The sequence below is a fragment of the Halomonas sp. AOP7-B1-5 genome, assembly GCF_052353045.1.
Lineage (GTDB): Bacteria > Pseudomonadota > Gammaproteobacteria > Pseudomonadales > Halomonadaceae > Vreelandella > Vreelandella colorata.
Genome location: NZ_JBQTDC010000003.1, coordinates 1 through 114,729, shown reverse-complemented (window position 1 = coordinate 114,729; position 114,729 = coordinate 1). Strand labels below are relative to the sequence as shown.

At 54.2% G+C, this 114,729-nt stretch carries 115 protein-coding genes and 4 tRNA genes (1 of these 119 only partly in view); 33 read left to right on the top strand and 86 right to left on the bottom strand.

The annotated features are described in order from the left end of the window. From rpmD to ACT3XD_RS02635, 38 genes are all read right to left on the bottom strand, one after another. Nucleotides 1–77, bottom strand: the 5' end (the start) of a protein-coding gene (rpmD, locus tag ACT3XD_RS02820) for a 50S ribosomal protein L30 (protein ID WP_018917722.1). The gene continues 106 nt to the left of window position 1, outside the view; 77 of the gene's 183 nt are visible here — the first part of the coding sequence; the start codon lies at nt 75–77; the stop codon falls past the left edge of the window. 6 nt (nt 78–83) lie between these two features. Then, the gene (gene rpsE / locus ACT3XD_RS02815) at nt 84–584 is read right to left on the bottom strand and encodes a 30S ribosomal protein S5 (protein ID WP_192536494.1); all 501 of its coding nucleotides are present in this window, start codon (nt 582–584) and stop codon (nt 84–86) included. A gap of 11 nt (nt 585–595) precedes the next feature. After that, nucleotides 596–946, bottom strand: coding sequence for a 50S ribosomal protein L18 (rplR, locus tag ACT3XD_RS02810; RefSeq protein WP_018917724.1), 351 nt, complete (start codon nt 944–946; stop codon nt 596–598). A gap of 9 nt (nt 947–955) precedes the next feature. Further along, nucleotides 956–1,486, bottom strand: coding sequence for a 50S ribosomal protein L6 (gene rplF, locus ACT3XD_RS02805; protein WP_018917725.1), 531 nt, complete (start codon nt 1,484–1,486; stop codon nt 956–958). Nucleotides 1,487–1,495: 9 nt separating this feature from the next. After that, nucleotides 1,496–1,888 carry a 30S ribosomal protein S8 gene (gene rpsH / locus ACT3XD_RS02800; RefSeq protein ID WP_192536493.1) on the bottom strand — a complete coding sequence of 131 codons (393 nt, stop codon included), beginning with the start codon at nt 1,886–1,888 and terminating at the stop codon, nt 1,496–1,498. A 32-nt stretch (nt 1,889–1,920) separates the two neighbouring features. After that, on the bottom strand, nt 1,921–2,226 hold the full coding sequence (rpsN, locus tag ACT3XD_RS02795; RefSeq protein WP_192536492.1) for a 30S ribosomal protein S14: 306 nt from the start codon (nt 2,224–2,226) through the stop codon (nt 1,921–1,923). Nucleotides 2,227–2,236: 10 nt separating this feature from the next. Beyond that, on the bottom strand, nt 2,237–2,776 hold the full coding sequence (gene rplE / locus ACT3XD_RS02790) for a 50S ribosomal protein L5 (RefSeq protein WP_018917728.1): 540 nt from the start codon (nt 2,774–2,776) through the stop codon (nt 2,237–2,239). Nucleotides 2,777–2,794: 18 nt separating this feature from the next. Further along, nucleotides 2,795–3,109: a 50S ribosomal protein L24 gene (gene rplX, locus ACT3XD_RS02785; RefSeq protein ID WP_018917729.1), complete on the bottom strand. Its 315-nt coding sequence runs from the start codon at nt 3,107–3,109 to the stop codon at nt 2,795–2,797. A gap of 14 nt (nt 3,110–3,123) precedes the next feature. Next, nucleotides 3,124–3,495 carry a 50S ribosomal protein L14 gene (gene rplN, locus ACT3XD_RS02780; protein ID WP_009723896.1) on the bottom strand — a complete coding sequence of 124 codons (372 nt, stop codon included), beginning with the start codon at nt 3,493–3,495 and terminating at the stop codon, nt 3,124–3,126. A gap of 51 nt (nt 3,496–3,546) precedes the next feature. Then, nucleotides 3,547–3,807: a 30S ribosomal protein S17 gene (gene rpsQ / locus ACT3XD_RS02775; protein ID WP_009723897.1), complete on the bottom strand. Its 261-nt coding sequence runs from the start codon at nt 3,805–3,807 to the stop codon at nt 3,547–3,549. 1 nt (nt 3,808) lies between these two features. Continuing rightward, nucleotides 3,809–4,000, bottom strand: coding sequence for a 50S ribosomal protein L29 (gene rpmC, locus ACT3XD_RS02770; RefSeq protein WP_018917730.1), 192 nt, complete (start codon nt 3,998–4,000; stop codon nt 3,809–3,811). Then, nucleotides 4,000–4,413, bottom strand: a complete 414-nt coding sequence (gene rplP / locus ACT3XD_RS02765) for a 50S ribosomal protein L16 (protein ID WP_007112000.1) — start codon at nt 4,411–4,413, stop codon at nt 4,000–4,002. The genes rpmC and rplP overlap by 1 nt, the downstream gene beginning before the upstream one ends. Nucleotides 4,414–4,428: 15 nt before the next feature. Continuing rightward, complete coding sequence (gene rpsC, locus ACT3XD_RS02760) at nt 4,429–5,133, bottom strand: 30S ribosomal protein S3 (protein WP_018917731.1); 705 nt, start codon at nt 5,131–5,133, stop codon at nt 4,429–4,431. An 11-nt stretch (nt 5,134–5,144) separates the two neighbouring features. Then, nucleotides 5,145–5,477, bottom strand: a complete 333-nt coding sequence (gene rplV, locus ACT3XD_RS02755; protein WP_009723900.1) for a 50S ribosomal protein L22 — start codon at nt 5,475–5,477, stop codon at nt 5,145–5,147. Between the two features lie 18 nt (nt 5,478–5,495). Next, nucleotides 5,496–5,771 carry a 30S ribosomal protein S19 gene (gene rpsS / locus ACT3XD_RS02750; protein WP_009098993.1) on the bottom strand — a complete coding sequence of 92 codons (276 nt, stop codon included), beginning with the start codon at nt 5,769–5,771 and terminating at the stop codon, nt 5,496–5,498. A gap of 33 nt (nt 5,772–5,804) precedes the next feature. Next, nucleotides 5,805–6,635 carry a 50S ribosomal protein L2 gene (gene rplB / locus ACT3XD_RS02745; RefSeq protein WP_018917733.1) on the bottom strand — a complete coding sequence of 277 codons (831 nt, stop codon included), beginning with the start codon at nt 6,633–6,635 and terminating at the stop codon, nt 5,805–5,807. Nucleotides 6,636–6,652: 17 nt separating this feature from the next. Next, nucleotides 6,653–6,949, bottom strand: a complete 297-nt coding sequence (gene rplW, locus ACT3XD_RS02740) for a 50S ribosomal protein L23 (protein ID WP_009723902.1) — start codon at nt 6,947–6,949, stop codon at nt 6,653–6,655. After that, nucleotides 6,946–7,551 carry a 50S ribosomal protein L4 gene (gene rplD, locus ACT3XD_RS02735; RefSeq protein ID WP_018917734.1) on the bottom strand — a complete coding sequence of 202 codons (606 nt, stop codon included), beginning with the start codon at nt 7,549–7,551 and terminating at the stop codon, nt 6,946–6,948. Before rplD ends, rplW begins: the two co-directional genes overlap by 4 nt. A gap of 15 nt (nt 7,552–7,566) precedes the next feature. Continuing rightward, complete coding sequence (gene rplC, locus ACT3XD_RS02730; protein WP_192536491.1) at nt 7,567–8,205, bottom strand: 50S ribosomal protein L3; 639 nt, start codon at nt 8,203–8,205, stop codon at nt 7,567–7,569. Between the two features lie 151 nt (nt 8,206–8,356). Continuing rightward, nucleotides 8,357–8,668 carry a 30S ribosomal protein S10 gene (gene rpsJ, locus ACT3XD_RS02725; protein WP_007112007.1) on the bottom strand — a complete coding sequence of 104 codons (312 nt, stop codon included), beginning with the start codon at nt 8,666–8,668 and terminating at the stop codon, nt 8,357–8,359. Between the two features lie 159 nt (nt 8,669–8,827). Beyond that, nucleotides 8,828–10,021 (bottom strand): elongation factor Tu, encoded by a 1,194-nt coding sequence (gene tuf, locus ACT3XD_RS02720; protein WP_192536490.1) that lies wholly within the window; start codon nt 10,019–10,021, stop codon nt 8,828–8,830. A 29-nt stretch (nt 10,022–10,050) separates the two neighbouring features. Beyond that, entirely contained in the window at nt 10,051–12,174 is a 2,124-nt protein-coding gene (gene fusA / locus ACT3XD_RS02715; protein WP_192536489.1) for an elongation factor G, read from the bottom strand. A 247-nt stretch (nt 12,175–12,421) separates the two neighbouring features. Then, nucleotides 12,422–12,892, bottom strand: coding sequence for a 30S ribosomal protein S7 (gene rpsG, locus ACT3XD_RS02710; RefSeq protein ID WP_018917738.1), 471 nt, complete (start codon nt 12,890–12,892; stop codon nt 12,422–12,424). Between the two features lie 163 nt (nt 12,893–13,055). Next, nucleotides 13,056–13,430, bottom strand: a complete 375-nt coding sequence (gene rpsL, locus ACT3XD_RS02705; protein WP_106374972.1) for a 30S ribosomal protein S12 — start codon at nt 13,428–13,430, stop codon at nt 13,056–13,058. Between the two features lie 188 nt (nt 13,431–13,618). Beyond that, the gene (rpoC, locus tag ACT3XD_RS02700; RefSeq protein ID WP_192536488.1) at nt 13,619–17,833 is read right to left on the bottom strand and encodes a DNA-directed RNA polymerase subunit beta'; all 4,215 of its coding nucleotides are present in this window, start codon (nt 17,831–17,833) and stop codon (nt 13,619–13,621) included. 10 nt (nt 17,834–17,843) lie between these two features. Beyond that, entirely contained in the window at nt 17,844–21,920 is a 4,077-nt protein-coding gene (gene rpoB / locus ACT3XD_RS02695; protein ID WP_192536487.1) for a DNA-directed RNA polymerase subunit beta, read from the bottom strand. A gap of 257 nt (nt 21,921–22,177) precedes the next feature. Continuing rightward, a complete protein-coding gene (gene rplL / locus ACT3XD_RS02690; protein WP_087108966.1) occupies nt 22,178–22,549 on the bottom strand; it encodes a 50S ribosomal protein L7/L12 in 372 nt (123 codons plus the stop codon). Nucleotides 22,550–22,660: 111 nt separating this feature from the next. Further along, nucleotides 22,661–23,164 (bottom strand): 50S ribosomal protein L10, encoded by a 504-nt coding sequence (rplJ, locus tag ACT3XD_RS02685; RefSeq protein ID WP_106374976.1) that lies wholly within the window; start codon nt 23,162–23,164, stop codon nt 22,661–22,663. A gap of 303 nt (nt 23,165–23,467) precedes the next feature. Beyond that, nucleotides 23,468–24,160 carry a 50S ribosomal protein L1 gene (gene rplA, locus ACT3XD_RS02680; RefSeq protein WP_192536486.1) on the bottom strand — a complete coding sequence of 231 codons (693 nt, stop codon included), beginning with the start codon at nt 24,158–24,160 and terminating at the stop codon, nt 23,468–23,470. A 2-nt stretch (nt 24,161–24,162) separates the two neighbouring features. Next, the gene (rplK, locus tag ACT3XD_RS02675) at nt 24,163–24,594 is read right to left on the bottom strand and encodes a 50S ribosomal protein L11 (RefSeq protein WP_018917744.1); all 432 of its coding nucleotides are present in this window, start codon (nt 24,592–24,594) and stop codon (nt 24,163–24,165) included. Between the two features lie 117 nt (nt 24,595–24,711). Then, entirely contained in the window at nt 24,712–25,245 is a 534-nt protein-coding gene (gene nusG / locus ACT3XD_RS02670; RefSeq protein ID WP_018917745.1) for a transcription termination/antitermination protein NusG, read from the bottom strand. Between the two features lie 8 nt (nt 25,246–25,253). Continuing rightward, on the bottom strand, nt 25,254–25,637 hold the full coding sequence (secE, locus tag ACT3XD_RS02665) for a preprotein translocase subunit SecE (RefSeq protein ID WP_018917746.1): 384 nt from the start codon (nt 25,635–25,637) through the stop codon (nt 25,254–25,256). A gap of 71 nt (nt 25,638–25,708) precedes the next feature. Then, nucleotides 25,709–25,784: transfer RNA gene (locus ACT3XD_RS02660), tRNA-Trp, on the bottom strand. A 157-nt stretch (nt 25,785–25,941) separates the two neighbouring features. Further along, nucleotides 25,942–26,016, bottom strand: a tRNA-Thr gene (locus tag ACT3XD_RS02655). Between the two features lie 14 nt (nt 26,017–26,030). Further along, nucleotides 26,031–26,104, bottom strand: a tRNA-Gly gene (locus ACT3XD_RS02650). Between the two features lie 104 nt (nt 26,105–26,208). Then, a tRNA-Tyr gene (locus ACT3XD_RS02645) sits at nt 26,209–26,292 on the bottom strand. Between the two features lie 118 nt (nt 26,293–26,410). Further along, nucleotides 26,411–27,250 (bottom strand): type III pantothenate kinase, encoded by an 840-nt coding sequence (locus tag ACT3XD_RS02640; RefSeq protein WP_192536485.1) that lies wholly within the window; start codon nt 27,248–27,250, stop codon nt 26,411–26,413. Beyond that, on the bottom strand, nt 27,247–28,230 hold the full coding sequence (locus ACT3XD_RS02635) for a biotin--[acetyl-CoA-carboxylase] ligase (protein ID WP_192536484.1): 984 nt from the start codon (nt 28,228–28,230) through the stop codon (nt 27,247–27,249). Before ACT3XD_RS02635 ends, ACT3XD_RS02640 begins: the two co-directional genes overlap by 4 nt. A 163-nt stretch (nt 28,231–28,393) precedes the next feature. Between ACT3XD_RS02635 and typA the strand changes: the two genes are divergently transcribed. The 6 genes from typA to ACT3XD_RS02605 all read left to right on the top strand — a co-directional run bounded on the left by typA (nt 28,394) and on the right by ACT3XD_RS02605 (nt 35,995). Next, nucleotides 28,394–30,220 carry a translational GTPase TypA gene (typA, locus tag ACT3XD_RS02630; RefSeq protein WP_192536483.1) on the top strand — a complete coding sequence of 609 codons (1,827 nt, stop codon included), beginning with the start codon at nt 28,394–28,396 and terminating at the stop codon, nt 30,218–30,220. A gap of 376 nt (nt 30,221–30,596) precedes the next feature. Next, nucleotides 30,597–32,042, top strand: a complete 1,446-nt coding sequence (locus ACT3XD_RS02625) for a sodium-dependent transporter (protein WP_192536482.1) — start codon at nt 30,597–30,599, stop codon at nt 32,040–32,042. A 48-nt stretch (nt 32,043–32,090) separates the two neighbouring features. Next, nucleotides 32,091–32,861, top strand: coding sequence for an ABC transporter ATP-binding protein (locus ACT3XD_RS02620; RefSeq protein WP_192536481.1), 771 nt, complete (start codon nt 32,091–32,093; stop codon nt 32,859–32,861). A gap of 65 nt (nt 32,862–32,926) precedes the next feature. Further along, nucleotides 32,927–33,652, top strand: coding sequence for an ABC transporter ATP-binding protein (locus ACT3XD_RS02615; RefSeq protein ID WP_192536480.1), 726 nt, complete (start codon nt 32,927–32,929; stop codon nt 33,650–33,652). A gap of 13 nt (nt 33,653–33,665) precedes the next feature. Then, entirely contained in the window at nt 33,666–34,670 is a 1,005-nt protein-coding gene (locus ACT3XD_RS02610) for a branched-chain amino acid ABC transporter permease (protein ID WP_018917753.1), read from the top strand. After that, nucleotides 34,670–35,995, top strand: coding sequence for a branched-chain amino acid ABC transporter permease (locus ACT3XD_RS02605; protein ID WP_192536479.1), 1,326 nt, complete (start codon nt 34,670–34,672; stop codon nt 35,993–35,995). The genes ACT3XD_RS02610 and ACT3XD_RS02605 overlap by 1 nt, the downstream gene beginning before the upstream one ends. 79 nt (nt 35,996–36,074) lie before the next feature. Here ACT3XD_RS02605 and ACT3XD_RS02600 read toward each other — a convergent pair whose 3' ends face one another. From ACT3XD_RS02600 to ACT3XD_RS02590, 3 genes are all read right to left on the bottom strand, one after another. Beyond that, entirely contained in the window at nt 36,075–37,286 is a 1,212-nt protein-coding gene (locus tag ACT3XD_RS02600; RefSeq protein ID WP_192536478.1) for an ABC transporter substrate-binding protein, read from the bottom strand. Between the two features lie 120 nt (nt 37,287–37,406). Next, on the bottom strand, nt 37,407–38,945 hold the full coding sequence (locus tag ACT3XD_RS02595; RefSeq protein WP_192536477.1) for a phospholipase D family protein: 1,539 nt from the start codon (nt 38,943–38,945) through the stop codon (nt 37,407–37,409). Then, nucleotides 38,938–39,174, bottom strand: a complete 237-nt coding sequence (locus ACT3XD_RS02590) for a hypothetical protein (RefSeq protein WP_192536476.1) — start codon at nt 39,172–39,174, stop codon at nt 38,938–38,940. The genes ACT3XD_RS02595 and ACT3XD_RS02590 overlap by 8 nt, the downstream gene beginning before the upstream one ends. Before the next feature lie 67 nt (nt 39,175–39,241). Between ACT3XD_RS02590 and ACT3XD_RS02585 the strand changes: the two genes are divergently transcribed. Together ACT3XD_RS02585 and rapA are read left to right on the top strand one after the other, a co-directional pair. Continuing rightward, nucleotides 39,242–40,045, top strand: coding sequence for a TlpA family protein disulfide reductase (locus ACT3XD_RS02585; protein WP_192536475.1), 804 nt, complete (start codon nt 39,242–39,244; stop codon nt 40,043–40,045). Nucleotides 40,046–40,160: 115 nt separating this feature from the next. After that, nucleotides 40,161–43,106, top strand: coding sequence for an RNA polymerase-associated protein RapA (rapA, locus tag ACT3XD_RS02580; RefSeq protein ID WP_192536474.1), 2,946 nt, complete (start codon nt 40,161–40,163; stop codon nt 43,104–43,106). Nucleotides 43,107–43,115: 9 nt separating this feature from the next. Here rapA and ACT3XD_RS02575 read toward each other — a convergent pair whose 3' ends face one another. After that, nucleotides 43,116–44,021, bottom strand: coding sequence for a TIGR01777 family oxidoreductase (locus tag ACT3XD_RS02575; RefSeq protein ID WP_192536473.1), 906 nt, complete (start codon nt 44,019–44,021; stop codon nt 43,116–43,118). A gap of 508 nt (nt 44,022–44,529) precedes the next feature. Here ACT3XD_RS02575 and ACT3XD_RS02570 point away from each other — a divergent pair. Both ACT3XD_RS02570 and phrB read left to right on the top strand, forming a co-directional pair. Next, nucleotides 44,530–45,450 (top strand): MerR family transcriptional regulator, encoded by a 921-nt coding sequence (locus tag ACT3XD_RS02570; protein WP_192536472.1) that lies wholly within the window; start codon nt 44,530–44,532, stop codon nt 45,448–45,450. Nucleotides 45,451–45,547: 97 nt separating this feature from the next. Next, complete coding sequence (phrB, locus tag ACT3XD_RS02565; RefSeq protein WP_192536471.1) at nt 45,548–46,960, top strand: deoxyribodipyrimidine photo-lyase; 1,413 nt, start codon at nt 45,548–45,550, stop codon at nt 46,958–46,960. Between the two features lie 15 nt (nt 46,961–46,975). Here the strand turns inward: phrB and ACT3XD_RS02560 are convergent, their stop codons facing one another. Further along, on the bottom strand, nt 46,976–48,808 hold the full coding sequence (locus ACT3XD_RS02560) for a putative bifunctional diguanylate cyclase/phosphodiesterase (protein WP_192536470.1): 1,833 nt from the start codon (nt 48,806–48,808) through the stop codon (nt 46,976–46,978). A gap of 369 nt (nt 48,809–49,177) precedes the next feature. On the opposite strand from ACT3XD_RS02560, the gene fabA reads away from it, so the two are divergent. Both fabA and fabB read left to right on the top strand, forming a co-directional pair. Further along, complete coding sequence (gene fabA, locus ACT3XD_RS02555; protein ID WP_018917764.1) at nt 49,178–49,693, top strand: 3-hydroxyacyl-[acyl-carrier-protein] dehydratase FabA; 516 nt, start codon at nt 49,178–49,180, stop codon at nt 49,691–49,693. Nucleotides 49,694–49,705: 12 nt separating this feature from the next. Further along, the gene (fabB, locus tag ACT3XD_RS02550; RefSeq protein WP_192536469.1) at nt 49,706–50,923 is read left to right on the top strand and encodes a beta-ketoacyl-ACP synthase I; all 1,218 of its coding nucleotides are present in this window, start codon (nt 49,706–49,708) and stop codon (nt 50,921–50,923) included. Between the two features lie 101 nt (nt 50,924–51,024). Here the strand turns inward: fabB and ACT3XD_RS02545 are convergent, their stop codons facing one another. The 4 genes from ACT3XD_RS02545 to ACT3XD_RS02530 form a co-directional block, all read right to left on the bottom strand. Beyond that, nucleotides 51,025–51,759: a lysophospholipid acyltransferase family protein gene (locus ACT3XD_RS02545; RefSeq protein ID WP_192536468.1), complete on the bottom strand. Its 735-nt coding sequence runs from the start codon at nt 51,757–51,759 to the stop codon at nt 51,025–51,027. After that, on the bottom strand, nt 51,756–52,646 hold the full coding sequence (locus tag ACT3XD_RS02540; protein WP_192536467.1) for a sugar nucleotide-binding protein: 891 nt from the start codon (nt 52,644–52,646) through the stop codon (nt 51,756–51,758). Before ACT3XD_RS02540 ends, ACT3XD_RS02545 begins: the two co-directional genes overlap by 4 nt. A gap of 76 nt (nt 52,647–52,722) precedes the next feature. Next, nucleotides 52,723–53,427 carry a single-stranded DNA-binding protein gene (locus ACT3XD_RS02535; protein WP_192536466.1) on the bottom strand — a complete coding sequence of 235 codons (705 nt, stop codon included), beginning with the start codon at nt 53,425–53,427 and terminating at the stop codon, nt 52,723–52,725. A gap of 99 nt (nt 53,428–53,526) precedes the next feature. Further along, entirely contained in the window at nt 53,527–54,903 is a 1,377-nt protein-coding gene (locus ACT3XD_RS02530; protein WP_192536465.1) for an MFS transporter, read from the bottom strand. 169 nt (nt 54,904–55,072) lie between these two features. On the opposite strand from ACT3XD_RS02530, the gene uvrA reads away from it, so the two are divergent. The 3 genes from uvrA to ACT3XD_RS02515 all read left to right on the top strand — a co-directional run bounded on the left by uvrA (nt 55,073) and on the right by ACT3XD_RS02515 (nt 59,471). Further along, nucleotides 55,073–57,916 (top strand): excinuclease ABC subunit UvrA, encoded by a 2,844-nt coding sequence (gene uvrA / locus ACT3XD_RS02525; protein WP_192536464.1) that lies wholly within the window; start codon nt 55,073–55,075, stop codon nt 57,914–57,916. Between the two features lie 180 nt (nt 57,917–58,096). After that, entirely contained in the window at nt 58,097–58,840 is a 744-nt protein-coding gene (locus ACT3XD_RS02520) for a Crp/Fnr family transcriptional regulator (RefSeq protein ID WP_192536463.1), read from the top strand. Between the two features lie 91 nt (nt 58,841–58,931). Next, entirely contained in the window at nt 58,932–59,471 is a 540-nt protein-coding gene (locus ACT3XD_RS02515; protein ID WP_192536462.1) for a hypothetical protein, read from the top strand. Nucleotides 59,472–59,505: 34 nt separating this feature from the next. Here the strand turns inward: ACT3XD_RS02515 and ACT3XD_RS02510 are convergent, their stop codons facing one another. The 27 genes from ACT3XD_RS02510 to ACT3XD_RS02380 all read right to left on the bottom strand — a co-directional run bounded on the left by ACT3XD_RS02510 (nt 59,506) and on the right by ACT3XD_RS02380 (nt 88,848). Then, nucleotides 59,506–61,509, bottom strand: a complete 2,004-nt coding sequence (locus ACT3XD_RS02510; protein ID WP_192536461.1) for a sensor domain-containing diguanylate cyclase — start codon at nt 61,507–61,509, stop codon at nt 59,506–59,508. Nucleotides 61,510–61,533: 24 nt separating this feature from the next. After that, nucleotides 61,534–62,202 (bottom strand): OmpA/MotB family protein, encoded by a 669-nt coding sequence (locus tag ACT3XD_RS02505; RefSeq protein WP_192536460.1) that lies wholly within the window; start codon nt 62,200–62,202, stop codon nt 61,534–61,536. Nucleotides 62,203–62,206: 4 nt separating this feature from the next. Continuing rightward, nucleotides 62,207–63,025: a motility protein A gene (locus ACT3XD_RS02500; protein ID WP_192536459.1), complete on the bottom strand. Its 819-nt coding sequence runs from the start codon at nt 63,023–63,025 to the stop codon at nt 62,207–62,209. 39 nt (nt 63,026–63,064) lie between these two features. Continuing rightward, nucleotides 63,065–63,766 carry an RNA polymerase sigma factor FliA gene (locus ACT3XD_RS02495; protein ID WP_192536458.1) on the bottom strand — a complete coding sequence of 234 codons (702 nt, stop codon included), beginning with the start codon at nt 63,764–63,766 and terminating at the stop codon, nt 63,065–63,067. A 26-nt stretch (nt 63,767–63,792) separates the two neighbouring features. After that, nucleotides 63,793–64,197 (bottom strand): flagellar protein FlhE, encoded by a 405-nt coding sequence (locus tag ACT3XD_RS02490; protein ID WP_192536457.1) that lies wholly within the window; start codon nt 64,195–64,197, stop codon nt 63,793–63,795. A 65-nt stretch (nt 64,198–64,262) separates the two neighbouring features. After that, entirely contained in the window at nt 64,263–64,910 is a 648-nt protein-coding gene (locus ACT3XD_RS02485; RefSeq protein ID WP_192536456.1) for a hypothetical protein, read from the bottom strand. Beyond that, nucleotides 64,907–67,072: a flagellar biosynthesis protein FlhF gene (flhF, locus tag ACT3XD_RS02480; protein WP_192536455.1), complete on the bottom strand. Its 2,166-nt coding sequence runs from the start codon at nt 67,070–67,072 to the stop codon at nt 64,907–64,909. Before flhF ends, ACT3XD_RS02485 begins: the two co-directional genes overlap by 4 nt. A gap of 54 nt (nt 67,073–67,126) precedes the next feature. Beyond that, complete coding sequence (gene flhA / locus ACT3XD_RS02475) at nt 67,127–69,208, bottom strand: flagellar biosynthesis protein FlhA (protein WP_192536454.1); 2,082 nt, start codon at nt 69,206–69,208, stop codon at nt 67,127–67,129. Beyond that, nucleotides 69,205–70,371 (bottom strand): flagellar biosynthesis protein FlhB, encoded by a 1,167-nt coding sequence (flhB, locus tag ACT3XD_RS02470; protein ID WP_192536453.1) that lies wholly within the window; start codon nt 70,369–70,371, stop codon nt 69,205–69,207. The genes flhA and flhB overlap by 4 nt, the downstream gene beginning before the upstream one ends. Before the next feature lie 117 nt (nt 70,372–70,488). After that, nucleotides 70,489–71,184, bottom strand: a complete 696-nt coding sequence (cheZ, locus tag ACT3XD_RS02465; RefSeq protein WP_192536452.1) for a protein phosphatase CheZ — start codon at nt 71,182–71,184, stop codon at nt 70,489–70,491. Between the two features lie 42 nt (nt 71,185–71,226). Continuing rightward, entirely contained in the window at nt 71,227–71,616 is a 390-nt protein-coding gene (cheY, locus tag ACT3XD_RS02460) for a chemotaxis response regulator CheY (RefSeq protein ID WP_018917783.1), read from the bottom strand. A gap of 53 nt (nt 71,617–71,669) precedes the next feature. Next, complete coding sequence (locus ACT3XD_RS02455) at nt 71,670–73,367, bottom strand: methyl-accepting chemotaxis protein (RefSeq protein ID WP_192536451.1); 1,698 nt, start codon at nt 73,365–73,367, stop codon at nt 71,670–71,672. A 41-nt stretch (nt 73,368–73,408) separates the two neighbouring features. Next, entirely contained in the window at nt 73,409–74,470 is a 1,062-nt protein-coding gene (locus ACT3XD_RS02450; RefSeq protein WP_192536450.1) for a protein-glutamate methylesterase/protein-glutamine glutaminase, read from the bottom strand. A gap of 93 nt (nt 74,471–74,563) precedes the next feature. Then, nucleotides 74,564–75,430: a CheR family methyltransferase gene (locus ACT3XD_RS02445; protein ID WP_192536449.1), complete on the bottom strand. Its 867-nt coding sequence runs from the start codon at nt 75,428–75,430 to the stop codon at nt 74,564–74,566. Further along, nucleotides 75,427–77,595 carry a methyl-accepting chemotaxis protein gene (locus ACT3XD_RS02440; protein WP_192536448.1) on the bottom strand — a complete coding sequence of 723 codons (2,169 nt, stop codon included), beginning with the start codon at nt 77,593–77,595 and terminating at the stop codon, nt 75,427–75,429. The genes ACT3XD_RS02445 and ACT3XD_RS02440 overlap by 4 nt, the downstream gene beginning before the upstream one ends. A gap of 56 nt (nt 77,596–77,651) precedes the next feature. Next, the gene (locus ACT3XD_RS02435) at nt 77,652–78,923 is read right to left on the bottom strand and encodes a methyl-accepting chemotaxis protein (protein WP_192536556.1); all 1,272 of its coding nucleotides are present in this window, start codon (nt 78,921–78,923) and stop codon (nt 77,652–77,654) included. Between the two features lie 151 nt (nt 78,924–79,074). Further along, complete coding sequence (gene cheW / locus ACT3XD_RS02430; protein WP_192536447.1) at nt 79,075–79,575, bottom strand: chemotaxis protein CheW; 501 nt, start codon at nt 79,573–79,575, stop codon at nt 79,075–79,077. Next, the gene (gene cheA / locus ACT3XD_RS02425; RefSeq protein ID WP_192536446.1) at nt 79,572–81,638 is read right to left on the bottom strand and encodes a chemotaxis protein CheA; all 2,067 of its coding nucleotides are present in this window, start codon (nt 81,636–81,638) and stop codon (nt 79,572–79,574) included. Before cheA ends, cheW begins: the two co-directional genes overlap by 4 nt. 43 nt (nt 81,639–81,681) lie before the next feature. Then, complete coding sequence (gene motB, locus ACT3XD_RS02420; RefSeq protein WP_192536445.1) at nt 81,682–82,605, bottom strand: flagellar motor protein MotB; 924 nt, start codon at nt 82,603–82,605, stop codon at nt 81,682–81,684. Further along, nucleotides 82,602–83,471, bottom strand: coding sequence for a flagellar motor stator protein MotA (motA, locus tag ACT3XD_RS02415; RefSeq protein ID WP_192536444.1), 870 nt, complete (start codon nt 83,469–83,471; stop codon nt 82,602–82,604). Before motA ends, motB begins: the two co-directional genes overlap by 4 nt. A 193-nt stretch (nt 83,472–83,664) precedes the next feature. Continuing rightward, nucleotides 83,665–84,225, bottom strand: coding sequence for a flagellar transcriptional regulator FlhC (gene flhC, locus ACT3XD_RS02410; protein ID WP_192536443.1), 561 nt, complete (start codon nt 84,223–84,225; stop codon nt 83,665–83,667). Beyond that, nucleotides 84,222–84,554, bottom strand: a complete 333-nt coding sequence (gene flhD, locus ACT3XD_RS02405) for a flagellar transcriptional regulator FlhD (RefSeq protein ID WP_018917794.1) — start codon at nt 84,552–84,554, stop codon at nt 84,222–84,224. The genes flhC and flhD overlap by 4 nt, the downstream gene beginning before the upstream one ends. A gap of 117 nt (nt 84,555–84,671) precedes the next feature. Next, nucleotides 84,672–84,956 (bottom strand): EscU/YscU/HrcU family type III secretion system export apparatus switch protein, encoded by a 285-nt coding sequence (locus tag ACT3XD_RS02400; protein ID WP_018917795.1) that lies wholly within the window; start codon nt 84,954–84,956, stop codon nt 84,672–84,674. Continuing rightward, the gene (locus ACT3XD_RS02395) at nt 84,940–86,151 is read right to left on the bottom strand and encodes a flagellar hook-length control protein FliK (protein ID WP_192536442.1); all 1,212 of its coding nucleotides are present in this window, start codon (nt 86,149–86,151) and stop codon (nt 84,940–84,942) included. The genes ACT3XD_RS02400 and ACT3XD_RS02395 overlap by 17 nt, the downstream gene beginning before the upstream one ends. Beyond that, entirely contained in the window at nt 86,148–86,549 is a 402-nt protein-coding gene (gene fliT / locus ACT3XD_RS02390) for a flagellar protein FliT (protein ID WP_192536441.1), read from the bottom strand. Before fliT ends, ACT3XD_RS02395 begins: the two co-directional genes overlap by 4 nt. 7 nt (nt 86,550–86,556) lie before the next feature. Further along, nucleotides 86,557–86,973, bottom strand: a complete 417-nt coding sequence (fliS, locus tag ACT3XD_RS02385; protein WP_192536440.1) for a flagellar export chaperone FliS — start codon at nt 86,971–86,973, stop codon at nt 86,557–86,559. 186 nt (nt 86,974–87,159) lie between these two features. Further along, on the bottom strand, nt 87,160–88,848 hold the full coding sequence (locus ACT3XD_RS02380; RefSeq protein ID WP_192536439.1) for an HD domain-containing phosphohydrolase: 1,689 nt from the start codon (nt 88,846–88,848) through the stop codon (nt 87,160–87,162). A gap of 301 nt (nt 88,849–89,149) precedes the next feature. Here ACT3XD_RS02380 and ACT3XD_RS02375 point away from each other — a divergent pair, with 301 nt between their 5' ends. Further along, nucleotides 89,150–89,515: a flagellar protein FlaG gene (locus ACT3XD_RS02375; RefSeq protein ID WP_192536438.1), complete on the top strand. Its 366-nt coding sequence runs from the start codon at nt 89,150–89,152 to the stop codon at nt 89,513–89,515. Nucleotides 89,516–89,610: 95 nt separating this feature from the next. Here the strand turns inward: ACT3XD_RS02375 and fliE are convergent, their stop codons facing one another. Next, complete coding sequence (gene fliE, locus ACT3XD_RS02370) at nt 89,611–89,940, bottom strand: flagellar hook-basal body complex protein FliE (protein ID WP_192536437.1); 330 nt, start codon at nt 89,938–89,940, stop codon at nt 89,611–89,613. 255 nt (nt 89,941–90,195) lie between these two features. Between fliE and fliF the strand changes: the two genes are divergently transcribed. The 13 genes from fliF (at nt 90,196) to fliR (ending at nt 101,422) form a co-directional block, all read left to right on the top strand. After that, a complete protein-coding gene (gene fliF / locus ACT3XD_RS02365) occupies nt 90,196–91,950 on the top strand; it encodes a flagellar basal-body MS-ring/collar protein FliF (RefSeq protein WP_192536436.1) in 1,755 nt (584 codons plus the stop codon). Beyond that, nucleotides 91,943–92,950 (top strand): flagellar motor switch protein FliG, encoded by a 1,008-nt coding sequence (gene fliG, locus ACT3XD_RS02360; RefSeq protein WP_192536435.1) that lies wholly within the window; start codon nt 91,943–91,945, stop codon nt 92,948–92,950. The genes fliF and fliG overlap by 8 nt, the downstream gene beginning before the upstream one ends. Next, nucleotides 92,943–93,695, top strand: a complete 753-nt coding sequence (locus ACT3XD_RS02355; RefSeq protein WP_192536434.1) for a flagellar assembly protein FliH — start codon at nt 92,943–92,945, stop codon at nt 93,693–93,695. The genes fliG and ACT3XD_RS02355 overlap by 8 nt, the downstream gene beginning before the upstream one ends. Before the next feature lie 14 nt (nt 93,696–93,709). Then, complete coding sequence (gene fliI / locus ACT3XD_RS02350; RefSeq protein WP_192536433.1) at nt 93,710–95,104, top strand: flagellar protein export ATPase FliI; 1,395 nt, start codon at nt 93,710–93,712, stop codon at nt 95,102–95,104. Then, nucleotides 95,101–95,553, top strand: a complete 453-nt coding sequence (gene fliJ, locus ACT3XD_RS02345) for a flagellar export protein FliJ (protein ID WP_192536432.1) — start codon at nt 95,101–95,103, stop codon at nt 95,551–95,553. The genes fliI and fliJ overlap by 4 nt, the downstream gene beginning before the upstream one ends. Before the next feature lie 19 nt (nt 95,554–95,572). After that, complete coding sequence (locus tag ACT3XD_RS02340) at nt 95,573–96,886, top strand: flagellar hook-length control protein FliK (RefSeq protein WP_192536431.1); 1,314 nt, start codon at nt 95,573–95,575, stop codon at nt 96,884–96,886. 162 nt (nt 96,887–97,048) lie between these two features. Further along, entirely contained in the window at nt 97,049–97,525 is a 477-nt protein-coding gene (gene fliL, locus ACT3XD_RS02335) for a flagellar basal body-associated protein FliL (protein ID WP_192536555.1), read from the top strand. 20 nt (nt 97,526–97,545) lie between these two features. Then, complete coding sequence (gene fliM, locus ACT3XD_RS02330; RefSeq protein ID WP_192536430.1) at nt 97,546–98,601, top strand: flagellar motor switch protein FliM; 1,056 nt, start codon at nt 97,546–97,548, stop codon at nt 98,599–98,601. Beyond that, entirely contained in the window at nt 98,598–99,113 is a 516-nt protein-coding gene (gene fliN, locus ACT3XD_RS02325) for a flagellar motor switch protein FliN (RefSeq protein WP_192536429.1), read from the top strand. Before fliM ends, fliN begins: the two co-directional genes overlap by 4 nt. Further along, nucleotides 99,110–99,550, top strand: a complete 441-nt coding sequence (gene fliO, locus ACT3XD_RS02320; RefSeq protein ID WP_192536428.1) for a flagellar biosynthetic protein FliO — start codon at nt 99,110–99,112, stop codon at nt 99,548–99,550. Before fliN ends, fliO begins: the two co-directional genes overlap by 4 nt. 8 nt (nt 99,551–99,558) lie before the next feature. Next, the gene (gene fliP, locus ACT3XD_RS02315) at nt 99,559–100,326 is read left to right on the top strand and encodes a flagellar type III secretion system pore protein FliP (RefSeq protein ID WP_192536427.1); all 768 of its coding nucleotides are present in this window, start codon (nt 99,559–99,561) and stop codon (nt 100,324–100,326) included. Between the two features lie 30 nt (nt 100,327–100,356). Next, entirely contained in the window at nt 100,357–100,626 is a 270-nt protein-coding gene (gene fliQ / locus ACT3XD_RS02310) for a flagellar biosynthesis protein FliQ (protein WP_018917813.1), read from the top strand. Between the two features lie 4 nt (nt 100,627–100,630). Next, on the top strand, nt 100,631–101,422 hold the full coding sequence (fliR, locus tag ACT3XD_RS02305; RefSeq protein WP_192536426.1) for a flagellar biosynthetic protein FliR: 792 nt from the start codon (nt 100,631–100,633) through the stop codon (nt 101,420–101,422). Between the two features lie 74 nt (nt 101,423–101,496). On the opposite strand, the gene flgL is transcribed toward fliR, so the two are convergent. From flgL to flgB, 11 genes are all read right to left on the bottom strand, one after another. Continuing rightward, on the bottom strand, nt 101,497–102,759 hold the full coding sequence (gene flgL / locus ACT3XD_RS02300) for a flagellar hook-associated protein FlgL (protein WP_192536425.1): 1,263 nt from the start codon (nt 102,757–102,759) through the stop codon (nt 101,497–101,499). Between the two features lie 16 nt (nt 102,760–102,775). Further along, entirely contained in the window at nt 102,776–104,707 is a 1,932-nt protein-coding gene (flgK, locus tag ACT3XD_RS02295) for a flagellar hook-associated protein FlgK (protein WP_192536424.1), read from the bottom strand. Between the two features lie 61 nt (nt 104,708–104,768). Continuing rightward, the gene (gene flgJ / locus ACT3XD_RS02290) at nt 104,769–105,791 is read right to left on the bottom strand and encodes a flagellar assembly peptidoglycan hydrolase FlgJ (RefSeq protein WP_192536423.1); all 1,023 of its coding nucleotides are present in this window, start codon (nt 105,789–105,791) and stop codon (nt 104,769–104,771) included. Continuing rightward, a complete protein-coding gene (locus ACT3XD_RS02285) occupies nt 105,791–106,921 on the bottom strand; it encodes a flagellar basal body P-ring protein FlgI (RefSeq protein WP_192536422.1) in 1,131 nt (376 codons plus the stop codon). Before ACT3XD_RS02285 ends, flgJ begins: the two co-directional genes overlap by 1 nt. A gap of 46 nt (nt 106,922–106,967) precedes the next feature. After that, nucleotides 106,968–107,657 carry a flagellar basal body L-ring protein FlgH gene (locus tag ACT3XD_RS02280; RefSeq protein WP_192536421.1) on the bottom strand — a complete coding sequence of 230 codons (690 nt, stop codon included), beginning with the start codon at nt 107,655–107,657 and terminating at the stop codon, nt 106,968–106,970. 24 nt (nt 107,658–107,681) lie between these two features. Beyond that, entirely contained in the window at nt 107,682–108,464 is a 783-nt protein-coding gene (gene flgG, locus ACT3XD_RS02275; RefSeq protein ID WP_018917820.1) for a flagellar basal-body rod protein FlgG, read from the bottom strand. 35 nt (nt 108,465–108,499) lie between these two features. Continuing rightward, nucleotides 108,500–109,258: a flagellar basal body rod protein FlgF gene (locus tag ACT3XD_RS02270; RefSeq protein WP_192536420.1), complete on the bottom strand. Its 759-nt coding sequence runs from the start codon at nt 109,256–109,258 to the stop codon at nt 108,500–108,502. Between the two features lie 31 nt (nt 109,259–109,289). Further along, nucleotides 109,290–110,507, bottom strand: a complete 1,218-nt coding sequence (flgE, locus tag ACT3XD_RS02265; protein WP_192536419.1) for a flagellar hook protein FlgE — start codon at nt 110,505–110,507, stop codon at nt 109,290–109,292. A 36-nt stretch (nt 110,508–110,543) separates the two neighbouring features. Next, on the bottom strand, nt 110,544–111,239 hold the full coding sequence (locus ACT3XD_RS02260) for a flagellar hook assembly protein FlgD (protein WP_192536418.1): 696 nt from the start codon (nt 111,237–111,239) through the stop codon (nt 110,544–110,546). Between the two features lie 2 nt (nt 111,240–111,241). Further along, complete coding sequence (gene flgC / locus ACT3XD_RS02255) at nt 111,242–111,652, bottom strand: flagellar basal body rod protein FlgC (RefSeq protein WP_192536417.1); 411 nt, start codon at nt 111,650–111,652, stop codon at nt 111,242–111,244. A gap of 27 nt (nt 111,653–111,679) precedes the next feature. After that, the gene (gene flgB, locus ACT3XD_RS02250; protein WP_192536416.1) at nt 111,680–112,111 is read right to left on the bottom strand and encodes a flagellar basal body rod protein FlgB; all 432 of its coding nucleotides are present in this window, start codon (nt 112,109–112,111) and stop codon (nt 111,680–111,682) included. Between the two features lie 207 nt (nt 112,112–112,318). On the opposite strand from flgB, the gene flgA reads away from it, so the two are divergent. The 4 genes from flgA to ACT3XD_RS02230 all read left to right on the top strand — a co-directional run bounded on the left by flgA (nt 112,319) and on the right by ACT3XD_RS02230 (nt 114,684). Beyond that, nucleotides 112,319–113,029: a flagellar basal body P-ring formation chaperone FlgA gene (gene flgA / locus ACT3XD_RS02245; protein WP_225735979.1), complete on the top strand. Its 711-nt coding sequence runs from the start codon at nt 112,319–112,321 to the stop codon at nt 113,027–113,029. Between the two features lie 87 nt (nt 113,030–113,116). After that, entirely contained in the window at nt 113,117–113,383 is a 267-nt protein-coding gene (gene flgM / locus ACT3XD_RS02240; RefSeq protein WP_192536415.1) for a flagellar biosynthesis anti-sigma factor FlgM, read from the top strand. Nucleotides 113,384–113,394: 11 nt separating this feature from the next. Next, on the top strand, nt 113,395–113,844 hold the full coding sequence (locus ACT3XD_RS02235; RefSeq protein WP_192536414.1) for a flagella synthesis protein FlgN: 450 nt from the start codon (nt 113,395–113,397) through the stop codon (nt 113,842–113,844). A gap of 99 nt (nt 113,845–113,943) precedes the next feature. Next, nucleotides 113,944–114,684: an SDR family NAD(P)-dependent oxidoreductase gene (locus ACT3XD_RS02230; protein ID WP_192536413.1), complete on the top strand. Its 741-nt coding sequence runs from the start codon at nt 113,944–113,946 to the stop codon at nt 114,682–114,684. Nucleotides 114,685–114,729 lie beyond the last annotated feature (45 nt).

Below are 114,729 nucleotides of genomic sequence, written 5' to 3'. Positions count from 1 at the left end.
CCCTTCATAGTAGACTTGTGCTTGGGCAAAACGCCGATGGTGCTGCGGATCTGGGTAACCTTGATCGTTGCTGCCATGGTGCCTTACCCCGTGATCGCTTCGACAGACAGACCGCGCTTGGCGGCGATGTCTTCCGGTGCTTGCATGGAAGAGAGACCTTTAACAGTCGCTCGAACCACGTTAACCGGGTTGGTGGAACCGTAGCACTTGGCCAGTACATCGTGGACACCAGCAAGCTCTAGTACAGAGCGCATAGCACCACCGGCGATGATACCGGTACCTTCGGAAGCCGGCTGCATGTAAACCTTGGAAGCGCCGTGACGGGCTTTCACAGGATACTGCAGCGTGCTGCCTGCAAGGTTAACCTTGACCATGTTGCGACGAGCCTGATCCATTGCTTTCTGGATCGCAACCGGCACTTCACGCGCCTTGCCACGACCGAAACCAACACGACCTTTACCATCACCTACGACGGTCAGTGCGGTGAAGCCGAAAATACGACCACCCTTGACCACCTTGGCGACGCGGTTGACCTGCACTAACTTCTCTTGCAGATCACCGTTTTGCTGTTCGTTCTTCGCCATCGTAAAACCCTTTAGAATTCCAGGCCGCCTTCACGAGCGGCGTCGGCCAGAGCCTTGACGCGACCGTGATACTTAAAGCCAGCACGGTCGAAGGCCACCTGGGTGATGCCTGCTTCTTTAGCGCGTTCGGCAATCAGAGCACCGACCTTAGAGGCCGCTTCTGAGTTGCCGGTCGCACCCTCGCGCAGTGCTTTGTCCAGCGTTGAAGCGCTGGCCAACACTTTGCCACCATCCGGCGAGATAATCTGCGCATAGATGTGACGCGGGGTACGGTTGACGCACAGGCGATACACGCCCAGCTCGCGGATCTTGGCGCGAGCGCGGCGGGCACGACGGAGACGAGATTCTTTCTTCGCGTTCATAACCCTGCCTTACTTCTTCTTGGCTTCTTTGCGACGCACCTGCTCGTCGGCGTACCGAACACCCTTGCCTTTATACGGCTCAGGCGGACGGAAAGCGCGGATTTCCGCGGCGCACTGACCGAGCTTCTGCTTGTCCGCGCTTTTCAGCACGATAACGGTGTTTTTCGGCGTTTCCGCGACAACACCTTCAGGCAGAATGTAATCGACCGGGTGCGAGAAGCCCAGTGAAAGATTGAGCGTCTGGCCCTTAGCTTGGGCACGATAACCGACGCCAACAATTTCGAGAGTCTTTGTGAAACCCTCGGATACGCCCTGTACCAGGTTCTGAACCAAGGCGCGGGTAGTACCGGCCATTGCCCAGCTCTTGGCTGATTCGCTCGGGACGAAGGTCAGCTGGCCGTCTTCTTGACCAATCACCACGTCCTGGTGAATGGGCATAGACAGCGTGCCCTGGCCGCCTTTAGCAGTCAGCTGGCCAGCATCGATTTTAACATCGACGCCAGCAGGCACTTTAACCGGATATTTCGCTATGCGGGACATTCCAGCCTCCTAGAATACGGTGCAGATGACTTCGCCACCGACGCCAGCTTGGCGTGCGGCACGGTCGGTCATGACACCATTGGAAGTGGTGACAATCGCGATACCCAGACCATCGGCAACCTTAGGCAGGTTGTCCTTGCCTTTGTATTGACGCAAAGACGGCTTGGAAACCCGCTGAATGTGCTCAATAACCGCCTTGCCCTCAAAGTACTTGAGAGTCACGGTAAGCGTAGGTTTAACGCCTTCAGCCACCGTAAAGTCGGTAATGTAGCCTTCTTCCTTTAGCACGCGGGCCACTTCCACTTTCAACTTGGAAGACGGCATGGTAGCCGTCTCCTTGGTGGCCATCTGCGCATTGCGGATACGAGTAAACATATCCGCCAGAGTGTCTTGCATGCTCATTTAATGTGCGCTCCTGATGAATCTACGTGGCGTTACCAACTGGACTTTTTCAGACCAGGAACGTCGCCACGCATGGCGGCTTCACGCAGCTTGTTACGGCCAAGGCCGAACTTGTTGTAAAAACCGTGCGGACGACCCGTAATGCGGCAGCGGTTACGCTGACGTACCGGGCTTGAGTCGCGCGGCAGTTGCTGCAGCTTCAGCGTCGCCTCGAAGCGCTCTTCCTCAGACGTATTCACGTTTGAGATGATTGCCTTGAGCTCAGCACGCTTGGCCGCATACTTCTCGACCAGCTGCGTACGCTTGAGCTCACGCTCTATCATACTTTTCTTAGCCATGATCCAACCCTTATTTCTTGAACGGGAAGTTCAGTGCTGCAAGCAGCGCACGGCCTTCCTCGTCGGTGTTGGCAGTAGTAGTGATAGTGACGTCCAACCCACGGATACGATCGATTTTATCATACTCGATCTCCGGGAAGATGATCTGCTCACGCACACCCATGGAGTAATTGCCGCGACCATCAAAAGACTTCGGGTTTAGACCACGGAAGTCACGCACACGAGGAATCGCGATGTTTACCAGACGGTCCAGGAAGTCCCACATACGCTCAGCGCGCAGTGTAACTTTGACACCGATAGGCCAACCTTCACGCACCTTGAAGCCCGCGATGGACTTACGTGCTTTGGTCACCAGCGGCTTTTGACCGGAGAGTTTCTCCAGGTCGCCGACGGCATTGTCGATCAGCTTTTTATCACTAACCGCTTCGCCGATACCCATGTTCAGAGTCACTTTAGTGACCCGGGGTACCTGCATAACGTTGGCGTAGCTGAACTGCTCTTTGAGTTGAGCTACCACCTCGTTTTGATAACGTTCTTTCAAGTTCGCCATTTTGCTACCCGACTCGCGTTAGGCGTCGATCTGCGTCTGCGTCGACTTGTAGATACGTACCTTGGTACCGTCTTCCTTAACTTGGAAGCCGACGCGATCCGCCTTACCGGTCTCCGAATTGAAGATGGCTACGTTGGACGCGTGAATCGGAGCCTCACGCTCGACGATACCGCCCTGATTTCCCGCCATGGGATTCGGCTTGGTGTGACGTTTAATCATGTTCACACCGGACACCACGAAGCGGCTTTCTAGTACCCGCTTAACAGTGCCACGTTTGCCTTTATCCTTCCCGGCGATGACGATGACTTCATCGTCACGTTTGATCTTTTGCATATCCGCCTCGCTCCTTACAGCACTTCAGGCGCTAGGGAAATGATCTTCATGAACTTCTCATTACGAAGCTCACGAGTAACCGGCCCGAAGATGCGCGTGCCGATCGGCTGTTCGTTGGTGTTATTCAACAAAACTGCCGCATTTCCATCGAAACGGATCAGCGAACCGTCACTACGACGGACGCCACTACGGGTGCGAACTACTACCGCTTTTAGCACTTGGCCTTTTTTGACCTTGCCACGCGGAATAGCTTCCTTCACCGTTACCTTAATGACGTCACCAACACGAGCGTAGCGACGGTGTGAACCGCCTAGCACCTTGATGCATTGCACCCGGCGCGCTCCGCTGTTGTCGGCGACATCCAGCATTGTCTGAGTCTGAATCATCGGTTTTCTCCAAACCTAATCTGACTGCACTGGTTGGACAAGCTAAGGGAATTAACCCTTGGCTTGCTCGACCACCTCGACCAGCGTCCAAGCTTTCTTCTTGGAAAGCGGACGGCACTCCTGAATGGAAACCGTATCGCCTGCCTTAGCTTGGTTCGCCTCATCATGGGCGTGCAGCTTGGTGGAGCGCTTAACGTATTTTCCGTAGATCGGGTGACGCTCACGACGCTCGATCATAACGACGATGGATTTATCCATCTTGTCGCTCACCACCTTGCCGGTGAGCGTACGGGTTTTTTTCTCTTCGGCCATCTCAATCACCTGCCTTCTCGTTGAGCATAGTCTTAACGCGGGCGATATCCCGACGGACCTGCTTGAGCAGATGAGTCTGGCTCAGTTGGCCAGTGGCCTTCTGCATGCGCAGGTTAAACTGCTCGCGGAGTAGCTCGAGGAGCTGCTCTTTGAGCTCTCCTGCGGACTTTTCACGAATTTCCTGTGCTTTCATCACATCACCGTCCGTTTCGCAAAGGTGGTGGACAAGGGCATCTTCTGTGCGGCCAGCTCAAAAGCTTCACGGGCCAGCTCTTCGGATACACCTTCAATTTCGTACAGGACCCGACCCGGTTGGATCTGGGCTACCCAGTACTCAACAGAACCTTTACCTTTACCCATACGAACTTCGAGCGGCTTCTTGGAAATCGGCTTGTCAGGGAAAACGCGGATCCAGATTTTACCGCCACGCTTAACGTGACGTGTGATCGCACGACGGCCGGCTTCGATCTGACGCGCAGTGATGCGGCCGCGACCAGTAGCTTTCAGACCGTATTCCCCGAAGCTGATCTTGCTTCCGCGATGCGCCAGGCCACGGTTGCGGCCTTTCATCATCTTGCGGAATTTCATACGCTTGGGCTGTAACATCGACTCGCTCTCCCCTTACCTGGAACCTTTCTTCTTGGGCGCGTTGCCGGCAGGCTGTTGTTGCTTAGCCTTGGCACGTACTTCCTCGATACCGCCGAGGATTTCGCCCTTGAAGATCCACACTTTAACGCCGATGACGCCATAGGTGGTGTGAGCTTCGTAAGTGGCGTAGTCAATGTCCGCACGCAGAGTGTGCAACGGAACACGACCTTCGCGGTACCATTCGGTACGTGCGATTTCAGCACCACCAAGACGACCTGACAGCTGAATCTTGATACCGCCAGCGCCAAGACGCATTGCGTTCTGTACCGCGCGCTTCATGGCACGACGGAACATTACGCGACGCTCAAGCTGACCCGCTACGTTAGCAGCGACTAGCTTGGCATCCAGCTCCGGCTTGCGAACTTCTTCAATGTTCACATGAACCGGGACACCCATCATCTCGGTGAGATCGCGACGCAGACGGTCGACATCTTCACCCTTTTTACCAATCACGATACCCGGACGGGCAGTGTGAATGGTGATGCGAGCATTGTTAGCCGGACGCTCGATGTGAATGCGGCTTACGGAGGCGTTTTTAAGACGCTCTTCCAGGAAGCTGCGCACTTCGAGATCGTTATTGAGCTTATCGGCATAGGCGCCGCGCTCGGCATACCAGACAGAAGCATGGTCTTTGACGATGCCCAGTCGAATGCCTGTTGGATTGACTTTCTGACCCATCTGGTCGACTCCTACTTCTCGGCTACCTTGACGGTGATGTGGCAGGTGCGCTTCAAGATACGATCCGCACGGCCTTTGGCGCGCGGCTTGATACGCTTGAGCGTCATGCCCTCATCGACGCAGATGGTCGAGACACGCAGCTCGTCGATGTCCATGCCGTTGTTTTCTTCCGCATTCGCGATGGCGGACTGAAGCACTTTCTTAACCAGCTTGGCAGCCTTCTTCGGTGAGAAGGTCAGCAGGTCAATAGCTTCGGCGACCGGTTTACCGCGCACCTGGTCAGCCACCAAACGGGCCTTCTGTGCGGATAAAGCAGCGCCACTCAGCTTAGCTGTGACTTCCATCTCTTAATCCTCTCTGGCTTACCGTTTGGCTTTCTTGTCCGCCGCGTGCCCACGATATGTGCGGGTAGCAGCGAATTCGCCAAGTTTATGACCCACCATTTCCTCGGAGACGTGCACCGGGACATGCTGGCGTCCGTTATGGACCGCAATAGTCAGACCTACCATGTTGGGTAGGATCATCGAACGACGCGACCAAGTCTTGATTGGTTTGCGATCGTTCTTCTCCACTGCAGCCTCTACCTTCTTCAAAAGATGAAGGTCAATGAAGGGACCTTTCTTTAGTGAACGTGGCACAGCCGTTACCTCTTAAGTTCTTGGCAATTTCGATTAACGCGTCTTGTTACGACGACGGATAATCAGCTTGTCGGTGCGCTTGTTCTTACGCGTCTTGTGACCCTTAGTCGGTACGCCCCACGGGGATACCGGGTGACGACCACCGCTGGTGCGGCCTTCACCACCACCGTGCGGGTGATCCACCGGGTTCATCGCGACACCACGAACAGTCGGGCGCACGCCTCTCCAGCGCTTCGCACCGGCCTTGCCAAGTTGACGCAGGCTGTGCTCGGAGTTGCTCACTTCACCCAAGGTTGCGCGGCACTCAGCCAGGATCTTACGCATTTCGCCAGAGCGAAGACGTAAAGTGGCGTAGTTACCTTCACGCGCAACCAGCTGGGCGCTAGTACCGGCACTGCGAGCAATCTGCGCGCCTTTACCCGGCTTCAGTTCGATACCGTGAACGGTAGAACCGAGCGGGATGTTGCGCAGCGGCAAAGCATTGCCTTTCTTGATGGGCGCGTTTACACCAGATTCCAGCACGTCACCCGCGCTGACACCTTTCGGTGCAATGATGTAACGACGCTCACCATCTGCATATTTCAGTAAAGCAATATGCGCACTACGGTTCGGATCGTGTTCCAGACGCTCAACGGTGGCTGGAATGCCATCTTTGGTGCGTTTGAAGTCGATCAAACGGTAGTGTTGACGATGACCACCGCCCACGTGACGGGTGGTGATGCGACCGTAGTTATTACGTCCACCGGACTTGGACTGTTTTTCCAAAAGCGGTGCATAAGCACGGCCTTTGTACAGTTCCTCACCAACGATCTTAACGACGTGGCGACGACCGGCGGATGTGGGTTTGGTCTTGACGATTGCCATTATCCGTACTCCTGCCCTTATTCGGCGCCAGAGAAGTCTTCGAGCGTTTCGCCCGCAGCCAGGGTCACATACGCTTTGCGGTAACCCTTACGCAGACCAACGCCGTGTGCAGTACGTTTGGTTTTACCCTTCACGTTCAGCACTTGAACGCTGCCGACCTTCTTGCCGAACAGTGCTTCAACGGCTTTCTTGATCTCGGGCTTGGTAGCATCAGACGCCACCTTGAAAACGTACTGGTTGCGCTCTGCAGCCATCGCGGCCTTTTCGGTCACGTGCGGTCCAAGCAGAACCTTGAATACGCGTTCCTGGTTCATGCCAGCTTCTCCTCGAATTTACGCAGGGCGGAGACGGTAACCAGGACCTTATCAAAGGCAACCAGGCTAACCGGGTCAGCTGCCGCGACATCCACCACGTCAACGTGGGGAAGGTTGCGTGCGGCTAGATAGAGCGTTTCATCAAGTTCTTCGGTGATGATCAACACTTTCTCAAGGTTGAGCTCTTTCAGCTTGGCAGCTACCTGCTTGGTCTTGGGCGCTTCGACGCTGAACTCTTCAATCGCGACTAAACGCTCTTGACGTACCAGCTCAGACAAGATGGAGCGCATCGCCGCGCGGTACATTTTGCGGTTAACCTTCTGGGTGTAGTCTTGCGGACGTGCCGCGAAGGTTACGCCGCCACTGCGCCACAGCGGAGAACGGATGGTTCCGGCACGTGCACGACCGGTACCTTTCTGACGCCACGGTTTTTTACCACCACCGCGAACATCGGAACGGCTCTTTTGAGCGCGAGTACCTTGACGGCCACCAGCCAAATAGGCGGTGACAACCTGGTGAACTAGCGCTTCGTTGAATTCTTTGCCAAAAGTGGCGTCGGCTACTTCAACGGTACCCGTGCCTGCAGCAAGATTCAGATTCATTGGTAATTATCCCCTTCAGCCAGCTTTCACGGCGCTGCGAACGATAACGTCGCTGCCGGGTGCTCCCGGTACGGCGCCCTTGATCAGCAGCAGGTTACGCTCGGCGTCAACACGGACGATCTCAAGGCTCTGTACGGTGCAGCGGGCGTTACCCATCTGACCGGCCATTTTTTTGCCTTTAAATACGCGACCTGGTGTTTGACACATGCCGATAGAACCCGGTGCGCGATGCGACAGGGAGTTACCGTGGCTGTTGTCTTGGGTACGGAAGTTCCAGCGCTTAACAGCACCCTGGAAGCCTTTACCCTTAGAGGTGCCGGTCACATCGATCATTTGACCAGCTTCAAAGAGGGATACGGTGATTTCGCCACCCACTTCAGGAGCTTCCTCACCTTCTGCAAGGCGGAATTCCATCAGCGAACGACCAGCCTCAACGCCCGCCTTGGCAAATTGACCTGCCTGGGCTTTGGTGAGGTGTTTGGCTTTACGAGAACCTGTAGTGACCTGAACCGCTGCGTAACCGTCAGACTCGACAGTCTTAACGCGTGTAACACGGTTAGGATCAACTTCAATAACGGTTACGGGCACGGATGCGCCATCTTCGGTAAAGACACGGGTCATCCCGGCCTTTTTACCGACTAAACCGATAGTCATACTCAGTCTCCTATAGTGTACGGGGCTATCACCCGCTATGGCTGCCCTTTCCAGAGCATTCCACTAGCACATTGTATGGCGCCTCACGGCGCGGCGGCTGCTGTTCATGCGGTAAAAGTGATGAACGCTGGGCCGCAAGTGTCTAGTGTAATTAGTTGAGCTTGATTTGCACGTCTACGCCAGCAGCGAGATCGAGCTTCATCAGCGCGTCAACAGTTTTTTCAGTCGGCTCAACGATGTCGAGCACACGCTTGTGCGTGCGAATCTCATACTGGTCACGCGCATCTTTGTTGACGTGCGGTGAAATCAGAATGGTATAGCGCTCGCGGTTGGTCGGCAGCGGAATCGGTCCACGAACCTGAGCACCAGTACGCTTAGCGGTTTCAACAATCTCCGCTGTGGACTGATCGATCAGGCGATGGTCGAACGCTTTCAACCGAATGCGAATCTTTTGGTTCTGCATTTGCCCTAAACTCCAATGGATGTCGACGGCGCGAGCCGTCTACCCACGCATTCAAAGGATGCGCATTATAGGCACGCCAAAAGCCCATGTCAAACATTTGCTATTGGTGCGCAGAAAAGGGGGCTCGCGAGAGCCCCCTTCATCGATCAAGTAAAATGATTACTGAACGATTTTTGCCACAACGCCAGCACCAACGGTACGACCACCTTCGCGAATTGCGAAGCGCAGACCGTCGTCCATAGCGATCGGAGCAATCAGAGTAACAACCATCTGAACGTTGTCACCCGGCATTACCATTTCAACACCTTCCGGCAGTTCACAAGTACCCGTTACATCGGTGGTACGGAAGTAGAACTGGGGACGGTAGCCCTTGAAGAAAGGCGTGTGACGACCACCTTCTTCTTTGGACAGTACGTAAACTTCTGCTTCGAAGGTAGTGTGCGGCTTGATGGTGCCCGGCTTGGCCAGAACCTGACCACGCTCAACGTCATCACGCTTAGTACCACGCAGCAGGGCGCCAACGTTCTCACCAGCACGACCTTCGTCGAGCAGTTTACGGAACATTTCAACACCGGTAACGATGGTCTTGGTGGTCTCGCGGATACCCACGATCTCAACTTCGTTACCCGGATTGACAATACCGCGCTCTACACGACCGGTAACAACAGTACCACGGCCAGAGATAGAGAATACGTCTTCGATCGGCATCAGGAACGGCTGGTCGATAGCACGCTCCGGCTCAGGAATGTAGTCATCCAGAGCTTTGATCAGATTAGCAACGGCAGTAGTACCCATACCGTTTTCATCTTCACCGTTCAGAGCCATCAGCGCAGAACCAGTGATGATCGGCGTGTCGTCGCCCGGGAAGTCGTACTGGTCGAGGAGTTCGCGAACTTCCATCTCTACCAGTTCGAGCAGCTCTTCGTCATCGACCATGTCTGCCTTGTTCAGGAACACAACGATGAACGGTACGCCAACCTGGCGAGACAGCAGGATGTGTTCGCGAGTCTGCGGCATCGGGCCGTCAGCGGCAGAACATACCAGGATCGCGCCGTCCATCTGCGCTGCACCGGTGATCATGTTCTTGACGTAGTCAGCGTGTCCTGGGCAGTCAACGTGCGCGTAGTGACGCACTTCAGACTGATATTCCACGTGCGAAGTCGCGATAGTGATACCACGTTCACGCTCTTCAGGAGCGTTATCGATAGTATCGAATTCACGCCAGTCGCCGCCGAAAACCTCAGCAGAAACGCGGGTCAGGGCCGCAGTCAGGGTCGTTTTACCGTGGTCGACGTGACCGATGGTGCCGACGTTGACGTGCGGTTTGGAACGTTCAAATTTTTCCTTAGCCACTGCTATAACCTCTTTACGTTAGCTAACGGTTAACCGTTTTGATTGATGACGGCTTCAACGACGCTGGAGGGCGCCTCGTCGTACTTCGAGAACTCCATAGAGTAGCTCGCACGGCCCTGGGATTGTGAGCGTAGATCGGTTGCATAACCGAACATCTCACCCAGCGGCACCGTTGCACGAATGACTTTACCAGCAGAAGAGTCATCCATGCCTTGCACCAGACCGCGACGACGGCTCAGGTCACCCATGACGTCACCCATAAATTCCTCGGGAGTCACGATTTCGACCTTCATCACCGGCTCCAGCAGCACGGCCTTGGCCTTCCTGGCACCTTCCTTCACTGCCATAGAAGAAGCAATCTTGAACGCAGTCTCGTTAGAGTCTACGTCGTGGAAGGAGCCGTCGAACAGCGTCACTTTAACGTCGATCATCGGGTAACCCGCGATGACACCGTTTTTCAGCTGCTCGTAAGCACCCTTCTCAACCGCAGGGACGTATTCCTTGGGAACCGTACCACCTACGATTTCAGAGTTGAATTTGAAGAAGATTTCGTCTTCGCCTTCACCCTTGTCTGCAGCAGTCAGCGGCTCAATACGTAGCCAAACGTGACCGTACTGACCACGACCACCAGACTGACGTACAAACTTGCCTTCCTGCTCAACGCTGCCACGAATAGTTTCGCGGTACGCTACCTGCGGCTTACCGATGTTAGCTTCAACCTTGAACTCGCGACGCATACGGTCAACGATGATGTCCAGGTGAAGCTCGCCCATACCAGAAATAATGGTCTGGCCGGTTTCTTCGTCGGTTTTAACCTGGAAAGAGGGATCTTCCTGGGCCAGCTTGCCCAGTGCAATACCCATTTTTTCCTGGTCGGACTTGGTCTTCGGCTCAACGGCTACAGAGATAACCGGATCCGGGAACTCCATGCGCTCGAGAACAATTTTGTTATCGATATCGCAAAGAGTGTCACCCGTGGTGACGTCTTTCAGGCCGATACACGCAGCGATATCGCCCGCCAGGATCTCTTTGATCTCTTCACGCGAGTTGGCGTGCATCTGAACGATACGACCCACACGCTCTTTCTTCTGCTTAACGGAGTTATATACACCGTCACCAGACTTCAGAACGCCCGAATAGACGCGAATAAAGGTCAACGTACCAACGAAGGGGTCGGTCGCGATCTTGAATGCCAACGCCGCAAATGGCGCGCTATCATCGGCTTCACGCGTTGCAATCGTGCCGTCTTTATCGTCCAGCTCACCTTCAATCGCCTTAACTTCAGTCGGCGAAGGCATGTATTCGATAATGCCATCCAGCACCGCCTGAACGCCTTTATTTTTAAAGGCAGAACCACAGGTAACCAGAACAATATCGTTAGCCAGAGTACGTGCACGAAGGCCGGCCTTGATCTCTTCGATCGAAAGCTCACCGCCTTCCAGATACTTCTCCATCAGCTCGTCAGAGCCTTCGGCAGCGGCTTCAACCATTTGCTCGCGATATTTTTCGGCAGTCTCTTGCAGCTCAGCCGGAATCTCTACGAGCTCAAAATTCATACCCAGGCTCGCCTCATCCCACAGGATAGCCTTCATCTGAATCAGGTCGACAACACCTTTAAAGTCTTCTTCCGTACCCCAGTTAATCTGGATCGGCACGGCATTCGCACCCAGACGCTCTTTCAACTGGTCAACAACCATGAAGAAATCAGCGCCGGTACGGTCCATCTTGTTGACGAAGACCATACGCGGTACTTCGTACTTGTTGGCCTGACGCCATACTGTTTCGGTCTGCGGCTGAACGCCGGAAGAACCGCACAGTACAACGACCGCGCCATCAAGAACACGCAGTGAACGCTCAACTTCGATAGTAAAGTCAACGTGTCCAGGTGTATCGATGATGTTGATGCGGTGCTCGTCGAACTGCTTGGCCATACCCGGCCAGAAGGTGGTTACAGCAGCCGAGGTGATAGTAATACCACGCTCCTGCTCCTGCTCCATCCAATCAGTAGTTGAAGCACCCTCATGCGTCTCACCCAACTTGTGGTTCAAGCCGGTATAAAACAGTACCCGCTCGGTCGTTGTGGTTTTACCCGCGTCGACGTGCGCTACGATACCAATATTGCGATAACGATTAAGTGGTGTCTTGCGTGCCACGGTGAAACTCCCGTTAGTTGGCGATGCTCGTTAATTTAGCAGCGGCAAAAGTGAGCCTTACGCTACCGCCGTTATCACAGGATGATAACGGCGGGGTGTTGCAACAAAGCGACTCGACTTACCACTTTCAATGACGCCCTGCTGAAACAACGTGCATATATAAACGCGAACTCTACAAACACTGCGCTTACAAACGCCGTACGTCGAAACGTCTTTCTTAGAAGCGACGCTCTTAGAAACGACGTTCTTAGAAACGATAGTGCGAGAAAGCTTTGTTGGCTTCGGCCATACGATGCACGTCTTCGCGCTTCTTAACGGCTGAACCTTTACCTTCTGCGGCATCCAGCATTTCGCCTGCTAGACGCTGAACCATCGTTTTCTCACCGCGACGACGCGCCGCGTCTACCAGCCAGCGCATAGCCAGCGCTTGACGACGAGACGGACGAACTTCAACCGGCACCTGATAGGTCGCACCACCAACGCGGCGCGACTTCACTTCGACCATCGGCTGGATGGTTTCCAGCGCTTTGTCGAAGATTTCCAGCGGCTCTTCACTACTACGCTCGGCAACCTTGTCCAACGCACCATAAACGATGCGCTCAGCTATGGACTTCTTGCCGCTGACCATCAGGTGGTTCATGAACTTCGCCAGACGCTCACTTCCGAACTTAGGATCCGGCAGGATTTCGCGTTTAGCTACAACTCTTCTTCTAGGCATGATAAGCCCTCAATTAAGGATCCTTCAGGTAAACCCGGAACTCGCGCTAGGCTTTCGGCGCTTAGCGCCGCCCGACCTTACTCTTATCAGACCGTCATATATTCGTGTTAAAGATAACAGACGGAAACACAGCACCGTCTCAAGCAGCCTTGACGCCCTGAACTTAGGACTTCGGCTTCTTGGTACCGTACTTGGAACGACCCTGCTTACGGTTCTGTACGCCAGAGGTGTCCAGGGCGCCACGAACGGTGTGATAACGCACACCTGGCAAATCCTTGACACGACCGCCGCGAATCAGAACAACAGAGTGCTCTTGCAGGTTGTGACCTTCACCACCGATGTAAGAAGAAACCTCGAAACCGTTGGTCAGGCGCACACGGCAAACCTTACGCAGGGCCGAGTTCGGCTTCTTAGGGGTAGTAGTGTATACACGCGTACATACGCCGCGTTTTTGCGGACAGGCCTGCAGCGCGGGCACGTCACTTTTAGTAACGGGGCGCTTGCGCGGCTTGCGCACTAGCTGATTAATCGTTGCCATGGTGTTTAGCTGACTCCAATGGTTGCCTAGCCTTCAACAAATACGGGCAGCGGATGCGGGCGCACCCACCCCACTGTTAAAGGCTGCGCATTCTAAAGGCTGATCCTAGGCGCCGTCAAGTCTTGCCGGCGGTTTAACCGGCAAGTTAACGGCTCTAGGATCAGATACTCATTTTTTACTACTCGGTTTTAGAGCTCGTCGTCAGAATCAAGCGCTGTCAACTGTGCTCCAAGCTCCTGCTCTACCTCAGTCGCTGAGGGATTGAACAGGCGCTCAACGTCTTCGCGTTTGCGGCGACGTTCAGCGTGGTGAGTCAGACCGGTACCTGCCGGAATCAGACGCCCAACTACCACGTTTTCTTTCAGGCCGCGCAGATAATCGCGCTTGCCGGTGACTGCCGCTTCGGTCAGTACCCGCGTGGTCTCCTGGAAGGAGGCCGCGGAGATGAACGACTCGGTCGCCAGGCTGGCCTTGGTAATACCCAGCAGCAGACGCTGATACTTCGCCGGGAACTTACCTTCTTTCTCGAGACGGGCATTTTGCTCCAACACACGCACAAGCTCAGCCTGGTCGCCAGTGATGAAGTCAGAATCGCCCGAATCGGCAATTTCTACTTTGCGCAGCATCTGACGCACAATAACTTCAATGTGCTTATCGTTGATGCCAACACCCTGCAGACGGTAAACGTCCTGCACTTCGGCCGTAATATACTTGGCAAGTTCCGCGACACCCAGCAGACGCAGGATATCGTGCGGGTTGCTCGGGCCATCGGAGATGACTTCACCCTTCTCAACCGCTTCACCTTCGAACACGGCGATTTGACGCCATTTCGGGATCAGCGCTTCAAACGGATCGCCAGACTCCGGCGTAATCGTCAAACGACGCTTACCTTTGGTCTCTTTACCGAAGCTGATAACACCGCTGATTTCAGCCAGGATCGCTGATTCTTTCGGTTTACGCGCTTCGAACAGGTCGGCAACGCGCGGCAGACCACCGGTGATATCTTTGTTACCTGATGCCTCAACCGGAATACGGGCAACTACCTCACCCACACCGATAGTCGAGCCATCATCTACAGAGATAATGGAATTACCCGGCAACAGGTATTGCACTGGCGTATTCGAGCCGGAAACCGACACGTACTCACCGGAGGCGTCCTGCAGCATGACCATCGGACGCTTGTCGCGGCCAGCCATCGGGCGGGCGGCGGACTCAATAACCTCGATAGAAGAAAGACCGGTCATCTCGTCGACGGAGCGGTGCATGGTGACACCTTCGTCGAGATCGATGAACTGCGCTTTACCCTCTACCTCAGCAATGATCGGGTGGGTGTGCGGATCCCACTTAGCGACCATCGCACCGGCATCAACCACGTCGCCGTCACGTACGGAAAGCTCAGCACCGTACGGCAGCTTGTAGTACTCACGCTCACGGCCGTGATCATCGGCGACCGCCAGGGCGCTGGAACGCGATACGACAACCAATTTGCCGTCAGCACGCTCTACGTGCTTGATGTTGTGCAGACGCACCTTACCGCCGTGCTTGACCTGTACACTATCCACGGCTGATGAACGCGATGCCGCGCCACCGATGTGGAACGTACGCATGGTCAGCTGAGTACCCGGCTCACCGATTGACTGAGCGGCGATAACACCGACAGACTCACCGATGTTGACCTGGTGACCGCGGGCAAGATCACGTCCATAACAGGACGAACACACGCCGTGTGGCGTATCACAGGTAATGGTTGAGCGTACGATAATCTCATCCACACCCATGGTGTCGAGCTCAGCACACCATTTCTCGTCAAGCAGCGTACCGCGCGGAATCAAGATCTCCTCGGTACCCGGATCAACAACGTCCAGTGCCACCACACGACCCAGTACACGCTGTGACAGCGGTACGATGATGTCGCCACCCTCGATGATCGGGTGCAGGGTCAGACCGTTTTCAGTACCACAGTCGACCTCGGTGATGACCAGATCCTGGGCCACGTCGACCAGACGACGGGTCAGGTAACCGGAGTTAGCCGTTTTCAGGGCCGTATCCGCCAGACCTTTACGCGCGCCGTGGGTCGAGATGAAGTACTGAAGTACGTTCAGACCTTCACGGAAGTTGGCCACGATCGGCGTTTCGATGATCGAGCCATCCGGCTTGGCCATCAGGCCACGCATACCGGCAAGCTGACGGATCTGAGCGGCACTACCCCGGGCACCGGAGTCGGCCATGATGAAGACGCTGTTGAACGAATCCTGCTCAACCTCGTTACCATCGCGATCGATAACGGTCTCTTTCGAGATGCCGACCATCATCGCCTTGGCGACTTTATCGTTGGCCTTGGACCATATATCGATAACCTTGTTGTATTTCTCGCCGGCTGTTACTAGGCCAGAAGAGAACTGGTCTTCGATCTCTTTAACTTCAGCTTCCGCTGCGTCAACGATTTCGGTCTTGGCATCCGGGATAACGAAGTCGTTAACACCGATGGAGGCGCCCGACCAGGTTGCCAGGCGGAAACCGGTATACATCAGCTGGTCAGCGAAGATAACCGTCGGCTTGAGGCCTGAGCGGCGATACACCTCGTTGATCAGGCCGGAAATAGCCTTTTTCTTCATCGGCTGGTCGATCAGCGGGAACGGCACGCCTTCCGGCAGAATGCGGAACAGCATGGCGCGACCCACCGTCGTTTTATACAGGCGACGATGGTAAGACTTGGCACCGGTCTCTTCTTCGATATCCACTTCGTCCAGACGCACGGTAATGCGGGCATGAAGCGATACAGACTGAGTTCCGAAGGCGCGCTCAACCTCATTGAGGTCGGAGAACACCATGCCTTCGCCTTTGGCGTTGATCTTTTCGCGGGTCATGTAGTAAAGACCCAGAACAACGTCCTGCGACGGTACGATGATCGGCTCGCCGTTAGCGGGCGACAGCACGTTGTTGGTCGCCATCATCAGCGCACGGGCTTCAAGCTGGGCTTCCAGGGTCAGCGGTACGTGTACCGCCATCTGGTCACCGTCGAAGTCGGCGTTGTAGGCCGCACACACCAGCGGGTGCAGCTGGATCGCTTTACCTTCGATCAGCAGCGGCTCAAACGCCTGGATACCCAGACGGTGAAGCGTCGGTGCACGGTTAAGCAGTACCGGGTGCTCGCGGATAACATCAGCAAGGATGTCCCACACTTCCGGAAGCTCGCGCTCAACCATTTTCTTCGCGGCTTTAATCGTTGAGGCGAAGCCCAGCGACTGAAGCTTGGAGTAGATAAACGGCTTGAACAGCTCCAGCGCCATTTTCTTCGGCAGACCACACTGGTGCAGGCGCAGGGTCGGACCCACGGTAATTACCGAACGGCCCGAGTAATCGACGCGCTTACCCAACAAGTTCTGACGGAAACGACCCTGCTTACCTTTGATCATGTCGGCGAGCGATTTCAGCGGACGCTTGTTGGAGCCCGTGATCGCGCGGCCACGACGACCGTTGTCAAGCAGTGCATCGACCGCTTCCTGAAGCATACGCTTCTCGTTGCGCACGATGATATCCGGCGCATTAAGGTCGAGCAGACGCTTCAGGCGGTTGTTACGGTTGATCACACGACGGTAAAGGTCGTTAAGATCGGAGGTCGCGAAGCGGCCACCGTCCAGCGGTACCAGCGGACGTAAATCCGGCGGCAGGACAGGCAGCACTTCCATGACCATCCACGCCGGCGCATTGCCGGAGTGGTAAAACGCTTCAAGCAGCTTTAAACGCTTGGAAAGCTTCTTGATCTTGGTTTCAGAGTTGGTCTGCGGAATTTCTTCACGCAGGGTATTAATCTCTTCTTCAAGATCGATATCTTTGAGCAGTTCCTGCACCGCTTCGGCGCCCATGCGGGCATCGAAGTCATCGCCGAACTCTTCAAGGGCTTCAAAGTACTGCTCATCGTTTAAGAGCTGACCACGCTCAAGCGTGGTCATGCCTGGATCGATAACCACGAAGCTCTCAAAGTACAGCACGCGCTCGATATCACGCAGCGTCATATCGAGGAACATACCGATACGCGACGGCAATGATTTCAGAAACCAGATGTGGGCAACTGGGGATGCCAGCTCAATGTGACCCATGCGCTCACGGCGCACGGCTGCCTTGGTGACTTCAACGCCACACTTTTCACAAATGATGCCGCGGTGCTTCATGCGCTTGTACTTACCGCACAAGCACTCGTAATCCTTTACCGGGCCAAAAATCTTGGCGCAGAACAGACCGTCCCGCTCCGGTTTAAAGGTACGGTAGTTGATGGTCTCAGGCTTCTTCACCTCGCCAAACGACCAGGAGCGAATCATGTCCGGCGACGCCAGAGTAATCTTGATCGCGTCAAACTCTTCGGACTGAGATTGCGATTTGAGTACTTTCACCAAATCTTTCATAGCACGGCTCCTAGCTCTCTAACTCGATATCGATGCCCAGCGAGCGGATTTCCTTCACGAGTACATTGAAGGATTCCGGCATGCCTGCCTGCATGGTGTGGTCGCCATCCACGATGTTTTTGTACATCTTGGTGCGGCCTTCGACGTCGTCCGATTTGACGGTGAGCATCTCTTGCAGGGTGTAGGCCGCGCCATAGGCTTCCAGCGCCCACACTTCCATCTCACCAAAGCGCTGACCACCGAACTGTGCTTTACCACCCAAGGGCTGCTGGGTAACCAGCGAGTAAGAGCCGGTAGAACGAGCGTGCATCTTGTCGTCTACCAGGTGGTTCAGTTTCAGCATGTACATGTAGCCGACGGTTACCGGGCGATCAAACGCATCACCGGTACGGCCATCGTGCAGTTTCATCTGACCTGACTCAGGGATGTCCGCAAGCTTCAGCAGGTGTTTGATTTCGTGCTCCTTGGCACCATCAAATACCGGCGTGGCCATGGGCACACCGCCTTTAAGATTCTTGGCCAGCGCAATGACTTCTTCATCACTGAGCGAGTCCAGATCTTCAGCGCGAGCACCCGGCGTGTTGTACACCTGACCCAGGAAGTCACGAATTTCGGCAACCTGCTGGCCACGCGCATCGCGGAGCATAGCGTCAATCTTGACACCCAGCCCACGTGCCGCCATACCCAGGTGGGTTTCCAGAATCTGACCCACGTTCATACGCGACGGTACACCCAGCGGGTTAAGTACCACGTCGACCGGTTCGCCCTTCTCGTCGAATGGCATGTCTTCGATCGGCATGATCGCGGAGATAACACCTTTGTTACCGTGACGACCGGCCATCTTGTCGCCTGGCTGGATGCGACGCTTGACCGCCATGTAAACCTTGACGATTTTGAGAACGCCAGGCGCCAGATCATCGCCCTGGGTCAACTTGCGTTTCTTATCTTCGAAACGCTCATCCATCTCTTTACGACGGTTTTCCAGCTGCTCGTCGGCCTGGGCCAGAAGCTCATTGTAGGACTCATCCTGCATGCGCAGTTTGAACCACTGCTGACGCGGCAGCTCGTCGAGGTAAGCCTCGTCCAGCACGTCGCCTTTCTTGAGGTTCGGGCCGCCGTTAACGGCTTGGCCATCCAGCGTACGCTGCAGACGCTCAAACGTTGCATCTTCAGCAATACGGTAGGTTTCCTGCAGGTCCTTACGCACTTCATCCAGCTGCATTTGCTCGATGGAGAGCGCACGTGAATCTTTTTCCACGCCGTCGCGAGTGAACACCTGAACGTCGATAACCGTACCTTTCATGCCCGTAGGAGCACGCAGGGAGGTATCTTTAACATCAGACGCCTTCTCACCGAAGATCGCACGCAGCAGCTTCTCTTCTGGCGTCAGCTGGGTTTCGCCCTTCGGCGTTACCTTACCGACCAGAATGTCGCCCGGGCCAACTTCAGCACCGATGTAAACAACGCCCGCCTCGTCCAATTTGCCCAGTGCGGATTCACCGACATTGGGAATATCAGAGGTGATCTCTTCCGGCCCCAGCTTGGTGTCGCGAGACACACAGGTCAGTTCCTGAATATGGATCGTGGTGAAACGGTCTTCTTGAACCACCCGCTCAGATAGCAGGATGGAGTCCTCGAAGTTGTAGCCGTTCCAGGGCATGAACGCGATACGCATGTTCTGACCGAGTGCCAGATCACCCATATCGACAGACGGGCCGTCGGCGAGAATATCGCCGCGCGCAACGCTGTCACCAGGACGCACGATGGGGCGCTGGTTCATACAGGTGTTCTGGTTCGAACGGGTGTACTTGGTCAGGTTGTAGATATCAACGCCGGCTTCACCGCCGATGATCTCATCTTCGCTAACCCGTACCACCACACGACGTGCATCTACCGAGTCGATAACACCGCCACGACGCGCCACGGCACATACGCCGGAGTCACGTGCCACGAAACGCTCCATGCCGGTTCCCACAAGCGGCTTGTCAGCACGCAGAGTAGGAACGGCCTGACGCTGCATGTTCGCACCCATCAAGGCGCGGTTAGCATCATCGTGCTCCAGGAACGGAATCAGGGCAGCCGCCACCGATACAACCTGACGCGGAGAAACGTCCATCAGCGTCACTTGCTCAGGACGCATGAAGGTGGTTTCACCACGGTGACGTACCTGAACCAGGTCGTCAGAAAGCTTGTTGGACTCATCCACAGCAGCAGATGCCTGGGCGATAACAAAGTCGCCCTCTTCGATCGCTGACAGGTGAACGATATCGTCAGTTACCTGACCGGCATTAACCTTACGGTACGGCGTTTCAAGGAAGCCGTAGCTGTTGGTGTGGCTGTAAGTGGCCAGCGAGTTGATCAGACCGATGTTCGGGCCTTCAGGTGTCTCGATGGGGCACAGACGACCGTAGTGCGTGGCGTGTACGTCGCGCACCTCAAAGCCAGCGCGCTCACGGGTCAAACCACCCGGGCCGAGTGCAGACACGCGACGCTTGTGGGTAACTTCCGAAAGCGGGTTGTTCTGGTCCATAAACTGGGACAGCTGGCTTGAACCGAAGAACTCTTTCACCGCCGCTGCAACCGGTTTGGCGTTGATCAGATCCTGCGGCATTAGGCCTTCGCTTTCCGCCATGGAAAGACGCTCTTTGACCGCACGCTCAACACGCACCAGACCTACACGGAATTGGTTTTCGGCCATTTCGCCTACGCAGCGAATACGACGGTTACCCAGGTGGTCGATGTCGTCGACGTCGCCAAAGCCGTTACGGATATTGATCAGCTCGCGCAGCACATCGAGAATGTCTTTGCGGTCCAGCACGCCGGAACCCGTGTCGGCTTCGCGACGCAGACGACGGTTAAACTTCATGCGGCCCACACCTGAAAGATCGTAGCGATCTTCAGTAAAGAACAGGTTGTGGAACAGCGTTTCAGCCGACTCTTTAGTGGGCGGCTCGCCGGGACGCATCATGCGGTAAATTTCAACCAGCGCTTCCAACGCCGATCCGGTCGTATCCAACTTCAGGGTGTCGGAAATGAACGAGCCGCAATCCAGGTCGTTGGTGTAAAGCGTTTCAATGCGCGTGATACCGCCCTGAGCCATACGCTCAAGCACTTCAGGGGTAATTTCAGTATTACACGGGCAGATCAGCTCGCCGGTCTTGGTATCCACTTGATCGTGGGCCAGCGTTTTGCCGAACAGGTACTCCATCGGCACGTCCAGACGCTCAAGGCCGGCTTTTTCAAGCTGACGAATGTGCTTCTGAGTGATCCGACGACCTTCTTCAACAATCAGCTCGCCGCTGCCATCTTTAATGTCAAAGGTGGCGGTTTCACCGCGCAGGCGCGACGGCACCAGCTCCACAGAGAAACCGGATTTCTCAATGTGGAATACGCTAGTGTCGAAGAATTCACTAAGAATTTCTTCAGTGCTCATGCCGAGCGCACGCATTAGTACCGAAGCCGGCAGTTTACGGCGACGGTCAATACGCACGAACACGTTGTCTTTCGGGTCGAACTCAAAGTCCAACCAAGAGCCACGGTAAGGAATTACGCGGGCAGAGTAGAGCAACTTGCCTGAGGAGTGGCTCTTACCTTTGTCGTGATCGAAGAACACACCGGGCGAGCGGTGGAGCTGGGAAACGATAACCCGCTCAGTACCGTTGATCACAAAGGTACCGTTCTCAGTCATCAGGGGGATTTCCCCCATGTAGACTTCTTGCTCTTTAATATCCTTGATTGCCTTGTTCGAGGAATCGCGATCATAAATGATCAAGCGAACCTTGACGCGCAGCGGGGCGGAATACGTCACGCCGCGCAGCTGACACTCCTTAACATCGAACGCCGGCGTGCCAAAACGGTAGCTAACGTACTCAAGTGCTGCGTTACCCGAGAAACTCTCGATCGGAAACACGGACTTGAACGCCGCATGCAGGCCAACTTCGTGACGCTCGTCAGGCGAACGATCTTGCTGGAGAAAGTCGTAATAGGAATCAAGCTGGATGGCCAGCAAGTAAGGCACATCCATCACTTGGGGCAGTTTGCCGAAATCCTTGCGGATGCGTTTTTTCTCAGTATATGAGTAAGCCATCTGTATTCCCCAGCTTGTTCACCATGGGTGACCGATGCGTGGTCATCGCTGCCCTGCGCGGGCGTGTCAGACGCAGACAGCAAGCTCCTAAATCGGTAGCTCGCCGTCGAAAATCTTGATCGATAACAGTATTACAACAACGGTATTACTGTGTTTCTGTAACAACCTATAAGTTGCAACAGAAAAAGGCCGGCAGCGGGAAAACCCGCCGCCAGCCGTGGAAGCTTACGCAGCGCGTAAAGCCGTCAGCACAAGAATTACTTGAGCTCGACGCTTGCGCCCGCTTCTTCCAACTTCGCTTTTGCTGCTTCTGCGTCGTCTTTGGACATGGCTTCTTTGATAGTTGCCGGAGCGCCGTCAACAGCGCCTTTAGCTTCTTTCAGGCCAAGACCAGTGATTTCACGAACGGCTTTGATGACGTTAACTTTCTTGTCACCAGCAGCGGTCAGAACCAGGTCAAACTCGGTTTGCTCTTCTGCAGCAGCTTCGCCGCCAGCAGCCGGGCCAGCCATAACAGCTGCAGCAGCTGATACGCCGAACTTCTCTTCCATTGCTTCGATCAGCTCAACAACTTCCATTACGGACATGTCGGCTACAGCATTGATGATATCGTCTTTAGACAGTGCCATTTTTCATTCCTAACTTTGCGGGAGTCTCGGTCGGCCGAGGACTCAGGATTCATTGCTCGGTTCAGGCGACGCAATCGGCATAGCGTTCACGCCGCCTGCAAAAAGGTCTGCTTACGCAGCTTCTTCTTGCTTCTGATCGCGCAGGGCGGCCAGGGTACGAACCAGCTTGCCAGCGGAGGCTTCTTTCATTACCGACATCAACTTGGCAATTGCTTCGTTGTAAGTCGGTAGGGTTGCCAGACGGTCGATGTCAGCAGCCGGGATCAGTTCGCCTTCGTAGGCCAACGCCTTCACTTCGAAGTTCTGCTCAGTTTTAGCAAAATCTTTGAACAAGCGAGCGGCAGCGCCCGGATGATCAGTAGAGAAAGCCAACAGAGTCGGACCAACAAAGCTCTCGTTCAGACACTCCCACTGAGTGCCCTCGAGGGCGCGGCGAGCCAGCGTGTTGCGAACAACGCGCAGCTCTACACCATTCTCACGTGCCTGCTTACGCAGATCGGTCATTTTACCGACCGTTACACCGCGAGAATCGGCAACTACGACGGAGAGTGCGCCCTTGGCCGCTTCACTGACCTCGGCAACAATCGCTTTCTTGCCTTCAAGTGCTAGTGGCACAGTGATCACTCCTTCGTGCCGAAACCTTTTCAAGGCTTCGGAGGTTACCATCTCTTCCAGGCCTGATATAACCAGCGCTGGAAGCCTTAGGGGATGGTGCTCACCAGAAAGCGAAGTCGCTAAAAAGCTACAACCAACTGGCGGCCACACCATCTGCGCAGGCGCTTTAGGCAATTAAGCCGCGTTGAGATGAGACATCCAGCGCGGCACCTGCGGTCTTTGACGGTGCTCCGGCAGGTTTACCTAACCAGAGGACCGCAAAGTTCTTGCTCGGTTCTTACTTAAAACCTGTCGACGACCTGCTTATACCAGCGCAGAGTGGTCGATAGTCAGACCTGGGCCCATGGTAGTGGACAGGGTGACTTTCTTAAAGTAAATACCTTTAGAGGAGCTCGGCTTGAGCCTCTTAAGGTCAGCAACCAGTGCTTCCAGGTTGCCTTGAACAGAAGCCGCATCAAACGTCACTTTACCCAGCGTAGTGTGGATAATGCCGTTTTTGTCAGTACGGAAGCGTACCTGACCAGCTTTGGCGTTCTTGACAGCAGTCGCAACGTCAGGCGTTACGGTGCCGACTTTCGGGTTGGGCATCAGGCCACGCGGACCCAGAATCTGGCCCAGCTGACCGACAACGCGCATAGCATCCGGAGAAGCGATAACGACGTCAAAGTCCATTACGCCCTTCTTCACTTGCTCAGCCAGATCTTCCATACCCACGATGTCAGCGCCTGCTTCTTTAGCAGCATCGGCGTTAGCACCTTGAGTAAAGACCGCTACGCGTACGTCTTTACCGGTGCCGTTAGGCATAACGGTAGCGCCACGTACAACCTGGTCAGATTTACGCGGATCAACACCCAGGTTGATCGCAACGTCAACAGACTCGTTGAACTTAACGGTAGACAGTTCAGCAAGCAGTGCAACCGCTTCTTCCAGAGAGTAAGCCTTGTTGGCATCTACTTTCTCGCGAATTACCTTCGCGCGCTTAGACAGTTTAGCCATGATCAGAGACCCTCCACGTTAAGGCCCATGCTACGAGCGCTGCCTGCGATAGTACGTACGGCGGCATCAAGATCAGAAGCCGTCAGATCCGGCTCTTTAGTCTTGGCGATCTCTTCAAGCTGCTCGCGAGTCACGGTGCCGACCTTCTTCTTGTTCGGCTCGCCAGAACCCGACTTGATACCAGCGGCTTTTTTCAGCAGCACGGCAGCAGGCGGCGTTTTGGTAACGAACGTGAAGCTACGGTCAGAGTAGACAGTGATCACGACAGGCGTCGGCAGGCCCGGCTCAATTTCTTGAGTCGCGGCGTTAAACGCCTTACAGAATTCCATGATGTTCACGCCGTGCTGACCCAGCGCGGGGCCTACGGGCGGACTTGGATTGGCTTTACCTGCAGCTACCTGCAGTTTGATATAAGCCTGGACTTTCTTGGCCATGGTAAATACTCCAATTGGGTAATAGCGCCTTGCGGCTCCCCGGGACTAACGAGACAGCCACAGGCTGCCTCTTACGAATATATGGCGCTATTAGCGCCCTACTCTTAACGTGCGAGCTTACTCTTTTTCAACCTGAGAAAACTCTAGCTCCACAGGCGTGGCACGCCCAAAAATCAATACACTGACCTGCAAACGGCTCTTATCGTAGTTGACTTCCTCAACCACACCGTTGAAGTCAGCGAACGGACCATCGATAACACGCACCGACTGACCCGGCTCAAACATTGTTTTGGGCCGCGGCTTGTCGGTTCCGTCTTTAACGCGGCGCAAAATAGCGTCCGCTTCACGGGTCGTGATCGCAGCCGGTTTTTCTTTCGTTCCGCCAATGAAGCCCATTACACGCGGGGTTTCATTAACGAGGTGCCATGTTTCGTCGACCATTTCCATCTCGACCAGTACATAGCCGGGATAGAATTTACGCTCACTCTTGCGGCGCTTACCGTCGCGCATCTCAACGACTTCTTCCGTCGGCACCAGAATCTCGCCAAAACGATCTTCCATACCGTGCATTTTCACACGCTCGATCAGCGAGCGCATAACATGCTTTTCAAAACCGGAATAGGCGTGGACGACGTACCAACGTTTGGACATGAAAACTCCTAACCAATGACGCCGGACATTGCCCAGCCAAGAAGAGTATCGATCAACCACAGCATCAAACCCACCACAACAACCGCCACCAAGACAATCGCGGTGGTTTGAATTGTTTCGGGGCGGGTCGGCCATACAACGCGCTGAATCTCTTTCTTGGCGCTAACGGCAAGCTCTGTCAGGTCGCGACCTTTGGCGGTGGTAAGTGCGATCAAACCAGCAAGCGCACATAAAACCACTACACCCAACACGCGGTAGAGCAGACCAGTATCGGCGAAATAGGTATTACCAACGACAGCAACGACAAGCAGCGCTATAACCGCCGCCCACTTGAGCCCGTCATGGCGCGCCTGTTGCACCTCGGTACCGTGCTTTACAGAACCAGGCTTCATAAAACGAGACTCCTTAGGGTGCGGCTACAATAAAGGAATTCTGGAAAATCACATGCCAACCTGGGGAAGGTTGGCAGGCCAGGAGGGACTCGAACCCCCAACCTGCGGTTTTGGAGACCGCTGCTCTGCCAATTGAGCCACTGGCCTGTATCATCCTGCGCATAGGCACTCACTACCACCTACACAACAGCGGGCGCCATGGTAGCGGAAATAAACCCACCTGACAACCCCTTCCTCCACATCAAGCCCGAAGACATATATGCAGAGACAAAAAAAGCGAGCTTCGCTCGCCTTTCTCGCAATATGGAGCTCATGGACGGAATTGAACCGTCGACCTCACCCTTACCAAGGGTGTGCTCTACCCCTGAGCTACATGAGCCAAAACACATCAACTGGAGCGGGCGGCGGGAATCGAACCCGCACCATCAGCTTGGAAGGCTGAGGTTCTACCGTTGAACTACGCCCGCGTAACTGCTGCCAGGATTACAAGCCGCCGCACGCCGAACGATAGACAATGCCCACTACCGGCTTTCATCCCACAACACCGACCAAAGTCGCTGCTGTTTAAATCTGGTGGAGAGAGAAGGATTCGAACCTTCGAAGCTTACGCGGCAGATTTACAGTCTGCTCCCTTTGGCCACTCGGGAATCTCTCCAGCTTTGGCGGCACATTATGCCAGCCTCCAAAACACTGTCAAGCTAGATATTACTTAATTTATCGTAGCTTGCGATGCTTGCGCATCTGTTTGCTGCCTTGGAACGCGCTGCATTCTGTCAAAGCAGCATTGAGAATGCAAGTCCCGCGCGAATTTTTTCTAATGATACTGGCTCGGGGACTTTCGGCGCCCCAGACATTTTGCCTGCGCGCTCGGCAAACGTTAGCGGGTAACAGGCTTCAAGCCCGCCATACACCATATCGGGCCACACAGCGTGTGGCACCTGCACGCCTCGCGACACCACTCGAGCGTCCCCCCCGGTAAGCAGCATGGGCAGCGAGATGCCCTGCTGGTCGCACACTTCGCTGTAAATACGGTTGATGGCGCTGACGGCTGCCATATAAATACCGTGATTGACTGCGTCCACCGTTCGCCGCCCAGGCTCCAGCAAAGCATCCGCCTCGCTTTCCGGGTCAATGGCTACGTTGCGCGTGCCCAACTTCAAGCTTTCTTTCATCAGGCGCAGCCCAGGGATAATAAAGCCCCCCAAATGTATACCACCGGGCAATACGAAATCGATAGTGATTGCACTGCCGCAATCTACCGCACAGCAGCCACCGGCTAATTGGTACCCGGCCAACGCGCCCATCCAACGATCCACCCCTAGACGACCGGGCTCGTCGTACCCGTTAACCACGCCCAGTGCTTCCGGTAGCGAGCGGGCCACAAACACGTGGCGCACCTGACGGCGCAGCAAGGTGACCGTTTCATCGAGCACCCCAGCGCGGGCAACGCTTGATATACGCACTGCCTCGACAACATCGAGATCAGGAATATCCGCCCCAGGACGCCACTCCTCGCGGGTCCACACCGCCCCCCGCGAGCGTATTTCACTACTTTCGGCATCCTTGAGTCGCCATTTCGACAAGGTGTTACCGATATCCAAATCCAGAATCATAAGCGCCTGCGTACGCTGATCTCACCGCCTGCCAAGCGCCGCGAGTGACCATTTTCAGTAACCCATAAGTTACCGCTCTCATCTACGTCGCCTGCGATCGCATCGCTTGCGCGCTCCCCTTGAATAATACGTACCGGCATTCCCGCATAGGCGTGCCGCTTGTTCCACTCATCACGCCAGGCGCCAAAACCAATCTGCTCGAAGTCTGCCAGCATGCTTAAAAGCCCCGCGACGACGTCCGAAGCTAGCTGGTTGCGCGAGAGCCCCGCGTGCATATCAAACAGTGCAGCTACCGGCTGGTCAATGGCTGCGCGCTGGGATTCAGAAAGCGAGAGGTTCATTCCCATGCCAATGACCACTTCGCAAGGGCCTGCGGCATCACCGGTCACTTCGATCAAAATGCCCGCCAGCTTACCCAGCTCATCACCTTTTTCAGCCAGCAAAATATCGTTGGGCCACTTAAGCTTTGGCGCACTGCCCAGTTGCTCAAGCACTTGGGATACCACCACACCAACCGCGAGACTTAGCCCTTCCAGCGATGCCACGCCTGCGTCAAAGCGCCAACCCAGCGAGAGCATCAGGCTTTGTCCCCAGGGCGTTGTCCATACTCGCCCTCGCCGTCCGCGCCCGGCGGTTTGCAACTCAACCAAGCACACTTCACCGTGACCCGCGCCCTGATTAAACCGCTGCCGCAGATACTCATTGCTTGAGGGTAGCTGGTCCTCAACAAACAGCCGCGTCAGCAAATGGCGCGCCTGAGCGGGCAGCCGCTCGACGATTTTGGCGCCCTCCAGCGGCTCCAGCCGAGTGGCCAAGCGGTAGCCCTTGCCCTTCACTGCCACTACGTCCACGCCAAGCGCATCCAATTTTTTCAGCTGTTTCCATACGGCAGCCCGTGAAACGCCTAGCGCTTCACCTAATTGCTCACCAGAGTGAACGTTGCCATCGCTCAACAAACGCATCAGGTTACCGATGGTCATGTGCCTGCCCCAACTGGGAAAACGCCTATCTTAACGGATGCATCGCAGAGGCGAAAACTGCCGCGTTTGGGTTATTGACTTAACGCTTTATTTGAGACAAGGCTGGTAGTCGACCACACCGAGACCCTATAATGCCGCCCTATTTTCCCAGCAGGATCGCGTCGTGATCGAGAATCTTCGTAACATTGCCATCATCGCCCACGTTGACCACGGCAAAACTACCTTGGTAGACAAGCTGTTAAGTCAATCAGGCACACTAGACCGCAAGGCCGAAGGCCAAGAGCGGATTATGGACTCTAATGACCAGGAGAAAGAGCGCGGTATTACTATCCTGGCCAAAAACACGGCCATTCAGTGGCAAGATGGCAATGGTACGGGCTACCACATCAATATCGTTGATACCCCTGGGCACGCTGACTTCGGTGGTGAAGTTGAGCGCGTAATGTCCATGGTCGATTCGGTTCTGCTGCTGGTCGATGCGGTTGACGGCCCGATGCCGCAAACCCGCTTTGTTACCCAGAAAGCCTTCTCCCAAGGCCTTAAGCCGATCGTCGTCGTTAACAAGATCGACCGCCCCGGCGCACGTCCTGACTGGGTTATCGACCAGATTTTTGATCTGTTTGACAACCTGGGCGCCACCGACGAGCAGCTTGATTTCCCGATCATCTACTGCTCAGCGCTCAACGGCATTGCCGGCATGGACCCGGAAGAGCTTGCCGACAACATGGACCCGATGTTCCAGGCCATCGTTGATATCGTTGAGCCGCCGAAAGTCGAAGTCGACGGTCCTTTCCAAATGCAGATTTCCGCACTGGATTACAACAGCTACGTAGGCGTTATTGGTCTTGGCCGCATCAAGCGCGGTAGCGTCAAGCCTGGTCAGCAGATCAGCATCATCACCAAAGAAGGTGAGACGCGTAAAGGTAAGATCGGCCAAGTCATGACCCATATGGGCCTGGAGCGCGTACAGACCAACGAAGCCACTGCAGGCGACATCGTTTGCGTTACTGGCATCGATAAACTGGCGATCTCCGACACGCTGTGCGACGTCAATACGGTTGAGGCACTGCCGCCGCTGTCCGTTGACGAACCGACCGTTTCGATGACGTTCCAGGTTAATGACTCACCGTTCGCCGGTAAAGACGGCAAGTACGTTACCAGTCGGAACATCAAGGACCGTCTGGAGCAAGAGCTGATCCACAACGTTGCACTGCGCGTTGAAGAAGGCGAAACGCCGGAGAAATTCAAGGTTTCTGGGCGTGGCGAGCTTCACCTGTCGGTACTGATTGAAACCATGCGTCGTGAAGGCTTTGAGCTGGCCGTTGGTCGCCCCGAAGTTATCATCAAAGAGATTGACGGTGAGAAGCAGGAGCCCTACGAAGAAGTCATCATCGACTGTGAAGAGCAGCATCAGGGCTCGATCATGGAAGAGCTTGGCTATCGTAAGGGTGAGCTTTCTAACATGAACCCGGATGGTAAAGGCCGTGTTCGTCTGGACTTCATTATTCCTGCGCGTGGATTGATCGGCTTCCGTGGTCAGTTCCTGACCCTGACGTCCGGCACCGGTATCCTGACCAGCCGCTTTGATCACTACGGCCCGCTGAAGCCCGATGCGTCTATCGAGCGTCGTAACGGCGTACTGGTCTCCATGGTTGGTGGCAAGGCCCTGGCCTATGCCCTGTACGCTCTGCAGGAGCGCGGTAAGCTGATCATCGATCACGCCACCGAAGTCTACGAAGGCATGCTGATCGGTATTAACAACCGTGCCAACGACATGGTAGTTAACCCGACCAAGGGTAAAAAACTCGATAACATGCGCTCAACCGGTAACGATGAAAACATCGTGCTGACGCCACCCATCAAGTTCACCCTGGAACAGGCGATCGAATTCCTGGACTCCGATGAGCTGGTTGAAGTGACGCCGAGCCATATCCGCCTGCGTAAGAAGCATTTGACCGAGAACGAGCGCAAGCGCGCTGGCAAGAAGTAAGCTTTTGAGACTGGCTCTTAAAGTCTAAAGCCAGTTCTTGAAGCTAGTTCTTAAAGACAGTTCTTAAAGACAGCTCTTAAGCAAGCCCCTAAAGCCCGCCTCGTGCGGGCTTTATTGTGAGTGAGCCATGCGCTTTTGGATTCTCTTGTGTGTTATCCCGCTCATTTTGTCTTAGCCCTGCCCTTCACTTGGTTTTCATAGCGCCGCCAAGTGCTTCGATAAACGCAGCCTAAACGCTAGCATACTGGAAAGCCGACGCGTTCTATCGCAAAGTAGTATTAATCTCGGCGCGGCCACGGCCTACTGGCAGCCTACAATTCATACAGGTGTTTGGATATTTACCCCCGTCCAGTCACCCGCATAGGGACACTCTTACATGAGCGGTCACAACGTATGGACACATAAGGGCACTTTTTTACTAGCAGCGGTAGGCTCTGCGGTGGGTTTGGGCAACCTTTGGCGCTTTCCCTACTTGGTGGGTGAATACGGCGGCGGGGCATTTATTCTGGTCTATGCGCTGACCATCTTTGCGGTAGGCATTCCGATTTTAATTGCCGAAATCATGTTGGGCCGCACCAGCCGTCAGAGCCCGATTATGGGCATGCGGCATTTGACCAAGACTCACCATACATCGCGCACCTGGGAATCGATTGGCTGGCTAGGCGCTCTAGCCGCCTTTTTAATCCTAAGCTTCTATTCGGTGATTGCTGGCTGGGCGATTCATTACACCTGGCTAATGTTGACCGGCTCACTGGTGGGCGCCGATGCGCAAACCATCAGCGACGGCTTTGCACTGCTGTTAAGTTCGCCGGGCTTGATGACGGTCTATCACACGCTATTTATCGCAGGCTCAGGGCTAATTGTAGCCCTGGGTATTCACACCGGCATTGAGTCGGCGCTGCGCATTATGATGCCTGCTCTGTTTATTATTTTATTGATCGTGCTGGCTTATAGCGTGATTCACGGTGATATTGCGGCAGCCGCAGATTTTTTGCTTACCTTCAATCTTGCCAGCTTAAGTATCGAAGGCTGGCTGCAGGCCATGGGCCAATCGTTTTTTACGCTTAGCCTGGGTATGGGCGCCATCATGGCTTACGGCGCGTATATGACCAGCGAGGTATCCCTCACCCGCACGGCGATTGCCATTGCGATTATCGATACCCTAGTGGCCATGGTGGCCGGGCTTGCGATCTTTGCTCTCGTGTTTGGCGCAGGTCTGGATATCGCTCAAGGGCCGGGGTTGATGTTTGTCACGCTGCCGTTGGCTTTTGCTGAGATGCCTATGGGCGCACTGGTAGGCGGGGTGTTCTTTATTCTGGTTTTAGGCGCTGCGATCAGCTCGTCGATATCGCTGATTGAGCCGGTGGCCGCTTATCTTGTTGAGCGCTTTGATATGACCCGGCCACAGGCCGTAGCCGTCATAGTGATAGCTACCTGGGCCGTGGGTCTGCTAACCGTGGTGAGCTTTAATATCTGGGCGGAAGGCACGTTCTTCCACGCAATCTGGGGACGCAGCGCGTTTGAGCTTATTGAGCTTTTGACCAATGTCCTTATGCCCTTGAGTGGGCTTATGATTGCTCTCTTTGCTGGCTGGGCGCTCACCCAAACGGAAGTTAAAAAGGAACTCGACACCACCGCGATGTGGTTCGCCATGTGGCGGTTTCTGGTGCGCTTTATTAGCCCGGCGGCGGTAGCGTATGTGCTATTGCGCAGCCTTCCCTTTATGGATGGCTACCTGCTCCCGGCGGTCGGCGCACTGCTGTTCGTCGGCCTGTTTGCCGCAAACCAGCGATGGAAAGCCAAGCGTCGCCCACTCACATAACAACAGATAAGCCTTGGCAGTATCAGCTGCCTTTAGCGCGAGGATGCGATGACACCCCTTATTGAAGTTCAACACGTCAATAAAGCCTTTGGTGGCCTGCACGTTATCAACGACTGCTCGATTAGCGTCGAAAAAGGCTCAATCACCGGCATGATTGGCCCCAACGGTGCGGGCAAATCGACACTTTTTAACCTCATTGCCGGCGCACTGATGCCGGATAGTGGTCGCGTTCTGCTCGACGGTGAAGATATTACGCCGCTGAGTGCCGATCAACGATTCCACAAAGGGCTTTTGCGCACCTTCCAGATCGCGCATGAATTCAGCCAGATGAGCGCGCTGGAAAATCTGATGATGGTGCCACCCCGTCAGGCGGGCGAAAGTCTTTTCAACACGTGGCTCAAGCCAGGCCAGGTCCGTGAACAGGAAGCCGAGGTGAGAAGGCGCGCCCTTGAGGTGATCGAATTCGTCGGTCTTCACCATGTGCGCAATGAGCTTGCCGGCAATCTTTCTGGCGGCCAGAAAAAGCTTTTAGAGCTTGGCCGCACCATGATGACCGAGGCCAAAGTGGTTCTGCTGGATGAAATTGCCGCAGGCGTTAACCGCACCCTGCTGGGCGACTTGATTGGCAATATCGAGCGTTTGAATCGGGAAATGGGCTACACCTTTCTGGTTATCGAACACGATATGGAAATGATCGCGCGGCTATGCGACCCCGTCATTGTGTTGGCCCAGGGCAGCGTGATGGTAGAAGGCCATATTGAGGATATTCAAAATAACCCCGAGGTAATCGAAGCCTACTTTGGCACCGATGCCGCCTAAACGGCGCCTTGCACAAAAACTACGACAATACGCCGTTTAAAAGCGGCACTGCGAGACACTTTTTTATGCCATTAGCTACATCAACAACGCCCCTGCTCGAAGCACGCGACGTGCACGGCGGTTATGGCAGCATGAACATTCTTAACGGGGTGAACATGACGCTTAACGCCAATGAAGTGGGTGTGATCGTCGGCCCTAACGGCGCCGGCAAGTCCACCATGCTAAAAGCCGTGTTTGGATTGCTGCATGTCAATCAGGGCGAGATCCTGCTTAACGGCCAACCGATCCATAACCTGCCAACCAACAAGCTGGTGGAACGAGGCATGGGCTTCGTACCCCAGGAAAAAAACGTCTTCCCAAGCCTTACGGTAAAAGAAAACCTGGAGATGGGCGCCTATCTCAAGCCTCAGAACGTCAAGCGCATGCTGGAGCAGGTGTACGCCTTTTTCCCACCGTTGGTTGAAAAGCGTCATCAGCCAGCGGGCGAACTCTCTGGCGGTCAGCGCCAGATGGTGGCCATGGGCCGGGCATTAATGGCCGAGCCAAGCCTTCTGCTGCTGGATGAGCCTACCGCCGGGCTATCACCGCTTTACATGAACGAGATTTTTGATCGTGTTAAGCAAATCAATGCCGCAGGGGTGGGGATTTTAATGGTCGAGCAGAACGCCAAACAGGCGCTGGCCATTGCCGATAAAGGCTTTGTACTGGCCGCGGGCCAAAACCGCTTCACTGATACGGGGGCAGCGCTGCTTGCCGACCCCGATGTCGCCAAAAGCTTTTTGGGCGGCTAGCCCGGGGGAAAACATGAACGAACTGGTCTTTTTTATCAATAACGTGGTGATTGCCGGTAGCGTTACCGGCTCGATTTATGCCATTGGCGCCATCGGGGTAACGCTGATTTTCAGCATTATGCGCTTTGCCCATTTTGCGCATGCCGACATGATGACTTTCGGCGCATTTATGGTACTGCTGCTGACCACGCTCTTCCCCGCCGCCGGGGCGAGTATCGGTGTCCCTACCGCGCTTATCATGCTTCCTTTAGCCATGGTGCTAACCGCCGCGCTGGCGGTGGGGATCGATAAGGCGTTTTACAAACCGCTACGCGCGCATGGTGTTAAGCCCATCGTGCTGGTGATTGGCTCATTGGGGGTCACCCTGATGCTGCAAGGGCTTATCCGGCTGTTTTCAGGCACCGGCGGCCAGAGCCTGTATGTGGATGACCGTAAGGAAATCTTCCGCTTGGCGCTGCCCTTTGAAGGCGTTCGCGCGCCGATCGTGATTACCGAACCGCAGCTGTATCTTTTCGTGATCACACTGGTTGCCGTGGTGGCTCTGCATATATTTCTTAACCGTTCGCGGTTGGGCAAAGCCATGCGGGCGATGTCGGATAACCCCGAGCTTGCCCAGGCCTCGGGTATCAACACCAACACCATCGTAGCGGTCACCTGGGTGATTGCGGGCGGTTTAGCCGCGATTGCGGGCACACTGCTCTCACTGGATGTAACCTTCAAGCCCGACCTGAGCTTCTTCCTGCTGCTGCCGATCTTTGCCGCCGCGATTGTCGGCGGGGTCGGCCATCCCTACGGCGCTATCGCGGGTGGCTTTGTGGTGGGCTTTGCCGAAACCCTGGCGGTGTTTAACTGGAACGTATTGCTGCGCCCCTTCCGCGACAGCCTGCCCGCTTGGCTGGAGCTGCCTTCCAATTTGGCCTTCGTGGGTACCGAGTACAAGATTGTGGTGCCGTTTTTCATTCTGGTGGCCATTCTAGTGTGGCGTCCTACCGGCCTCTTTAAAGGCAAGGTGATCTAATGAGCAATTCAACAGAAACCCGCGATCCGACCTATACGCCGCGTGACGCCACGCCTACACGGCGTTTTCCCGTACGCGAAATCGTACTTTTTGGTGCGCTCTTGGCCGCCATTCTGGCGGTTTATGCCTTGATGGGTGCGGCCTACAGCACGCGCATGCTGGTAGAGGCCGCCTGCTACGCCATTCTGGCGCTGGGCCTGACCATTCAATGGGGTTACGCCGGGCAGTTCAATGCCGGGGTGATGGGGTTTGTCGCCCTCGGCGGCTTTTGCGCCATGCTGTTCAGCGTGCCGGTCAACGATGCCTTCTGGGGCACAGAGCTTCCTGGTGAGCTTGGCCGCGTGCTGCTCTACGGCGTGGCTGCCACCTTTTTAGTGGTAGGCGCCAGCCGGCTTGACCGCCTGGGCGTGCCCAAAAAGCTGCGCACCTTGATTACCGTGGTGCTGGCGCTTGTGCTGTATCTGGTGATTATCAGCCAGCTGCGTGAAGTGACCAGCCAGATCCAGTCCCAGGCCGGGTTTGTGGGCGGTTTTGGCCTGCCGGCCTGGGTAGGTTGGATCATGGGTGGCGCGCTGGCCGGCGGGGTGGGCTATTTTATCGGCCACGTATGTCTGGGGCTACGCAGTGACTATCTGGCGATTGCCACGCTGGGCATTGCCGAAATCATCAAGGCGTTTTTGAAAAACTCCGACTGGCTGACCCGCGGTACCGCTACCGTGTCGCCGCTGCCCTGGCCCACGCCCGGCCCAGCAGAGATCGGCTTTACCCTTTCCCGCGCGGTGTACCTTTCGTTCACGGCGGTGGTGATTGCGGTGATCTTCTTTCTGCTTCACCGCGCCTATCACGCCCCCTGGGGGCGGATGATCCGGGCGATTCGCGATAACGAAGTGTCTGCGGCGGCCATGGGTAAGGATATCAACAAGCGGCGCCTGGAAATCTTTGTGCTGGGCTGCATTTTAATGGGCCTAGGCGGCGGTATGCTAGGCACCTTCAATAGCCTGTTCGACCCGCAGGGCTATTTGCCGCTCAACCACACTTTCTTGGTCTTGGTCATGGTGATACTGGGTGGCCCCGGCAATAACCTGGGGACCATTTTCGGTGCCGTGGCGGTGTATATCATTTGGATCATGTCAGAGCCTTTAGCGTTATTTTTAATGCAGCTGGCCGTAAGCTTTGGCGAAGGTGTATTTGGCTGGGACGCGCCGAGCAACCTGGATAGCCGGGCGCTGCAGGCTCGGGTATTGGTCATCGGCATGCTGATCACACTGGTGCTGCGGTTTGCGCCCAAGGGACTATTACCTGAAAAGATCGCCCATCACAGTTAATACCCAACGCACTAAAAAGCCCCAGTCCTTGACCGGGGCTTTCTGGTTTTAAATAGCGTGTTTCTGCGTCAGATGTCCCTTACAGGTCAACCTGCCCCTTGCTGGTAAAGGTGCCGTTTTCGACCGCCATTTCTACAACTACACCGGGCACATCGCCATTTTCATCAAAATCGTGAGAGCCGGAGGCGCCTTCGTAGTTGATCTCGGTGCCAGCGGCAATCAGTTCGACCGCTTTCTCCCACTCGCCGGGCAGAATCACCTCACCCGGGGCGCTGGAAACGCTGCGCAGCGCATCGACCAGACCTTCACGCTCAGCGCTGCCGTTCTGTTCAATAGCCAGCGCCAGTAGGAAGGCGGCGTCATATGCCTGGGCAGCAAAGACTGCACTTGGATCGAAGCCTGCGGTTTCAGCAGCGTCGGTGAAAATCGGCGTGCCGGGAAGATCCGGGCTGCCCGGGCGGGTGGCGATCATGCCGTCGAGCACATCAGCGCCGATCGCCTCAATCAGGCTGTCGCCTACCATGCCGTCAGCGCCTACATATTGGGTAAACATACCGCTTTCATAGGCCTGTCGGAGCACCGTCTGTCCCGAGGTGTCGGCATAGGCCAGCACGACCAGCGTATCGACACCGCTTGCCGAAAGCGAACCAAGCTCCGAGCGGTAATCGGCACGGCTATCTTCATGGGCAAGATTTTCGGCCACTTCGCCGCCGCCCGCTTCAAAGGCCGCGCTAAACGCGTCGGAAAGGCCGCGGCCGTAGTCGTTATTGACGAAGGTCACGACGACAGCATCAATTCCCTTGTCCAGCAGCAGCTTGGCGAGTATTTCCCCCTGGAAAGCATCCGAGGGTACGGTACGAAATACCAGATCGTTGTCATCAAGCTCGGTGACGGCAGGCGCTGTAGAAGCAGGCGAGACCATGACCACGCCACCAGGGATGGCTGCGTTGTTGGCCGCCGCAATGGTTGCCCCGGTACACAGCGCGCCGACAATCGCGGTCACCTGTTCAGAGTTAACCATGCGGTCAGCGGCGTTGGAGGCCGCTGAGGCGTCGGAACAGGTCGTATCGCCTGAAGGCATGACCAGCGTTTGACCATCCAGGATCCCGCCCTGTTCGTTTACTTGTTGAACGGCAAGCTTGGCGCCTTCAAAGATAGGTGGCGTAAGACTTTCAATTCCCCCGGTAAAACCACCCAAGAAGCCAATTTTGACCTCCTGCGCCTGAGCCATCCCAGTCAAAGCAAGTGAAGAGGCCGCCACGGCGGTGGCTAATGCGCGTTTATTGATCATATTGTTCGTCGCTCCCAGTAAGGTAAACATTTTCGCGCTAAAGCACGAAAACTCCCTTTAATCTGGAACCACTGCGCGAAAAACACAAGCACCGTTTTCTAACGTTTCTTTGATGCAAGGTTACAGCCAACGCTCCAATCGGAGCGTATGGCTCAGCCAGGCATTAAAATGCTGCCATGTGCTGCCGGGCTCTTCGGTAAGCACCTGAGGTTCGCCGCGATGCTCAAGTTCCCAGTTCAGAATATTGTTGTCATCCAGCACCACACGGTAGCTAATCGCAGGATCACGACCAACGTCCACCAGCGTGTCAAAAGCCTCCATCAAGGTATCGCTGCTCACCAGCACGCCCACTTCGGTATTCCACAGCACCGAGCGTGGGTCGACATTGAAGGAGCCGACAAACAGCTGATCATCAAAGCTAATGGCCTTAATGTGCAACGCGGAGGCTGAGGCACCGGGAACGCGCATTTCGTTATCATCGGTTGAGCCATTAGCTTCCTGCTCAGGGCGCAATTCATACAGTGTTACACCATGCTCCAGCAGCGTCTTGCGCCAGGGAGCATAAGCACCATGCACAACCGCTGCATCGGTGGATTCCAGTGAATTGGTAATAATCTCGACCTCAACGCCTTGGTCTGCCAGCGCCGTTAATCGCGCAACGCCACGCTCCGTGGGTACAAAATAGGCGGAAATCAGGATTAGTCGTTCTTTAAGGTGAGTATTAGCCGTTAGATCGCCAAGGAGAGTGTCTTTCCAATCAGGAGCGCCGCTTTGGGTAAGTTTGCCCGGTGCATCCCACAGCGCCAGCCCTTCGCCCCAGTGCAGCTCTTCCCAGGGCGGCGTATTGTACGACTGCTGGCGCAGCTCAGAGAAGTACGCCGAGTCGGCATTATCGTCCAGCCACGCGTTGAGTTCGGCCTGCAGCGCCTGCCAGGCATTCGCCGACACCTGATGATAGCGCTCGATGGGCTGGGCCAATCCATGATTCCAGTAAAGGTCAAAGCTTTGCGATAGCGTCGGTACAACCTCGCCAATCGCCACCAGATCAAGGTCGGCGAAATTACGTGAATCGTTGGCGTCGAAATACTCATCCCCAAGATTACGTCCGCCGACAATCGCCACGCTGTTGTCAGCGATCCAAAGTTTGTTATGCATGCGCCGGTGTTGCTGCGCCGGGTTGGCCACCGAGGCTAAAACACGCGTCACCAAGTGCCCCCTGCCCACTGACACCGGATTATAGACCCGCACGTAAATCCCTGGATGACTCGCCAGAGCCGCCAGGCGTTCGCCCTGGCCCACCGCGCCCATATCATCCACCAACAGCCTGACGCGCACGCCCTCTTCCGCCGCCGTTAATAAGCGCGAGAAAACCAGGTTAGTGGTTTGTCCTTCGCCCAGCAGGTAGGTTTGAATATCCAGTTCTCGCTGAGCCTGCTTGATCAGCCCGGCCCGCACCCCGAACGCTTCCTGTCCATTAGCCAGTAATCCAAAGCCATCGGGATCGGTTTGCTCAGCCAGGGCCTGCTGTGCCTGCCCACCGAGCCAGGTTTGCCGGGCGTCATCCAGCGCCAGCGCGCTATGGTGCTCACGTACTACCGACTGAGCACAGCCGGCAAGCACCACACACAGAGCAATCGAGGCCAGCCATCGTTTACCCATGGTCGTTATCGCCCAGCCGCTCTGCGTGCTGTTTGCGCAAACGGTTACGGCGATACACACGCACCAGGGCAATCGCTAAGGCAGTGGCGAGCATTAAACCAAGCGCTAGCCCCTGCCATGGGCGCGCTGCGTCGCCCAGCAGAGTTTCCAACGTGATAATAGCGGTCAGGCCCAACGCCTGAGAACCAATGGCCAGCGCGCGCAGCACATCAAAGGCTGGTTGAGGCATAGACAAACTCCGTAATTTACAGCTCACGTGATATGGTCACGTAGTGTACCTGCTTATCGGGAAGACCATGAACGCCATTGCCCTTGGGCCATTATTGATTTCATTACCCAGGCTATACGCCATTGGCTGCGCACTGCTGGTATTGCTAGCCGCGCGTTACTTACTGCGCTTGCCACCGCCGCTCTTGCAGCGCTGGTTCACCGGGCTGATCTTTACCTGGTTGATCGGGGCGCGTATCGCGCATATTACGCTTCACCTGGAAAGCTACAGCGCCGTCCCGCTTGATGCGCTTAAAGTCTGGCAACCGGGCTATCACGGCATTGGTGGGCTGTTAACCGGCCTACTATGGACGGCCTGGACGCTTCGCAAGCGGCTATCAGCGCTACTCGGCGGCACCGCCATTCTTCTCGGCGCCTCTGGCCTGTGGCTGATTCTGGTATCCCTATCACCCTTGGGTAGCTCATCGGGGATAAGCCAATTACCCGAGGTCAGCCTGGAAAACGTTGACGGCGAGGACGTTTACCTGCCGTCGCTGGCAGACGGCAGTAACCGCATCATCGTTAATTTATGGGCCACCTGGTGCCCGCCTTGCCGACGCGAGATGCCGTTACTCGAAGAAGCCGCTCAGCGCGAAGGGGTTAACGTGGCGGTGATTAACCAGGGCGAGAATTTATTGCCCATCGTGCGTTATTTGGACGCACAGTCGCTGAATTTCACCTATGCGTTACGCGACCCCGGTCAAACGCTAATGACCTTGTTTGAAGCGCCTGGACTGCCCACCACGGTGCTTTTTGACGGCCAGGGCAATACGCTGGACATCCACGTTGGCGAGCTTACTCGTGCCCACCTTGAACGCTGGCTGGAAGATTGACGCCAATACACCTTAATCCCCCGGCGCCTTTGCGTTAGAATCCCCCGCCCTACTGCTGTCGATGGTGCGCCCTCGGCAGCGTAAGACCCGTTTTTGTAGACTTCCCCGAGGCATCATGAGCGATTTTTCTCCCGGCCAGCGCTGGATTAGCGACGGCGAAGCTGAGCTTGGACTCGGCACCGTGCTTAACTGCGACGCCCGTAGCGTTACCATTTTGTTCAGTGCCAGCCAGGAAACCCGTACGTATAACACGCGCCAAGCGCCTCTGACCCGCGTGATGTTTGGCAGCGGCGACCGGGTGCTCTCAGCCGACGGCTGGCAGATGATCGTTGATGACAGTAAAGAGTCCCACGGTCTGATTACCTATATCGGCGAGGATAGTGAAGGCGCGCTCCGCGAGCTGCCTGAAGCCAAGCTTGCCGACACCATGCAGTTTGATCAGGCCCGCGACCGCCTGCTGACAGGCCAGGTGGACCGCAACGACTGGTTTGACCTGCGCTTTCGCACCCTGCACCACTTTCAGCGTATCGAACAGCATAGCGCGCTGGGATTTGCCGGGCCGCGCATCGATTTGATTCCGCACCAGCTGTATATCGCTGATGAAGTGGCTAACCGTCACGCGCCTCGGGTTTTGCTTGCCGATGAAGTGGGTCTGGGCAAAACCATTGAAGCCGGGCTGATTCTGCACCGCCTGCTATTAACAGGCCGTATTGAGCGGGCACTGATTTTGGTGCCTGACAGCCTGACGCACCAGTGGCTGGTAGAGCTTCTGCGCCGCTTCTCGCTGAACGTCAGCCTGCTTGACGAGCACCAGAGTCAGGCCCACGGCAGCGCCAATCCGTTTGAGAGCGCCCAACTGGTGCTGGCAAGCCAGGGCTGGTTGTTTGCCAATATCCATCGCCAGGACCAGGCGCTGGCCAGCCGGTTTGATCTGCTGGTCGTCGACGAGGCCCACCACCTTGATTGGAGTGCTGAGGGCAGCGGCCCAGGCTATCAGTGCGTAGAGCAGCTCGCCGCTGAGATTCCCGGCTTACTGCTGCTAACCGCCACGCCTGAGCAGATGGGCATTGAAAGTCACTTTGCCCGCCTGCGCCTGCTGGACGCCGAACGTTACCACGACCTGGAACGCTTCAAAGACGAAGAACGCCACTACAGCGCTGTCGCCAGCGCCATCGACGCTTTAGATGAACTGCCCGCCACGCCGGACGCCCGAGCCCGGGTAGATGCCGTGGCCGACGACCGCGACAGCCAAGCGCTATTGGCAACGCTGTGCAACGCTGAAGCCAGCGAAGAGCAACAGGACGCAGCGCGTTATCAACTGCGCGACGCCTTGCTTGATCGCCACGGCACGGGACGGGTGATGTTCCGCAATAGCCGCCGTCATGTTGGAGGCTTTCCCGAGCGCCGCCTGCACCTCTCTTCGCTTGAGCTACCCTCCGCGTATCGCCGCGTGCTGCGCCGCCTGGAGCGCGATGATGACTACCTGGACGAGCTGCTGATCGAAACCGGCATGGATCACCCGGATGTATTGATCTACCCGGATGCCATGTACCGGGAGCTGCGCAACGACCCGCTCAACGGTGAAGCCTGGTGGCATATCGATCCACGGGTTAACTGGCTGCTGGATAAACTCAGCGACGATAGCGAGTCAGGTTTTGCCAACGATAAAGTGTTGGTCATCGCCCACCACCGTGAAACCGCCGAAGGGCTTGCTGAAGGGCTGCGTGTATTGGGCGGCTACCAGGCACCGGTCTTCCACGAAGGGCTGTCGCTGGTCGAGCGTGACCGCGCCGCCGCCGCGTTTGCCGATGAAGAAGAAGGCGTACAGGTACTCGTTTGCTCGGAGATTGGCTCAGAGGGGCGCAACTTCCAGTTCTGCCGCCACCTGGTCATGTTCGATATGCCCCAGCACCCAGACCAACTGGAGCAACGCATTGGGCGTCTGGACCGTATCGGCCAGAAGCACGCCATCGAGCTACACGTGCCCAGCTTTATTGGCAGCCCCGGCGAGCGCCTGCTGCGCTGGTATCACGAAGGCATGGACGCATTTAGCGCGCCCCACGGCATCGGTAGCGACCTGTACGAGGCCTTTGGCGATGCGCTTGCCGATGCGCTTCTCGACGATGAAACGCTGGACGAAATCATCGCTGAAACGCGGGAAATGTTTACCGCCAAGCTGGCTGAACGTGATGCGGGTCGCAACCGTCTGCTGGAGCTTAATGCCTGTCGGCCGGCACGTGCCCAAGAGGTGATTGCCGCCGTCCGCGAGCTTGATGAGGATGTGGCACTGCCGCGCTACGTTGAGCGCGCGCTGGATGTTTTCGGCGTGGACAGTCAGGAGATCGGCAAGGGACTCCTTCATTTGCAGCCCAGCCAGCATATGCTGGACGGGCTGCCCGGCCTGGTGAAAGGTGAAGAGGGTTTTACCGCTACTTATAGCCGCTCTCAAGCACTGGCCCGGGATGATGTTCAGCGCCTTTCCTGGGAGCACCCGCTGCTGCGCGAAATGATGGAGCGCATTTTAGACGGCACCATGGGTAATACCGCTCTGGCGCTGCTGCGTCACACGGCCATTCCCAGCGGGCGCCTCATGGCGGAGCTTATTTTCCGCACCCACTGCCCGGCACCGAAGTCGCTGCACCTTAACCGCTTCTTGCCGCCGACGGCCGTACGTGTGTTGCTTGATGAGTCAGGTGCCAACTTGACCAGCAAAATCTCGTTTACGGGTCTGGGTAAAAATCTACAAAAGGTCAATAAATCGCTGGCGCGGGATTTAATCAAGAGTCGCCATGATCAGCTTCGCGAACTACTGACTCAAGGCGAAGGCGAGGCAGAACGTGAGCTGCCCAGCATTGTAGAGGCCGCTGAAACGCGTATGCGCGCCCAGCTGGATGCCGAGCTTGCCCGCCTGACGGCGCTCGCCGAGCATAACCCGTCGGTACGCGCCGAAGAGCTGGATGCCTTGAAGCAGGAACGTCAGGCGTTGAGCGAAGCAATCGAAAACACTCGCCTGCGGCTGGACTCCGTTCGGGTAGTGATTACGGTCGACCCGAACGCTTAAAACTCAATCTCACTTTAAAATCTCTGCAAGCGCCTTATCGAGCGTGGGGTACTGAAACTCAAACCCCGCCTCGGTAAGACGCGCCGGGCGCATGTCCGCCCCGGTTAGCAGCAGCCGTGACATCTCACCCAGGCCTGCTTTTAACACAACGGCAGGCACTGGAAATATGGCCGGACGGTTAAGCCGTTTGGCCAGCGTTTTGGAAAACTCGGCATTAGTTGCCGGGTGCGGCGCACTGCCGTTAAAGGCGCCATTCAGGCCCTCTTTTTCCAGCAGGAACACAATCGCATCCACCAGATCCTCGCGATGAATCCAGGGCATATACTGCTCACCACTGCCAAAGCGCCCGCCTAGCCCTAGCTTAAACGGCGGCAGCATTTTTTGAAGTGCCCCGCCTCCTGCATCCAGCACCAACCCCGTGCGTAAAATAGCCAGACGTACGCCCAGCGCTTCAACAGGTTTTGCCGCAGCCTCCCATTTAACGCACAGCTGATGGGCAAACTCGTCGTGTGGTGGCGTTTCCTCGGTCACCATTCGGCTTCCCTGATCGCCGTAATAGCCCATCGCTGAGCCGCTGATCATGACCTTGGGTACCGGCTGACCGTTGGCCTGCAACTGCTCGCACAAGGTAACCAGCTGGTGGGTAGCTTTGATACGCGACTGCACTAGCTTGGCTTTTTGCGCTTCGCTCCAGCGCTTGGCCGCGATTGGCTCACCGGCCAGGTTGATAATAGCGTCCGGCGGCGTGTCTATAAATCCAAGCGCGCTATCACGAATATCGCATTCATCAGGTAGCTTCCCGCTGGCTTTACGCGGGTGCCGGGATACCACCTGTACCAAATGCCCGTTTGACAGCAATTTTTCGCAAAGGCGCTGGCCAACAAACCCACTGCCCCCGGTCACTACTACACGCATGGTGCCACTCCTGTTAATCACGCCACGATAATCTGCCGTCAATTAATGACTAAGCATTAATGCTGTGACGACAGACAGAGGTTGTTAGCGATCTAACCCTCAACGCTGGTTATGCTCACACTAGTGTAGTACTACGTGTCGTGCTACGTGCACTACCTATACATTAGTAACGCGCTCGCTTTCATGGAAATAGCTTTGGTAATAGCTGTGTAGAAGTTGCTGATTTCATAAACATAGGTTATAGAACCTTAATAGGCCAGTCGGTCTAATAACATCACGCACTTAGCTCAACTTTACATTTCTGTTAATTGCTGAATTAAATGCAAAGGTTGTACCTGATAGCGACAAGTTGTACAAAGAGAGCTACGATAGTGCGCAACCCCTACTATTTTCATTTACCATTTTCATTCAAGCGACACTACATGGACTGTGGATCATTTTTGCCCCAGCGAATACGAATAGCCGTTTATGTCCTGGAGCTTCAGACAACCAAGAGGCAAAGGCGCCCATGAACACCAAGGCGACCCACCCACCCGATACCCCGCTCTATCCGATTCGGGAAGTATCCCGTTTAACGGGTGTGAACTCGGTCACCCTGCGCGCCTGGGAGCGTCGCTACGGTTTAATTCGTCCCAAACGCACGCCTAAAGGCCACCGCCTATATGCTCAGGACGATATAGCACGCATTGAACGCATCTTGCAGTGGCTTAACCGTGGCGTACCCGTAAGCCAAGTAGTTGATCTGCTTGACCAGCCTGAAACGATAGAAGCGCCTGCACCGGATGCTGGCGACTGGATCAGCCAGCGACAGCAGTTGCAAACGACGATAGAAGCACTCGATTTACCCAAACTGGAAACGCTTTATCACCAGAGCCTCGCTCTTTACCCGCTGAGCATTGCGATTAACGAGTTGTGGCAACCGGTTATTTTGGCGCTGGAAGCCAAATGGGCGATTCAACCCGATAATCTGGTACGCCGGACTCTGGAATCCTTTCTACGCAGCCAGGTGGGCACGCGGCTTCATTACGCTAACCAGTCAACGCGTGGCCCTTTGATACTGCTTAACGCGATGCCCGATGACCCTGGCCCGCTATGGGTGCTGATGGCAGCGCTTATGGCCAGCGAACAGGGCTACCGTATCCAGATGCTCGATCATTCGCTGCCCCTGGAAGACCTGCCCCAGGCTGTTGCACGACTGCACTCATCAATGGTGCTGCTGGCAAGCGGCCAGCGCGAAAGCGACAGCTATATCCATACGGCGCTGCCTAATGCTGCTGAAGCTTTAAACGTACCGCTGGGCGTGTGTGGGGAAGTTGCCCGGCTGCGCGATAATGAACTGCGTAGCGGGCCTGTGCACACGCTAGGCAGTGATCTACCCCAGGCCATCGCACGGCTGCGTCCGCTACTCCGAGAGTCGGGCGTTCTATAAGCTTTTTTAGCTTAAGACCGAGTGTTAAAAACCCCGTTTGACTAATGGCCGCTATGAGATATAGCGGCCATTAGTTGTTTATCGCATCGGAGAAAACATGGACGTTCAACTAGTTTGGTTACGAAGTGACTTACGAATTCACGACAATACCGCGTTGGCCGCTGCGGCAGCCAAAGGGCCAGTGATTGCGATCTTTCTGCGCACTATCTCTCAGTGGCAATCCCACGGCCATGGGGCGAACAAGATCGACTTTTGGGGCTGCGGTGTGGAAGCCGTGCAAAGCGCGCTGAACGGGCTGAATATTCCTCTTTTGCACCGTGATATTGAGCATTATAGCGAGGCGCCCCAGGCACTATTGGCGATTGCTCATGAACACTCTGTTCAGCAGCTGCATTTTAATTACCAGTATCCTCTCAATGAGCAGCGCCGCGATAAGGCCGTCATTCAAGCCTTTAAAGAAGCAGATATTACCGCTCATGGCTACCACGATGCCGTCGCCTTCGCGCCGGGAACACTGCTGACCGGCAAAGGTGACTATTACGGGGTGTTTACACCGTTTGCCAAAGTCTGGCATAAGCAGGTCAGCGTTGAACAGCTGGCGCTACGCGATACGCCTGAGCCACAAACGCCGTTATCGATCAAAAGCGATAAATTGCCTAAACTGCCTAAGCTCGATAGCCAATCGGTAGGCCACCACGAATGGCCTGCTGGTGAAGAGACGGCAGGCGACCATCTGGCGCGTTTTTTACGCTTTCGCAGCCGCCATTATCACCAGCAGCGCGATATCCCCAGCGTACGCGGCACCAGCGAGCTTTCGCCCTATTTAGCGCTGGGCATGATTTCTCACCGCCAGTGCATGCAAGCAGTGATGAGCGAAAACGGCGGCCACTTGGCCGATGGCGATGTTGGACTAACCACCTGGGTGAACGAGCTTATTTGGCGTGAGTTTTATCAGCACGTCGCGGTAGGCTTTCCTGAAGTATGCCGCTACCAGCCGTTTCAGGAGCATACCAAGCAGCTTGCCTGGCGTGATGATGACGAAGGCTTTCAGGCGTGGTGTGAAGGACGCACAGGCTACCCGCTAGTGGATGCGGCAATGCGCCAGATGGTGGCGACAGGCTGGATGCACAACCGATTACGCATGGTCACGGCGATGTTTCTAAGCAAGCACCTGTTGATTGATTGGCGCCGTGGCGAGGAGTTCTTTATGCAACACTTAGTGGATGGAGAGTTTTGTGCCAACAACGGCGGCTGGCAGTGGGCCGCATCGACAGGTACCGATTCCGCGCCCTATTTCCGCATTTTTAATCCCACCACTCAGTCAAAGCGCTTTGATCCAGACGGCGAATTTATCGCTCGATGGCTCCCCGAACTTAGCGAGCTGCCCGCAAAGGCCCGCCATGCACCGCCGCACGATATGCTTACTCAAGTGAATTATCCAACGCCGATCGTTGACCATAAAACGGCTCGCCTACGCGCTTTAGAGGCTTTTAAAGCCCTTTCACGCTAGCCGCGTAGCGAGCTTTCATCCTCCTGAGGCGAGGGGTAGCGCCCAGCGCTGCTCCAATTCAGCGGCAGGCAGGGGCCTTGCGAAATAGAATCCCTGGACGATGGAGCAGCCTGCATTTACCAGGAACTGGCACTGCTCCTGTGTTTCTACTCCTTCGGCCACCACTTCAAGCCCCATGCCTTCAGCCATTTCCAAAACGGCTTTGACGATAGCGGCATCCGCCTTGCTGTCCGGCAGTTCTCGAATAAAAGCGCGATCCAGCTTTATTTTATCGACCGGCAGCCGCTTAAGGTAGCCAAGCGATGAGTAGCCGGTCCCAAAGTCATCAATGGCAATGGCGTAGCCCTGCTCACTGAGGGCTTTCAAGCGAGGCCCCATGTCGCCTGCACGCTCATCTATCAATACCGACTCCGTTAGCTCCAGGCCAATCTGCGAGGGCTTTAACTGATAGCGCTTTAAGCACGTGGCCAACTGCGTTTCTAAGTCGCCCTGAAAAAGCTGAAGGGCTGAAATATTGACCCAAATGGTCAGCTTGGGCATGCCGCTATTTTGCCAGTGTGACTGCTGGGCACACGCCTTTTCAATCACCCAACTGCCTAATTCAGCCATCAGCCCATGCCGCTCAGCCAGCGGAATAAAATCGCCTGGTGAAATCATTCCATTTTGAGGATGCCGCCAGCGCAAAAGCGCCTCCATCCCCAACAGATCGCCAGTACTCGGGTGGTGCTGGGTTTGATAATGTAGCTCCAGCTGATCACCGGAGATCAGTGCGGCACGCAAATCACTCACCAGCGCCAGCTGTGGGTTATCCTGCTTATCCAGAGCCGGGCGAAAACGCAGATTATGGTTTCGACCTAACCGCTTGGCGCTATAAAGCGCGGATTCCAGGCGCTGAAATAGAACCCCCGAATCACGCCCATCCTCAGGGGCGCGGCAGCTGCCGATAGTAAGCCCCAGGCGCAGAAGCTGATCTCTAATTTCAAAAGGTCGGCCCATATGCTCACGCAGCGATGCAATCCACGTGTCGTGATCGTCAAACGTGGTGGTGCGAATCACCATGAATTCATCCCCACCTAAGCGCCCGACCACGCTACCCGCGACATAGCCTGCAAGCCGTTGAGCAAAACGCGCCAGCAACCGGTCGCCCTGCTCCACCCCCAGGCTATCGTTAACCGATTTCAAACCGTCAATATCAACCAAAGCAATGTCCAGGCTTTCACCGGCACGCAGGTGGCGTAAGCGCGATGCCATTAGGTCATGTAAACGACGCCGATTGGGCAAGCCGGTCAGCGGGTCTTCGTACCCGATACGACGCAAGTCATGTTCACGCGCTTTTTGCGCCGAAATATCGGTAAATAGGCTGATAAAATGCGTGACATTACCCTGCTTATCAGTAACCGCACGCATCTTTAACCACTCAGGATACTCATCCCCATGCTTGCGCCGATTCCACATTTCACCTTCCCAGCGCCCGGTCGCTTTTAACGTGCTCCAGAAGGTTTGGTAAAACGCTTTATCGTGGCGGGGGGCGGCCAGCGTTTCCAGTTTGCGGCCGATTATTTCATGACTTTCATAGCCGGTAATTTCCGTGAAGGCCGGATTAACCGCCATCACCCGATTTTGGACATCGCTAATTACAATCGCATCGCTCGCTAGGCTAATAGCGCCCTGAGACAAACGATAGCGCAGGCGCTGTTGGCGTACTTGATGCCAGGCATCCCACAGTCCACAAATGACCAGGTTAGCGGCCACAAGGCGCAACATGGCATCGGGCAGCCAAACACAGGCCGGTAGCGCCATTAAAGCTACCCAAACCAGCGGGCGATTAAGAGAAACTGGTAGCCACATGGCGATTCGCTACGTCCTATCACTGAAAACTGACATTAAATAAATATAACGCTAAGCAATATACGTATCATGCTACCTTACCAAAAGCTTGAATAACGCATATTACGTTAATAGGCCGTTTAAGTGGATAAATTCGCTGACGACAAGTTGGATAAAAAAGCTTACCTTGAACCATCACCACTTAATAAAAAACGTTAGTTATAAGTAATCAATAGCGACTTGCGTGCATTCGGCGGTTTCGGGAAGTAGACTAGGCTAGGCCTCGCGGGCCGTGCCTCGGCGCTAGACGTTACGTTTAGGCCCCGGTGCTATGCCTCGGCTGTAGGTGCCGCACGCGGCCAACAACCATTTTGAACTCGGAACGATTCAGTGACCAAGCAACATTCCTTTGATCGCGAAGAACTGCTGGCCTGCTCCCGCGGCGAGCTATTTGGCCCCGGAAACGCACAGCTTCCGGCTCCCAACATGCTGATGCTTGACCGTATTGCGCATATTCATGAGGAAGGCGGTGAGCATGGCAAAGGCGAATTAATCGCCGAGCTGGATATCTCTCCTGACCTGTGGTTTTTTGATTGCCACTTCCCAGGCGACCCGGTCATGCCCGGCTGCCTTGGCCTTGACGCCATGTGGCAGCTGGTAGGCTTCTATCTGGGCTGGTTAGGCCACCCTGGGCGCGGGCGGGCGCTTGGCTGCGGTGAAGTAAAATTCAGCGGCCAGATCATGCCTGACGCGAAAAAAGTAACTTATCGTATTAATATAAAGCGTATTATTACCCGTCGACTTATTTTGGGTATCGCTGATGGCACCGTATCCGTCGACGGACGCGATATTTATCAGGCTAATGATTTACGCGTTGGCCTATTTACCTCCACTGCGAATTTCTAACAGGAGGCTTCCATGCGACGAGTGGTAGTCACCGGCCTTGGCATCGTGTCTTGTCTAGGCAACGACCAGCAACAGGTCCTTGAAGCGCTCAAAAATGGGCGCAGCGGCATTCGTTTTAAGGAAGAGTACGCTGAGCGCGGCTTTCGAAGCCACGTAGCGGGCAGCATCGATATTGATCTTGATGCCCTTATCGACCGCAAACTACGCCGCTTTATGGGTGATGCGGCAGCGTATGCCTATGTTTCCATGGCACAAGCCATTGAAGACTCTGGGCTGTCTGCCGAGGACGTTTCCAACGAACGCACCGGGCTTATCGCAGGCTCTGGTGGCGCATCAAGCGCCAACCAGGTAGAGGCTGCTGACGTCATGCGCGAAAAAGGCCTGCGCCGCGTAGGTCCTTACCGCGTGACCCGCACCATGGGCAGCACGGTATCAGCGTGCCTTGCCACCCCATTTAAGATTAAAGGCGTGAACTACTCGATTTCGTCGGCCTGTGCCACCTCGGCGCACTGCATTGGCAGCGCAATGGAGCAGATTCAGCTAGGTAAGCAGGACGTGGTGTTTGCTGGCGGCGGTGAAGAAGAGCACTGGACTCTCTCGTGCCTCTTCGACGCCATGGGAGCGCTTTCCACACAGTATAATGACGCACCAGAAAAAGCTTCGCGCCCGTATGATCAGGCGCGCGATGGGTTTGTCATTGCTGGCGGCGGCGGTATGTTGGTGCTTGAAGAACTTGAGCACGCCAAAGCACGCGGCGCCAAGATCTACGGCGAGCTAGTGGGCTATGGCGCCACATCTGACGGCCATGACATGGTGGCACCTTCCGGTGAAGGCGCTATACGCTGCATGCATCAGGCAATGGCCTCCGTGAGTGGCGATATTGATTATATCAATACCCACGGCACCTCGACGCCGGTGGGTGATGTGGCTGAGCTAAAAGCGGTACGTGCGGTGTTTGGTAACTCAACGCCTGCCATGAGCTCCACTAAATCCCTCACGGGCCACTCGCTGGGTGCGACCGGCGTTCAGGAAGCCATCTATTCACTGCTGATGATGCAACACAACTTTGTCGCGGCCTCTGCCAATGTCGAGCATCTCGACGAGCAGGCAGACGGTTTTGATATCGTGACAGAGCGGCGTGACGGCGTAACGCTTGAGCGTGTATTGTCCAATAGCTTCGGTTTTGGCGGTACTAACGCCTGCTTGGTATTCCAGCGCTTTAACGGCTAAGACCCGACGTCAGTCGTGTCGTAAAAACGGCGCCTTATTTATAAGGCGCCGTTTTTGTAGTTCAATGTCGTGTAGATCGACCGAGAGATCTGTCCAGACCACTAACGCTTAAGCGGGCGTGGCACCTCGGAAATTTCCTGTAACTGACTCTCAATCCAGCCTTCCACCTCGGCAACAACTTCATCAGGCGTACGCCCGTGGGTTTCAATAGGCGCGCCAATCCGTACCCGCAAAACGCCCGGCTGCTTGACCCAGTGGCGACCCGGCCAACGCTCGCCCGCGTTATGGGCAACCGGCAGCACCGGCACACCGGCCCGGCAGGCAACCACGCTACCACTCTTGTTGTAGCGTTTGCGTACGCCCGGGTCGACTCGTGTCCCTTCGGGAAAGATCAGCACAGAAAGCCCTGTGCCTAACCGCGCAACGCCCTGGGTCAGCACCTGTTTCAAGGCACGCGCAGGCTTCGAACGATCAAGGCTGATAGGGCGCAGCAGGCGCAACGCCCAGCCAAAAATAGGAATACGCAGCAGCTCTTTTTTTAGCACAGTGCATACCGGCGGCTTCATTACCTGCAAAAAGACCGTTTCCCACTCGCACTGATGGTTTGCCTGAATAACACAGGGGCCGTCGGGAATAAGATGACGCCCTTGAATATCGTAACGAACCCCACACGCCACTCGAAACCAAACCATCAAGAAGTGGTTATACAGATTCAGCAGCCGGTAGCGGCCTGACAGCGGTAAAAAGGGAGCAATCGGTAGAAAAAGTACGCCAGAAATCAGCATGGCGAAAAAATACCCGGCATAAAACACCAGGCTACGAACCACATTGATCAAACGGACTCTCCTGTACTGGCGTCAGATAGGTCATCGCGCGTTAAGCACCATGCATCCAACATGCGCCCTACTTCCAACCGCCATGGCTTTTGATGCACACCAAAGACATCCAGCACTCGACGGCAATTTAAAACACGCCGCAACTTAGCATCGTGATGGTGATTAAGTGCGGTGACGTCGCCAAGCGCAATCTGTTCGCCACGGCCTTCCAAGTGTGTTGCCAATTGGGTACGTACCATGGACGTAAACGTGAAGGCGCTAACGGGCTCAGTACCTGCCAAATGATAGGCGCCCCAGGCATTAGCGCCGCTGGCCTGCTGCTGTAGCATACCAATCAACGCCATTGCCACTGCGTCCACCGATGTTGGGCAACATACGACGTCCTCTGCAGCCCGAACGCTCTTTCCGACCACCAGGCTATCGATAATTTCATTTAGCCAAGCATGGCTGCCTTCAAGCGCAAACAGCGGGCCAAGGCGCACAATCAGATGGCGATGATACTCCGCCCGGATACGATCTCCCGTCATGACCAGCCGACGTAAGCATTCATCGCGCGGCGTGGGCACCACATGCTCGTCAATTGGTTCATCGAAGCCATCTTCATAGAGCTGGTCTGAGACGCACCATACCAGCGGCACCTCCTGAGCAATACACGCTTCCAGGCAACAGTCGACCGCATCGGCATGCGCGCCGACGGCCGCTGGCGTCATGCTTAACGGCTGCGCCAGCGGCGGGATAATCACCGCATCCGGGGCGATCTCCTGCAACTGCGCCGCGGTGATAGCGATGTTCTGCTCAATCACCAGCTCCGTATCCGCGCGACGGCTTGCTTCCCGGGCCAACGCTAAACTTAAGCAGTGCCCTGCATCGAGTATCAGCAGCTTCAAGACAGACCCTCTCCCATCAACGAACGTAGCTAACGAACATGCGCAACGAGCTTAACCGTTAATCCAACAAGGATGATCAGAACGGAATTTCATCGTCGAAATCGTCAAAGCTACCCGGGTCCGGCGCACCATAGTTGTTTTGCTGGCCCTGTTGCTGCGAAGGCGCGGTATTCTGGCGTGCAGGCTGGCCTTGCTGTGGCGCTGGCTGGGGACGCTGGGCCGGTTGACCGCCCTGATTCTGACCGCCCTGGTTTTGGCCAGCCTGGTTTTGGCCGCCCTGGTTTTGACCACCATAGTTCTGACCACCGTAACCTTGTCCACCAAAGTTATTGCCTTGTGGCGCGCCACCCTGCTGAGGATATCCACCTTGAGGTGCAGCGTCATTACTCTGGTTACTCGGAGCGTAGCTGCCCTGCGGGGCGTTACCGCCCTGGAAATCGCCGCTACGGCCATCCAGCATCTGCATATCGTTGGCCACGATCTCGGTGCTGTAGCGGTCTTGACCGTTTTGGTCCTGCCATTTGCGTGTTTGCAGGCGACCTTCAATATAAACCTTGGAGCCTTTTTTCAGATACTGCTGGGCAATTTCAGCCGTTTTATTAAACAGCACGATCCGATGCCACTCGGTACGCTCCTGGCGCTGGCCGCTTTGACGATCCATCCAGGTGTCAGAGGTAGCCAGATTCAAATTAGCCACTGCCGTGCCGCTGGGTGTAAAGCGTACCTCAGGATCCTGCCCTAGGTTACCGATCAGAATCACTTTGTTGATACCGCGAGCCATAAGGCGCTCCTTCCATTGTGTTGCGTATAGATAGACATCGACACGCTCATACATAACTTGCCGATGTCACTGATTATTGCCACGGCTGCGGCAGCCGCGCTAGGTTTTTGGGGGAATCAGTCTGGCCAGTGCGGCCCTATCAAGCTGCTGACGATTTACCTTTAAATAGACCAGATGCTCTTCGGGTACCACCATGACGTCTTCGACACCTACAACGTCGGCCAGCCGCTCCATCAATAACTCCCATGTATCTGGGGGCGTATCATGCAGGGCCACCACTTCGCTGGATAGCGGCGGCGGCGAAGGCATTTTCCACATCGCAAGCCACCATAGCAGAGCCAGTACCGCACAGCCGATAAAAACGGCGTCTAGGCCCCACACATTAGCTAACAAGCCTCCCAGCGTGCCGCCTAGAAAAGCGCCTAAAAACTGACTTGTAGAGTACACGCCCATGGCGGTGCCTTTGGCTCCCGCCGGGGCAAGCTTGCTGAGCATTGACGGCAGCGTGGCTTCCAGCAGATTAAAACCAGTAAAAAAAACAAATAGCCCTACGAACAGCCAATGGCCATGGGAGAGCGACGATCCAAGCCCGCCCAGGCTCACTGTAATGGCGCCAATCGCCAACAGGCATACCACTTTGATCTGCTGTTTTTTCTCAGCCACGATCATGAGCGGCACCATAGCCACAAATGAAAGTCCCATAATGCCCAGGTAGGCTAAACCGTGATGCGCCAGCGGTATGCCGGCTTCCTGCAGCCGAAAAGGCACCGCGACAAAAATAGCCATCAGCACCAGGTGCAGTGTAAAAATCGACAGATCCAAGCGCCACAAATCAGGGCGCGTAATCACGCTTTTAAACTGCTGGCGATCCAGCCCTACATCACGGTGATGCAGCCGCCGGGGAGCAGGCGGTACCCAGCGCCATAGAACCACTAATCCTAAAAGCGTTAGCAGCGCCGTAAACCAGAACACGCCGGAAAGCCCCGCCCAGGAGGCAAGCCAGGGACCCACGACCATGGCAATACCAAATGAAACGCCTATCGATAGCCCTATGGTGGCCATCGCCGCTGTCCGCACTTGCTCGCGCGTCTGGTCGGCAAGCAGCGCCATGATAGCCGCCGCCACCGCTCCGCCGCCCTGCAGCGCTCGCCCAATAATAATCCCGCCGATGGAGTCGGCCAGCGCGGCCACGACGCTTCCCAGGATAAAAATAATCAGCCCAAATGCGATAACCCGTTTGCGTCCGATACGGTCTGACAATAGACCAAACGGAATTTGCAGGATGGCCTGGGTAAGCCCGTAAACGCCTAATGCAAAGCCCACCAGTAAGGGGGTCGCCCCTTCCAGCGCGTCGGCATATAGCGCTAGCACCGGCAGGACCATGAAAAGTCCTAACATTCGAGACGCATAAAGCCCGGCCAGGCCGCTGATTGCACGACGTTCAGAGGCCATTAGCAGTGCAGAAACCTTGCGCATAATGCCCTTGTATATGATGGTTGAGGCCAAAACCCTCGAATAACCCCCCATTCTAGCGGTTTGCATCCACGCTGGAAACGCTGTCCTGCGTTAAGCTATAAAAGCGTTTTTGCCGGAAGGTGGATGGCAAACGTATAATTACTCTTTTGCCGCGCGAGTCGAGGTGTTGATGGACAGCATTCTGGTCAGGGGTGCACGCACCCACAACCTCAAGCAGATCGATGTGGAACTGCCCCGCGACAAGTTAATCGTGATTACTGGGCTTTCAGGTTCAGGTAAATCGTCGCTGGCATTTGATACGCTCTATGCCGAAGGACAGCGGCGCTACGTAGAGTCGCTCTCTACCTATGCGCGCCAGTTTCTGTCAATGATGGAAAAGCCCGATGTGGATCACATCGAAGGGTTATCGCCCGCCATTTCCATTGAGCAGAAATCTACCTCCCACAACCCACGCTCAACCGTGGGTACCATCACCGAAATTTATGACTACCTGCGCCTGCTGTTTGCACGCGCTGGAACCCCCCGCTGCCCCGAACACGGCGAAGAGCTTGAGGCTCAGACCATTTCGCAGATGGTCGACCAGGTAATGAACCTGGCCGAAGGCACTAAACTGATGTTACTGGCCCCAGTGGTTAAAGGGCGTAAGGGAGAACACTTACAGCTTTTGGCCGAGCTTCGCGCGCAAGGCTTTGTCCGCGCATTAATCGATGGTCAAGTGCTGGAGCTTGACGATATTGCGCCGCTCGACAAGCGCAAAAAGCACGACATTAGCGTGGTTGTTGACCGCTTCAAGGTGCGCGACGATATTGCCCAGCGGCTTGCCGAATCGTTTGAGACCGCGGTTAATCTCACCGACGGCACCGCCATGATCCACTTTATGGATGGCGAGCAGGAAGACCTGGCGTTCTCCTCACGCTTTGCCTGCCCGGTCTGCGGCTATTCACTTGCCGAACTTGAACCACGCATGTTCTCGTTTAATAACCCAGCCGGTGCCTGCCCTACCTGCGACGGCCTGGGCATACAGCAGTATTTTGATCCTGAAAAGCTGATTAGCCACCCTGAGCTTTCATTAGCGGAAGGCGTTATCAAAGGCTGGGATCGCCGCAATATTTATTATTTCACCCAGCTGCAGGCGCTTGCCAAACACTACCAGTTCGAACTGGAAACGCCCTGGAAGGATCTCGCCCGTCACGAGCGGGATGTAATTCTTAACGGTAGCGGCGACGAGCAAATCCCCTTTGCCTATGTTGGCGACCGGGGACGCAAGGTAACGCGCGAGCATGTGTTTGAGGGCGTACTGCCTAACATGCAGCGCCGCTACCGGGAAACCGAGTCCAACATGGTGCGCGATGATCTGGCGAAGTACATTGCCATGCAGCCTTGCGCCACCTGCCATGGCACGCGCTTACGCAGAGAGTCGCGCCATGTGTATGTCGACGATCGCAACATCGCCGATGTAGTACGCATTCCGATCGGTGAAGCGTGGCGCTATTTTGCCGAGTTAAGCCTGCCCGGCCGTAAAGGTGAAATTGCCGACAAGATCGTTAACGAGATTCACGCTCGCCTGGAGTTTCTGGTTAATGTCGGGCTTGATTACCTGAACCTTGAGCGCAGTGCCGATACGCTTTCCGGTGGCGAAGCCCAGCGAATTCGCTTGGCAAGCCAAATTGGCGCGGGCCTGGTGGGGGTCATGTACATTCTGGACGAGCCTTCGATTGGCCTGCACCAGCGTGACAACGACCGCCTGTTAAAAACCCTTGAGCGGCTGCGCGATTTGGGTAATACCGTCATCGTGGTAGAGCATGACGAGGACGCCATACGCGCGGCTGACCATGTGCTGGACATCGGCCCGGGTGCGGGCGTACACGGCGGTGAAATTGTGGCTCAAGGCACGCCGCAGCAGGTAATGGATAATCCCGCCTCGTTAACCGGTCAGTACCTTTCAGGCACACGCGAAATCAGCGTTCCGCCTTATCGTATCCCCGGTAACCCGGAAAAGCAGCTGGTGGTGCGCGGCGCAACCGGTAACAACCTGCAGAACGTGACGCTTAGCCTGCCGCTGGGCCTGTTTATTGCGATTACCGGCGTGTCGGGCTCGGGTAAATCGACACTGATCAACGGCACGCTAATGCCCATCGCGGCCCGGGAGCTTAACCGTGCGACCACGCTGACGGCCGCGCCCTACGAGAAAATTGAAGGGCTCGATCAGCTCGATAAAGTCATCGATATTGACCAAAGCCCGATTGGGCGTACGCCGCGCTCTAACCCGGCGACCTATACCGGCATCTTTACGCCTATCCGTGAGCTGTTTGCTGGTACCCAGGAGGCGCGCTCGCGCGGCTACAAACCGGGACGCTTCAGCTTTAACGTCAAGGGCGGGCGCTGCGAGGCCTGTCAGGGCGAAGGCATGATCAAGGTCGAGATGCACTTCCTGCCAGATATCTATGTGCCGTGTGACGTGTGTAAAGGCAAGCGCTATAACCGCGAAACCCTGGATATTCACTACAAAGGCAAAACCATCCACGAAGTGCTAGAGATGACGGTCGAGGACGCGCTTGAGTTTTTCAGTCCGGTTCCGGCCATCGCTCGCCGCTTACAGACCTTGCTCGATGTCGGGCTCTCGTATATTCGACTTGGCCAAAGTGCAACCACCCTCTCAGGGGGCGAAGCTCAACGTGTCAAGCTTGCCCGGGAGCTTGCCAAGCGCGACACCGGCAAGACGCTCTACATTTTGGATGAGCCTACCACCGGTCTTCATTTCGAGGATATTCGCCAGCTGCTGACCGTTTTGCACCGCCTGCGTGATCATGGCAATACCATTGTGGTGATTGAACACAATCTTGATGTGATCAAGACCGCCGACTGGGTCGTAGACCTAGGTCCTGAAGGCGGCTCGGGGGGTGGCCAGATTATCGCCGAGGGCACTCCTGAGCACATTGCCAAGCAGAGCGTTTCACATACCGGGCGGTTTTTATCGCCGCTACTTGAGCGCAACAAGAATACGCCTAAATAGTAGTTAAAACGACGGCTAAAACGGGGGTGGGTATTTACCCACCCTAACGCCGTTTTTGTGTAATAATTTAACCGGAACCCCCTGTGATAGGGCAGCCCGACTACCCAGTATGCAATTGTATTGCTTAAGTTATTGGTCATATTACTAAACGTCGTTAAGCAATATTCATGGAGAACCCCTGTGAGCCAAGAACAAAGCTGCATCCTCCATCACTTCGGCCATTACTGCTCTTTAAACAAGGAAGAAAAAGAGCTATTGATATCACTGGAAGAAAGTCCCACCGATATCAAAGCAGGCTCACTACTCTGGGAAATGGGCGATCCAGCAAGCGAATTCTGCACATTGAAAAGCGGCTGGGCGTTCTCCTATCGCCACCTTGAGAATGGCAACCGACAGATTCTGGAAGTTTTTTTACCCGGCGACATTATCGGTTTGCGCGAATTCGCTTTTTCTCAGCGGCTAGAAAATGTGCGCATGATTACCGATGGCGTTGTGTGTCATTTTCCGCATAAGCGTCTGCTTGAAATATTTCGCCAGTCCATATCGCTCACCTCGGTGGTGTTTGCCATCGCCAGTCGTCATCAGGCACTGCTCACAGAGCGCTTAGTAACCCTTGCACGACGAAGTGCAAGGCAAAAAACGGCGCATTTCCTATATGAGATGTACCTAAGACTACGCCAGACTAATAGCGATATTGATGGGCAGTTTCGGCTTCCGCTTTCGCAAGAGCAGCTTGCCGACATTCTAGGCTTAAGCCCTGTCCATGTGAGCCGTACGTTCAGCTCGCTGAGTGAGGAGGGCCTTGTGTTTCGTGACCGACACAATCTCACGATCCCCGATTTGAAAGCGCTGGCTGAGGCCGGTGAGTTTGATGACTGCTATCTTCACGATGACGTTAGACCCCTGTTTGATATGTCGGCCTAACCCGGCTGCGTGCAGCTGTATGCAGCCGTTTTGCGAAGGCTTCGCTCATCATTGCCTGTAGGCTTTTCTTACCTAACGTTGACGACTAATCATGAAACCTTTCTCAACTGCCCTGACCAGTGCCTGCCTGTTTTTCGCGTCTTTAGCATCCGCGGCAACGTTTAATGTGCAGGATGCGCAAACGCATGGTCATTGGCAGTCGATGGCGCTTACGCTGGGTAGTGAACGCCATTTTCGCGCGGTTGAGACACACAGCTACTCAGACGCCACGCTCAGCCTGAACGCGACACAAAATGTGTGCGATTTACCCTGGCTTGAAATGCGTGTCACGCTGGAGCAACAGCAAGGTGAGAGTAAAACCGTCAACCTAGTCCCCACACGGCTACGCATTGATGAACATCCTGTGGTGGACACCATGGCAGAATTTATCACTGAGCGCGGCGATGATGGTTTTTATGTGCACTTCTACCTTGGTGACATGCAGACATTAATGACTCAGATGCGTCAAGGCGAACAGCTGTTTCTAGGCTTTGATCAAGGCGAACAGGCGCCTTGGTATATGACGTTCCAGCTTGAAGGAGCCAACGAGGCTATTAAGCGCATGCAAACACTTTGCGAGGCTTCGCGCTGAACATTGATAGCCAAAACAGCGTGTTTTTAACATGTTAGGCGATTTCACCGTCGGCTATTTCAACCCGATCTCGGCCTTCGCGTTTTGCACGATACATAGCCTGATCGGCGCGGGCGATTAACGTTTTACAGCTATCCCCAGACTGCCAAACAGCAATACCGATACTCACAGTGACCAATTGCTTAAGCCCTTCGACATGCAGCGTTGTGAGCAGTGTGCGTAAACGCTCGGCTAAACCTAGCGCAGCCTGAAGATCAGAGTGAGTGGCGAGCACTACAAATTCTTCCCCACCCCAACGACCAAAATAGTCGCAGCCACGCAGCGAGCTTTCCACCAGCCGTGCCAGGGCCACTAAAACGTCGTCTCCCAGGCTATGCCCGTGGGTATCATTGATCGTTTTAAAGTGATCGACATCGAATAGCAGTAGCGCGAAACCTGCTCCATAGCGTTTCGCCGCGACAAGCTCTGTATCGATCGCTTGCTCTATGCGGTAGCGGTTCCATACCTGAGTTAATGGATCAAAGTGGGCAAGCTGCTCAAGGCGCTGATTGGCAGCTGCCAGCGCCTTGCGCTCATTTTCAAGATGCATATTCAACATGCCGATTTCGTAACTCGAAATGGCAAGTGTTAAGTCTTCGCCTAGTTTCACGGCCGCTAAGCGTTCAACGCGCTGCCACGCGTCACTGCTACCGATAATTTCCTCATACCAGGCAGCTGGCGGCGAATTGCATATTGACGGCGTGACTTGGCTGGTCGGCTGCATGGACCAATAGAGCGCCTCAACCTGCTCGGGCCGAAAGAAGCATAGCCATGCGCGCTGTGCCGGATTCATAGGTAGCGGTACGGCAAGCACCCCAGACTGCTCTGGCATGGCAAGCGAACTGGTGAGCGGCTCTTTAGCGATGCGGCGAGTGCACCATGGCCCGCTATGCGTATGGGCATTGCCTAAACGAATCACAAACTGGCTAATCGCCTCAGGTGTGGGCGTCTTTCCAACCTGATAGACGGCCCCTGCAATCCACAGCGCAATGCCGTGGGCACGGAACATCGTCATCCACGTATCAGCATGATTAAACAGCAGTTGCTGCGGGCTTTGTGGTTCTTGGTGCGGGCTGGTAGCAGGCATCAGGCTGTCCTGGACACGCTTTAGATAGCGCGCTTCCTGACGAGCGCGCAGCAGTGCCAGCCGCTCGGTCACCATTTGTACCAAGATATGTACCGCATCCCGAACCGAGGCCGGTACCGGATGCGGCGTAGTCGAAAAGCAGGAAAGCAGTCCCCAAAGGCCTGTGTCACGCTGCATAGCCACGCACAGCATGGAACGCACACCTAGCGACTCCATATAGCACTGCCGCTCTGGGGCTGGCGCACGAAGTACGCTCGCGTCTAAATTGATCGGAAAGTCGTTAGGCACAAGTTGTTCAAATGACGCGTTGGCATCTTCAATAAAGCGTACAGGATGGCGTGCATAGGCACGTCGAAGCGTTGGTGGAACGTCACTTGCCGCCATCCGTTGCCCCACTAAAGTCGGCAGCTGGGTATCTTTAGCCTCGGCCACAATATGGCCATGCCAGTCAGGGTCAAAATGACAGACAGTCACGCGTTCGAAACCCGTTAGCTGGCGGACTTCATTCACCAAATAGGTGAGCAACTCGTCTTGATTGGCCGCCTCTGTGAGCTTAATAAATTGCTCATTGATCGCCCCTAGCAGGCGTCGCTGCCCCACAATGACAAGCGGCTCAATCTCCATGATGACGTGTTCACCGCTTCGGTAAGCACGCAGCTGCAGACGGGCCTGCTTATCCGATCCATGGTTGAATACTAGCGGTGCCGCTAGCCGCTGCTGACCCTGTAGCTCACGCCGCGCCCGTTGAGCCATACGCTTACCCAACAGTTGATTTAGCGTTATCTTCTGCGAAGAGGCGCTTAAACCGACCAGCGCTTCAAGGTTAGTGCTGGTGGCTTGAATATGCCGACTATCGGCATCAAGCACCAGTAAGGCACCAAATGACTGCAGTAAAGGGTGATGCTTAGACACAAACCCGACCTTCAGTAAATTGATTTACCCCTCTGACTGATGACGCAACAATAGTTCAACGCGCCGGTTAGCGGCTCGTCCATCAGGCGTTGCGTTACTCTCCATGGGTTGGGTGTCGGCATAACCAACGGCCCGCATACGAGAAATAGCCACCCCCTGACGCTCTAGATGACGCATCACAGCAATTGCGCGTCCAGCAGACAGCTCCCAGTTGGAGGGGAATCGGGGAGTCGCAATAGGAATGTTGTCAGTGTGCCCCTCAACTGATATTTGGCCGTCAAAGGTTGCCAACGCTTCTATAACGCTTTCTATCACATCTTGTCCCTGAGCGGTTAGTACTGCCTCACCACTGGGAAACAAAAGGTTGTCATCAATGCGCAGCGTAACGCCGCCCTGGCCTTGCGATACGCTAACGCCTGGGATATCCAGGGCCACCATCTGTGGCTGTAAACCGCTATGCCGCGGGTAGATTCCGGTCGCAAGCGTGGCTAGCGGTAGCGCTTCAGCCACGCTTGCGCCTATGCCTCCGCCCTCATCCGCCTCACTGCCACCCGGAGGTGACAGAGCCAGCAGCAGTACAAATAACGTAATCAGCAGGGTCAGTACATCTAAGTAGCTGGTAAGCCAACTCTCATCGCTTTCGCTCTGCCCTGCCGGCATTTCCAATGCATGACGAGTATCGCGATCCAGCATCGTGTTAGCCCTTCGCCGCCGCGCTTGAGGGATCCGGTCGCGGCTTTATGCTGGCATCACGAATTTCATCATTATAATTAGCAATAAACGAATTCAGCGTCTCTTCAATAAATGAAGGCAGGCGCCGTTTAGTAATCAGGGAAATGCCTTCCAATACCATGTTCATGGTGATCAGACGCTCTTCCGTACGCCGTTCAAGCTTGACAGCTATCGGCTTGAATACCAGGTTGGCCAGCAAAATACCGTAAAACGTCGTTAGCAGCGCTACCGCCATGCGTGGGCCAATCACATCCAGGTCGCCTGCATCCATGACTTCGAGCATATTCACCAGCCCAACGAGCGTACCGATCATGCCAAACGCTGGCGCATAGGTCGCCATGGTGCGAAAAATTTGCGCTTCCGCATGCTCGCGGGCTTTTAAACGGGCGATACGCCAACGCAGCATGTCGAAAATTTCGTCTTCTTTAGTATTGGCAATCACCAGTTGAATGCCGGTACGTAAAAATGGGTTACGTGTATGCACCAGCTCTTTTTCCACCGCCCTTACATCGCCTTTAAACCATAGCCGGGACATAGCAACCAGTTCATTGATATCGTCACGTGCATAGGTGTTTTCACGCCGAAAGACGAGGCCCACCAGCCGCACCACACGCAACACTTCCTTTAGCGGGTAGCTGATAAACGTGGCTGCCAACGTGCCGGTCACCACGATCGCTAAACCGGGCAGGTTGATAAAGCTTTCCGGAGACTCTGCAGTAAAAAACAGAACGCTCACCAGCAGTAGCATACTGGCGAATATACCTATCAGCGTAGACGGGTTCATCAACGGTTCCTTGCCGGTTATGGTGTAGATAGAAGCGGTTCAAGCAGAATCGTGTAAGCGGGCCCGCAGGCGGCTTATTGCCTGGCTGTGCAACTGTGACACGCGGGACTCGGTCACTCCGAGCACGGCTCCCACTTCTTTAAGATTCAGCTCTTCTTGGTAATAAAGCGCCATCAGCAGTTTTTCCCGCTCAGGGAGCGCCTCAATGGCGGCGATTAACGTTTGCCGCTGCTGCTCATCAAGCAGCTTTTCAAACGGTAAATTGCTGACATCGAAGCTTGCTGGCTCGCCGCCATCAGCGACAAGTTCCTCAAACGGCAGTAACTGGCCGCTATTGGTGTCGTTAAGCAACTGCTGATATTCATCGAGCGGCATATCAAGTTCAAGCGCAATTTCTTTTTCTTCCGGTGGGCGCCCCAATTGCTGCTCCAGCCGGCGTACCGTGTCATCCATTGCGCGAGCAGCCCTCCTTACGCTGCGCGGCATCCAGTCCCGAGTGCGCAGCTCATCCACCATCGCACCACGGATACGTTGGCTTGCAAAGGTCGCAAAACTGGCTCCTTGAGCGGCGTCAAAACGACCTAGCGCTTCTAAAAGCCCTACCGTGCCTGCCTGGATAAGATCGTCAAGTTCAATGCTTGCGGGCAACCTGACCTGCAGCGTTAAGGCGTGACGTCTTACCAGTGGCATATACTGCGCTAACAGCTCACCTTGTTTGATTCTGCCTTTTGCTGTGTACATCTTATTGCCTCGCGGCTATACAACTTTTACTGGTAGTTCACGATTACATTCAGCCCTTGCACGCGGACAGGGCGCTGACCTGGCATTAAGGCAAAGCGGAACTGCAGTGGAACATCCGCTTGCCTGCCCGCCAGTTGGGTAATGGTACCGCGCCCGCCACTCAGCGCAACGCACTGCTCTGGATGACATAGCCAAGCATTAATGGGTACCCCTGGAGGCGCGTCAAGCCGCCAGTGTATACGGTCAAGAACACCGTCATGCGCAAGTGCCCCATTGGGTGGCACTATTGGCTGACTGCGGCTTTCACGATCACTCATTGCCACCATCACGCTGGGCACCGACGCACTCCAACTGCCCGCAGCCCCAGCCGTGCCGATAATACCCAAGAGGCCACTTACCACACAGACTACCTTTAACCATCCGCTTAGCATACTTAGCATTTCCTCAGATCGACGGCTTGGCATAAGCCTTACATAGAAGCGCCTGTATGTCGCTTTCAGCGTGCCAGCAATAACAAATCGGTCGCCAAATAATGCGCAGCGGCTTCGCGCAAGTTACTTAGTAGCCCTTGGCGCGGCAAATACGGCTCGTGGAGTGCCAACAAGCGGCGCGGCCCACCATTTTCACGTGCCAGGCGTAAGGCGCGGTACATTTGTGCAAACGCATCAGCCTCACTGTTAACCCATAGTGCCCAGCGCGCGTGTTTAGCGCTTAACTGAGCCAGTTCGGACGCATCGGCCTTGACCACGCAAATAGCCCAGTCATCAGGATCGCCCGCCCAGTGGCGCCCCAGGGCAGCCCACTGCGCCAGGCGGCTCTTTACCTGATTGGCCGACGGTGCCCCACGGCCAGGTAAACCAACAATAAATAAGGTTTTTTTAGGCCTAACCAGCGGACCTTCAGGCGGCTCTAACATTGTGTGCGAAGGCGTGAGGACGCTTTGCGTATGAGTCTCGCTGGCCTTCCCCGCGCCGGTCTCTGTCTCTGTCTCTGTCTCTGTCTCTGTCTCTGTCTCTGTCTCTGTCTCTGTCTCTGTCTCTGTCTCTGTCTCTGTCTCTAAGAGAGCATCAGAGGTCGCTTGCGTCTGTTTCAAGCGCTGGGTATCTGCCCATTGGCGTAAACCCGCCGCCTGATCCTGGCTCATATGCTCACCTCTTGGCTAATACCGCCCAGTTGGCGAATAGCGTCACGTGCCATAAAGGCATATACCAACGCGTCCAACATGGCCGTATCGCGCCGTTTGCGGCGCGCGCCAAGCAAACTCAACAGGTCGGTGCGCAAGGTCGAAGCCGCGTCATCCTCAGCGCTATCTAGGTGACCGACCACCGCTGCCATGCCGCTGGCCATTAATAAGCGCACTTCGGGGTTCAGATCTCCGCTATCGGCCTCTTTCAACTGCTGCCAAGCCCGCTTCGTGAGCGCCGCAAGCCCTTCCCCCTGTAGCTGTATCAGCAGCAGCGATAAGATCTCGCTACCTAAGTGGGCTGGCGTGAGCCAGTAACGCCGGGTAACCACCTTGGCGCTTTCGGGGTCACGGATCTCGCCATACCATGCCAGCAATACGTTGCCAGCCTCATTGTGTACTTCTGCATAGGCGGTCCATAGCTGCATGTACTGGCCGCGAAAGCGCACACCAACATGATGGCTGAGCGTGCTTTCATTAAACAGTAAGCGCAGCGCATAGCGCTCGCCGTGAAAGTATACCCGCTGTGCCGAGCTAACCAGGCTGATCCAGGTCAGTTGCTGCTCATTTAACCAGCACACGGTTTCCGGTACGGGTAAGACGGGCAAGATGTGCGTGCTCGCCCCAGCCGCTTCCTTTAAAGTCTCCAGGCGCGCCTGCCAACCCGCTGGCTGGCGGTGCTGGAGCCAGGGCAAGGCAAGCCAGGCGTTCTGCTCATTAAAGCCGATATCCGGCATGGCCCAATCGCAGCCACGTTCATTGCGCCGTGCAGCCCAGACCACTCCTTTCGCAGGTAAAGGCTGGGTAAGCTGCCGGGCAAGCTGGGCATCTTGTAACTCCCCCGGTAGCGCGCCAATATCCCACACGGCTTCAAGAGCGCTGAAACCCGACATACGCTGACGCAAGCGCGTGAGCAGCGATGACAGCCGCCGACCTTGGCCAAGCACATCCCGCGACCAGCGAGGCATACTGACAGCGGCTGGCCGTGCCGTGCGCGCGCTCATAGGCACCTGCGTTGCCAGAGCCTGATCAATCAGCGACTCAGGCAGCGCCACGCTCATATCTTCAGGCACCTGCTGGCCATTCGAGCTGAACAGCACGCGCATCCCATGGCGTATGACGATATCTAATACCGGTGCCAGCCGGCCGGCTTCGTCCTGTTTGGTGATAATGCAGTCATTAAGCTCAGCCCCCGCCGCACGCGCAGCCTGGCGATAACGCAACACGACCTCTTCAAGGGTTTCTGGCTGGCTGGCCGCGTTCAGCAGAAGCACCAGACGAACGGTAGACTGGCCTCCTTGCAAATGGGCGATCTGCTCTATTACGCGTTGATCACGCTGGCTCATGCCGACGGTATCGATCATGACCCACTGCTTGCCCTGCAGACGCCCCAGCAGATCATCAACCGGTTGCTCAGCATCTAGCGCATACATGGGCGTATCCAACAGGCGAGCGTAGATTCTTAACTGTTCATGGGCGCCAATACGGAAACTATCAGTGGTCACCAAAGCCACAGGGCGCGTGCCATGACGCATCACAAAGCGTGCGGCAAGCTTAGCCGTGGTCGTGGTTTTGCCCACCCCGGTAGGCCCGACCAGGGCAACAATACCGGTTTGGTCGAAAAAGCTGGCTTCTTCATCCAGCACACTGAGCCTGCTGGTCAGCTGCTGACGAAGCCAGATCAGCGGCTGATCACTATTAGAGTCAAGTGCTTGCAGTGACTCAGGCAGGCCTTTGAGTACTTCATCGCTAAGCTCGGCGCTAAATCCCACGCGGTCCAGCAGCTGATATAGCCGCTCTTGTGTACCCACTGCCTGTAAAGGCTCAACGGGGCGGGTCGCCTGCTGGCTGGTTATCAGGGCGCGCATATCCTGCATTTCGCGCAGCAGTCGCTCGCTCATGGCCTGAAGTGGATCCTGCGCCTCGACAAGCGGTGCTAGCGGGCTAACAACCGGCGCAGCGGTGGTCTCAACAGGCTCGACGGCATCGTCGGCCATTGCCAAAATTTCAATGCCATCGTCGGTTCGCCGGTTGGCCAGAATAAGAGCATCATCGCCAAGTGTTTCACGTACCTGGCGCATGACATCACGACTGTTTGCTCCAATAAAACGCTTAACGCTCATGCCTTACCTTATGTATGTACAAGAAACCGATGCGCTGGTTACTGCCTGTCATGCTTAGCGCCCCCCCACTATCGTGGTCACGCGCAACGTACGGTCATCGGGGATCTCAGCTTGAGACATGACGACAAGGTGACGCAAGCGGCGACGCAAAAAGCGCGATAGCACGCCGCGCAGGGAGTGCTGAACGACCAGCACCGGCGCGTCGCCACTGCCCTCATGACGCTCCAGTGCTTGCTGCGCCTGTGTCATTAAGGTTTCAGCAAGGCCCGGCTCCATTGCCCCATTTCCATTCATTGCTTGCATTAGCACCTGCTCAAGCTGGGCATCAAGTCCCATCACATTGAGAGTTTCCTGCCCGGCAAACCATTGCTGTGTAATAGCGCGCCCTAATCCGATACGTACAAGCGCGGTAAGCTCATTGGGGTCTTGTTGTTGTCCGGCAAACTCGGCCAGGGTATCCAAAATAGTGCGCATATCACGGATAGAGACATCCTCTTCCAGCAGATTTTGCAAAATACGCTGCAAGATGGTGAGCGAAATCGCTTTGGGCACGACCTCTTCTACCAGTGACTTCTGATCATCGCCTAGTTTATCGAGCAGCTTCTGCACCTCTTGGCGACCCAGCATTTCAGGTGAGTGACGGTGCAAAAGATGGTTTAAATGGGTGGCAATCACGGTGCTTGCATCCACCACGGTGTAACCATAAACCTGAGCGTGCTCACGCTGGTTAGTGTCTATCCATACCGCCGGCAGGCCAAAGGCCGGATCTTGGGTAGCCGTTCCCTGCAGCTCTCCAGACACTTGGCCTGGGTCGATCGCTAACCATTTGCCTGGCTGCGCTTCAGCGCGGCCAATTTCGGCGCCTTTCATGGAGAGCACATAGGTATTGGGCGGAAGCTCCAGGTTATCGCGAATATGCACAACAGGGGGCAGAAAGCCGACTTCCTGGGCAAACTTTTTACGCACGCTTTTAATACGCCCTAACAGCTCACCTTTCTGGCGGGCATCTACCAGCGGGATCAAGCGGTGCCCTACTTCCAGGCCCAAGGTATCGACCAGTTGAACATCTTCCCAACTGGCTTCCGGGGTCTCCTGCAGGGCAGGCGGCTCCGCGGTAATTTCTTCCTGCACCTGGGCTTTCTGCTTGTTACGAATCAAGAACCAGGCTAAACCGCTTAGTAGCGCCGTAAAGATCAAAAAGACCAGATTGGGCATACCCGGCACTAAGCCTAATAGCCCCATGACCATCGCGGCCAGGATCATGACCTGAGGGTTCACAAACAGCTGGCTGATCATCTGCTGACCAACGTCCTGGTCGGTATTAACGCGGGATACCGTCACACCGGCGGCCGTTGAAATAACCAGCGCCGGGATCTGCGCAACAAGCCCATCACCAATGGTTAACAGCGTATAAGTACGCCCGGCGTCTGCAAAACTCATATCATGCTGCAGCATGCCGATCAGCAGACCACCGATAATATTTACCACCATGATCACAAGACCAGCCATGGCATCGCCGCGGACAAACTTGCTCGCACCGTCCATCGAGCCATAAAAATCGGCTTCCTGAGCAACTTCGGCACGCCGCTTTTTGGCATCGTCTTCGCCAATCAGTCCCGCATTTAAATCAGCGTCGATGGCCATCTGCTTACCGGGCATGGCATCAAGCATAAAGCGTGCGCCCACTTCGGCGATCCGCCCGGCGCCTTTGGTGATTACCATGAAGTTAATAATCACCAAGATTAAGAAGACCACCAGACCTACGGCAAAATTGCCGCCCACCAAAAAAGTACCAAACGCTTCAATGACCTTACCAGCCGACGCACCGCCCGCGTGCCCTTCCATCAGGACAACGCGGGTTGAGGCGACGTTAAGCGACAGGCGCAATAGCGTGGTAAACAGCAAAACCGCCGGGAAGGCGGCAAAATCCAGAGGCTTTTGTGCAAACATGCTGACCAGCAGCACCATGATGGCTAGGGCAATGTTAAAGGTGAACAGTAGATCCAGCGCAAACGGCGGCAAGGGCAGGATCATCATGCCCAAAATCATTAGAATCAGCAGCGGCCCGGCGAGCAGCTTCATGCGTACATCGCCCATCCAATCGCGGTGGGTGACCAGCTGGTTCAAACCTTTCATGACTGCGCCTCATTGCCACCGGCACGACCACCGGGGGTTTGCATTTCCGGGGGTACCGGCAGGTTATCGGGGGTTGGGGGCACCTCGCCTCCTTGTTGTGCAACATGCTTCAGGCGGTACGCCCAGGCCATCACTTCGGCCACCGCGGTATATAGTTCAGCCGGCACTTCTGCCTCTAAATCCACGTGGTGGTAAAGGGCTCGCGCCAACGGCGCAGCCTCAAGGCGAGGGACGCCAGCCTCGGCACCCAGCTCACGTATTTTTGCGGCAACGGCATCCGCCCCTTTGGCGACTAATCGCGGCGCACCCATGCTGCCCTCCTGATACCTCAAGGCAACGGCATAATGAGTGGGGTTGGTAATAATCACATCGGCTTCAGGAACTTTGCTCATCATCCTGCCCCGCGCCATCGCCTGCTGCTGCTGACGAATGCGCCCTTTCACATGAGGGTCGCCTTCTGACTCCTTATGCTCGCGCTTCACCTCTTCCTTGCTCATGCGGAGTTTTTTGGCGTTGCTCCACAGCTGAAAAGGAACATCCATCAGAATCACCACGATCAGCGACAGCACCATCAGTCCGGCGGCTTGGGCCGCCATATTAAGCGCGCTGGCCAACGCCTGCTGCACAGGCTGGTCCATCAATGCTAAAAACTTGCCGATATTGAAGTATAAAAAAGCCGAAACCACACTGCCGATCAGTACTGATTTGGCTATCGCTTTGGCCAGCTCAATAAGCGCCTGGGTTGAGAAGATGCGCTTAACCCCTGCAACAGGATTCAATTTGGAAAGCTTGGGCTGCATGGACTTCGCTGAAACCAGCCAGCCGCCTAGCAGGGCAGGCGCAACCAACGCAATCACGGTGAGCAGTAAAAATAGCGGTATCATGGTAAACAGCGTGCGCTGCCCCAGGTCCAGCGCATTGACCAGCATCGGCATCTCTTCCATGGCTTGCCGGCGGTCAAAGAGCAATGCCTGCTCCATAACCATGCCTAATTGGTCATAGAGCATCATTCCCATGCTCCATAAGCCAATGACGCCGCCTAGCAAAAGCAAAAACGTGGTTAGCTCGCGAGAACGAGGCACCTGCCCCTCTTCGCGCGCCTTTTCCATCCGCCTGGGCGTAGCCTCTTCGGTCTTTTCCTGATCGCTATCGTTATCTGCCATGCTGCCATCCGGCTCGTCGTGCGCGGCTCACCATAAATTCAGCCGCCCCAGGGGACGGCTGAACAAAACGCCTATTTTGCCAGATACGGCTTTTTACAATGCCCTAATAACACCGCATTAAAAGCCCAATTCGTCCAATAAGTCGTCCACTTGATCCTGGTCTGTCACGATATCAGGCGCATTTTCCTTGATTTGCGGGCCGTTCAACAGCTCTTCTTTACGTCGTGCAGACTCGCTCTTCCACTGATCTTCCGCTTTACGTTGCATCGACTCGCGGGCCTGCGCACCGGGCACGTTGTCGATCAGCACTTGTACCAGTTGATGTTCGATCTCACGGATCACGTCCATCATCTTCTTGATCACCTGGCCGGTCAGGTCCTGAAAGTCCTGGGCCATCATGATTTCGAGAAGCTCTTTGTTCGTGGCGGCCGTAATTGTCGGCACATCGCTTAGGTAGGTGCGTGTTTCCTTTACGAGCGTCTTGGCATCCGCTAGCTCTTTGGGTGCCTCAAACCAGTCGGCCCATTGCTTATCAAGTACTTCAGCTCGCTCGGCAAGCTCGTCCTGAAGCGGCTGCGCGCGATCAATGGCGTTTAACGCACGATCAGCCGCCTGCTCGGTCATGGTGGCAACATAGTGCAACCGATCGCGGGCGTCTGGAATGGCTTCAGCTGCTTTTTCGATCTCTTTATCCAAACCCAGTTCGCGCATATTATCGCGCAACATGCGGGTAAGCTTGCCGATGCGATGAATTAATTCTTCAGCGCCTTCCTCGGACAGCTGGGCAGAGCCGATCTGCTCATTCTGACTCATTACATTGTCTCCTCGCGAACCAGGCCCTTCGGCCCAATCGCTTTATTTACCCATTTTGTCGAAGATTTTATTCAGCTTTTCTTCGAGGGTAGCGGCGGTAAACGGCTTGACGACATAGCCGTTGGCACCCGCCTGTGCGGCCGCAATAATATTTTCTTTCTTGGCTTCTGCCGTCACCATCAACACCGGCAAATGTTTCAAGGCTTCATCCTGACGGATCTCCTTGAGCATTTCCAGACCGTCCAGGTTAGGCATGTTCCAGTCGGAAACGACAAATTCAAAATTGCCTGCGCGCAGTTTATTTAGCGCGTCTTGGCCATCTTCGGCTTCATCAACGTTGGTAAAGCCCAGCTCTTTAAGCAGGCTACGTACAATCCGACGCATCGTAGGAAAGTCGTCGATCACCAGAAAACTCATGTTTTTATCGGCCATTATTCATCCTCTTATCAATACACGTCATCAGATGACGAGTTACTTAGTCAGGGTTAAAAAGCTTCCCACTCTGCATGATCGCTATGGCTGGATACTGGACGTGTCGCTGGAACAGCCGGTACGATTTTTTGCGCAGGGCGAGAAAGGGTTGAGGTAGCTTGCGCCGGTAACGAAGCGCGCTGAGGGGATTGCGACCCCAGCAGCTTGAAGACGGCAACGGCCTCTTCCAAATGATTGGCCTGCTCTTCGAGCGATGTAGCGGCTGCGGAGGCCTCTTGTACCAGTGCAGCATTCTGCTGAGTTACCTGATCCATTTGGCCGACCGCGTGACTTACCTGCTCAATGCCATCGCTTTGTTCCTGCGAGGCTGCCGATATCTCATCCATGATATCGGTAACCCGGCGCACGGCCGTCACGACATCGGCCATGGTAGAACCTGCCTGCTCGACTAATGTCGAGCCTTGCTTAATCTGGCTCGCCGAGGCGTCAATTAACGTTCTGATCTCTTTGGCAGCATCAGCACTGCGGCTGGCGAGGTTACGGACCTCACCGGCCACCACTGCAAACCCACGGCCCTGCTCACCAGCGCGCGCGGCTTCTACCGAGGCGTTGAGAGCAAGGATATTGGTTTGAAAAGCAATAGAGTCGATAACGCTGGTAATATCGGCCACTTTTTGCGAGCTGCTCGATATGCCGTGCATCGTTTGAACCACCTGGTTCACTACCTGGCCACCATGTTCAGCCGTTGACGAAGCGTCCGCGGCCAGCGTGCTGGCCTGGCGGGAATTATCAGCATTTTGCTTCACAGTGGCCGTCATTTCTTCCATGCTGGCCGCGGTTTCTTCAATGGCTGCCGCTTGCTGCTCAGTGCGTGAGGAAAGATCCGCATTGCCGCTGGCGATTTCCCGCGTGCCGTAGTGAATCTCAGAACTGCCTTCGCGAACCCGCGTCACAATCGCCGTCAGGTTTTGTTGCATGGTGGCCATGGCAGCAAACAGTCGGCCAATCTCATTGTTGCCTGCGTTAGGTACCGGTTGGGTCAAATCTGCCTCGGCAATTTTATCCAACCGCCTGACCGCATCGTTCAACGGCGTAATGACCGTACGCCTCAACCCAATATAAATAATCAGCGTAATGAGTAGCGCCAGCCCCACCGCGATGGCACTGATGAGCTTGAAGACGTTGCCTTGGGCTTTGGCATCCTGGCCGATCGTATCAACCCGCTGAAACCCATACTGAACGAATGCCGTTGTGCTTTCGGCAAGGCTAGCTAACGGCGCTACTAGCGCTTCCCGCAAATCGCTGTAAGTGTTGATATCCATCTGAGCAAAGCTTTCGTGCTGCTGCTTTACTAACGCCATAACGGTACGGAAGTTTTCGATTAACTCACGTCCTAACGCTTCGCCCTGCGGCGTACGGGGGGACGCAGCAAAGTTCTCAAAACGCATCTCGGAACGCTCAATACGGTCGGCAGCAATCGCCAACTGCTCATTGGTTCGGCCCATATGGCCGACCATTAAGTAATTTGAGGCAATCTCCATGGCCAGCATGGCCTGGTTAAGTAGCGAATCGGCCCGATTAATCTCATTCAGCTGATCGCTACTAATAAGCCCGTAAGTCGCCAGATTTTCCTGTGCTCGGTTCTCCGATAGAAAACTGATGCTCGCCAGCATGATAATCAGCATGGCAAAACACATTAATGCCGCCACAACGGCCGCATGGATACTCAGGTTGCGCAGTAAACGCGTCATTGGATCATCCCCTTCGCCAAGCATTTTTATAGTAAAAAGGTTTATACCCGCTGGGAGCGACCGGAGGCAGCTACCATTGCCATCAACCGGGCGGGAATATCATCGAGTGCAGCAACTTCGACAGCGCCACCCATGGCTATCGCTTCACGCGGCATACCAAAGACCACACACGTCGCCTCGTTTTGAGCAACGGTAGGCGCGCCAGCCTGGCGCATTTCCAAAAGCCCCACAGCCCCATCTTTGCCCATGCCGGTCAGAATCACCCCGATGGCGTTACGCCCAGCCTGTTCCGCGGCGGAATGAAACAGCACATCGACGGATGGCCGATGCCGGTTGACCGGTGGCCCGCTGTCCAGACGTGCCACATAGTTTGCTCCGCTGCGTACGAGCTTTAAGTGCTGGTCGCCAGGGGCAATGTAGGCGTGGCCCGGCAGCACACGTTCACCATCAGTCGCCTCTTTGACGGTTATTCGACACAACCGATCCAGGCGCTCGGCAAACGAGCGCGTAAACCCCCCCGGCATATGCTGGGTGATCAAAATGGCAGGGGAGTTGGCAGGCAACGGCTCTAATACCGCACGGATGGCTTCCGTGCCGCCCGTGGATGCTCCGATGATAATCAGTTTTTCGCTTGAGACTAACGGCGCTTTTAACTGTGCAGGCGGTGGAGCATTTTTATGGCGCGCCTGACGCGGCCGTGAACGTGCGGCCGCACGCAGCTTTTCGGCGATTTCATTGGCGTACTCCATCATGCCATGCCGAATACCCAGGCTTGGTTTGGCCACAAAGTCCAGCGCGCCAAGCTCAAGTGCACGCAGCGTAATTTCCGAACCGCTTTGCGTGAGCGATGACACCATCAAGACCGGCATGGGCCGCAGGCGCATCAGGCGTTCCAGAAAATCGAGCCCATCCATGCGCGGCATTTCAACGTCAAGTGTTAGCACATCAGGGTTGTGTTGCTTAATTAAATCCCTGGCAACCAGTGGATCAGGCGCCACGGCAACCACTTCCATGTCCGGCTGCGAGTTGATAATTTCGGTTAACAAATCACGAATCAGCGCCGAGTCATCGACACACAATACTTTGATCTTGGCAGCGCTCAATGCACGCCTCCTTTGCAGTTAATGCCGGGTATGCTGCCTTGTTTGCACGGATAACCACGCATTAGGCGTATAAAAAACACGAAAATGGTTCCATTAAGCCCGCGTGTATACCGTCTGGCCCCGCAGCTTGAACGCATCACTAATATACGAAAAGTTTTCAGAGTGACCGGCAAACAGCAGGCCATCCGGCTTCATAAGGGGCGCAAACCGCTTAAGAATCTTTGCCTGCGTCTCTTTATCGAAATAGATCATGATATTTCGACAAAAAATGGCATCAAACGGGCCTTTAATCGGCCACTGTGTCGACAGCAGATTAAGAGGCATAAACTCAACCAGCTCGGAAACTTCCGGGCGCACACGAGCGAGCCCCTGTTGCTGCCCTGTACCCTTCTGAAAAAAGCGTTTCACACGGGCTTCATCTAACTTGCGCACCTGCTCTTGTGGATAAATACCGGCGCGCGCGCGGCTTAGGGCATCGGTATCGATATCGGTGGCAACGATTTTCGCCTGCGCCGCTTTGGGCCCCAGGGTTTCCAAAAGCGTCATGGCCAGTGAATAGGGCTCTTCACCCGTTGAAGCGGCCGAACACCAAATAGTGACCGGGCTCTGCTTATGGCGAAGATGCTCTGCCAATAGGGGAAAATGGTGCGCCTCGCGAAAAAACGCGGTCAGATTAGTGGTCAGCGCATTGGTAAACGCCTCCCACTCTTTTGCATCAGGCTGACGCTCCAGGCGCAATAAGTAATCGCTAAAACGTGTCAAACCATGATGTCGAAGGCGCTTGGCTAACCGGCTATAAACCATCTCGCGTTTATGCTCGGCCAACACGATGCCAGCACGCTGGTAAATAAGCTCTCGTATTCGTAAGAAATCCGCATCCGTGAGCATCAGATCTCGTTCAATCTGATGACTAGACGCCCACTGATTGGCGTCGACACCTAGTTCGCGTTGTTCGCTCAAAATTCTTCCCATTCCTCTACAGGTGTCGCTTGTCGCTGCACAGCAGGCGCGGCTACTTTGTTGCGCGCTGTGGGGCTGGCAAGCGTTGTTGCTTGTTTAGCAGGTAACGTGTTCGCCAAGGCAACAGGGCGTTCTGGGCTCTTCTGGTTAAGCCGAACGGCTTCAACCGATAGCGCGAGCAGGCTTGCTTGCTGCTCTAACGCAACGGCGGCGCGTGCGGTTTCCTGAACACGTACGGCATTTTGCTGCGTTGCCTGATCCATTTCAGCCACCGCCTGATTTACCTCGGCAATACCACTGCTTTGCTCTTCAGAGGCTGCCGAAATTTCGTGCATGATATTGGTAATACTGCGTGCCGCCTCAGCGACCTCACTGATCGCGGCTTCTGCTTTTTCAACCAGCCCAGCGCCCGCATTGACTTCCTTGTTAGAACCGTCAATCAACCCTCGAATTTCCTGGGCAGCGCCGGCGCTTCGTCCGGCTAAATTACGCACTTCTTCGGCCACCACGGCAAAGCCACGCCCATGTTCGCCGGCGCGCGCCGCCTCCACCGAGGCATTCAGCGCCAGGATGTTGGTTTGGAAAGCTATCGAGTCGATGGTATTGATGATATCGGCCATCTTTTGAGAGCTTTGGGTAATGCGTTGCATATTGTCTACCAACTGCGCCATTAGCTCGCCCGTTTGAGAAACCCGAGTAGAGTTATTATCGGCGAGTCGGCGGGCTTCTTGAGCGTTGTCGCTATTCTGACGTACGGTAGCCGTCATCTCTTCCATACTGGAGGCCGTTTGCTGTAGCGAAGCAGCCTGTTGCTCGGTACGTGAAGAGAGCGCTTCATTACCTGTCGCAATATCTTGTGCGGCAGGCGTTACGATATCTATCCCGCCTTTTACGTCGCCAATAATGCTGCTTAAGCTTTTACGCATGGCATTAAGCCCATCAAGTAGCTGGCCCACTTCATCGTGCTGACGCTTGGGCGCGGAAGCCGCCAGGTTACCGCCCGCGATTTGCAGCGTAAAACGTGATGCGCCCTTTAGGGGACGTATAATTGCGCGGAAGGTTAACCAACCAATCGCTATCAGCAGCGCCAACCCAACCCCCAGCACCACCGCTTGCGTTGCGATAATGGTGTTTTGCGCGTGCTGGGCATCAACCGCCATTTGTTCAGCCGCTTGCTGTTTTTGCTCAATGAGCTGATTCACGCTTTCAGAAAGTGCCCGCCCCTCATCAGACATGACGCTGATGACGGCGTCCAGCCCAGTAAACGCTTGGTAGGTCTCTTCGGCTTGCAGCACACGGGCCGCCTGACCCATTCCCTCCTCAAGAAAGGCCTGAAGTTGATCGTTAAACGCACTGGCAAGCGGCGTGTTATTGACCGCACGGGTGTAATAGCCCTGCCATACGGTGGCTACTTCTTCAGCACGCTGCTCAATGGTTTCACCTATTTCAAAACGCTGATTGATCAACTCCATACGCTCTGGTTCAATCATTCCCTGGCGCGTATTGGCGATCATTTGGTCAATTTGTTGCAGCCTGACGACGTCGCGCAAACCATCGCTATTAAGCCTCTCAAGCCGCTCACTTGACGCGTTAAGACCGTAAAGACCCAAGCCCCCGCTAATCAACAGCAACGCCGCAGCGACCACAATCATGCCAACCAGTTTGGCGCGGATGGTATTCAACTGAATCCTTTTCAGCCACTGGCCGACACCACGCTGTCGCAGACGCCCTTTGTCCAGGTAGAGATGCTTGTTACGTCCTTCCCGTATCTCAGCATAAGCCTGTTCAGCACGCTTTATGGCCTCACGTGAGGCTTGAACGCGCACCGAGGCGTAACCAACAACCTGTTCGTCTTCAATAATTGGCGTTACGCTGGCGTCCACCCAGTAGTGATCACCATTTTTACAGCGATTTTTAACCAACCCACGCCAGGTATCTCCGCCCTGTACGGTTTGCCAAAAATTCTCAAACGCGGCAGGCGGCATATCCGGATGGCGAACCAGGTTATGCGGAGCACCTATCAACTCGTCATGCGTGTAGCCACTTATCTCAATAAATGCCGGGTTCGTGTACGTAATACGACCTTTTAAATCCGTACGAGAGACCAGAAAATCGTTTTCCTTCAACTCAACTTCGCGTTGAGAAATAGGCTGGTTATTGCGCATTGATTTGCCTTATTGTTCAGTTCGTAAGCAGTATGTCGCTCAACAGACGCATGCCGTTAAAATGCTTCCCAGGCTTGCGCCTCTGCCGTTTTCGCAGGGGTAATGGCAGGTGGCCGGGATGCTAAAGGGGGGGCTAAACTCACGCTGGGCGAGATGGAAGGGGCAATGCTATGCGCTACCTGAAAGCGTTCGACGGCATTTCTTAACCGGGCGGCTTCACTTTCAAGTTCATTAGCGCTATGAGCGGCGTGCTGGACAAGCTGCGCATTTTGCTGAATCACCTGATCCATCTGTGCGACAGCTTGATTGACCTGACCGATACCGTTGCTCTGCTCTTCCGACGCGGCGGCGATTTCATCCATGATATCGCTTACCCGCTGCACGGCATCGACCAACGCCTGCATGGTTTTACCTGCCTGATTGACGCGCTGCGTGCCGGCATCTACCGTGCCCAATGACCGATCAATCAGCGTGCGGATCTCTTTTGCAGCGTTGGCACTACGGCTTGCCAAGCTGCGCACCTCTTGCGCCACCACGGCAAACCCCTTGCCATGTTCACCGGCACGTGCGGCTTCTACCGAGGCATTCAGCGCCAGGATATTGGTCTGAAACGCGATATTGTCGATCACCGTAATAATATCCGCCACCTGGTGGGAGCTGGCGTTAATATCCTGCATCGTCTCTACAATTCCGCCCACCTCTTCGCCGCTACGCCGGGCTGTTAAGGTAGCGTTTTGCGCCAGCTGGCTGGCTTGTCGAGCATTATCGGCATTATGCTCAACCGTCGAGGCGAGTTGCTCCATGCTTGAAGCGGTCTCTTCAAGCGAAGAGGCCTGCTGCTCTGTACGCGAGGAGAGATCGTTATTACCACTGGCAATCTGTTGGGAACGCTCATGAATGGACGCACCGCTACTGCGCACAACGCCGACCGTTTCCGATAATGATGACTGCATATGAGCCATCGCCACGTATAGACGCCCGATTTCGTTATTGCCTGGCGCGGTAATTTGTTGGCTTAAATCGCCCTGGGCCATCTTTTCAAAATAGCCCACCAAGTGATCCAAAGGGCGCAGAACATTGGCGGTCACGCCCCAAATTACCGCTACCGCCACTGTTACCGTGATTAGCACAATAGCGATTAAAAACCACCGAATACGTGCGGCAAAGTCCGTAAACACAGCCTGCTGGGCCAGGCCATCATTGGTGGCCTGCATAAGCGCCGACCCATGATGAAGGGCATAAAAACCGATGCCACATGCCGCAATAACCAGCAATGAGAAGCAGGTAAGTACCAGCCCCCAACTAAGACGCACGGTCATATTGCCCATTATCTGCCGCATTAGCTGTGTCACTATGGTTTCTCCAAACACAACGTTACTCGCAGGCGTTTTCCCTAACGCACGGGTAGTGTTTTCGTACAGGTAGACACGCTCCATGTGTCTTGTAGTAACCAAAAAATAATCAAGCAGTTGCAAAACATTAGCGGTTGCTGGTGCTATCCACTAACGCCATCTCTTCACTGGTCAAAAGCTTATCGATATCGACGAGCACCAGCATGCGATCGTCTAAGCTACCGAGCCCGCTTAGGAAATCTGAAGATAGCGTCACACCAAATTCAGGGGCAGGCTTAATTTGCTCGGGGGTTAGCGTCATAACATCAGAAACGCCATCGACCACAATACCCACCACGCGATCAGCAACATTGACCACGATGACAACGGTCTGGCCGCCGTATTCGACGCTTTCCAGATGAAACTTAATACGCAGGTCAACAATCGGCACAATCACGCCACGCAGATTGGTCACCCCTTTAATAAAGTCAGGTGCGTTGGCGATACGCGTCACATTTTCGTACCCGCGGATCTCCTGAACCTTCAAAATATCAATGGCGTACTCTTCTTCGCCCAATGAAAATACTAAAAACTCGCGATTTTCAGCTTCATCAGCGGCGTGTACCGCCTCACTATTAGCCTGACTCATGACGGCTCAGCCTCCTTGTAAAAAGAGATAGGTTGATTGTTAACTACTTTGCCCGCTTCTTTCTTGACCCTGCTCAAGCGATGCAGCCCTGTAATATCTAAAATTAACGCCACGCTGCCATCGCCAAGGATGGTTGCCGCCGATATGCCTGGCACTTTGCGATAATTATCTTCAAGATTTTTAACGACCACTTGCTGTTGACCAATCAGCTCATCGACCAGCATGGCGTAACGCCGACCTTCCCCCTGCACGATGACCGCAATGCTTTGGGTAGGATCGGTAATCGCGTTTTCCACATCCAGAACTTCATGGATGGCAATAACGGGCAGGTACTCATCGCGTACCTTTAAGACAACATCATCCCCCGCCATGGCATACATGTCGTTTTTGGTCGGTTGCAATGATTCAAGCACGGTAGAGAGCGGAAGAATAAAGGTTTCCCCACCGACTTTGATCGACATGCCATCCAGTATCGCAAGTGTCAGCGGCAGTACGATCCGCGTATTGGTGCCCTCGCCTTTTTTGGACTGGATTTCAACGCGGCCGCCCATTCCCTGAATATTACGCTTGACCACATCCATGCCCACGCCTCGCCCGGAAACATCGGTCACGGCTTCGGCGGTCGAAAAGCCTGGCGCAAAAATCAGCTGATAGACTTCTTCGTCGGTCATGGCGTCAGAGACGTTAAGCCCATTTTCCCGAGCTTTAGCTAACAGACGCTCCCGATCCATACCCGCGCCATCATCACGCACTTCGATCAAGATATTGCCACCCTGATGGCGGGCGGACAGGATGAGTTTGCCGGTTCGCGGCTTGCCCAGTGCCTCACGCTTGTCCGGCATTTCTATACCGTGATCAAGGCTATTACGTACCAGGTGGGTTAACGGGTCAGTGATGCGCTCGACCAGGCTTTTATCCAGCTCGGTGGACTTGCCCTCGGTCACCAGCTCAATCTCTTTACCCAGTTTGCCCGCAGTATCCCGCACAACACGCGGAAAACGGCTAAACACAAATTCCATGGGAATCATGCGAATAGACATGACAGACTCTTGCAGATCACGGGCATTTCGCTGTAATAGGCTCATACCGTTCTGCAGCGAGCTGTTACTCACTGACTGGTCATCCAAGTCGCTGACCGTCTGATCCAGCATTGACTGGGTGATAATTAACTCACCCACTAGGTTGATGATCTGGTCGACCTTATCAACCGAAACACGGATGGAAGAGGATTCAGCCGCTGCCTTTTTGGGTTTGGCACTGCTGGCAGGCGCCTTTTTAGCTTCCACAGGCGGTTTTTTCGCCGGTGCAGGCTCTGAAGGAGCGAGCATGGGGGCACTTTTAGCGTTGTTTTGCTCAACGTTAATGGGGGCAGCCAAATGCACATCACCAGCGGGTGTAATCTCAATCTGCTCAGGCTCGATGATAAAGCACATCACGGCTTCAATATCATCGGCACTGACATCACCGTTGAGTATTACTTCATAACGCTTTTCATCGCCGGATTGCGCCTGGACGTCGCCTAGCTGCTCAAGCTCTTCAACCAGCAACACGCGATCTTTTTCACTGACATTAAGTAATGCCACGATCAGTTGACTATGATCAGCCTCATTGCTGGGTAGTTCTTCAGGCTTGGCAACCGGCTCAGGCGCTGCGATGGGCGCTTCGAGTGTCTGGCCAATCTCTTCTAAGGCTATCTGCTGTAAGGTATGGCAAATTCTTTCGTACGCCTCTTGATCGGGCGCTTCCTCGTTACGGTAGGCATCGAGTTGCTCATGCATGATGTCTTTAGCCTCTAGAAAGGTATCAACGAGGTCGGCACGTAACACAAGCTCACCCTTACGCGCGTGATCTAGCAGGTTTTCGAGAATATGCGTGGTCTTTTGCAGCACGCTAAAGCCGAAGGTACCTGCCCCCCCTTTGATTGAGTGCGCTGCGCGGAAAATAGCGTTTAGCTGCTCGTTGTCTGGATTATCGACATCAAGCTCCAGCAGGTGCTGCTCCATATCCGCCAGCAGCTCTTCCGCCTCTTCAAAAAAGGTGTCAAAAAAATCCGCTATATCCATGCACCACTCCACTCTAACGTCATATTTTTGTCACAAGGCTCGCTCATTCTGACGCATCGTCCTGTGATATATCTTGCGGTAAGTCTTCTAACAGTTCGTTAGCAGAGGTAGGCACTGTGATATCAGTTCCCATAATTCCTGGGTTACGAATCGCCTCTGCGATTTCGGGTAACAAAACGACGAGTTCAATGCGTCGATTGACCGGGTCGCTTGGATCGGTATCTGGCAGCAGTACGCGGTCAGCAAAGCCTGACACACGCAGTAGTTGATCCGGGTCGAGCCCACCGGCAACCAATTCCCGCCGTGATGCATTAGCACGATCGTTGGAAAGCTCCCAATTGCTATACCCTCGGTAACCACCGGCGTAAGGCACGCTATCGGTATGGCCGCTGATACTCAGATCATTGGGCAATTCGTTCAGTAAGGGCGCAATCGTGCGCAGCAAATTGCGCATATAAGGCGCCACTTGATCCCGGCCTAACGCAAACATGGGCCGCTGTTCGGTGTCGAGCAGTTGAATGCGCAGCCCTTCACGGGTTAGATCAAAACGCATTTGCCTGCGTAGCTGACGCAGCTCGGGGTCTGCCTCAATTGCGCGTTCGATGCGCTCCTGTAGATCGGTGAAGAAACGTCGCTCCTGCATGCTTGGCCGGGTCTGCTGCATGGTATCGATGCGCGCTCTTTCACCATCACTGTGTGTCGGGTCCGGGCCACCGCCAGGAATAACCCTGGTACTGCCTGATTGATCACCACCAGTGATCGCCGTCACCAGTGGCGTACTGAAATATTCTGCCACGCCGCGCCGCGTTTCTTCACTGGAGACACTTAAAATCCACATTACCAGGAACAGCGCCATCAGCGCGGTCATGAAATCCGCTAGAGCAATTTTCCAGGCGCCGCCGTGATGCGCATGCACCACCTTTTTACGCCGGATAATAATCGGGCGCTTTTCACCGCCCTTACTCATGCAGTACCGCCCTTCCTGGCATTTTTCACATACTCTTCAAGCTCGAAAAAAGTTGGACGCTCGGCGGTATACAGCGCTTTACGGCCAAACTCAACGGCCAGCTGAGGTGCGTAGCCGTGCAAACTTGCCAATAATGTTATCCGAATGCATTGCATCATCTTTTCTGCTTCCTGGGCTTGCCGACCGGCGAAGCTGGCAATGGGGTTAATAAAGCCGTAACCCAACAAAATACCCAGGAAGGTTCCCACCAGCGCGTGGGCAATCATTTCACCCATCTGTTGCGCAGTGGCATCCGCATAGGTCAATGCCTTGATGACCCCCATTACTGCCGCCACGATGCCGAAGGCGGGCATGGCATCGCCCACTTTTGCAATCGCATCGACGGGGACATGAGCCTCTTGTTCAAATACTTCGATTTCGTGCAGCATCAGCTCATCAATTTCCATCGGTTCCATACCACCACTCACCATCAAGCGCAGATAATCCGTCAAGAACGTCATCACATGAGGGTCAGCCAATACGGTGGGGTGCTCTTGAAAAAGAGGACTTTCTTGAGGGTTGTCAATATCGCGCTCTATTCCCAACATCCCTTCACGACGAATTTTTGACAATAGCTTGTACTGCATTGCCATGACTTCCATGTAGAACGCTTTGTTATATTTTTTTGCTCCCTTGAGCCTGGGCAACAGTTTGAATGTGGCTTTAATGGCTTTTATGTTGTTAGCCGCAATAAAAGCACCCACGCCAGCTCCGCCAATAATGACTAGCTCAAGTGGCTGGTATAAAGGGCCAAGGCTGCCACCAGCCAGCACATAGCCACCAAATACGCATAACAAAACGACTACATAGCCTAGAAGTATCAGCACAAGCAGAGTCCTTGCGGTGTGTCAGTATTAAGTAAGGGAACTAAAATTCATCCATCTGTTCCGATGGTTAGGTATTGTTCCAGCTCAAACGCAAAATTGGTCTCATCATACTAGGGCTAACGTGCAGTTTAATTAAAAAGTACCGCCGCATTTCACCGCTATCTATGCATTAAGGGTCTGCTCGACAAACGCTCTACGAGGCATCTGTAGGATTATTCTTTTCCTTCTGAGCAAGCTGCGATTTACGCGTTTTCCCCGCTCTGGAAGGCGGTTGACAAATACCACATATATAGTCATGTGCCGGGCTATGGGCATGTGCAACGAAACGACCTCTACACCGTGTGCACGTATTTAGCTGCAGCAAATCGCTTTCAAAAAAGCGCACTAACGTCCAGGCACGCGTCAGGCCCAGCACAGGCTCGGCACCTTCCAATATCATTTGTTCATCATAAAGCCGGTAGGCTTTTACGAATGCATCGATCCTTTCGCAACTGGTATCTCTAAGCAGACTTGCGTAGATATTATAAAAAAGCGAAGAATGGACGTTGGGTAACCATGTAATAAACCAGTCTGTCGAAAAAGGCAGCATGCCCTTGGGTGGCGACATCCCGCATACTTCTTTATAAAGTTTAATCAGGCGTGTACGGCTTAATTCAGTTTCCGTTTCCAGCACCTGTAGACGAGCACCCAGTTCAATCAGCTCTATTGCCAGCTGCACTTGGTGCATTTCATCGACCAAGCTCTTCTGACTCACTCCTCATCTCCTGCTGGCAATGATTCAAACGTATCGCAGGCCAATAGCAGTGACGCATGTAAGCCTGCGAGCCCTTGATCACGCGGGTTCTCCGTGACTTGCCGCAGCCGCTTTGCACTCGTCTGGCTAAACCGACACACCAACTGATTGGTGCGTGCCAATTTTGTTAGTTGGCGCGCGCTTAGTGAAGACAGCAGGTCAGCAACATCACTATCTATCTTCAAACGAAACAGTGCAGCCTCACGATCTTCACTGATCAAACGCTGCGCGAGAAGCAAATAGGCTAAGTTTATTTCTTGAATTTCGTCGAGAAAATTAGTGTGGCTCATAGTGTTCCATCGAACGGCGCAGGCGCTATCTTGTAACCATTATACGGGCGCCTTGATGACTTTTTTTTCCTTACTCAACATCATGGTTGCACACTCTATCTGGATTGGCTACTTGGCTTAGTCGCGGCGTTTTAAGCTCTCTTCGGATAACTCAAACACCCATACCAGTAACTCTGCGACCACCTGGTAAAGCCGAGGTGGTATTTCAGTGTCTAAATCTAGTTGCATCAACAGCGCAACGATTTCAGGCGCATCATGCACATAAATTCCCTGACGTTGAGCTTCGGCCATAATACGCTCAGCAAGCTCGCCATAGCCTTTTGCCACCACCCGCGGCGCACGCTCATTTTCCTGATAGGCAAGTGCCACGGCTTGACGCCGACGCTCATCCGGCACGGTCATGGCTGCTCTCCAGCGGCATGTACCGCGCACGCACTTGAACTTTTTCCAAATCCAAAGCGCCCAAACGCCGCTCTAGAGCGGGTATATCTTTTTCAAGATGATGGTGGGTGGCTTTATCGGCCGTTGTTAAGTCAATGCTTAGCACCGCCCGATAAAACCACAAAGAGACACTAAATGCTCCCACATTAGGCACTTCTAACTGCATTTCGGAACGCCAACCCTCATCAGGATCGCTATTTTCCTGTTGATTTTCCTGCGTTTTATCGTGGGTTGGCAGATGAATGACCAATGCCATAAAAATACCGGCCCACACGTCACCTTCCCAACGCACCGCAGGCATTACCAACATATCTAACTGCTGGCGCACCAGGCTTTGTAAACTCTCATGAACAATATCGCGGTGTCCGCGATGCTTCATATGCTCTATTTCACGCTCATAAGCGATTATTTCACGTGATGGAGTGTTACTGACGTCGGGCGCAGCAGGAAAATTACTTTGCGCTGGAGCTGCGCTGGGCATTACCGAACGCTCCACGATGGCTTTATCGTTTGGCACATATACCAAGGCGCTACCGGGCGTTATCAGCGCATTGGTACGCGATGCCAAGGACTCAGCATTGGCCAAAAACGGTACACTTGGCAATAAAGGCTGAGTGGCGAGTGGCACCATCAAGGGGCGTGGCCCAGGCTGCATTTGCGGCTCACGCATTAACTGCTGCCGAGACATATCGCCTTGAAACCAGCGCTTTAAATGGGATTCATAAAACAAGCCACTATCACGTACGCTGGCTTCCAGTCGACCTGCCACTTCACTGGCCGCTGGCGAGCCTTGTAGCGTTACTAAAGGCGACGGCGGCCGTATAACAGCGGGGGGAGCTGGAAAGCGCAACAAAACATCCGCGATGCTGCGGGCAGCCGGGCTAAAATGTGTTTGGGTTGACCCTGGCGCAGTTCCTTGCGGTTCGCCGGGGGTAAATTGCCGCTCTCCACCTAAGGAGCCAGGCATGCGCCTTAAATCATTTAACGCGGCAGGAGGGCGCCCATCAAGATCTGAGTCGCCCTGTATAGGACGCGGGCCTTCGCCAGAAGAAACAGGCTTAACGGGCTCACTTAAAGCACGCTGCAACGACACCTCACCCTGCCGCCCCAATACCTGATGCAATAGTGTATCGATGAGCGGCGTGATACCGCTCACGTCGCGGCCTCTTCATCATCAGAACGATGATTTTCAGTGACACCTTGCTGAGGTGCATAGGCGCGGTGTAAATCACGCTGGCGCTGAGATACGCCGATCAGTTTGCCTAGCTCATCACGCCTTGCCACTAGCCGACGACGAATTTCCACATCAAACTCCAAAATACGCTCAAGCAGCTCTGCTTTACGTAGCTTATCGGCCTCATCTAATATCACGGTACTGTCAAGCTCACGCAGCATTTCTACCCGTTTGACATAATATGTACGCTGCTCAATCAGCTCTACCCACTGTTCAGCGCTAGCCAGTTCGTGCATTTGAGTCACATGAACCAGTAACCCTTCATACGCCTCTATCAGTGCTTGAGGCGTGTCGTTGTGGGTATTTATGGAAGCTGCCATGGAGGCCTCATGCGCTCTGCTGTTGACCAATGTCCCGCCATGCGGAGGCGATGTTTTCGAGCAAGTTCTCTGCCTGGTTTAAGCTCTCTTCATCGTTGCGTAGATTAGCGGCGAGCAATAAACGTGCAATATAGTCGTAAAGAGAGGCTAGCCGTTCAGCGATATCGCCGCCTTTCTCTTGATCAAGCGCGGCAGCGAGCCCGTTATTAATAATATCCAGCGCTTTGGATATAGCTTTCCCCTTTTCACTAATATTACCGCTCTGCATATGGATGCGAGCAGCACGAATAGCCGTCTGCGCTCCTTCAAAAAGCAGTACAATAAGCTTATGCGGATCCGCTGACATCACGCCGCTTTCAACTCCTACACGTGCGTAAGCATTGGCACCTCTTCCGTAGGCAGCGCTGCCGCGAGAGTACGTCATTAGCTGGAACTCCTTGTTTGTGGCAGTCATTGGCATAACCGATATAAGGACTGCCACCTGTCTTTTATCATGCGATATGAGCACGCTATGCTCAGCTATAAGAGATATCGGCGCCATCAAGCCAGACTTTAATGGTTAAGCATACTTTTTCGCTGAACGATGGCTAATGTTGATCAAAAAATTACGTTACGTTGAGACCGCCACTTCTTGTGTCGGCTTTCCAAGTCGCTCGCGCACATCACCACGCACCAAACCACCCAGTGAATCACGCATGGGAGGAACTGCCTGCTGCGTCAACACTACCTCCAATGGCGTCCCCGCCTCATCCAAGCGCAGCACCCATGCTAGCTGTTCGCTTGAAAAACGCACCAGCGCTCCAACCGGCAACGCTTTAAAGTGTTCGATATAACGTTTTATCCAGCGCAAGTCGAATTGGTGCGGATGCCCCAAAAGGTGCCGATAAATCTGCTGTGTGGTTTTAGCCGGACGATCAGAACGATCCCTGCGCATCGCTTCAACCACATCAACAATCGCGCTGGCCTTGGCAAGTTCGTTAATATCTTCTCCGCTTAGGCCATCGGGATAACCACTGCCATCCAGGCGCTCATTAATTCCACCAATAACCGCTTGAACAACACTCGCCGATAGCCACTGACAATGCTGGAGGCGATCGATCAACAAGGAGACGTGCTCGCTCATGGCTTGCCGGTGAGTGGCCTCAAAACTTGGCGCTCTAAAGATAACCTGGGGCACCAACACCTTTCCCAAGTCGTGGATCAAGCCACTGGCAACAATTGCCTTACGTGCCTCGCGAGGCATATTTGCCCCTACCAAGTCGAGTAGATGAACCGCAACGGCAATTCCATGGCGCACTAGCAAAGGCTCACGCGACATGCAGCGCGAGGCAAATAACAACGCCTCACGGTCCTCTTCATGAAGCGCCAGCACGCGGTCAGCATTACGCGATAATCGCTGGGCATCAATCCCACTCCCCTGCTGCAAAAGCAGCAGTTGAGCATTAAGATAGGCAGCCACCTTTACCAGGCGACGCGCCATCGGCGTTGCATAATGTTTTATATCGCGCCGCCCAACCCCCTCACTGCCTATACGTCTCTTGGGCTGCTCAAAGAGCGGCGATGGCTGCCGATCCTCCTGCACTTCTTTTTGGTAACGAGCGGCTTCACGCTCTATCTCACATACGAAATACCAAACCTGACGTTCTTGCTCTGCCGTAAAATTCGAAAATTTAAAACCGACGCGCAGCAGATGCTTTTCTGAGTCAACCTTCTGGTGGCGCGCAATGGCATGCCCTTCAAAATAAGTGCCATCCGGAAAGCTAAGAGCAAGCTTAAGAGGAGCGTCTGCTTCAGCTAATATACCGCTAGCCGTCATCGGCAGCTCCAGCTGACATCCCTCTTGGGATATATCGCGCAACTCGCCAACCGCAGTTTCACCCAACACACTAAATACGCTAGCCGCTACCGCCATCCCCATGCGCAGCTCAGCACGAAAAGATTCGCGACGCTGAAGCACATCAATCGTCTCGGGGTAGTCACTGCAACATAAAAAGCGCCCCCCGGAATGACGTGTCTCGGTCAACGCCAGTAGCGGCGTACGAACTACTTTTCCCTGAGTCTGGCCTTGCAGATAGAATGTCTCACCACTTTGTAACCGACCAAGCAAGTAGTCGACCGAAGATAAGTCCATTACCAGTGCTTTATCTACATGCTGTTCCATAAGCACAATAGGCTCAGCGCGGGCCTCAGGCGAAGCCATGCAAAGCGATACACCGCCATTTTCAATCATTGTATTTAGCAGAGATTCAATCACCACTGAGCTGGCAATTGTTTCATACTCATCTTGCTGCGCTAGCATGTTCGCCTCGTTTTTTACGACCGCGTTAATAGAAATCTATTGTGCAAGGAAACTCTTATTCAAAAAAACTACTGCACGCGGCGAAGCATAGCAGATGCTTTCTAGTAACCGCAGATATTGTAACGGCACCGTTACACATCAATTTCTCAGCATAGTTTGGCGCATATAAAGTTTACGGCGAACCGGCCGATGGTATGAGTGAAGTCCGATAAAAGATCGCTGGGCTGATAATGCATCAAACGAATAAAGTCTACCGGCAGGTAGCTAACAGTAGCGCTTATCTTTATGGGAAATAACCGACATGACACCACCACTCATCGATACCACAGCAGCACTAGCAGTAACGCCAAACCGCTTAACGCCCCAACAGCGCCTAGATAGCACGCTAAACCAGCTATCTACAGCGAGCACTTCATCACTATTATCAGATGCAGATCAAACGAGCATAAAAACAGGCGAGCTGGTTGAACCCATCCAGCGCATTAACACGGCGATGCGCGTTCATGGGCTAGAATTTGATGTTAGCGAGGAATCTTCACGGGTTGTGACGCGCGTAATTGACCGCGAATCTGGGGAGGTTATTCGTCAGATTCCTGCGGAGGAAGTACTCGCCATTGCCGAACGCCTAGAAGAAATACAGGGCCGCCTTATCTCGTTAGAGGTCTAAGGGCGAGAAAAGCGAGCGTTAAACAAGCACCATACGATGGTTTTATAATGGCGCCCATTTTCAAGAGAGCTAAAAGACGCTAAGGCTACAGGCAGTTACACCTGCATATTCATAACGTCGCGATAGGCAGTTACCAGACGGTTACGCACCTGCAGCCCCATTTGAAAAGCAACGCTCGCTTTTTGCATATCCACCATCACGTCGTTTAATGCGACATTCGGCTCACCCGCCTGGAAGGCCATGGCTTTCGTATCGGCAGCTTTCTGAAGGCGGTTAATGCGCTGAATTGAGGCTTGTAACTCGCTGCCAAAGCCACCTTGCCCTACGGCTGTCGAGACGTGTGTACCCTTCAACGGCTGTGATGCCGCCTGCGTGGCCAGCCCCTGCATTTGCTGAAGCGCTGCTTGGATAGCAGGTGTACTCATCGGCATGCCTCATCGGCTTTAAATGAAATAATGGGCAAAGCCTACCACTACTGGTAGCGCACTCATACGAACAAATACGCCCTAAAAGCCAAGCTTTTCGTTCATTTATGCTCGACACACCCCAGGATAATGGCGCCCATCACAATTCCGCCCCATTCTCTTGGCGGATAACCGCGATTGACGGATATAGCCTATGCCTTCTTTGGTGATGCGCCTGGGCCGACACCTGTTTTGCTTACCCCTATGGAGGGATGCATGAGTGAAATTGGTGCAACGGCAGGCCGTCAAAGTAACACGACACAAAGTGCCTCCCGTAGTAACTCAACAGACAGCGACGCAAAAAGTTCTTCACCGACTGAGCGCTTGCTAAAACAGTTACGCGGTAACCCATTGGTCATTCTACTGATCGCAGGGGCTGCTTCAATTGCCGTGGTGGCAGCACTTTTCATGTGGGCAAGTAGCCCAGAATACCGCGTTCTCTACAGCAATCTTAATGAAGCCGATGGCGGACGGATTATTGCCGAACTTGATAGCCGCGCCGTGCCCTATCAGTTTAGCGCAGGCGGCCAGGCGCTGCTTGTGCCTAGCGATCAGATTCATACACTAAGGCTACAGCTTGCCGAGCAGGGCTTGCCCCGGGGCGGCAACGTCGGCCTTGAGTTAATGGATACCCAAGCGTTTGGCATTAGCCAGTTTGCTGAGCAGGTAAATTACCAGCGCGGTCTGGAAGGCGAGCTTGCCCGCTCGATGGAGTCGCTCGGCCCAGTCGAGCGCGTTCGCGTGCACCTCTCTTTAGCCAAACCGTCTGTGTTTATTCGTGACCGCGAGCCAGCCAAAGCCTCGGTCATACTCACCTTGCTACCCGGCCGAGTGCTGGGTGAAGGTCAAGTAAGTGCCATTGTGCATATGGTTTCCAGTAGCGTGCCTGAACTAGCCGCGCAAGACGTCACGATCGTCGATCAAAACGGTCGGCTGCTGTCTGCTGATACCACGCGAGGGAGTGACCTTGATGGGACTCAGCTTGAATATATCGCGGAAGTCGAACGCTCCTATCAGCGACGCATCGAGCATATTCTTACCCCCATTTTAGGCAGTACGAATGTCCGCGCTCAGGTTGCTGCGCAAATTGATTTTTCACGTCGCGAGCAAACGTCGGAACGCTACGGCCCTAACCAGCCCCCGAATGAAGCGGCCGTACGTAGCCGCCAGCTTAGCCTCTCTTTCGATGGTGATGATCCCTTAGCGAGTGGAATTCCTGGTGCATTAAGCAACTCCCCACCCGGCACAGCCCCCTCTCCCATCAATCAGCCTGATGGTGAAGAAGGCGAGGAAGAGGTGCCGCCGGAGGCACTGCGCAGCCTGCGTCAAGAAGACGTGGTCAACTATGAGGTTGACCGCAGCGTTGAGCATGTGCAGCAACGACTCGGCCAAATTGAGCGGCTTTCAGCGGCGGTTGTGGTTAATTATCGTGATGTGATCAATGACGAAGGTGAGCTTGAACGGGTTGCGTTAACCGATGTTGAAGTCGCTCAGATTGAGCGCTTGGTACGCCAGGCTATGGGATTTTCTCAAGTACGTGGCGATCAGGTTGAGGTGGTGAACTCACCCTTCGCCGACACCCGCGAGGAAATGACTGAGACTGTATGGTGGAAGCAGCCAGAGACACTTGCAATGGCAGGTACGCTAGGGCGTTATTTGCTAGTTGCCTTGGCGGCACTGTTGATTTACCTACTGATTCTGCGCCCCTTAATCAAGCGCTATACACAGCCCCCGGTAACGGCGCCTACAGCGACACCTGGTCGTACGCTTAGCACCAGCGTGGGCGATGAAGACGATGAGAGTGACGATGAAGCGGAAGGTGATGATGACGATACCTATAGCGACAAACCCAAGCGTCGTCGTAAAACATCACTGTACGAACATAATCTCAATGACCTACGCGAAATGGCTCAGGAAGATCCTCGTATGGTCGCCATGATCATTCGTAGCTGGATGAATAATAATGAGTAGCGAAACGGCTAACATGACAGGCGCTCGCAAGAGCGCCATCCTTCTCCTAGCGCTGGACGAAGACAGTGCAGCGGAGGTCTTCAAATACCTAAATGCTAGTGAAGTACAAGATATCAGTATGGAGATGGCGCGCCTGAATCAAGTATCCCATGAGGATATGAAGGCTGTGCTTGAAGCATTCCACCGTGAAACCGAAGAGTTTGTGGCGCTCAACCTTAATTCTAGCGAACACATCCGCTCAGTACTTACCAAAGCACTGGGCAGCGAGCGCGCCTCTAGCCTGATTGAAGACATATTAGAAACCGCTGGTGGCAACTCAGGCATTGATGCGCTCAACCTGATGGAAGCCTCCATGGTGGCTGAGCTTATCCGCGATGAGCACCCCCAGATCATCGCGACTATCTTGATCCATTTGGACCGCCATCAAGCAGCCGATATTCTTGAATTTTTTGAAGAGAAACTACGCAACGATGTGGTGCTGCGTATTGCAACATTTAGTGGCGTACAGCCCGCAGCCTTGCAGGAGCTAACCGAGGTTCTAACCAGCATGCTGGATGGACAAAACCTTAAACGCAGCAAAATGGGCGGCGTAAGAACGGCGGCCGAGATTCTCAACCTGATGAACTCGTCCCAAGAAGAGACGGCTATCGAAACCGTTCGCGCCCACAGCGAAGACTTGGCCCAAAAAATTATCGACGAAATGTTCCTTTTCGAGAACCTACTCGACCTGGACAACCGCGCTATACAGATGGTGCTGCAAGAAGTCGAAACCAACTCTCTGGTGGTGGCGCTCAAAGGCGCTCAGGAAGCCCTGGTCGACAAGTTCCTGCGCAACATGTCTCAGCGCGCTGCCGACCTGGTTCGCGAAGATATGGAAGCACGCGGCCCAATACGCGTCTCACAAGTCGAAACGGAACAAAAAGCAATCTTGCAAGTGGTGCGCCGCTTAGCTGATTCCGGTGAAATCGTCTTAGCCGGAGGAGATGACGAGTATGTCTAATTCGTCGTCAGAATTTGACCGCCATAGCAGCTGGCAGCGCTGGCAAATGGATGAGCTTCCCGCCTCCAACCAAGGCAGCGACCAAGCGACCAGCGGCCCCACCGCGCATCAACGCAAAGTGCTGGCCGCCCAAAAAGCGGCTGAGCAGGCTCATCAGCGCGAACAGCAAGAGCGTCAGGCACTCTATGAGCGTCTTCGCCAAGAGGCTGAAGAAGCCGGCTATCAGGCAGGTTTTCAACAAGGCATGGAAGAAGGTACGGCAAAAGGTCTGGAAGACGGTCGTTTGCAAGCCCAGGATGAACTGCAAGAGCAATCTCGCTTAGCGATAGCGCCTTTGAATACCCTGGCAAAGCAGTTTTCAGAGGCACTGGAACGCATTGACGACACCATCGCGCATGATCTTGTTGAACTCGCACTAGCGACAGGCAAGCAGTTGGCAGGCAAAGCCTTACAGGAAACACCCGAGCAGATACTTAATATCGTGCGTGAGCTTTTACACACCGAGCCGCCTCTGGTGGGCCAGCAGCGCTTATGGTTAAACCCTGACGATCACAGCTTGGTAGAAACGCATCTGGGCACAGAGTTCAGCGCGGCCGGCTGGAAGTTACAGCCTGACGATCAATTAGCTCGGGGTGGCTGCCGAATTACTAGCGCCCAAGGCGAGCTGGATGCAACCTTTGAAAGTCGTTGGCATGCCATCCAGTCGCAGGCTAGAAAGCGCCATTCATCTAACACTGCGTCTTAATAGGCGAACACGTAATGAATGACTCCACCTGCCCTCACCAGCATCGCTGGCATAAAGCCATCCGCCGTACCACACAGCGGGTAAGCCATTTGCCATGCCATCGCAGCAGCGGCCGCGTAACGCGAGCGACAGGGATGGTCATTGAGGTAGTCGGGTTACGTGTGGCCGTCGGAAGCGCTTGTCGTATCGAGCTCCCTGGGCCGGACGGCCGCCTGACCGATAGCCATAAACATGCAGAAGCTGAAGTCGTTGGGTTCGCAGGCGATAAGCTGTTTTTAATGCCATTGGAAGAGATTTCGGGATTAATGCCCGGTGCCCGGGTCTCTCCCCTGGGAGATGGAAGTGGCCACAGTGCACGACGCTTTCCCATTGGCGATGAACTGCTGGGTCGTGTATTAGACGGTAACGGTAATCCGCTGGATGACCGCGAGGGCCTTGAAGATGTGCCCCATGCCACGCTTAGCTCAGCCCCCCTTAATCCGCTATCACGAGCGCCTATTGAGGATCAGATTGATGTGGGCATTCGCGCAATCAATGCGCTTTTAAGCGTCGGCCGTGGCCAGCGAATGGGGCTTTTTGCAGGCTCGGGGGTAGGTAAATCGGTGCTGTTAGGCATGATGGCACGTTATACCAAAGCCGATGTGATTGTTGTCGGGCTAATCGGTGAGCGTGGCCGAGAAGTACAAGATTTTATTGATCATATTTTAGGGCCTGAAGGCCGTCGTCGCTCGGTTGTAGTGGCCGCGCCAGCGGATACCTCGCCACTTCAGCGGCTACAAGGGGCAGCTTATGCAACGCGCCTTGCCGAAGGCTTTCGTGATGCCGGCCGCAATGTGCTGCTAATTATGGATTCATTAACACGTTACGCCATGGCCCAGCGTGAAATTGCTCTCGCTATTGGTGAGCCTCCCGCGACAAAGGGCTATCCGCCTTCCGTGTTTGCCAAGCTGCCAGGCCTTGTTGAACGGGCCGGCAATGCTGAGCGCGGCGGTGGCTCGATTACAGCTTTTTATACCGTTCTTACCGAAGGCGATGACCAGCAGGATCCGATTGCCGACTCGGCCCGGGCGATTTTGGATGGTCATATTGTGTTATCACGCGGTTTAGCCGAAGCCGGCCATTACCCAGCGATTGATATCGAGGCTTCGATCAGTCGCGCCATGACGGCGATTACGACACAAGAGCAGCTACAAGAGGCCCGCGTTTTCAAGCAGATGTTTTCCCGCTATCAGCGCAATCGCGACCTGATTAGCGTTGGTGCTTACAGTCCAGGACACGACCCAAGACTTGACGAAGCGGTGAATCTTTTTCCCGCGCTGGAGCGTTTTCTTCAACAAAATATTGATGAGTGTGCAACGCTTGAAGACTCACACCAAGCACTGCATGCCGTGGTGGGAGGCCGCACATGAGCCATTCGCAACTCGAAATGTTAACGGGCTTAGCCAAAGATGCCCGCGACCAAGCAGGTAAACTGCTTGCCCATGAACGACAAACTGAGCAGCAGACCGCCTCTCAGTTACAATCACTTAGCCAGTATCGCGCCGAATATGCCGAGCGATTGCAAAAGGCGATGAGCGAGGGTATCGACCCTGCCACGATGTACAATTATCAGCAGTTTTTAGCCTCGCTTGATGCGGCATTAAGCCGTGCCCGCCAAGCGTTAATTGCTCAACAACAGCGTGTCCAGCAGAGCCAGCAACACTGGCAGCAAGAGCAGCGTAAACTCTCCTCCTACGATACACTGGCGACGCGTCGGCTATCAGAAGAGCACCGCCGCCTTGAGCGCCATGAGCAAAAAACCAACGATGATCTGGTGACGGGCCGCTTGGCTCGCCAGCGCAATGAGAAACCGCATTAGCGGCGCCGAGGAACGGTATATGAATATACAATTATTGCTTTCGGGGGCTCAAAGCCAAGGTGCCTCCTCGGTAACCAAGCAGACGTTATACAATACCTTGGAATCGTCTCAAGGCGCCTTTCGCCAGGCGCTTTCTCAAGCTGCCAACGCGCCGTCAAACGCTTCTCAAACGCGTCAGACCAGCGATCCAGCCGCTATAACAGCTCAACCGTTGCAAGCACTTGGCTTTGAATTTAGCGAACAATCACTTGCCTCGCTATTATCAGGGGAAAGCTATGCGGGCGAGGGGTTGACACCGCTTGATGAAATTGCAGCCCGCATGGACCTGGTTGCCTTGTTCGCCGCGATACCGGCTGCTGACGCACAGCTTGAGAAAACCCCGACGCTGGAAACGCTTATCCAACAGCTCAACCTGGGTGAGGATCAAGTTGCAGAGCTTCTGGGCGCACTCGGCATCCGTCATCAAGCCGACCAAGCATCGGGGCTTACAGAGTCGCTTGCAAGCCTTAGCGAAGAGCAAGCTGACCAACTGATTAGCGCATTAAGCATCTTGTTGGCGGCGCCTCAGAATAGCGTTGCTCTTCAAACATCTGCTGCACCGACTCAATTAATGAATAGCCAGAACGCGTTTAATCAGGGCTCGCCGCCCCTCCTTCATGCCACTCCAGCTGGCTCGCCAAATCAGACCACTGCGCCGGTAAACGGCCAAGAGTTTCTGACACAACTTGGAGCGCTGGCACCCGCAACGCAGGCAGATAGTCAGGCCATGCTGTCTGTCCTTGAAGATCGCGATCCATCGTTACGCGCAAGCCCTATAGCCACGGCACTGTCAGGGCACACAGCACTTGGCAATACCTCCTCCATAGCAGCACCGGGAGTTCCCACCGCACAGGCTTCAATAGGCACGTCTGTTAACAGCCCCGCCTGGCCTGCGCAGCTTGGCCAACAGCTTGTGCAGTTCGCTCAGCGCGGTGGAGAGCAACAGGTGAAAATGCAACTGCATCCGGCGGAGCTTGGTCCTCTTTCGATCACTTTAAAAGTAAGTGAGCAGGGCACGCAGGCGCATTTCTTGGCGTCTCATATGCAGGTTCGTCAGGTTATTGAGCAAGCGATACCTCAGCTACGTGAAGCGCTTGCGGAGCAGGGCATTTCATTAGGAGAAACGTCCGTTGGCGAACAGCATAGCTCCAATGAGCAAGCCTTTGCCCAAAACGGCAATTCAGCCACTTCAAATGGCAGCGGTGGCGTCTCCGAAGCGGACAGTGACTCATTGACGCCTGCGGCGGAAAATCATTCTATAACGCTTGATGGCCGAGTTGATCTTTACGCTTAGCGTCAGCGAAATTGATAGCAACTTACGATTTAGATACGTAGAAAACAGCTAAACCAAAAGATAGGCTCGCCAAGCGAGCCTGTTCATTTCATCACTCACAGCCATATTAGGCATAATGCGTAATCAGTGGCATGTGTAGCGATTATGGGAACGAAACGAGAAATGGCTGAAAAAAGCGGCGGCTCCAAAAAACTGCTCTGGATAATGATTGTTCTAGTGCTCCTCTCTTCAGCGGGCGCGGCTGCCGCCATTTATATGGTGCTCGACCAGCGAGATGGCCATAGCGCTGACGAAGGAACCCAGCCAACAGCAGAGCGCGAACCACCTGTTTTTACCCGCATTGACCCCTTTACGGTCAATCTCGCCGATGACAGCTATGGGTCTCGCTTACTATATACAGGCATCACGCTGCGTGTAGGTAATGAGGAAAGCAAAGCAATTATCGAAGAACATATGCCTCAGGTGCGTAGCCGGCTACTGATTTTACTGTCGGGTAAACAGGCCAGCGAACTTACCTCGGTTGAAGGCAAAGAACAGCTCGCGCAGGCTATTATCAGCCGCCTCGGCGTTCCTTTAACGGAAAACCAGCCGCCGCTTGATTTACGCGAAGTGCTGTTTACCGAATTTATTGTGCAATAAGCCGGGAACTGGAGCCGTTCATGTCGCAGGACGATCTACTGTCCCAGGAAGAAATTGACGCCTTATTAAAAGGTGTCAGTGGTGATGATGAGCCATCGCCTTCAGCATCGCCATCACAGGATGAGGCGCGCATTCGCCCTTATGATCCCTCAACGCAACATCGGGTCATTCGTGAGCGGCTGCATGCACTCGACTTTATCAATGAGCGCTTTGCCCGCTACTTCCGAAACGGTTTATTTAACTTGATTCGGCGCAGCGCCGATATCACGGTTGAATCCGTTCGCTATCAAAGTTTTAGCGAGTTTTCACGCAATGTTCCGGTGCCGACCAACCTGAACCTTGTGTCAATGAAGCCCTTGCGCGGTTCTGCACTCGTTGTGTTTCCACCCAATCTTGTGTTTATGGTAGTGGATAACTTATTTGGCGGCGATGGGCGCTTTGTCACCAAGTCAGACGGTCGTGAGTTTACCAATACAGAGCAGCGCATTATTCACCGCCTACTGAACCTGGCCATCGATGCCTATCAGGAAGCGTGGAAAGTCGTGTATCCGCTTGATGTTAATTTTATGCGCTCTGAAGTGCAGTCCAAGTTTGCCAACATCACCAATTCCCCCAACGAAATTGTAGTTAATACCAAGTTCAACATTGAGGTGGGCAACCTCTCAAGCAATTTCCAGATCTGCATGCCTTACGCCATGATTGAGCCTTTACGGGATCTGCTGGCCAACCCTATCAATGATAGTAATCACGACCATGACGGCACTTGGTCTCGCCGTATGGCCAGCGAATTACGTCAATCTGAAGTAGAGCTTGTAGCGGAGTTTGCCCAAATACCTAGCCGTATTGCGCACGTGATGGGGCTCAAGCAAGGCGACGTATTACCGTTAGATATCCCCAATACGATAACCGCTCGTGTTGATGGAGTCCCCGTCATGGAATGCGAATATGGCAGCCAGCGTCAGCAGCATGCGCTGCGCGTACTTCACATGATCGACCATGCCGCTATGAATAACGTATCGTCAAAGGACTTTATTAAAGGTTCGACGCGACAGAAAGCCAAGGAATCCAAAGCATGACTGATCCCAACAAACCCGATCAAAATGTCTCCGATGACGATTGGGCGGACGCCATGTCTGAACAAGCAGAGAACCCAGCCACTAACGATGTCGCCGACGAGGAAGATCCATGGGCGGCGGCGATGGCCGAACAGGAAGCAGCGGAAGAGCAACCCGCACCTAGCGACGCGGCACCTGACACTTCAACGGCCAAAGCGGCAAGCGACGATATCTTTCGCCCTCTCAGCGCCATAGGTGAAAGTGCGCAGGCGCGTGATCTTGAAATGATCATGGATATTCCGGTCAAGCTTACCGTTGAGCTTGGCCGTACAAAATTAACGATCAAGCAACTACTTGAGCTAGCGCAAGGGTCTGTTATCGAGCTTGACGGGCTAGCGGGTGAACCCATGGATATCCTGATTAACGGCTATTTGATCGCACAGGGTGAAGTCGTCGTTATTGAAGACAAGTACGGTATCCGTATTACGGAAATCATTACTCCTTCCGAGCGCATTCACAAGCTTAATCGATGAGCGCTGAAACAACCTCACTCCCAAGCGGCGCGCTAGAGTCGCTTAGCGATAGTGGCGATGCGTTTATCGGCATGGCCATGCTAGGCAAGACTGCCGCGGCGCTGGCATTTGTTATTGCCATGATTCTGCTTTGCACGGCACTTTTAAAACGCTGGCAGAACGTGCGCCCCCAACAGGGCGCTCGGCTTCGCGTTATCACCAGCACTGCAGTTGGAAATCGCGAGCGTGTCGTGGTGGTGGAAATCGAAGATACCTGGCTGGTCCTTGGGGTAAGCAGTGGGCGAATTACCAAGCTACACGAGCGCCCAGCCCCAGAAGAGCGCCCACCCGATGACTCTCCCGCCCCTGATGCTCCACGCTTTTCACAGCGGCTTTCTCAGGCGCTGGTAAAAAACCGGCGCAGAAGTACGCGCGACGACCCCCACCAAACACCATGAGGCATAGGATGCACTCCTCTCGGCCCTACTGGCAGTCTTGGCTGCTGTTTGGCATTGCGATTACGCTTTGTATACTGGTTAATCCCGCGCACGCACAGCAATTGCCAGGCATTATCTCGCAACCGCTTGAGGACGGTGGTCAGCAGTGGTCGCTATCACTTCAAACGCTGCTGTTTTTAAGCTCGCTGGCTTTTTTGCCCGCAATGCTACTGATGATGACCAGCTTTACCCGAATTATTATCGTCCTTAGCCTTCTTAGAACGGCGATGGGTACACAGGCAACGCCGCCTAATCAGGTACTGTTAGGTATTGCTCTCTTTTTGACCTTTTTTATTATGTCACCCGTTCTGGCCCAGGTGTACGACACTGCCTGGCAGCCTTTATCCAACGAAACCATTAATTTTGAAGAGTTTTTGGTGCGGGCCCAACTACCATTTCGTGAATTTATGCTGGCTCAGACGCGAGAACCCGACCTGGCTCTGTTCGTGCGCTTAGCAGATGTAGGCCCCCTACAAGGCCCTGAAGAGCTTCCTTTCAGGGTGCTTCTACCTGCCTTTGTTACCAGTGAGCTTAAAACTGCATTTCAAATTGGGTTTACTGTTTTTATTCCTTTTTTGATTATCGATTTAGTCGTGGCCAGTACGTTAATGGCACTCGGCATGATGATGGTGCCCCCGGTGACGATCTCACTACCGTTCAAATTAATGCTTTTTATATTGGTTGACGGTTGGCAGTTAATCATTGGCTCACTAGCCCAAAGCTTTTATGTTATTTAAGTGCCGCATTAAGCGGCAAGGAGCAATCCAATGACTCCTGAAATGGTGATGAGCATGGCTTACCAGGGCATGCGTGTAACGCTGTTTCTTGCAGGGCCTATACTACTGGCGGCACTCTTCACAGGCTTGATCGTCAGTCTCTTTCAAGCGGCCACGCAAATTAACGAAATGACGCTGACCTTTATTCCTAAAATTCTGGCGGTGTTTGCTGTCTTGGTACTCGCAGGCCCATGGCTGATTAGTTTGATTACTGATTTTACTACCCGGCTGTTTAGCAACATTCCCAACATGGTGATGTAATCCCATGGTGGATATCACCTTTGCGCAGCTGCAAGGCTGGTTAATAGCCTTTCTATGGCCCTTTGCGCGCATTACGGCGTTCATGGCCGCCTCTCCGCTTTGGGGACACTCAAGTATCCCCAACCAGGCAAAAGTGGGGCTCGCCGCGTTAGTTACCATTGTCATTGCTCCCATTCTTCCTGCCATGCCAAATGTGGCCATTATGTCGTGGGCAGGGGTCGGCATCATGGTGGAACAGATGCTTATCGGGCTGGCCATGGGGCTGGTGATGCATATTGTGTTTGCTGTTGTTCAGGCGGCCGGGGAGTATATTGGTTTGCAGATGGGGCTAGCATTTGCGACCTTTTTTGATGCTTCAAGCGGCACCAACATCATGGTGCTTTCGCGTATTTTATATATGATTACGCTGTTGATGTTTTTAGCGTTTAATGGCCATTTAATGGTACTTGAAACGCTGATTATGAGTTTTGTGACCTTACCCATTGGCATAGGAGGCTTAAACCCTGGCGCCTTTGAGCTTCTTGCCCGTTACGCAGGTACCATTTTTGCCTCCGGCATGTTATTGGCATTGCCACTGGTAGGCGCCCTGCTGATTATTAACCTGGCGCTCGGCATTCTTAACCGCTCCGCCCCCCAACTTACGGTTTTCAATATCGGCTTTCCCACCTCACTAACCGTAGGTATTACTCTTTTAATGGTATTGATGAACGATATCGGACGTTTTTTGCAGTCTCTCTTTAGCCAAGCGCTTGGAATGATGCAAACCTTAATAGAAACAATGGCACCCATAAACTAAAGCCCCTATATCAAAGCCCCCATGCCTAAAAGGCACAGGGGCTTTAAATAGCGATGTCTATCTGTGGCTTACAATTACATATAGTCGAACAGAGACATACCTTTAATATCGACAAATGCTTTTTGCGATGCCTGCAAGCCAACCTGACGCAAACTGTACTCAGAAATCGCCTCGGCGTAATCAAGATCGACTAAATCTGATAATGTCTGCGTATAGTTCATCATTCGGTTGCTACCAACTGCATCAATAACATCCAGCTCATTCAGCCTTGCACCAGCAGAGGCACGTACCGTCAATACGTTATCCAGTGCGTTATCCAAATCGCGCATTGAGGTATTCAAGGTATTGCGCAGTTCCGCTCGCTCACTGGTACTTTCGGCTGGGGTTTCCAATACACGAATAGCCGACTCTAGCGTTTTAAACAGATCCGGTTCGCGCTGATCGCTGCCTGCCTGGGCGACTAAAATTTGGTCACCTGACTGCGGCTGGCCTTCTAATGAGACTTTCACTCCGCCGAACGAGAGCTGCTGTGTATCCGTGCCGCCAGTATAGGGCTGATCAACATGATCCTCTACGTTAGACCAGGCATTTGTGGCTTCGTCAAAACGCTGTACTGTATAGGTGGGCGCATCCTCCGTTCCGCCGAAGGCGACACGGTAGTCATCCCCATAATTGTCATCGCTAACGTCTGTGACCTGGGGGCCACTAAAGGTCACGCTACCCGTGTTGCGTGTGCCATCTTCTTTGACAGCTTCTGCAATATAGCCAGCACCACTGGGCACACTTTGGAAAATAGTTTTACCATTTTCGGTAACAGGCATTAAGCGGGAGGCGTCAACCTGCTGCTGACGACCATTGACATCGCCACTATATTCAACATTACCTTCAGCCGTTTTAACAAAAGGCGGCGCATTATCTTTATAGCCACCAAACAGATAGCGTCCATTGCCATCGGTAGCATTAGCCTGGCCAATCAGCGTTTCATAAACCCCTTTTAGCTCACTGGCAATCGACTCACGGTCAGCGTTGCTTAGGGTATCGCTGGAGGCCTGGATTAGCAGTGTTTTGGCACTAGTGACCGCATCACTCACGCTGTTTAATATGCTTTCTGTCTGAGAAAGCGAATTGCGAGCAGAAACGCGCGAGTCCGCATACTGCTCTGTGATGGCGATCGACTGATCAACACCAACGGCACGTGATGCCGCCTGCGGATCATCTGAAGGATTCACCACCCGACGACCGCTGGCGATCTGCTGGCTCACCTTTAAAAAATCGCTCTGCTGGCGGTTCATGGACGCCGTGCTTTGCTCAAACATGGTAACGGTACTAATACGCATAATTTAAGCTCCAGAATTAGCCGCGCAGGTTCAAGATGGTATCCATAATGGTGCCCGCCGTATCAATGACACGAGCGTTAGCCATATAGTACTGCTGGTAACGAATCAGGTTGGCGGCCTCTTCATCCAGGTTAACGCCCGACTCAGACTGCTGAACAGCACGCAACTGATCGGTTAGGCCTTGGCGCGCATCCAGGTTGACCTGAGTAATATTAGTGCGGTTACCGACATCGCTGACAATCGATGCATAAGCACCGCTCACTGAAGCGGAGCCACCCACCACGGACTTGCTCTGCAGTTCTTGCAGGGCCAATGCGTTACGGTTATCACCAGTGGCTGCGATAATGTTCTGGCTGACGGTTAACGTTGCCGTTGCATCCTCGTCTGGGAGTTCATCCAGCGTAAAACTGATGCCATCAATAACAATAGCATCTCCAGCTGATAACTTATCTTCAGATGCATCAAAGACTGCACCGTCAACGGTGATTCTTGCTTCAGGCGTCAGTGTCAGCGTACCTTCCTCATCCACCTTTAGCTGATATTGCTTATTCTCAGAAAAAGCGCCGGATGCTGTGCTTAACTCGCTAACATCTAAATTGCCCGTGCTTTTAAATGAGTTAAGCGGGCTGCCGCCTTGGTCATCAAGCCCCGCATCACCAGCGGCTATTTTGTCCACATCAGCAATATTAACTTCCATTCCGTTACCGGCACGGCGTACAGGCTGGATTTCGAAACGGTCACCGGAGCGCGCACTACCGTTAAATTCAACACTGATACCGCCAAATTTCAACTCATTACCGTTATCCCAAGATTCTTGATCAAACGCTACGACTTGCCCACTATCATTACGTGTAACGACAGGCGCATTGTCTTCAAAACGAACGGTGTAATCAGTTGCCTTAAGCTGGTCGATATTGGCGGCGTCAAATGTCACCGTCACATCAGCATTACCGATATTTTTCTCGTTGGCGTAACCTTGTGGCGCACGTACGGAGAAAAAGTCACCGCCCTGCTCACCATCCAGATCTACGCCTTTTTTATGCTGCTCGTTAAACGCAACGGATAGCGAAACAGCTAGTTGGCCAATCTGATTTTGAGTTTTGTCCAGCGTTTCTGAGCGGAAGGACATTAACCCACCTAACGCACCACCTTTGATCGTTGACTCGTCTAGCTTCGTTAAATTATTACCACCATCACGATAACCGACTACCGTACGCTGTGGGTCAGAATCAGCTTTCACTGCTTCAAGTTGGAATGAGTTTGTTCCCGTTACCAGTGGCTGGCCATTGGGCAAACTAATGTTATAGGTTTTGCCGTCTTGAATATTTAGACGCAGATCCATCCGCTCGTTAAGATCGGAAACCATTTTATCGCGCTGGTTAAGCAAACTATTAGGCGCTTCGCCTGTTCGCGCACGAGCCAAGGCAATCTCTTTATTTAAGCCCGCAATCTGCTCTGTCGTATTATTGATCTGGGTAACTTCGTCTTTGATTTGGCTATTGATATTGCTCTGCATATCCTGCAGATAGCCATCAAAAGAACGGAACTGAGCACTCAATGTATTGGCTGTACCTAATACGCCTTGCCGAGCGGCGGGGTCAGACGGCGAGCTTGCAAGATCTTCCAGCGAAGAGAAGAAACCCTGCATCAACGGCGATAAGCCAGCTGCTCGGTCGGCCAGCAGATTATCGATTTGCGAAACCTGATTGTTATAGGTCTCAAGCGCACTCGATTGTGTTTTCGCATTGTTTAGCTGGTTAGCGACATAAATATTGAACTGTCGCTCAATAGCATTGACTTGAACACCGCCACTCACACGCCCTTCGCCCAGCTGGGTGAGTTCGCGGTTATAGCCGGGAGTAAAAATATTACTAATATTGTTACTGGTGGTGTTGAGGGCATTCTGGGCGGCATTAAGGCCGCTTAAGCCAACAGAAAACATGCTCATGGTTCATATCCTTGGGCCGATGGATAATTTATCGGCAGCGCCCTGAAAAACTTGAGCCCCGTTAGCGCGAATCAGCTAAGAAAGTACTCTGTGTTACTGGCCCCATGGTATTCATGACGGCGACCAATTTTTGTGCATAGCGCGGGTCAGTTGCATAACCACCCTGCTGCAGGGCATGGGCTGCCTGCTCGGCATTAGCAGCCTGCACAACACCAGCATAGCGAGGATTATTACCGATCAGGTTGGCATAGTCGGTAAGCGAATGTTCAAACGAATCATATACCCGGAACGTATCAACGACCTGGGTACGCCGACCGTTAATATATTCGTGAGTCACGATATCCGTTGTCTCGCCCTGCCAGTGGCTACCTGCCTTGATTCCAAACAGGTTATGGCTATTGCCTCCCCGATGAGTCGGTATTTCATGCCGCCCCCAGCCGGTTTCAAGCGCCGCCTGAGCTAGAATAAGCTCTGCAGGCACTCCGCTGGCCGCACTGGCAGCTTGAGCGGGTACCGCTAGTTTTTCCATAAATCGCTGCACGTGATCAGGCGCATTGACTGTTGTTACCGGAGCATTAATAGTGATCGGCTGGCTTTCTTCGACGATGGTGCCCTGACGTATTGCTTCAAGCTCGCTCAAGAATCGGCTAGTGGCTTGAGCGCCTACAGCACGCTCATCTTGAGGCTGTAGCGCCCCATCCAGCACGCGAGGCGTACCACGAGGGATGCCCGCAATTAGCGTTTGTAGCTCTTGGTCAGCGTTATTAGCGTTACCTACAACGCCTTGGCGCTTTAGCTGGTCTACCAACACATCGGCTAACCCCATACCTTTAGACGCAATTACCTGTGACCACTGTTGGTCCAACATCTGTTGGTAGGTATCGGTCGTGCTACTGCTCAGTAAACCGGAGGTGGGGATGGCGTCACGCATACTCTTCATCATCATTTGTACGAAAAGCGCTTCAAACTGCTGGGCGGCCGAATACACACCGGCTTCAGGGTCCATTCGAGCGGTATGCTGCAAGCGCTGAAAGCCCTGCACATCGAGTGCAAACTGGCTGGTCATGTCATTGGAAATACTCATCAGATGACCTCCAGCTCAGCGCGAAGCGAGCCGGACGCTTTCAGCGCTTCCAGAATCGACATCAGATCCTGCGGCGTGGCACCCAGCGCATTCAAGGCGTTCACTACTTCATTAAGCTGCGCACCTTCAACAATCTGAAGATAGGCCTCCTGCTGCTCGATATTAATATCGGCATCCGGCACCACCACGGTTTGCCCCTGCCCTAAGGGCGCTGGCTGACTCACACCAAAGCGCGTATCAATCATGATCGACAGGCTGCCATGGGCAACCGCGGCCTGGCGCAGCGTCACGGCGCTATTCATCACCACAGAGCCCGTGCGCGAATTCAGTACCACTCGCGCCGGGGCTTCTGTGGGCGTGACCTGGACATTCTCGACCCGCGCCATGAAATTGACCCGCGCGTTAGGGTCAAGTGGGCCATCCAAAGCGATCACACGGCCATCGCGAGCATAGGCAACCGACTGGCCAAACTCGCTATTAATGGCCGTTACCATGCGCTGCACGGTACCAAAGTCAGCATCGTTCAGCTGCAGCTCCAGTAAGCCGCCATTGCCCCCCAGGTTCAACGGCACCTCACGTTCAACCAGCGCTCCGCCGGGGATACGCCCTGAGGCCTGCTGGTTGATCTGCACGCTACTTCCACCGGCCTGGGCACCCGCACCACCTACCAGCATATTGCCTTGGGCAATCGCATAGGTATCACCATCAGCCCCCTTCAGCGGCGACATCAAGAGTGTACCGCCGCGCAGGCTACGCGCGTTGGCAATCGACGAAACGACAATATCTAGACGCTGGCCGGGGCGCGAAAAGGGGGGAAGATCAGCGGTTATCATGACGGCCGCTACGTTACGCAGCTGCATATTGGTACCCGGCGGGATAGTCACGCCCAGCTGTGACAGCATGTTCGTCAAGCTCTGGCCGGTAAACGGTGCCTGAGTCGTTTGGTCACCGGTGCTGTCCAGGCCCACGACCAGCCCGTAACCCACTAGTTGGTTATCGCGCACGCCGGCAAAGGTGGCCAGCTCGCGGATGCGTTCAGCATGGGCCGGAAAGGCAAGCAGGCACACAAGCAGAACGCTACCTAGTTGAGCTAGCTGTCTTTTAATGGATTTAACACCGTTTAGCCGCATTGCCATCACTCTAGATTACTCTGCTGTTTGGTTTTTCCAGACATCGCTAGAAAGGCGAAACATTTAGGAAAAAGCGCTGCAGCCAACCCATATGCTGCGCTTCATTGATATAGCCATCGCCAACATATTCGATGCGGGCATCCGCGACTTGTGTTGATGGCACCGTATTCTGTGTCGTTATCGTTCGGGGGTTAACCACGCCCGAGAAACGAATAAATTCGGTTCCCTGGTTGATGGCTATCTGCTTCTCCCCTCTGACTCGCAAGTTGCCGTTATTCATGACTTCCAGTACGGACACCGTGATGGTGCCGGTGAAAGAGTTCGTCGCTTGCGCCCCGCCGCCACCGGTAAAATCACTGGCACCCGAAACATCAAAACCATATTCGGCCAGGGTATCCAGTACATCCGGTAATTGCGCCAGTGTCAGCGAAGAGCTACCTGCCCGGGCCGCGTTGGTACTAGCATTTTTGCTTGCACTTACCTGCTCATCCAGCACGATGGTGAGGATATCGCCCATGGCTCTAGGTCGGCGGTCTTCAAACAATGGCTGATAGCCACGCCGCGACTGGTAGATGGACCCATTGGCAACAGGCGGCGGACGATCCACGATATCAATCTGCTCCTGCTCGCCCACAACTGAGGCGCGGGGTATCTGCGCGCAGCCAGCGGCCAGCAATATAAAAAACAGCAAAGCGATGACGCCTAGCCGACGGCTAACGTGGTGAAATTCCCGCATGGCTCAATAAACCTCAACGCGCACTTATAACTGGCTTAAGCGTGCCAGCATTTCATCGCTGGTAGATACCGCTTTACTGTTAATCTCATATGCACGCTGTGTCTGAATCATGCTGACCATTTCTTCTACGACATTCACGTTTGAGGTTTCAACATAGCCTTGAAACAGGCGTCCAGCGCCATTATTACCGGGTGCATTTTGGTTAGGGGCTCCCGATGCGCCGGTTTCCAGATATAAGTTGCCGCCCACGCTTTCTAAGCCGGCCGGATTAATAAACGACGCGACGTTGATTTGGCCAATATTAGCATCCTGGGCTATTCCTGGCTGACGAACGCTGACCGTACCATCTTCGCCAATAGACACCGACAGCGCATTTTCAGGAATAAAAATAGCAGGCTCTAACGGATAACCGTTTGCCGTCACCATCTGGCCATTTTCATTGAGCTGGAAGCTACCATCTCGGGTGTAGCCGTTAGTCCCATCAGGTAGTAATACCTGGAAGAAACCTTCACCGTTAATGGCAATATCACGCGAATTGCCGGTTTCTTCCAGGCCGCCTTGGGTATGTAGTCGCTCCGTGGCGACAGCACGCACTCCCGTGCCTACCTGCATACCTGAAGGCAGACGGTCCTGAATATTATTCTGCGCGCCAGGCTGGCGCATGTTCTGATACAGCAGATCTTCAAAAACCGGACGTGAGCGCTTGAATCCATTGGTGCTGACGTTGGCCAAGTTATTGGAGATAACGTCCAGCTTCGTCTGCTGAGACTCCAGCCCCGTCTTGGCGGTCCACAAAGAAGTAATCATGAGAATTCGTGTTCCCTTGGGTAAGCGGCTAGGGTTTAGCCCTGAATAGAGAGAATACTGTTGGCGCGCTGAGCATTTTCATCAGCGGTGCTGAGCATTTTCATTTGCATGTCGTAGCGCCGGGCAACATCGATCATCGATACCATGGCATCCACTGCGCTGACGTTGCTGCCCTCAAGTGCACCACTGACCAGGCGAGCGTTCTCGTCGCCTGGAAGGGCACCTGCCACGCCCTCTTCATTGAGGGGGCCACGAAACAGGCCATCATCGCCACGCGTCAGCGCGAGTTCATCAGGCGTTACCAGCTTGATACGGCCAACTTCAACCAACGCTTCAGGGCCTTCACCTTCGGGAATGGCACTGATCGTACCATCAGCGCCGATGGATACCTGAGCGCCTTGAGGCACAGCAATCGGACCACCGTCTCCCATAACCGGCCGCCCGACGTTAAGCAGTACGCCATCGCTGTCTAGCTGGAGGTCACCGCGCTTGGTGTAGGTTTCAGTGCCATCGTCTGCCAATACCGCCATCCAGGCGTTGCCCTGCATGGCTACATCCAGCGCACGGCCCGTAAACTCGACCGGCCCCTGGGAAAAATCGCTGCCCGGCGTCGTGGTTACTACTGACGTACGCGTTGCCAATAACGCTTCTCCCTGCACAGGCACAGAGCGTGCGGCCTGCAGCTGGGCACGAAACCCGGTAGTCGTCACATTCGACAGGTTATTGGTCACCACGGACTGCTGATCCATGGCGTGTTTAGCGCCACTCATGGCGGTATAAAGCATCCGATCCATACCACTTACTCCTTACAGAAATGACCCACTATTAAAGGTTAATAATGGTTTGCAGGAGCTCATCCTGGGTGCTGATAGTCTGTGAGTTAGCTTGGTAAGAGCGCTGCGCGACGATCATATCAACCAGCTCACGCGCCATGTCGACGTTAGAGGTCTCCGTTGCACTGGGCTGGATCATGCCACGTAAACCTTCGCCTGGTGCACCGACCAGCTCTTGTCCTGAAGAACCTGTTGCGGTCCAAAGATTATTACCTTCAGGTCGCAACCCTTCTGGATTACGGAACGTTACCAAAGCAACTTGCCCAGCGGCACGAGACTGCTCATTGGAATAGTTACGCATGACGGTGCCGTCATTCTCAAAAGTAATACCCACTAATGAACCAGACGTATACCCATCCTGGATAACGTCATTGACGGTCGAATTATTGGCAAACTGCGTACTACCTTCAAAACTAAGATCTATATCTAAGTTAGCGAGCGCGTTGCCTTCACCAAACTCAGTATCGTCAAATAGGGCGTTATTAGTATTATCCTCTTGCAAGACACCATTTTGATTAAATGTTAGCCCCCCTAGCGCAACGTCGTACGTTCCACTTCCCGCAGGCCCACCAGAGAGGCGTCCATTTACAGACCACTGGTTGTCAGCTGTTTTAGTAAAATACAACGCGAGATTTCGGGCATTACCCTGAGAGTCAAAAACGGTTGCATTTGTGGAGTAGTTATACGTGTTGGCATTTTCGGCATCGAAATCAGCATCAATGATCGGTTGACCTGAATTCAGGTTCAGGGAAACATTCAGGGCTGTCGATGCATTTGCAGGAAGGTCGCCTGGTGGAATATTCAAGGGGACAACATTGCCGCCCACTTGAACGTTGCCTTCTGCATCCGCCGGATACCCCATAAGCTGGGCACCTTGGGCATTAATTAAGCGACCATCCGCCGTCATGGTTAACTGTCCGTTGCGTGAATAAGCTGCTTCACCACTAGACTGTTGAAACCGGAAAAAACCTTCACCGGAAATCGCCAAATCCATATTACGTGACGTTGACTCTACGTTGCCCTGGCTAAAGTTCTGCAATACTGCAGATGTTCGTACACCTAGCCCAATGCGCGACTCTGCATACACATCAGCAAATTGCACGTTAGAGCTCTTGAAACCGACTGTTTGCGAGTTGGCAATATTATTACCAATCGCGCCTAACTTTTGCTGTTGCGCACTGAGACCGCTGAGTGCTTGTGAAAAGCTCATAATGTTCCCCTAAGAAAATTAGCGTTTAGCAGGTAATTACAGAATTTGTTTAATCTGATCCAGGGTGACCTGGCCATAGATCGCGCCAAGATCTAGGCGAACATTATCTCCACCGGTCCCAGGCGATACACCTTGTACCAGGGCATAGTTAAGCGCTCGAGACTCCATCAACTCGCCTTCTGCATTTGTGGCCTTGAAATTAACGTTGTAGGCACCTGCCGGTACTGCGGCACCATCGTTCGTCAATCCGCCCCAGCTAAAGGATTCAACACCTGCCGCCACCGCGCCCAGGTCCTTGGTATAAAGCACCTCACCTGCCTTGCTGGTAACCGTGACGACAACTTTTTCAGCGGCTGAATCCAGCTCAATACCAAAAGGCGTTGCGTAAGAGCCGTTCTCTTCATCGACACTGACCATCACATTATTGCCAGGCACCAATACCGCTTTATCGATCAACCCAGCTGCCTGCAAGGCTTTCGCCGCATCCATCTGCTGAGTAATGCCTTCAAGCGTGGAGTTAAGTTCTTCGATCCCGCTTACGGTATTAATTTGAGCCAACTGCGACGTCATTTCCGAATTTTCCATCGGCTTTAACGGATCTTGGTTTTGCAGCTGGGTAATTAGTAGCGTCATGAAGCTATTTCTAAGCTCATCTGACTGCCGAGCTGAAAGGCCATTGGAGCCACCACCGCTGTTAATACTGCTAACGACGCTTGTATCAATATTATTCATGCTTATCCCTCACCCAGCGAAAGCGTCTGAATCATCATTTGCTTTGTCGTATTGAAGACCTCGACATTCGCTTGGTAGGAACGAGAGGCAGAAATCATATTAACCATTTCGTGTACCGGCTCTACGTTGGGTTTCGCCACGTAGCCGTCTTCATCGGCGGCAGGATGATGCGGCATGTATTCAAGGCGCAAGGGAGAATCGTCTTCAACGATTTCGGAGACTCTCACGCCACCTACGCCGTAGCGGGTGTTTTGCGCCTGCGCTTCAAACATAACCTGCTTCGCGCGATACGTTTCACCATCTGGCCCTGCAATACTATCGGCATTGGCCATATTACTGGCGGTCACGTTCATACGTTGGGACTGAGCGCTCATGGCAGAACCGGCAACATCAAACGCTGAAAACATCGACATCATTTATCTCCTACGCAATCAGCCGGTTTATTCAGGCTGCATGGCGTTTTTCAGACCCTGGATACGGCGATTCATAATCGTAAGCGCCGCTTGGTAACGTACGGCATTGTCAGCAAATTGAGTGCGTTCACGATCCATATCAACCGTATTGCCATCTAGGCTGGGTTGGTCAGGAATCCGATATAGCAATTCCGTACTGCCTGCGCCTCGCCAAGCGGGGCCAGTGCCAGCCATATGCCGTTCAGAAGTACGCGATAGCGTTAAACCGCCGTTATTGTTTGGCTGGGATGCACCACCTTCAACGGCTTTTTTCAATTCGCTGGCGAAATCGATATCGCGCGCTTTATAGTTAGGCGTATCAGCATTCGCGATGTTGGCAGCCAATACTTCATGCCTTGATTGCCGCAAGCCTAACGCCTGCTGATGGTAGTTAAAGGCGGATTCTAATTGATCAATCATGCCAAGCCCTCGCTAGCTGGGAGGCAAAAATAAAATGAAATTTATTGAGGGTGGAGAATACGCGCCTGCCTGTCAGCTCAAAGCATGGAACAGCTAGTATTTACACCAGCATTTCGCCTGTTTCGTTTAATACTTTTTCGCTACACTCATCAGCTAAAGTTACACTCATTGGCTAAATTCGTTGTTTTTCCCTTCTGAGCTCCCACCATGTCATATCCGCTGCGCGTTACACGTCGCTGCTTGGCAGTGTTCAAGCGTTACTTTCTAATAGGCGCTTGTTTGTTTTGCTTTTCACATGCGTATGCCGATGATGCTCTTCTTCAACAAGTACATCAGTTTCTGTATCAGCAGACCCAATCACTGGGGGAAGAGGTTGTGATTGAGCTACGCCCGCCCTCACCACATCTCCCCCCCTGTGTTCAACCGGAGCCTTTTCTGCCTAATGCGGGCCAATCCCCTATTGGCCGCGTCTCGGTAGGCGTCAGGTGTGGTGAGACACACCAGCAGGTGCGCTACCTGCAGGCGCAAATAGATGTTATTGGCAGCTACTGGGTAGCACAGCATGATATTGAACGGGGCACGTTAATTACGCCGGACATGCTTGTGCAGCAGAGTGGTAATTTGAGCAACCTTTCTTCTCAAGCACTCATCGATAAAGCGGAAATCGTCGGCAAAATTGCACAGCGCCAAATTCGAAGCGGCAGTGCTTTTCAAAATCATTTCCTGCAGGCACCTTCGCTTGTGGAACGCGGTCAGCGCGTTACGGTCATAGCACAAGGCAGCTCATTTCGTGTTTCGCGCGAGGGTGAAGCATTGGAGAGTGGCGCCCAGGGAGACCGAGTTCGTGTACGCTTTAATACACGCGAATTGGTGACTGCCCGCGTTATCGAGCCAGGTATTTTAATGGTGGATTTTTAATTATGTGTCTAAAGTTTTAACCATTAAGGCCGATAGCTAATATCACAGGCGCAGAATACACAGACGTTGACCATAAAGGCACACAACGTGAAAATTGATAATCTCAATTCACTGCTTCGCTCTAACCAAGCACAGCAGCGTGATGAAACACAGAAAGCGGGTGGCTCTAAACCGGTTGAAGCGAGCAGCTCAGCGCGTGAATCGACTCAGCTTAGCCACTCACAAGTCGACGAAACCTATGACGTCGACGTCGCGAAAGTGCAGGAAATTCGTGATGCCATCCGTGAAGGCCGTCTTGAAATGGACGCTGCCCGCATTGCTGACGGCTTAATTGCTAATCTTTCAGAGTCATAAGGTAAATTATTATGAGTCTTGCCCGTTTGCTTTCCGATCAACAGCAACGCCTTGATGAGCTAGTAGCTCTACTATCGCGTGAGCAAACGCTTCTAACGCCGGGTGATATTGATGGTGCAGCACTCGCCAATGTTGCAGAAGACAAGCAAGCACTACTGACAGAGATTGAGCGTATTGAAACACTGCGTCGCAGTGTTCAAAAACGTCTTGGCTATGAAGATAATGCCAGCGGAGCTAATAAGGCTGCTAACGATGCTGGCTGCCAAACGGCCTGGGCAACGTTACTTGAAAAGAGTGAACGGGTTGCGCGCATGAACGAACTAACTGGGCAAATGCTTTCGGTACGTATGAAGCATAACCAGGACATGTTGAACTATATTCGTCAAATCGCAGAAAAAACACTCTATAAACCCGATGGCCGTAATAATGCTCAACCGGGAAGAATCAACGCATCAGCGTAACTATTTTCTTCAATACAGATAATCTGCTCTAAACTCCTTCTAGACAAATATCCAGCGTGCAACTTGAATGAGAGCCAACTTACTCTATTAGGCTTATTTATGCTGGACTACCTTCCTGACCGCTACACGGTTTTAGTTACCGGCGCCTCTGGTGGCATTGGTCATGCCGTATTACAGCACCTTTTATCCTCTTCTCAAGTGGGCCTTATTATTGCCGTTAGTCGTCAGCCACTTGATATTGCCGATGAACGTGTCACTTCACTCCCATTGGATGTAACTACTGAGGAAGGGCGCTTTGCACTGCGGGAAAAACTAAACGGGCAGCCAGTACATCTGTTTTTTAACGCCATCGGCTTACTGCATGATGACACTCAGCACCTTCAACCCGAAAAGCGGCTAGATCAATTGACTGCTGGTAACCTGCAGGCTCTCATGCACGTTAATGCCTTTACGCCAGCTTTACTGATCGCTGCGTTATCAGCCTCTCTTAAAGGGACACACGCTTGTATTGTTGCCAGCCTATCCGCCAGGGTTGGCTCCATCACAGACAACCAACTCGGGGGCTGGTATAGCTATCGAGCCAGCAAAGCAGCGCACAACATGTTGCTCAAAACGGCGGCGATTGAATTAAAAAGGCTTAACAAGGCGTCAATAGTCTTATGCCTACATCCAGGCACAACCTGCACACCTCTCTCAGAGCCGTTTCAGTCCCGGGTGCCTAACGAAAAGCTGTTTACTCCCGGCTTCGTTGCTAGTCAGCTATTGGATGTCATTAACAAGCGCACCCCAGAAGAAAGCGGTAGCTTTTGGGACTGGGCAGGCAAACCTATTGAGTGGTGAGTGGTGAGTGGTGAATTATAAGCAAAAAAAATCCCCCGAGGCGCG

What these genes read in the sequence shown, in the direction of transcription:
- rpsE (WP_192536494.1), bottom strand. Translation starts at nt 584, where the DNA reads ATGGCGAAGAACGAACAGCAAAACGGTGATCTGCAAGAGAAGTTAGTG.
- rplR (WP_018917724.1), bottom strand. Translation starts at nt 946, where the DNA reads ATGAACGCGAAGAAAGAATCTCGTCTCCGTCGTGCCCGCCGCGCTCGC.
- rplF (WP_018917725.1), bottom strand. Translation starts at nt 1,486, where the DNA reads ATGTCCCGCATAGCGAAATATCCGGTTAAAGTGCCTGCTGGCGTCGAT.
- rpsH (WP_192536493.1), bottom strand. Translation starts at nt 1,888, where the DNA reads ATGAGCATGCAAGACACTCTGGCGGATATGTTTACTCGTATCCGCAAT.
- rpsN (WP_192536492.1), bottom strand. Translation starts at nt 2,226, where the DNA reads ATGGCTAAGAAAAGTATGATAGAGCGTGAGCTCAAGCGTACGCAGCTG.
- rplE (WP_018917728.1), bottom strand. Translation starts at nt 2,776, where the DNA reads ATGGCGAACTTGAAAGAACGTTATCAAAACGAGGTGGTAGCTCAACTC.
- rplX (WP_018917729.1), bottom strand. Translation starts at nt 3,109, where the DNA reads ATGCAAAAGATCAAACGTGACGATGAAGTCATCGTCATCGCCGGGAAG.
- rplN (WP_009723896.1), bottom strand. Translation starts at nt 3,495, where the DNA reads ATGATTCAGACTCAGACAATGCTGGATGTCGCCGACAACAGCGGAGCG.
- rpsQ (WP_009723897.1), bottom strand. Translation starts at nt 3,807, where the DNA reads ATGGCCGAAGAGAAAAAAACCCGTACGCTCACCGGCAAGGTGGTGAGC.
- rpmC (WP_018917730.1), bottom strand. Translation starts at nt 4,000, where the DNA reads ATGAAAGCACAGGAAATTCGTGAAAAGTCCGCAGGAGAGCTCAAAGAG.
- rplP (WP_007112000.1), bottom strand. Translation starts at nt 4,413, where the DNA reads ATGTTACAGCCCAAGCGTATGAAATTCCGCAAGATGATGAAAGGCCGC.
- rpsC (WP_018917731.1), bottom strand. Translation starts at nt 5,133, where the DNA reads ATGGGTCAGAAAGTCAATCCAACAGGCATTCGACTGGGCATCGTCAAA.
- rplV (WP_009723900.1), bottom strand. Translation starts at nt 5,477, where the DNA reads ATGGAAGTCACAGCTAAGCTGAGTGGCGCTGCTTTATCCGCACAGAAG.
- rplB (WP_018917733.1), bottom strand. Translation starts at nt 6,635, where the DNA reads ATGGCAATCGTCAAGACCAAACCCACATCCGCCGGTCGTCGCCACGTC.
- rplW (WP_009723902.1), bottom strand. Translation starts at nt 6,949, where the DNA reads ATGAACCAGGAACGCGTATTCAAGGTTCTGCTTGGACCGCACGTGACC.
- rplD (WP_018917734.1), bottom strand. Translation starts at nt 7,551, where the DNA reads ATGAATCTGAATCTTGCTGCAGGCACGGGTACCGTTGAAGTAGCCGAC.
- rplC (WP_192536491.1), bottom strand. Translation starts at nt 8,205, where the DNA reads ATGACTATCGGTTTAGTCGGTAAAAAGGCCGGGATGACCCGTGTCTTT.
- rpsJ (WP_007112007.1), bottom strand. Translation starts at nt 8,668, where the DNA reads ATGCAGAACCAAAAGATTCGCATTCGGTTGAAAGCGTTCGACCATCGC.
- rpsG (WP_018917738.1), bottom strand. Translation starts at nt 12,892, where the DNA reads ATGCCTAGAAGAAGAGTTGTAGCTAAACGCGAAATCCTGCCGGATCCT.
- rpsL (WP_106374972.1), bottom strand. Translation starts at nt 13,430, where the DNA reads ATGGCAACGATTAATCAGCTAGTGCGCAAGCCGCGCAAGCGCCCCGTT.
- rpoC (WP_192536488.1), bottom strand. Translation starts at nt 17,833, where the DNA reads ATGAAAGATTTGGTGAAAGTACTCAAATCGCAATCTCAGTCCGAAGAG.
- rpoB (WP_192536487.1), bottom strand. Translation starts at nt 21,920, where the DNA reads ATGGCTTACTCATATACTGAGAAAAAACGCATCCGCAAGGATTTCGGC.
- rplL (WP_087108966.1), bottom strand. Translation starts at nt 22,549, where the DNA reads ATGGCACTGTCTAAAGACGATATCATCAATGCTGTAGCCGACATGTCC.
- rplA (WP_192536486.1), bottom strand. Translation starts at nt 24,160, where the DNA reads ATGGCTAAACTGTCTAAGCGCGCGAAGGTAATTCGCGAGAAAGTAGAT.
- rplK (WP_018917744.1), bottom strand. Translation starts at nt 24,594, where the DNA reads ATGGCCAAGAAAGTCCAGGCTTATATCAAACTGCAGGTAGCTGCAGGT.
- nusG (WP_018917745.1), bottom strand. Translation starts at nt 25,245, where the DNA reads ATGTCCAAACGTTGGTACGTCGTCCACGCCTATTCCGGTTTTGAAAAG.
- secE (WP_018917746.1), bottom strand. Translation starts at nt 25,637, where the DNA reads ATGAAGCCTGGTTCTGTAAAGCACGGTACCGAGGTGCAACAGGCGCGC.
- ACT3XD_RS02640 (WP_192536485.1), bottom strand. Translation starts at nt 27,250, where the DNA reads ATGATTCTGGATTTGGATATCGGTAACACCTTGTCGAAATGGCGACTC.
- ACT3XD_RS02635 (WP_192536484.1), bottom strand. Translation starts at nt 28,230, where the DNA reads ATGACCATCGGTAACCTGATGCGTTTGTTGAGCGATGGCAACGTTCAC.
- ACT3XD_RS02625 (WP_192536482.1), top strand. Translation starts at nt 30,597, where the DNA reads ATGAGCGGTCACAACGTATGGACACATAAGGGCACTTTTTTACTAGCA.
- ACT3XD_RS02620 (WP_192536481.1), top strand. Translation starts at nt 32,091, where the DNA reads ATGACACCCCTTATTGAAGTTCAACACGTCAATAAAGCCTTTGGTGGC.
- ACT3XD_RS02615 (WP_192536480.1), top strand. Translation starts at nt 32,927, where the DNA reads ATGCCATTAGCTACATCAACAACGCCCCTGCTCGAAGCACGCGACGTG.
- ACT3XD_RS02610 (WP_018917753.1), top strand. Translation starts at nt 33,666, where the DNA reads ATGAACGAACTGGTCTTTTTTATCAATAACGTGGTGATTGCCGGTAGC.
- ACT3XD_RS02605 (WP_192536479.1), top strand. Translation starts at nt 34,670, where the DNA reads ATGAGCAATTCAACAGAAACCCGCGATCCGACCTATACGCCGCGTGAC.
- ACT3XD_RS02600 (WP_192536478.1), bottom strand. Translation starts at nt 37,286, where the DNA reads ATGATCAATAAACGCGCATTAGCCACCGCCGTGGCGGCCTCTTCACTT.
- ACT3XD_RS02595 (WP_192536477.1), bottom strand. Translation starts at nt 38,945, where the DNA reads ATGGGTAAACGATGGCTGGCCTCGATTGCTCTGTGTGTGGTGCTTGCC.
- ACT3XD_RS02590 (WP_192536476.1), bottom strand. Translation starts at nt 39,174, where the DNA reads ATGCCTCAACCAGCCTTTGATGTGCTGCGCGCGCTGGCCATTGGTTCT.
- ACT3XD_RS02585 (WP_192536475.1), top strand. Translation starts at nt 39,242, where the DNA reads ATGAACGCCATTGCCCTTGGGCCATTATTGATTTCATTACCCAGGCTA.
- rapA (WP_192536474.1), top strand. Translation starts at nt 40,161, where the DNA reads ATGAGCGATTTTTCTCCCGGCCAGCGCTGGATTAGCGACGGCGAAGCT.
- ACT3XD_RS02575 (WP_192536473.1), bottom strand. Translation starts at nt 44,021, where the DNA reads ATGCGTGTAGTAGTGACCGGGGGCAGTGGGTTTGTTGGCCAGCGCCTT.
- ACT3XD_RS02570 (WP_192536472.1), top strand. Translation starts at nt 44,530, where the DNA reads ATGAACACCAAGGCGACCCACCCACCCGATACCCCGCTCTATCCGATT.
- phrB (WP_192536471.1), top strand. Translation starts at nt 45,548, where the DNA reads ATGGACGTTCAACTAGTTTGGTTACGAAGTGACTTACGAATTCACGAC.
- ACT3XD_RS02560 (WP_192536470.1), bottom strand. Translation starts at nt 48,808, where the DNA reads ATGTGGCTACCAGTTTCTCTTAATCGCCCGCTGGTTTGGGTAGCTTTA.
- fabB (WP_192536469.1), top strand. Translation starts at nt 49,706, where the DNA reads ATGCGACGAGTGGTAGTCACCGGCCTTGGCATCGTGTCTTGTCTAGGC.
- ACT3XD_RS02535 (WP_192536466.1), bottom strand. Translation starts at nt 53,427, where the DNA reads ATGGCTCGCGGTATCAACAAAGTGATTCTGATCGGTAACCTAGGGCAG.
- ACT3XD_RS02530 (WP_192536465.1), bottom strand. Translation starts at nt 54,903, where the DNA reads ATGCGCAAGGTTTCTGCACTGCTAATGGCCTCTGAACGTCGTGCAATC.
- uvrA (WP_192536464.1), top strand. Translation starts at nt 55,073, where the DNA reads ATGGACAGCATTCTGGTCAGGGGTGCACGCACCCACAACCTCAAGCAG.
- ACT3XD_RS02515 (WP_192536462.1), top strand. Translation starts at nt 58,932, where the DNA reads ATGAAACCTTTCTCAACTGCCCTGACCAGTGCCTGCCTGTTTTTCGCG.
- ACT3XD_RS02505 (WP_192536460.1), bottom strand. Translation starts at nt 62,202, where the DNA reads ATGCTGGATCGCGATACTCGTCATGCATTGGAAATGCCGGCAGGGCAG.
- ACT3XD_RS02500 (WP_192536459.1), bottom strand. Translation starts at nt 63,025, where the DNA reads ATGAACCCGTCTACGCTGATAGGTATATTCGCCAGTATGCTACTGCTG.
- ACT3XD_RS02495 (WP_192536458.1), bottom strand. Translation starts at nt 63,766, where the DNA reads ATGTACACAGCAAAAGGCAGAATCAAACAAGGTGAGCTGTTAGCGCAG.
- ACT3XD_RS02490 (WP_192536457.1), bottom strand. Translation starts at nt 64,197, where the DNA reads ATGCTAAGCGGATGGTTAAAGGTAGTCTGTGTGGTAAGTGGCCTCTTG.
- ACT3XD_RS02485 (WP_192536456.1), bottom strand. Translation starts at nt 64,910, where the DNA reads ATGAGCCAGGATCAGGCGGCGGGTTTACGCCAATGGGCAGATACCCAG.
- flhF (WP_192536455.1), bottom strand. Translation starts at nt 67,072, where the DNA reads ATGAGCGTTAAGCGTTTTATTGGAGCAAACAGTCGTGATGTCATGCGC.
- flhA (WP_192536454.1), bottom strand. Translation starts at nt 69,208, where the DNA reads ATGAAAGGTTTGAACCAGCTGGTCACCCACCGCGATTGGATGGGCGAT.
- flhB (WP_192536453.1), bottom strand. Translation starts at nt 70,371, where the DNA reads ATGGCAGATAACGATAGCGATCAGGAAAAGACCGAAGAGGCTACGCCC.
- cheZ (WP_192536452.1), bottom strand. Translation starts at nt 71,184, where the DNA reads ATGAGTCAGAATGAGCAGATCGGCTCTGCCCAGCTGTCCGAGGAAGGC.
- cheY (WP_018917783.1), bottom strand. Translation starts at nt 71,616, where the DNA reads ATGGCCGATAAAAACATGAGTTTTCTGGTGATCGACGACTTTCCTACG.
- ACT3XD_RS02455 (WP_192536451.1), bottom strand. Translation starts at nt 73,367, where the DNA reads ATGACGCGTTTACTGCGCAACCTGAGTATCCATGCGGCCGTTGTGGCG.
- ACT3XD_RS02440 (WP_192536448.1), bottom strand. Translation starts at nt 77,595, where the DNA reads ATGCGCAATAACCAGCCTATTTCTCAACGCGAAGTTGAGTTGAAGGAA.
- ACT3XD_RS02435 (WP_192536556.1), bottom strand. Translation starts at nt 78,923, where the DNA reads ATGGGCAATATGACCGTGCGTCTTAGTTGGGGGCTGGTACTTACCTGC.
- cheW (WP_192536447.1), bottom strand. Translation starts at nt 79,575, where the DNA reads ATGAGTCAGGCTAATAGTGAGGCGGTACACGCCGCTGATGAAGCTGAA.
- cheA (WP_192536446.1), bottom strand. Translation starts at nt 81,638, where the DNA reads ATGGATATAGCGGATTTTTTTGACACCTTTTTTGAAGAGGCGGAAGAG.
- motB (WP_192536445.1), bottom strand. Translation starts at nt 82,605, where the DNA reads ATGAGTAAGGGCGGTGAAAAGCGCCCGATTATTATCCGGCGTAAAAAG.
- flhD (WP_018917794.1), bottom strand. Translation starts at nt 84,554, where the DNA reads ATGAGCCACACTAATTTTCTCGACGAAATTCAAGAAATAAACTTAGCC.
- ACT3XD_RS02400 (WP_018917795.1), bottom strand. Translation starts at nt 84,956, where the DNA reads ATGACCGTGCCGGATGAGCGTCGGCGTCAAGCCGTGGCACTTGCCTAT.
- fliT (WP_192536441.1), bottom strand. Translation starts at nt 86,549, where the DNA reads ATGGCAGCTTCCATAAATACCCACAACGACACGCCTCAAGCACTGATA.
- fliS (WP_192536440.1), bottom strand. Translation starts at nt 86,973, where the DNA reads ATGACGTACTCTCGCGGCAGCGCTGCCTACGGAAGAGGTGCCAATGCT.
- ACT3XD_RS02380 (WP_192536439.1), bottom strand. Translation starts at nt 88,848, where the DNA reads ATGCTAGCGCAGCAAGATGAGTATGAAACAATTGCCAGCTCAGTGGTG.
- ACT3XD_RS02375 (WP_192536438.1), top strand. Translation starts at nt 89,150, where the DNA reads ATGACACCACCACTCATCGATACCACAGCAGCACTAGCAGTAACGCCA.
- fliE (WP_192536437.1), bottom strand. Translation starts at nt 89,940, where the DNA reads ATGAGTACACCTGCTATCCAAGCAGCGCTTCAGCAAATGCAGGGGCTG.
- fliF (WP_192536436.1), top strand. Translation starts at nt 90,196, where the DNA reads ATGAGTGAAATTGGTGCAACGGCAGGCCGTCAAAGTAACACGACACAA.
- fliG (WP_192536435.1), top strand. Translation starts at nt 91,943, where the DNA reads ATGAGTAGCGAAACGGCTAACATGACAGGCGCTCGCAAGAGCGCCATC.
- ACT3XD_RS02355 (WP_192536434.1), top strand. Translation starts at nt 92,943, where the DNA reads ATGTCTAATTCGTCGTCAGAATTTGACCGCCATAGCAGCTGGCAGCGC.
- fliI (WP_192536433.1), top strand. Translation starts at nt 93,710, where the DNA reads ATGAATGACTCCACCTGCCCTCACCAGCATCGCTGGCATAAAGCCATC.
- fliJ (WP_192536432.1), top strand. Translation starts at nt 95,101, where the DNA reads ATGAGCCATTCGCAACTCGAAATGTTAACGGGCTTAGCCAAAGATGCC.
- ACT3XD_RS02340 (WP_192536431.1), top strand. Translation starts at nt 95,573, where the DNA reads ATGAATATACAATTATTGCTTTCGGGGGCTCAAAGCCAAGGTGCCTCC.
- fliL (WP_192536555.1), top strand. Translation starts at nt 97,049, where the DNA reads ATGGCTGAAAAAAGCGGCGGCTCCAAAAAACTGCTCTGGATAATGATT.
- fliM (WP_192536430.1), top strand. Translation starts at nt 97,546, where the DNA reads ATGTCGCAGGACGATCTACTGTCCCAGGAAGAAATTGACGCCTTATTA.
- fliN (WP_192536429.1), top strand. Translation starts at nt 98,598, where the DNA reads ATGACTGATCCCAACAAACCCGATCAAAATGTCTCCGATGACGATTGG.
- fliO (WP_192536428.1), top strand. Translation starts at nt 99,110, where the DNA reads ATGAGCGCTGAAACAACCTCACTCCCAAGCGGCGCGCTAGAGTCGCTT.
- fliP (WP_192536427.1), top strand. Translation starts at nt 99,559, where the DNA reads ATGCACTCCTCTCGGCCCTACTGGCAGTCTTGGCTGCTGTTTGGCATT.
- fliQ (WP_018917813.1), top strand. Translation starts at nt 100,357, where the DNA reads ATGACTCCTGAAATGGTGATGAGCATGGCTTACCAGGGCATGCGTGTA.
- fliR (WP_192536426.1), top strand. Translation starts at nt 100,631, where the DNA reads ATGGTGGATATCACCTTTGCGCAGCTGCAAGGCTGGTTAATAGCCTTT.
- flgL (WP_192536425.1), bottom strand. Translation starts at nt 102,759, where the DNA reads ATGCGTATTAGTACCGTTACCATGTTTGAGCAAAGCACGGCGTCCATG.
- flgK (WP_192536424.1), bottom strand. Translation starts at nt 104,707, where the DNA reads ATGAGCATGTTTTCTGTTGGCTTAAGCGGCCTTAATGCCGCCCAGAAT.
- flgJ (WP_192536423.1), bottom strand. Translation starts at nt 105,791, where the DNA reads ATGAGTATTTCCAATGACATGACCAGCCAGTTTGCACTCGATGTGCAG.
- ACT3XD_RS02285 (WP_192536422.1), bottom strand. Translation starts at nt 106,921, where the DNA reads ATGCGGCTAAACGGTGTTAAATCCATTAAAAGACAGCTAGCTCAACTA.
- ACT3XD_RS02280 (WP_192536421.1), bottom strand. Translation starts at nt 107,657, where the DNA reads ATGCGGGAATTTCACCACGTTAGCCGTCGGCTAGGCGTCATCGCTTTG.
- flgG (WP_018917820.1), bottom strand. Translation starts at nt 108,464, where the DNA reads ATGATTACTTCTTTGTGGACCGCCAAGACGGGGCTGGAGTCTCAGCAG.
- ACT3XD_RS02270 (WP_192536420.1), bottom strand. Translation starts at nt 109,258, where the DNA reads ATGGATCGGATGCTTTATACCGCCATGAGTGGCGCTAAACACGCCATG.
- flgE (WP_192536419.1), bottom strand. Translation starts at nt 110,507, where the DNA reads ATGAGCTTTTCACAAGCACTCAGCGGTCTCAGTGCGCAACAGCAAAAG.
- ACT3XD_RS02260 (WP_192536418.1), bottom strand. Translation starts at nt 111,239, where the DNA reads ATGAATAATATTGATACAAGCGTCGTTAGCAGTATTAACAGCGGTGGT.
- flgC (WP_192536417.1), bottom strand. Translation starts at nt 111,652, where the DNA reads ATGTCGATGTTTTCAGCGTTTGATGTTGCCGGTTCTGCCATGAGCGCT.
- flgB (WP_192536416.1), bottom strand. Translation starts at nt 112,111, where the DNA reads ATGATTGATCAATTAGAATCCGCCTTTAACTACCATCAGCAGGCGTTA.
- flgA (WP_225735979.1), top strand. Translation starts at nt 112,319, where the DNA reads ATGTCATATCCGCTGCGCGTTACACGTCGCTGCTTGGCAGTGTTCAAG.
- ACT3XD_RS02235 (WP_192536414.1), top strand. Translation starts at nt 113,395, where the DNA reads ATGAGTCTTGCCCGTTTGCTTTCCGATCAACAGCAACGCCTTGATGAG.
- ACT3XD_RS02230 (WP_192536413.1), top strand. Translation starts at nt 113,944, where the DNA reads ATGCTGGACTACCTTCCTGACCGCTACACGGTTTTAGTTACCGGCGCC.